The organism is Winogradskyella sp. PC D3.3 (assembly GCF_054366245.1).
Genome location: NZ_CM135962.1, coordinates 3,192,229 through 3,307,571 on the forward strand (window position 1 = coordinate 3,192,229; position 115,343 = coordinate 3,307,571).

Genomic DNA, 115,343 nt, shown 5'->3' on the forward strand with positions numbered 1-115,343 from the left:
ACCTGTAATTAAAACAATAAACATTGGTATGAAAAACGGTGTTGAATTTTCAATTTAAACCGTCATAAAATAATTCCAAGGGTTAATTCCAATTTCAGGTGTATTAGTGTTATGCTTTAATAGAAAAGCTATAAAAAATAATATAGGAAAAAGTAAGGCACTAATAATATTTGGTGCTGTAACCGAAGTTGTAAAATTAGACACTAAAAACTTTAGATTTTCTTTAACCTAATTTTTAGTAACTTGCTAACCACACAACATCCGAGCATAACAAACAAGCGGAGTAAATCACACACAAAATATAAACGGTAATTAAAGGAATGGAAATCAAAACCTTAGCAGGAATAGATTATAAATCTATTTTAAGTGCTTTTAACAACTCATTTTCCGACTATTTCATTCCATTTCAACTAACAGAAGAACAATTAAGATTAAAGATGTTGGCGGATAAAACCGATCTTAATCTTTCAGTTGGAGTTTTTGAAAAAGGACAATTAATGGCATTCATTTTACACGGATTCGATAGCATTAATAATGAAAACCTTGTCTATAATGGAGGAACGGAGTTATTCCACATAAAAGAGGATTTGGGCTAACTAAGCAAATGTATCTTTTCATTTTACCAATTTTAGCTAAAAAAAGAATACATAAACTAATACTCGAAGTGATTTCTGAGAATACTCAAGCTATTAAATCTTATAAAAAATCTGGATTTAGAATTAAAAGAGAATTAAGTTGTTACAAAGGAATCATTAAGGATTTAAAAGCAAGTATAGATATAGATATTAAGGAATTACAAAACTACAATTGGAAACTAATGGAATCATTTTGGGATATTAATCCTACTTGGCAAAATTCAAGAAACGTTATTAATGAATCAAAACATCATAATATGTCATGGGGTGCTTATTCCAAAAATCAGTTAATCGGTTATGTCATTTACAATCCAACTCACAAAAGAATACAACAAATTGCCGTGAGTAAAGATTTTAGAAAAAACCGAATCGCTTCAACACTACTTTTAAAATTAACAGAGACATACGGAAATGCGGTTTCAATTATTAATGTAGATAAAAGTTCAAAAAATGTAAACGCTTTTTTAAAAAAAATAGGCCTAGAAAATAATCTTGAACAATTAGAAATGGAATTAAATTTAAATAAATACGCCAGCTAACAATAGCTATAGGGTATAACCATTTTAGCATCTACCTAACTATTCGGCTCTTATTTACTAAATCAAGAGCGTAATCACCGACGTCGCGGTAAAGCTATAAACGATATACTCAACTTCAAGCATTTAAAATTTTCCCAATTAGAGAATATTTAACCCTTTCTAAAATTAAGTAGGTATTCATTTATGAGCTATAAAATCCAACTCATAAAAATAAAATACGTCTAGTATTATTTTTATGAGTTTATATAAATGCAATAAGCGCACTGAATGCACTTACTGAAACTGAAAAATTAGCCTCATTTGGAAAAATTTATGAGATTAAATTTTTCTATAACAGGTTAAGTAGTGTAACTAATGAGAGCAATGGCTAGTAAAAGACATTGTGTCTTATGCTAAAAAAATTATGTAAGGCATCCTATTTAAAACGATAAAAGCTAAGGCTAAAACAAAACATGTTTTTATTATCTCTTGAATGGCTTATTATTCAAAAATTTAAATTAACTTTAATACACTCCAATAAATAAAAGTTTGTTTTAACAACAAATAAATAAGACAAGCGTTGATAGGTATGGCTCTAATTGTAGACTAAACATTGTAAAAAACTTAATACCAATAAAATGAAAAGAACAATTGTGGCGCTAGCAGTAATAATTCTAAGCATTAATACAACAATGGCTCAAGAATGGCAAACAGATATCAATGTTGCCAAAGAAATAGCTGCTAAAGAGAGTAAGCCTATAATACTGGTGTTTCAAGGTTCAGATTGGTGTGCCCCCTGTATTAAACTAGACCGAGAGATTTGGAGTACAGACACATTTATAAATTATGCCAAAGACCATTATGTTATGCTCAAGGCAGATTTTCCGAGAAGAAAGAAAAATGCATTGTCTGATGCTCAAACACAAGCAAACGCATTACTTGCAGAAAAATACAATAAACAAGGATATTTCCCTTTTGTGGTCGTACTCAACGCTAATGGCAACGTATTAGGAGAAAATAGCTACAAAAAAACGACACCAGAAGCTTATATAAAAGAATTAAATGCTTTTACAAAGTAATTTGAAACCTTTAATCACTTTAGTACTCTTGTGCTCATTAATGGTTAGTGCAGGGCAACAACCTTATAAGAGAACACTTAAACTCATGGGCAGTCGCTTCGATATTACCGTAGTCGCTAAGGATTCTATACAAGCAAATAAATACATCGATACTGCTGTTGCAGAAATTTCAAGAATTGAAACCTTAATTTCATCTTGGGATGAGAACTCGCAAACCTCAGAAATTAATCGCAATGCTGGAATTAAAGCAGTTAAGGTAGATACCGAATTATTCAAACTAATTGAAAGAGCCCTAGCCATCTCAAAATTAACGGATGGTGCTTTTGATATTAGCTATGCGTCAATGGACAAGATTTGGAAGTTTGATGGGAGTATGACCATTATGCCTTCTAAAGAGGAAATAGCCGCTTCTGTAGAAAAAGTAGGCTATAAAAACATCATTCTAGATAAAAAAAACAACACCATCTTCCTCAAACTAAAAGGAATGAAAATAGGGTTTGGAGCTATAGGTAAAGGGTATGCGGCCGATAAGGCAAAAGCATTGCTGATCTCTAAAGGGGTCACCTCTGGAATTATTAATGCTTCGGGAGATATGAATACCTGGGGAAAACAAACCAATGGTGAAAATTGGAACGTAGCCATTACCAACCCTATGGATAAGAATAAAGTTTTCGCCTTGCTTCCTATTACCAATGGTGCGGTAGTAACCTCGGGGAATTATGAAAAATATGTTAACTTTAATGGCAAACGCTATACACACATTATCGATCCACGAACAGGATACCCTTCTACGGGTATTATTAGTGTCACCGTATTTGCTCCAAAAGCAGAACTGGCAGATGCGCTTGCAACTTCTGTATTTGTCATGGGAAAAGAAACGGGTTTAGACCGTATTAATCAATTACCTAAAATAGAATGCATCATCATAGATGATAAAGGACATATTTCAAAATCAGAAAACATAGAAATAAATAAATTATGATAACAAAACTGATATACGCTGCATTGATAACAACTTGCTTTACTAGTTGTGTTGTAGTTAAAGAATACGAAAAGGTAAATTTAAATGATCCCGATATGGCACTATCTGATAAGAAAAGTGACCGTAATATCTCTACGGCACATTCCTATCGCGAAGCTGCTGTTGGTGCTAATGGAGGAAAAACCGGTGGTGGCTGCGGCTGTAACTAAAAAAAAACGACAATTGAAAAAGATAATTTTAATAGTATGTGTATTGTCATTGACAAAATCCTATGCCCAAACCACTCAAGATTCAACCAACGTGTATAAAAAACGTGTTTTAGAAACGACCGAAGTCGATTTTCTAACCAGTTATTATACACAAGATGGTGACAATGCTGCGGTAAGTGGCGGAATAGGAACTGAAGAATTAACGGATGTTACAGGAACTTTTGTGGTATCAATTCCATTAAATGACGACGACGTATTAACCATTGATGCTGGAGTCTCTGCGTACACATCAGCCTCATCAAGTAATATAGACCCCTTTGATGATGACACTGCCGATCCGTTTCAAGCCTCTTCTGGAGCTTCTAGTGGAGACCTTTGGGCAAACTTAACTGGAAATTATAGTCATAGCTCAGATGATAGAAACGATATTTGGTCGGCTAAACTTTCAATAGCATCAGAATTCGATTATTTTTCTGCCGGTATTGGCGGCAGCTACACTAAATTATTGAACGAAAAAAACACCGAATTAAGCATAAATGCAAGTGTATATATCGATACTTGGAATGCCATTTACCCAACAGAACTAAGACCTTTTGGAGACAACGGTAACGGTTTAAATAATCGCTTGTTTATAGAAAACACCATTACTGGAAATACCAATTATAACCCTAGATTTAGCGCGTTTCAAGACGAAGGACGAAACTCTTATGCTTTAGGTTTTGGATTTTCTCAAATTCTTCACAAGAATGTCCAAGGATCCTTAGCCTTAGATTTCATACAACAAGAAGGCCTATTATCTACACCGTTTCAAAGGGTGTATTTTGGAGATGTAGCTGATTCATTTATTGAGAATTTTCAACTCGCCGATGCCATTGAGCGTTTGCCTGATTCAAGATTTAAAGTTGCCGCTGGCGGACGTTTAAACTGGTATATAAATGAAATAGTTACAGTAAGAACCTTCTATCGTTATTATTTTGATGATTGGGGTATTAATTCACATACAGCAAGTATTGAAATCCCAATTAAAATAACAGATAAATTTACCTTATATCCATCGTATAGGTTTTATAACCAAACTGCAGCCGATTATTTTAAACCCTATGAAGACGCTATATCGACTGATGAGTTTTACACTTCTGATTATGACCTTTCCGAATATTCTGCAAACCAAATAGGTTTTGGAGTCTCGTACACCGATATCTTCACAAAGGCACACATCTGGAAATTTGGCCTAAAAAGTATTGATCTAAAGTTTTATCAGTACGATAGAGATACCTCGTTTAGCTCTAGCATCATTACGGCAGGCTTTAAGTTTATAATGGATTAATAATACTTTAGCCCATTAAAACACATGGCACTCTTCCTTCTAATATCAAACGAACTGATTACAAATTAAGAGGTGTAATTTGAAATTATCATATGAATACCTTTTTAACCGTTTATAGATTAAATGCTATTAGAATTAAAGGAAAAAACAACTTTAAAGATAGAACACTCATCTTAGGAACAGCCTATTGAATAATGGGTGGTACTGTAAACATTCTTAAAACAACGGGAAATGTAAAAAGACCTGATGGTTCATCTAAAAATTCATTCCCTTCAGGACATACAGCAACAGCCTTTATGAGAGCCAAATTCTTATACCAAGAATATAAAGAGGTATCTATTTGGTAGGGAATTACCGGGTATGTTGTTGCTACCGGAACGGGCCTTTTTAGACTATATAATAATAATAGACAGTGACTAACGGATGTCGCAGCGGGTGCAGGAATCGGTATTTTAAGTACAAAAATCGCATATTGGATACATTCACTAATTAAGAAAACAATTTTCAAAAACAAAAAGAAAACAAATGGAATAGTAATGCCGTTTTATGATGAAAAAGCAATGGGCATAGGATTATCTATGACGTTCTAATAGAAAAACACCGCATATCACCATCAAAATGTAATCATTGGTTCTACACTACCCTCCACTTTCCCTAAGGAAGATTCCATCTGTAATTTATTCACTAACTTAATCGCCTTATCACATAACTTTTCAGACACAAGACCGTTTGTAATACGTGAAATTAAAAAATATGTATCAACTTAATTACCATTCTAAATCAAAATCAGGATTAAACCTTGAAGATTTAGACAATATACTTGAGAAGGCCAATACGGTGAACTCAGAAAAAAACATTACCGGATGCCTTATCTACCACAACAAAAGTTTTGTTCAAATCCTTGAAGGAAGTAAAAAAGACGTACTGTACGTTTTTGAAAAAATAAAAAGCGACCAACGTCACCATACCGTAACCCTACTTTGGGAAAATAATGTCCAGGATAGGTTCTTTTCCGAATGGAACATGGCGTACCACCAACCTAATAACGAAAACGTCAAAGCGTACATTAATAACTTATTACTACTTTCTATGCTTTCAGATAAATCTAAAGCCTCCTTATTGAGTTTTTGGACATCTGTACGTCGAATTTTAACTGATAACTAAAACACCAATAAAAAAGTCAAAACAAAGCATGAAGGCAATTGGTATATACCAAATTAAAGACTAAATTATGACCGCTTAGAAATAAATTTAAGGCTTATCATACCCCTCTATTCAAAAAAGCAACCATACATAATGTGAGTTACAGCTACTTATAGCGTGATTATAACAACCTTATAATAATAATAATAATAATAATAGTATAGCATGGCATATCAGGGTATAGTTAGTCCTAACCAGAACACAAACTAATGAAAACCAAGTTACATATATTTAAAATAGTTGCAAAACACTTAAGTTTTACAAAAGCTGCCGAACAACTGCATATATCACAACCTGCGATATCTAAAACAATTAAAAATTTAGAACAAGACTATAAAACAACGCTGTTCATTAGAAAAAGAAACTCCATTGAATTGACTCAAGAAGGAAAGTCATTCCTTATTTATGTCAATAAAATTTTAGCTATTTATGCTGAAATGGATGAGCAATTTCTACATAAAAATGATACGTTTCCAGAATATATAAATTTTGGAGTTAGCACGACCTTGTCCAATTACATAATCCCTAAAGTCGTTGCTAAGTTTAGAATTCAATTTCCTCAAACTAAGTTTAATATCACTAGTAATAATTCTGAAACCATTGAACATCTAATTTTAAATGAAGACATTGATTTTGGAATTACAGAAGGTAGTAGCAGTAACCCCAAATTACAATTCAAAAAATTTATTAAAGATGAAATAGTACTTGTTACTAATGCCAATAATCCATCATTCCCCAAAGGAAATATAGACCTTAAAACCTTACAAAACATTCCAATAATTGAGCGCGAAAATGGCTCAGGAACGAAAATGATTATTGATACCTTTTTATCCCAAAATAATATCGCACAACTCAACAGTGTAGTAGCCTTCAACAGCACTGAAGCGATTAAGAACTATTTATACAATTCAGATCATTATGCACTTCTATCAATTCATTCCATAAATGATGATTTAATCAATAATAAACTCAAAATAATAGACATTAAAGATTTAAGCATCGAAAGGTGGTTTTACTTTGTTAAACGAACAGGATATCTTTCCAACACCTTAGAGTACTTTGAAAAGTTCATAAGACTTAACTATAACTTTTAGTTATCCTTAAGAACAATTTAATATGCTAAACAGTTATTAAAGCAATCTACTTTTGTATCAAATAATACAAATGATATGAACGTTGTTTTTTCAAAAGCTGTTTACTTACTTATTATTAGTACGGCAGTATTAGGAGTTATAACCAGTCCTACAGCATTAATTCTCGGGTTTATATATACCATAGTTTTTAATAACCCCTTTAAAGCATATAGTCATAAAGCTATTCATTCCTTTTTAAAGATATCAGTGGTAGGTCTAGGGTTTGGGATGTTAATTACAGAAACCATTGAAACTAGTAAAGCTGGCTTAAGCTTAACCTTCTATTCAATAATTCTAACGGTTTCCTTAGGATTATTACTCACACGTCTCCTAAAACTAGATATAAAGTTAGGCTATCTTATTACCTCCGGAACCGCTATTTGCGGTGGTAGTGCAATAGCTGCCATTTCACCAGTTATTAAAGCCAAAAGTAAAACCATAAGCATTGCTTTAGGTATTGTCTTCCTGTTAAACGCTATAGCCCTATTTGTATTTCCTGCAATCGGTCATTTCCTCAACTTATCGCAAGAACAATTTGGTTTATGGTGTGCTATTGCAATTCACGATACAAGTTCGGTGGTAGGGGCTTCGCTGGGCTATGGAGAAGAAGCATTACGCATAGCAACAACGGTAAAACTATCGAGAACCTTATGGATTATTCCCTTATCTATTTTTTCTATGTTCTGGTTTAAAACCAAAGGCGAAAAGATAAAAATCCCCTACTTCATTATATTTTTTATTGCTGCAATTATGGTGAACAGTTATCATATTCTACCCGAAACAACCACTAACTTTATAGTTTTAATGTCTAAACGATTATTAATTGTCACCTTATTTATTGTGGGCTCTACCATTTCTATTAAAGATTTAAAATCTACAGGATTCAAACCCATAATATTAGCACTTACGCTATGGGTTTTTATTTCAATAATATCACTAGTCTATATCTTAAACTAAAACGCGTACAACTTCTAATGTTTTGTTTAGTGAAGTTTTAAAATAAGCTTAGCTGTTCTTTTCTGTTTTTATTTGCTAAATTAAATCCTAAACACATAACTTTACTTCCCCTAAACAATATGCTGTTTATAACTGAAAGTCAGAACTAAATGAAAACTAAATGTTTAAACATCAAGGTAAAAGCAGAGCATTAGAACACAACTTAAGAATTGCTACTTTTTTATCCTTTGTAGCAGGAGTTGTAAATGTGACAGGATTTTTATACTTCAAACAATTAACAACAAATATTACTGGCCATTTTGCGCTATTTATTAATGATGTTCACAATTTAGAATTTTGGAAAGGAACCATTTATTTCCTTTATATTTTCTCCTTTCTATTTGGATCGTTTTTTTCAAGTTTTCTTATTGAAAAATTTAGTGAAAATAAAAAACTCAACATTTTTGTAATACCAACAATAATTGAATGTTTTATCTTAACATCAATAGCGGTAGTCAGTAATTTTACCATAATAAAATACCCTGATTTAATTGTTTGTTTGTTATTATTTGCAATGGGGCTTCAAAATTCGTTTGTTACAAAAATTTCCAATGCCATTGTGAGAACTACGCATTTAACGGGCTTGTTTACAGACTTGGGCATTGAACTATCACAATTATTCTTTCCTGAGTCGCATCCCAATAGAGAAAAGATAAAAGAAACGATTACGCTTAGAATTTATATCATTTGTTTCTTTTTTCTAGGCGGACTCATCGGAGGCTTTTTTTACTCGAGACTCAATCTAAAATTAAACACCCTTATTTTAGGAGCGATTGTGTTATTAATTAGTTTATTTTATGATGATATGAGATACCAATTAATCATAACCAAACGAAAGTATAAACAAAAGAAAAATCGTTAAATAACAAATCCAGCAAGACATAATTCCCTTAGTACTTGCTTTACAACGCAATTGTACTACCGTACAAACCTCCCTGAAGTATTGCCATCTATAATCGCTTTAACCTCTTCAACATTGGTATAATTTACATCGCCTTCATAAGTATGCTTTAGCGCACAAGCCGCACTTGCAAACTGCATGGCTTTAAAGTCATCATATTGCTGTAATCCATAGATCAACCCTGCAGCAAAGGCATCTCCTGTACCGATTCGGTCTACAATATGGGTAATATCTAAATCCTCAGTTTCTCTAAATTCCGTACCATTCCACATACGTGCTCTTATTTTATGCCATGAAGAATTTAAAGAGGTTCTAATCTTATCAAAAACTTTTTCAATGCTTGGAAAAGTTTCCATCAATATTTTACTTGCTTCTAAGAACTCCTCATTAGTATAACCATAAGTTGTCCCCAATACTTCATTCATCTCATTAATACCTCCAATAAAAATATTAGAATAATGTAATAATTCTATTAAAGCCTCCTTGGGGTCTTGTCCGTATTTCCATAAACCACTACGGTAAGTAGGATCCGCAGAAACAATCATCCCCTTGCCTATTGCCAATACTAAACCTTCTTTAAGGGTATCATAAGCTCCTTTTGATAACGCAGGTGTAATGCCTGTCCAATGCATCCATTTACTGTTTTCTAAAGCCGACTCCCAATCGACCATACAAGGTGCGATTTCAGAAAATGACGAGTGCGATCTGTTGTACGAAATAGCACTTGGCCGCATAACGGCTCCTACTTCTAAAAAATAAACTCCCAAAGGCCGTTTAGAAAATACTATAGATGATGTGTCTACACCAAACTTTCGAATATAAGACAAGGCTGTTTCTCCGATAAAATCATCAGAAACTGCACTAATATGCTTTACCGTTCCACCAAAATTGGCAATAGAAATACCAACGTTTAATTCGGTACCTCCAAAGTAAAATTCTACCGTGTTAGATTGTATAAATTTTTTATTTCCTCGTGGCGAAATACGCATTAACACTTCTCCGAATGTAATAATTTGACTCATAGTTTGAAATTTAACCTATAGCTCTTAAAATTAAATAATTAATTTAAGACCTCCTTTTAAAGATAAAAGATACTGACTTAAATTTATTTGAATGCATTTAAAGCCTATATTGTTTAAATATTTTTAAACCAAGTTAAAATAGAACCATATGGAATTCAAAAACATAGAAACCCAACGCCTTATCCTTAGACTGATTAATCGTGAAGATACTGCGGATTTTTTTGAATTAGACTCTAATCCAAATGTTCATATTTTTCTTGGTAACAAACCGGTTAAGACGATTGCAGCATCTGAAGCCATGATTGCAAATATCTTACAACAATATAAAACGAATGGTGTTGGCCGTTTGGCTATAATAGAAAAGCATACGAATGCATTTATAGGTTGGGCTGGACTTAAATATGAAGAAGTGCTCAGAAAAGAATTCAACTATTATGATATAGGCTACCGACTTAAAGAACAATTTTGGGGCAAGGGTTATGCTACTGAAGCTGCCATGGCTTCTTTAGAATATGGCTTTAACAATTTAAAGCTAAGAGAAATTGGTGCGGCAGCAGATGCAAAACATAGCGCTTCAAACGCTATTCTTAAAAAAATAGGAATGCAACCTTCTGGCACATTCGAATATGAAGGGGTATTGTGTAACTGGTATCTAAAGCAAAATCCATTCAATGAACTATAAACATCAAAAAAAAATGTCATTCTGAACACCGTTGAAACTTATAATTATTAATGCTTTCAACAGTGTTCAATATGACACTTCTATCAAAATAAACTTAGTAGTATAGCCGTTAAACGCTTGTTAGTCTATTCCAATTCTAATTTAAAGTTAATTGGGATACTGTAAGGTACACCTACGTTTCTATCGCGTTGTCTACCTGGTATCATTTTTGGCAATAAGTTAATGATACGTTCGGCTTCAGTTTCTAAGAGTTGATCAGGTCCTCTACTTTTAACTTTAGTAACCTCTCCGTTTTTATCTATTAAAAAGAACACATAAACTTTACCATCAATATTAAGATCTGCTGCAGCTTGAGGGTATCTAAAGTGTTTTTGTAAATGTTCTTGTATTTTACGTTCAAAACACGCTTTCAACTCTGCATTATTACCTGTACATCCCGGAAATTGAGGTACTTTTTCTATGACTGCAAAAGGAACTTCTATATCTTCTTCTACTTCCTCTACAGCGACGTCTTCAATACCTACTTCACGATCGTCTATAATATCATCTTGTCCTATCTCTGTACTTTGTATCACACTCTCTTCAACGTCTTCAACATCTTCAACAATGCTAATAACCTCAGTGACGACTTGTTGTTGCGGAGGTGGTGGCGGTGGTAATACATCAATAACGGTAATCGGAATATCTTCATCAAACTGATCTTCTAACATTAAAAGGTCAATTTTAACATCGTCTTTTTCGTAAGTCTTATGTTCTAATCCTATATATGTTATAAGCAACATTACGTTTAAGCCAACAGCAAAAAATAAACTGCTGTTTCGACCTACATTGGCTTTTGGGTTTTTTTTGAGTTCCATGACGTTTAATTTTGTTATATAAAATTACGCATCATTACCCTAAAAAATTATGACTTATATCATGTTTCACTTAGAATCAACACCTTAAGCTTTATAGGGTATCTAATTGATTATCATTTCCATCTTCACTTATGGTCCAAAAGAAACCTACAAAAAAGAACTGATCGGCTGCTGGAGTTAAAGCGCGTCTATTAAATTGTCCATTAAAATCTGGTGTATTTGCATATTGGTAACCATTAATATTTTTAAAGCCTAATACATTATTGACAGAAAAATATAAGATCTTTTGTGGGCTTAATACATACGCCCAATTAACACTTAAACTATTGAATGCTTTTGTGCGCTCACTTAATAATGCATTAGTATTAGGATTGGTATAGGGACGACCTGAAGAAAACCCATAAGATAATCCTACTTGGCTTTTCCAATTTTCAATCCAATATTTACCAACAATAGATAAGTTATGGTTTGTAGCATAACTTGGCTGTGCAGCAGTTGTATAGTTTTTATAATCGCGTTCTGTATCTAAATAAGAATAACTCACCCAATAATCTACTGCTTTTATACTCGTATTATCTCTCCAAAAGAAATCAACTCCTTGTGCATAACCTTGTCCTGATGTATTAAAATTGCTATCAAACTGCGTAATATCCGTATCAAACTTTACTAAATTGTCATAATCCTTTCTGTAAGCCTCTGCTCTAAATAGTTTACCATCATTAACATACTGATAGTTAAATATATAATGTGATGTCTTTTGTGCTCTTAAATCTTGATTAAACTTTAAAACATTGCTATTGGGATTCTGAAAAAAGTTACCGTAAGCTAAAGAAAACTGTCCGTTTTTAGAGCTTTTATAAGCCAATGCGGCTCTAGGGGCCACATCTGTAGTATTAAAAATTGAGCTATGGTCTGCTCGCACTCCAATCTTTAACGCCAAGGCTTTAGAAAAAATGACATCTGCTTCTGTAAATCCAGCGGTTATATTATTGTTAAAGCCATAGCTTTCGTCAATAAAACTTTCCTTATAATTTTCCTTAAAATCCGTAATAAACTGTTCGGCACCGAAACTCAATTTAAACCGACTATTAAATCGTTTTTTTAATTTCAACTTTAAATGAGCGGAATTCTCAGTATCATCAATCTCACTGGTTTGAATGCCTATCTTATTTTTAGCATAAGTATAACTCACGCCTGAAGTTAAGGTCCAATTATGTCCTAAAACACCTTTATAAGATGTATTGAGATAGAAGTTATTATTCTTCAATTTAAAATCGATGCCTTCTTCATAATTAATATCTTCTTGATTTAATTCAAACTTTGTAGCATCAAAAGCGGCATAAAATTTTAACATGCCATTATTTAGTTTTTGTCTAAAAACAGTTTCACCTTGCGCTCCAGAAACAGGAGTTTTCCAATCGTTCTTATCCTCAAAAACGGCTAAATAAGGAGCCAGATTAATATAACTCGCACTAAAACTTAAAGACGATTTATCCCATTTCTGTGTATTACCTATACTTGCTCCAACACTCATAATACCAATATCGGTCTTCTCTTGGTCTGGTTCGTCAATGGTATTTAGAAGTAATACACTCGATAGCGCTTGCCCGAATTCTGAAGAATACCCTCCTGTTGAAAACGTAATACCATCAAATAAAAATGGCGAATAGCGACCACGTGTTGGCATATTATTAGTCGTTGGTGTATACGGTGTAAACACACGAATACCATCTATAAAAATTTGAGTTTCATCTGCATGACCTCCACGAACAAATAAACGTCCATCCTCTGCCACATTTGACGTTCCTGGCAGAGTCTGTAAGGCTCCTAAAAAATCACCTAAGGCACTTGCCGTCGTAACAACATCTAACGGTTTTAAAACAGAAACCTTAGAATTATCACCTGCTTCAAAAGTACCAGCACTAATAATTACAGTATCTAAGGATTCAACGTCTTCTCGTAATTTAATTTGAAGGCTTGAAAATTTAGAAACATCTCCGATAATTGTTTTAGTTTCAAAAGACAAAAAAGAAATCATTAAGGTTTGTACACCTTTTTCATCAGTAGAAAACGAAAATTTACCATGTACATCGGAAGTGTCGCCATCATAAGTCCCCTCTAAATACACATTGGCACCAATAATAACTTCACCTTTATGATCTGTTACTTGTCCTGAAATGGTAGTTTGTCCAAACGTAATTATACTTATAAAGAGTGTAATGATTGTAACTAGCATTTTACCCACCACATTTCTATGGTTCTTTAGGTATTTGTAAGTCTGTGGTTTCATAATGTGATTGGTCATTAAAGTTCGTTTTTGTTGATGAGACAAATTTGACCGATTTTTAAACCGTTATGAATTCTATTGTACTGAACTGTACCATATCAATGACGAATTGAATATATTTGGTTCTGTCCATAAAACAGTCTGACTTAAAACCAACAAATATGTTAACGCCTACCGAAAAACAATTCAGCCTTCTCTTCTTTATAATTGTACTTGTTGAACTTGTAACAGGAAGTATAACATGGCTAAACAGCATCCATTACATAGCCAAACCTGCAATTGTGATTAGTCTTATTGTTTTGTTTTTAAGAACATCTGAATCACTTCCTAAGGCCATAAAACGGACAACGCTATTGGCACTCGCCTTTTCCGTTTTAGGAGATGTATTATTGATGTTTGTAGACCAATCACTTCACTTTTTCACATTGGGATTGGTTGCCTTTTTAACGGCTCACGTGATGTATGTTCTTGTATTTTTAAAACATAGAAACAAGCAAAAATCAGCGTTAGGATTCATAGCCGTATTGCTCGTTTATGCAGCGAGCTTATTCTATTTTTTAAATGGAAATTTAGGAGAACTATTTATTCCTGTTCTTGTCTATATGTTGGTCATATTAAGTATGGCCACAACGGCATATTTAAGAAAAGACCAAGTGAATATACTCAGTTATGGCCTCGTTTTTTTAGGAGCCTTATTATTTATGGTGTCAGATAGTATTTTGGCTCTTAATAAGTTCTATGCACCACTCAGCTATTCCAACTACAGCATAATGATCACCTATGCCTTAGCCCAATATTTAATTGTGATTGGGATTTTAAAACTAAAACATGAAGTCATTCTAAAGTAACTGCTCCGTTAAAGAATTATTGAAACATTTCAAATACACCAACGATAATATTACCACTTATTTTTTAAAGGGCCTGATTATAAGTCGTGCGGCTTTATCAAAATTGATATAATTATAGGTCCAATTAAACAGTACAATAACGCGATTTCTAAAACCTACTAAAGACATCAAGTGTACAAACATCCAAATAAACCAAGCAAAGAAGCCTCCAAATTTATAATGCTTTAAATCTACAACCGCTTTATTTCTACCAATAGTTGCCATGGAACCTTTATCTTTATAAACAAAGGGTTTCAAAGGTTTATTTTCTATTAATCGCAATAAGTTTTTCCCTAATAAATTACCTTGTTGTATGGCAGGTTGTGCAACTTGAGGATGCCCTTTAGGATATGCTTCAGAAGCCATTAAAGCAATATCTCCAACGGCAAAAATATTAGCGTAATCTTCTACTTGATTAAATTGGTTGACTTTATAACGGTTTGCTCCGGCTATTACAGCCTCTGCTTTTAAACCTTGTACTGGAGCACCAGTAACACCTGCTGCCCAAATTAAGGTTTCAGATTCCATTGTTAAATCTGAATTTGTTGTTACTGTTAAGCCATCATAATGCTTTACAAAAGTGTTACAATGTATTTTAACGCCTAATTTATTTAAAAACTTAGTTGCTTTTTTTGAAGCATGTTCACTCATTGGTGGCAATACACGACTTGCACCTTCTAATAAATGAATGTGCATATCATCAGGATTCAAATCGTGATAATCGCGTGGTAATATATTATTTTTTAATTCTGCTATGGCGCCAGCGAGCTCTACTCCGGTTGGCCCTGCTCCTACAATCACAAAATTAAGAAAGGCTTCCCGTTCTTCTTTAGAATCGGCAATAGCTGCTTTTTCAAAATTTTGTAAAATCAAACTTCGTATATCTAAAGCTTGAGGCACGGTTTTCATCGGCATACTAAAAGATTCAATAGCCTTATTACCAAAATAATTCGTTTTTGTTCCTGTTGCAATAACCAAGTAGTCATAACTTAAAGGGCCAATAGACGTAATGATTTCATTCTTTTCTGGTAGAATTTGCTCAACCTCAGTCAATCGAAAAAACGTTGTATTATGCTTTTTTATAATCTTTCGTAGCGGATACGCAATAGAATCGGGCTCTAAACCCGAACTCGAAACTTGATACAATAAAGGTTGAAATGTATGGTAATTGCGCTTGTCTATTAAAACGATTTGAACATTTTTATTAGCTAAAGATTTTGCTAAATTTATACCTGCAAAACCTCCACCGATAATTACTATTCTTGGTAGATTGGACTGTGGAATATTCATTAAAATAAGAGTTGTAATTTCGCTTGCAAAAATACAAATTATCAAAACTAAAACAGGTTTTTAAAACAATAGTTGAAAAATTTTGTAACAAAATAGAAATACTTACTACTAATTAGATAACCAACCAATTTCATCAATTGAACAAAGAACTAGAACATAGTTTTGTAGAACAGTTGCAAAAGCATCAAAACATTGTGCATAAGGTGTGCCGTTTGTACACTAACAATGCTGATGCGCATAACGATTTGTTTCAAGAAATTACCATACAATTATGGAGAGCGTTTCCAAAATTTAGAGGTGATGCTAAATTTAGCACTTGGATGTATCGTGTAGGGTTAAATACCGCAATTACGTTATACAGAAAATCGAAAAGACGCATTACCACACAAGATTTTGATGCTGTACAATTTAAAATTAAAGCTGAAGAATATGACGATACCGAAGAACAACAATTAAAACTCTTATACCAAGCTGTACATCAACTAAATGACATCGAAAAAGCCTTAGTATTCTTGTATTTAGAAGACAAAGATTACAGAGAAATCAGCGCGACTCTTGGGATATCAGAAGTGAATGCACGAGTGAAGATGAATCGCGTTAAAAAGAAATTAAAAACCATACTAAATCCGTAAGATTATGGATGAATTAGAACTATTAAAGAAAGATTGGAATAAATCCGAGAATCAATATAAATCATTTTCAGATAGTGATATCTATAAAATGAGTCATAAAAAATCGTCTAGCATTGTAAAAACATTATTCTATATAAGTGTTGCAGAGTTAGGATTTTGGATACTTATAAATTTTCTACCCTTTGTACTTTCAGACAGAATGAAAGCACAATTAGAAGAAATGAGTCATAGTTGGGTGTACATAGCTTTAAATATATTAAGCTATGCAGTTATCGTTCTCTTTGTTTATTTACTTTGGAAAGCTCATAAAGCAATTTCTGTAACAGACAACGCAAAGAAACTGATGGAGAGCATATTAAAGACTAGAAAAATTATTAAGTATTATGTGCTTTATAATTTGTTTATAGCATTAATTAGTATTCCTGTAAGCCTCTATTTTTCTATAAATGAGCATCCTGAAATTTCTGAAAAACTAGCAGAAGCTTCCTCTACTCAATTATTTATAATGACTTTAATTGGACTAGGTCTTACGGCTCTTTTTATACTATTAATTTGGGTGTTTTACAGATTAATTTATGGTATTTTAATTAAACGCTTAACCAAAAATTATAACGAATTAAAGAAACTAGAAGTATAGAAAACCTTAATAATAGTAAAGGCTGACAACTAAAATATCTACCACTCATAACAAAGAAGACCTCGACTTTCGTCGAGGTCTTCTTTGTTTATCTCACTTCACATGAAATTAAGATAATATATAACAGGTGTTACAAGATTTAAGTCTGTATTATTGGATCTTAAGAGTAAAAGACACAAAATAGCACTTACATATTTCGCAATTCTTTATTTAAGCGCTCATTCTCTTCTAACACATCTTGTGGTATTACTTTTAAGAATGAAGGATGTTGCTCAATAGCATACTCTATTTTTTCAACAATACTAGCTATAGATTCATTTTCATAATCTATGTCTAGAGGTTCTTTTATCTCAAAAGTTTGAAAAATATTTTTCTTTTTAATTCGCAGTCCCTTTTTATCAAACGATCGTCTAAAACCATCAATAACAATTGGCACTACAATAGGCTTATAGGTTTTAATAATATGAGCCGTTCCTTTTCTAATCGGTTTAAAAGGAGTCGTTGTTCCTTGCGGAAACGTTACCACCCAACCATCATCTAAAGCGGTTTTTATCATGGTAATATCACTCATTTTAACCTGTCGGTTTATATCTTTGCCTTTTGAACGCCAAGTTCGCTCAATACTAATAGAGCCTGTATAAGCAAATATTTTAGGAAGTATACCCGATTTCATAGTCTCCTTAGCCGCAACATAATACATATTCAACTTCGGATTCCACAAATAGCCTACGTTTTTAATGTTATCTAATCGTCCGCTTAAACTAGCGTTAAACACGTGAAACATAGCAATAACATCAGCAAAGTACGTCTGATGATTAGAAATAAACAACACATTCGTATCCGGAAGATTCTTAATAATCTCAGAACCTTCTATTTGTAAATCATTAAATCCTCTAAAACGTCGGTGCGTAAAAGCACCAAGAATTCTAATGAGCCATTTTTTTACCCAAAGTATATGTCCGAAAGGATTTCTTTTGAATAATCCCATAGTTAATTTTTCAAATTTTGTCAATTACAAATGTAACCATTAAGTTAAATTATAAAACTTGTTTTAACAAGTCTTTTATTTCTCCAAGCATCATTGCTGTGGCTCCCCAAACAATATGACCATTTAAAACAAACGCAGGTACATCAACATCGACATCAAAAGAGGTTGGCACTGTTGCAGTTATCGTATTCTGATCGTTTAAAAAATCAACAAGTTTAACTTCTATAATGTCTTCAACTTCTTCATCTTGTTTTACAAAAGTTAAGTTATGTTCTGAAATCCCAATAAAAGGATGAACCATAAAGTTACTTGGTGGTATATACAACGGAGACATGGTTTTTAAAACTTTAAAATCCAAATGATTAACTCCTATTTCTTCTTCAGTTTCTCTAATTGCTGTACGCATTAAATCATTGCAATCCTCTTCTTCATATTTACCTCCAGGAAAACCCACTTGGGCAGAATGGACTCCTTTATAAGTTTTACGAAGTATTAAAACCAACATGGTTTCATTAGTAGAATTAGGATAAAACAAAGCCATGACTCCTGCCCTTCTTGCAGTTTCGGACTTCGTTTTCATTTGTTCGGCCAACTCCAAACGATATGGTGGAGACATTTTTACGTGCGAATCTTCGCCAGAAAGTTCTAGATGTTTTATTTTTACTACAGATTCTAAAAACGAATTAAAAAGCATTTATGAGATTTCTATTACTATTTCCGTTGACTTTCGGAATTGGATTATTACTTCTGAGTTGTGAAGATAAACAAACTTCAAAAAAAACAAATACTACGGTCGTAAAAGATTCTGTAATCTCGGAACATAATGTTCATCCCCAAAAACAAACCGCTACAGAATTCCCTTTACTTACAGATGCTAATGCTATGGAATTCTTTTTAAACTACGAAAAGGAAAACAAAGAATACAAAGCACGAATCACTACAGATTTCGGAATTATAGAAATTGAACTCTACGATAAAACCAAATTCCACAGAGCAAATTTCGTTTACCTTACCAAACGTCAATATTTTGATGGTACCCAGTTTTATAGAGTAGTAAAGAATTTTGTCATCCAAGGAGGCAGTAGCGATGACTATAACATTGCTAAAAGACGACAAAAAATAGGAAAATACTTATTACCTCCAGATACCAAACGCGGCTATACACACAAACGTGGCGCGATTTCTATGCCTAGTAGCGAGATTGAAAATGCCTATAAATTGGCCTCTCCTTTTCAGTTCTTCATTATTCAACGTGAAGATGGAGCCCATTATTTAGATGGTGAGTATACCGTTTTTGGCGAAGTCACAAAAGGCATGGATGTCGTAGATCAAATTAATGCTGTTAAAACAGACGAAGGAGATTGGCCTTTACATAATGTTTATATTAGAAAAGTTGAATTGATTGAGTAACGCATATTGCGTAAATAACGTTAAGATATTACTTGTTTTTTTAGCCTTATTTAAGCCTATATAATCCCTGTAATCTTAGAGTGATTACCTTCAAAAAATTATAAAATATTTAAGAGAGTTTATTCCTATTTTCAGTATTTTGATGACTTGATAAAACAGCAACCATTATTCATAAACTAAACAATTAATTATGATTTCTAATTCCCTTAGAGCAACCTTAATTTGTAGCATTGTCCTTTTTTCAAGTTGTAAAGAAGACATCAAAAAACCCACAGAAAAAAACATGAGTGATAATGTATTAATCCAAGAATGGACAGGACCTTACCAAGGTGTTCCTGCTTTTGATAAAGTTTCTGTTGAAGCTATAAAACCTGCAATGGAAGAAGCCATGAAGCTTAACCTTGCCGAGATTGAAGCTATTGCTAACAACACCGAACCTGCCACCTTTGAAAACACTATTGTGGCCATGGAAAGTGCTGGTAAAGCATTGAATAGAGTCTTTGCCTATTATGGTGTTATGGGAAGCAACGTCTCCTCAGCAGAATTTAGAAAAGTACAAGCCGAATTAGCACCAAAACTTTCAGATTTTAGGTCTCAAATTTCACAAAACGAAAAATTATTCCAACGTATAAAAACGGTTTATGAAGCGTCTCAAAAAACACCTTTAGAACCGCAAGCACAACGTGTAGTTGATTTAACCTACAAGCAGTTTGAAATGAATGGAGCAAATTTAAATGCCGAAAAGAAAAAACGCTATGCCGAAATCAACAAAGAATTATCATCGCTTTACACCGATTTCGCAAACAATGTACTGCACGATGAAGAAAACTACATCACCTATTTAAACAAAGATCAGTTAGGTGGTTTAGCTGAAGGCTTTATTAAATCTGCTGCTAAAATTGCTACAGATAAAGGTGAAGACGGAAAATACGCCATTACCAATACACGCTCATCAATAGATCCCTTCCTTACCTACTCTACAGAACGCGAATTACGTAAGCAAGTTTGGGAAAACTACTACTCTAGAGGAGATAACGGAGACCAATACGACAATAACAAAATCATTGCTCAAATTTTAAAATTACGTAAAGAACGTGTGGGCTTAATGGGCTATGATAATTATGCCGAATGGAGATTACAAGACCGTATGGCAAAAACGCCAGAAAACGCAATGGATCTAATGATGGCCGTTTGGCCAGCTGCCACCGCAAGAGTTAAAGAAGAGGTGGCAGATATGCAAACTGTTGCTAACGAACTTGGAGATAACATAAGCATAGAACCATGGGATTATAGATACTACGCAGAAAAAGTGCGCAAAAAGAAATACGATTTAGATAGCGACGAAGTAAAACAATACCTACAGTTAGATAAACTAACAGAAGCCATGTTCTTTACCGCTGGCGAATTGTTTAATTATAAATTTACACCAGTAGCAGAAGGTACTGTTCCTGTGTTTCATGAGGATGTGAAGGTTTGGGAAGTTACCGATAAAGATTCTGGTAAACATATTGGTTTATGGTATTTAGATCCTTTTGCACGCGAAGGCAAACGCTCTGGCGCTTGGGCAACAACCTATAGAAGTTCAGATTCTTTTGAAGGCGAAAAAAATGTGTTAGCCTCTAACAATTCCAACTTTGTTAAACCAGCACCAGGAGAAGCGGTTTTAGTATCTTGGGATGATGCCACAACGTTTTTCCATGAATTTGGTCATGCCCTTCACTTCTTTTCTGCCGATGTAAAATACCCAACCTTAAATGGAGGTGTTAGAGATTACACAGAATTCCAATCGCAATTATTAGAACGTTGGTTATCTACAGACAAAGTTATCAATCAATTTTTAGTGCATTATAAAACGGGAGAACCAATTCCTGCGTCCTTAGTTGAAAAAATAAAGAAAGCCTCAACATTTAATCAAGGGTTTGGAACAACTGAATATTTAGCTTCGGCTTTAATTGATATGAAGTTACACTTAGCAGATCCAACAGATATTGATATTGATAAATTTGAACGCGAAACACTTGACGAATTAGGCATGCCTAAAGAACTACCAATGCGTCACAGAACACCGCAATTTGGTCATGTCTTTTCTGGTGAAGGCTATGCTACAGCGTATTATGGCTATATGTGGGCAGATGTACTAACTAGTGATGCTTCTGAAGCCTTTAGAGAAGCCGAAGGTGGTTTTTATGATAAAGCCGTTGCAGATAAATTGGTGAAATATTTATTTGCACCACGCAACGCTATGGATCCAGCAGAAGCCTACAGAAAATTTAGAGGTCGCGATGCTAAGATTGAAGCTCTCATGAGAGACCGAGGATTCCCTGTGCAGAAGATTTAAAAATTAAAAAGCACGCTTATCCATGTTCATTTAATGGATAAGCGTATTTTTTATATGGATATAACCCGTTGGCAGTAATGCAAATACAGACAGCAATTGAATATTGACTTACAACACAAAAAGAAGATAATTACGAATGAATTGGATACTATTAATAATTGCCGGATTATTTGAAGTAGCTTTTGCAGCTTGTCTTGGAAAAGCAAAAGAATCAACAGGAATTGAAACAACTTATTGGTACATAGGATTCTTGATTTGTTTAGGAATAAGTATGTTTCTTCTTGTAAAGGTGACTCAACAACTACCGATAGGAACTGCATATGCAGTTTGGACAGGGATTGGTGCTGTAGGAACAGTTTTGATTGGAATTCTAATTTTTAAAGAACCAGCGACATTTTGGCGACTATTTTTCATTATGACATTAATTGCCTCAATTATCGGACTAAAAGTAGTCTCAAATTAATCGGACTTTGAAAAAACAAAAGCACATACTGCCAACAATGTATATAAAAAAATAGGTAAAATAGTAGTAAAGTTAAGGCTATTATCAGGTATCAAACTTTAAGCTTACCGAAAGTTTCGTGCTTCGAAATCGCCTACTTTTCATTTACTAAACGTTGGGAACAAACTAAAAAAACATCGAACTTCAAACAAAAACACGAATTCATTTTTATATATCGAAAATTATAGATGGGTTTACATCATGAATTTGAAGATAGCCACAGAAATTGGTAAATGTTTATCAAACCAAATTAGATTTCAGATTATGGAATGGCTGAAAGAACCAGAATAAACGTTCCACCATACAAAACATTAAAGCATTACAATGATGGTGTTTGCATTACTTATATTCAAGAAAAAACGGAATTATCTCAATCTACAATTTCAACTTATCTGACTAATAATATGGAAACATGCAGCCTTTTAATATCAACAAGACAGGGAAAATGGTCTTATTTAAAAAGGAACGAAAAGACAATTAAGGAATTTACAGATTTTCAACATAAAAAAATTTAGACTATGCAAATATTTGAACTTCATTAGAGGACTTTTAATAACGATAAACTGTGATTACTACAATGCCATTCCTCCATTTGTAACCAATTTACTTTGGAGCGTGATTACTACTTAAATCATTTACAAATTGAGAAATAAAAAGGAAACTTGTAACAAAACTCAATGTTTAACTTAAAAAATACAAACAATGAAAATTTTAATAATTGGAGGAAATGGAACAATCGGAAAAAGGGTCGTTTCCCATTTCAAAGACAAGAACAAAATACTAATTGCTGGACGAACCAAAGGAGATGTGACTGTTGATATTGCTGATAGTAGTTCAATAAACTCTATGTTTGAAAAGACTGGAAGGTTAGATGCTATTATTTGCATTGCAGGCGAGGCAAAATGGGATGATTTTGATAAACTTACCGAAGGTGATTATTATATCGGACTGAAAAGTAAACTAATGGGACAAGTTAATCTTGTACGTATTGGACAAAATTATCTAAATCCAAATGGTTCAATAACTTTATCTACAGGAATTTTAGCAGATGACCCAGTTGTAAAAACAGCGAGTGCATCAATGGTAAATGGGGGAATCCATAGTTTTGTAAAAGCGGTTGCACTGGAAATTGAAAACGGAATTAGAGTAAATGTAGTTTCTTCCGGAATGGTCGAAGATGCTTATGAAAAGTACAAAGATTATTTCCCTGGACACAATCCGATACCAATGAAAAAAGTAATTAACGGATATGTAAGAAGTGTAAACGGAAAAGGAAATGGCGAAATAATAAGAATTTACGACTGAAACAAAGCCTGTTGCCAACACCTAAGATAATCCATTGCTAGTGCTGGCTTACTTACGAAAACACTAGCGGATTTTCTAGCTGGTTTTTATTTGCTAAATTAAGTACTTAATCATGCACAACAACGTTAGGGATAATACAGTGAAATTACCTACAGAACACACTTTTTGTCAAAAAAATACTAAGTATAAGAACTTAGAATGGCAATAACAAAGTGAGATTGCATTCAACTTTAGATTATAAAACACCTAATACGGTACATAAATTATCAGCTTAAATCAATTTTAACCTATAGCCATAGTTTAGGATAAGACAGGAAAAAAACACTCCTAAATAGAACATATTAAGTTTTTTTGACTAAATTTGTTGACTAATCAACATTATTAAAATGGAAAAGTTTGTATTTACAGATTCGGTGGGCTATTTAACAACCACTATTTCTAGAATATTACAACAAAAGTTACAGGCTAGATTTAAAAACACAGGTCTTAATACAACTCCTGAACAATGGCGTTTATTAGTTTTAATTTCTAATGAAGGAGAAATGAATCAAAGCAGACTTGCTGAGTTACAACATAAAGATAGAGCTGCTATAAAACGATTAATAGATCATCTTGAAGTAAAAAAACTAGTAATTCGAAAATCGGGACAGGATTCAAGATCATACATTATTACACTAACTCAAGAAGGTAAAAAGGTGGTTCAAGTTTTTAATAAAGCCTCTAAAGAAACTGTAAAAGAAGCGCTTAGTTGTTTTACAGAAACAGAAGCAAAAAAATTAAATCTACTTCTTAATAAATTACTGAATAATATTAGTTAAAAAAATTTAACTCAACTGTTGACTAATCAACATTTGTAAAGAAACAAATATGAATAATAACAAACCCTTAGAAATAACGTTGCTGTTGGCAAGTATGCTAACCATGTTAGCTAACGCAATCATTGCCCCTTCTTTGCCCGCAATAAGTAGTGCCTTTGACACGGTAGAAAATGTTGAAGCTTTAACAAAATTAATGCTCACACTACCGGCTCTAACCATTGCTATCATAGCTCCTTTTGCTGGACGCATTATAGACAAACAAGGTAGAATCAAAGTTTTAGTCGTTTCTTTAGTTATTTATACACTTGCAGGAACTTCTGGGCTTTGGCTCAATGATTTATATCTCATATTGTTAGGTCGTATTATTTTAGGTCTTGGAGTTGCTGGTATTATGACGACCACTACTACCTTGGTTGGTGATTATTTTGAAGGGAAAAAGCGAGAACATTTTATGGGTTTACAAGGTGCATTTAATGCTCTTGGCGGGTTACTTTTTATTCCTGCCGCAGGGTTTTTAGCAGATATTAATTGGCACTACACATTTTTGGTATATGGCTTTGCTTTTATTGTTTTACTCTTAGTTCCTTTCTATTTACACGAACCTAAGCATCACCTAAAACACATAGAAAACGAATCCGATTTAAAGGTAGATAACCAAATTTGGCTTGTATATATCAGTTCGTTTTTAACGCTGCTTTTCTTTTATATCATACCTGTTCAGCTTCCTTTTTTATTAAATACCTTTACTGGTGTTAGTGCCAACTTAGTAGGTGTAGCCATCGGAACAATGATGATATCTTTAGCAATTTCTGCCATGCTTTCTAAAAAAATAAGACAACAACTAAGCTTTTTAAGTATGTATATTTTAGGGTTTATATTGATGGCTTTGGGATATCTTATTATAGGTTTTAGTTCAAGCTATCTTATGGCAATAGTTGGTGTTATCGTAGTTGGTTTTGGTATAGGTTCGCTTATCCCTAATGCTAATTTGTGGATCATGACTTTAGTGCCACCAAAACAGCGAGGAAAATACATTGGTAAATTAACAAGGTTTAATTTTTTAGGAATGTTTATGTCACCCATAGCCATTCAACCTATACAAAATGTCTTAGGGCTTCAACACAGTTTTATAGCGGTTAGTGGGATTTTATTAGTGCTTTCCATTATCTATTTTGTGATAACAAAAAACATATCCAAAACACCATGAAAAAATCAAAAAAGAATACAGGAAACGTCAATAAAACACGTGGGATTTTAGATTTGTTTTTCTTTGTCTTAATGATTCTTGTACTAATTCCACAAAGTACTGGAATAGCTATACATGAATGGTTAAGTTTTATCATCTTATTACCTTTCTTCTTGCATCTAATAGTAAATTGGAATTGGATTGTTACCCATTCTAAAAAGCTATATAAACGAAAACTAAAGTTTGATTACTTTTTCAATTGGCTTTTATATATAGTAATGTTAGTTGTTACACTTTCTGGAATTGTTATTTCTGAAGCTGCCTTACCTTCAATGGGTATTCATTTTAAAATCACTCCTTTTTGGACTATGATACACAATGCTTCTGCAAGTTTATTCATAATTCTTTTAGGTATTCATTTGGCTTTACATTGGAAATGGATTGTAAATACCATTAAAAGGCTACACTTTATATCGGATTTTCATCATCTAAAACAATTGATAAACATCCTTCAAAAACACAAAACAACACTTTTAGTACTGGTCTCTATAAGTGCTATCCTTTCATTAAGTATTTGGCTTATCGGATTTACAAATTGGGCAGAAAATATAAATAGTACTCAAAACAAAACCACAGATTCTCAACAACTACCCAAACAATGGTTCATCTATGTATTGCCATTGGTTAAAGTAGGCGTATTGCTTTGCGTTCCGGCTGTTTTAACCAGACTCATTATTAAAATAAAAACAAAATTTAAAAATTAACAGTATGGCTCTATTAGAAAATATAATGAAAACAATAATGGATAAAGGAGTAATTATATCTAAAGAAAAACTCTCCGAAAGTGTTTATAAAATTCAAATACAAAGTGAAGCTGTAAAAACGATGGACTTTGTACCTGGTTGTTTTATACGTTTAGGTGTGGGCATTGGTAAAAAAGCAAACTCAAAAAAGGATATGGTCAGAAGCTATTCTATTTGGGATATCGATAAAGATTTAAACACCTTTAGTCTTGCCATAGCTACGCATAGCAATGGAATTGGTGCACTATGGGTGGAAGACTGTACGGTTGGAGACAAAGTTTATTACAAAACCAAAACGGGCAAATTTACCGTAGACAATTCTGCAGATAGCTATGTAATGATTGGAGATTTATCTGCATTATCTCATTTATACACTATCAATAGATATTTATCCGAAGATAAAGAGATAGAAAGTATCATTTACAACAAAAACATTGCAGAATTATATTCTGATATAAACAACAATACCCCTTTCAACTTTTACGGCTTAGAGGAGAATAACACGAAAGAAATAATAGCTCAAATCAAAAATGTAATCCCCAAACTTAAAGGTGAAAAGATGGCTTATATTGCTGGAGACAGTAGAGTGTGCATTGCCATAAACCAATATTTAAGAAACGAATTAAAATGGAATACCAAACAAATTAAAACGAAACCTTTCTGGAATCCTAAAAAAAAAGGCTTGGAATAAAAAGGCCCATACCACTAACAATGTAAAAAAAGAATAGCTTGTTAGACATTATAAAACGCTCACTCTAAATAATAAAACCATACCAATAAAAACATATGCTTTTAATAAACGAGCATAAGATTTTTGGTGATCAAAAAATGTTGGTTTTCGAAAACATATCCGTTTCAGAAATTGCTTTCCATTTAGGGTTTGAAGATGCTTCTTACTTCGCAAAACAAAGCACAAACAAAGCCAACCATTCTACAGTACAGCCTAAACAAGACATAAAATCCGTTTCCAAATTCAACAAACCAGTGCATCACATCAAATCAATTATATCCTAAATCCCTCCCCCTTTTTTAAGTAAAACAACAGAAATCAAAAATACAGGTTATAGCATGGTTATAGCGTGCTTATAAAATGTTTATAATAATCTTATCGTAACCTATATCAAGGCTTTATTCGTGATGTACACCCCATAAACACTAATAATATATATAGTAGCCTTACCCTAAACCATAAAAAATTAGCCTTCTCATAAAAAAAACACAAGACTTACACTATTAGCATTCGATTACACATTCAAATACAGCATAAAATAAAGGTTAGATTTTTTTTAGCATGTTCTCAAAATGAACACATTGAAATCAATAACTTTAAAAATCAAACATATAACACTGAATTTAAAGCACATACAATTCACAAGTTTTCAATAATCACAGGTGTTGTTTATGGCGAGTCCCCACCGTTTCATCTAATGAAAATGCAACACCATATTAATCTAAGCAGCATAATAATCTACCTACACATTTTTTTTATATTTGTTTGCTCTGAAACGAAACCAAGCTTATGATTTTTATAGATAATGAAGGCCATACTAACCCTAAATTAAATTTAGCATTAGAAGAGTATGCCCTAAGGCATTTTGATGCTTCTACCGATTATTTATTGTTTTACATCAATGAGCCTTCTATTATCATTGGGCGAAATCAAAACACCTTAGAAGAAATTAACAAAGACTATATCGATGAGAATAACATCCACGTGGTCAGACGTATTTCTGGAGGTGGAGCTGTGTATCATGATTTGGGGAACTTAAACTTTAGTTTTATTACCAATCACGATGGTAAAAGTATCAGTAACTTTAAAAAATTTACAGCACCAGTTATTAAAGTATTGAATTCGATGGGCGTTGCCGCCGAATTAAAAGGTCGTAATGATATTTTAGTTAATGAAAAGAAAATCTCTGGAACAGCTCAGTTTTCTACAGGAAAACGCATGATCAGTCATGGAACCTTATTATTCGATACAGACATGGGGGAAGTCGTTAAAGCCCTTCAGGTTAAAATGAGCAAAATACAATCTAAAGGTCATAAATCCGTAAGAAGTCGCGTGGCTAATATTAGCGAGTTTTTAAAGACACCGATGTCAATGGCAAAATTTAAAAAGGAATTACTAACTGGCTTATACGAAGCCAGTGAACCTTTTGAGACCTATAAATTAACTGAGGTCGAATGGAAAGCCGTAAAGCAACTAAAAGCCGAAAAATATGATTTATGGGATTGGAATTTTGGTCGCTCACCTAAATTTAATATCCAACGGAATAAACGCTTCCCTATAGGAGAAATTGATCTTCGTATTTTTGTTGAAAAAGGTCATATTTCTGATCTTAAAATTTTCGGAGATTTCTTTGGAAGATCCCCTATTTCTGATCTTGAAAACCTACTCATTGGTGTGCCTTATGACAAACATGAAATTAGTAAAATACTAAATCATGTGTCCATTGAAGATTACTTTGGAACCATAGATAAGTCCGACTTTATTAACCTTGTTTATGGGAATGATTAAAGTACTATTGTAATGTCTTAAATAATTGAATTAAACGTTTCTATCAGCCCAAATCGACTTCAACAGAACTTAATAAAACGCAGGTTCAAATCTTGCTACACAAAAGCGAAGCAAACCTAAAATAAAGCTTTAAATCACATATAGATATATCATAAAAAAGTGGCAAATGGCTCCTCCCAAAACAAACAAATGCCAAATCACATGATTATACGGTATTTTCTGAATCACATAGAAAATAATACCAATCGTATAAAACAAGCCACCTGCAAACAACCAAAGGACTCCATTGGGTCCAAGAGCTTCTGAAACATTTGAAAAATCGAAAACAATTAACCAACCCATAACCAAATACAAAAGGGTTGAAAAGACCTCGAAGCGTCCTGTAAAGAAGAGTTTTAAAATAACGCCAAAAGCCGCAATGCCCCATACAATCCAAAATAACAGCCAACCTAAGCTATCGGTAAGTAAAATTAATAAAACGGGAGTATATGTCCCTGCAATGAGCAGATAAATACTAACATGATCCACAATTCTAAAATAGTGTTTGCGCTTCTCCCCTTCTACGGCATGATAAAATGTAGATGCTGAAAAAAGAATGACTACAGAAAGTCCGTAAACAATAACACTAAATAAGCTCCAAGGAGTTACACTATCTGCTTTTAATATGAGCAAGACTAAAGCTACAATTCCCAAAAGCGCACCAAAACCATGGGTCCATGCATTAAGTTGTTCTTCGAGTTGTGTTTGAATACGCATAATTAATCTTTAAGCTTAGAATTTATTTTACTTTTAGATTGAGACCATTTATTTAAAGCGTCGTAAAAATCAATCTCAAAAGCTGGTGCTTGTCGTTTTAATTGTTCGTTTTGAAACGCACGTTGCAGAATATCTTCAATTAAATAGTCTTCCTCTTCATCAATAGGACTGAACTCTTTCTTTAATGAAATATCAAACAAACTCGCTGTACTATTAAACCAAAAGGCACGCCAACCACTCCGTAATTCCTTAATAAGATCAAAAGTCGTTTTTCCGGTTTGTCTGTGAATCAATTTCACCAAAATCTGACCTTCGGTTTTAGTCAGCTTCTTTAGTTCTTCTGAAAATTCATCTTCAATATAATTCTGAATAATCTTAGCATAACGCTTTTTATCGCGTTTGCGCTCCAATCCATCTAATCGCTCTTGTAAGGCCTCTAAACGTTCGGCTGCTAACTTAGCATAAGGATACACTTTTAAGGTTTTTCGTCTCAAAATAATATACCGAATCCGTGCGGCTCTATCTTCAAATTTTAAATTAGGTAATACTAAAACTTCATTTAATTCCACTGAAGTTACAGGAATGGAATCCCCTTCAATATACATGTAGTGCACTTCTGTTGAATCTTGTTTCACAGGGTCTTCTTGCGCATTTAGCACTACTGAAAAAAACAACACTATATAAGTAATATACTTCATGAATTATACTTAGGCTAAAATCGTTCTAAAGTTATAGGCTTAGTAATTTCAAAATTAATAATATTTAAAGTCTATAACCTAAAATTCGTATTAATATTATACAACGTATTTAAAAATCACCAAATTAAAAGACCTTTCAAATTTAGTATATCTGAAAGGTCTTATAATTTAAAACGGAAGCTATTTTAGAGTTTCTTACGGTTGTCGCTAGAATTTCTATCAATTAACTTATTATAAGGATCTACACCAACTTCTGTTGGTTTCTTATCTACAATAATTGATATTTTATTATCAATAGCAGTAATTTTATGCTTCTTAAGATACAGTTGCTCTTCTTTCATTTTTCCATCTACATCTTTTTCGGTAAACACACCTATATCAATATAATCTTGAAGTGGCAACGACAAAATCGGTTTCGTTTTTCCTTCAGGCAAATACGAAATGGAATCTCTCCCTGTTTCAGAAAATAATTGTTTTCCTTTTTCGTCATTTCGGTATTTACTAACATCAAACTCAATATCCACTTGATATTTACCATTGTCTAATTCGGTAAACGTTGCAGTCTTAATTCTATTGTCATAAACCGTGATGGTTTCAAACATATCTTTAATCACATACTGTAAACTATCTGGTGTTACCGCTTTAATATGATTCACCATATCAATAGACGTGGTATAAGGAGGCTGTTGAAACTTCACTTTTTCAACATAAGTTTTTAAAGCTCCATTTAATACATCTTCACCAATATAGTCGCTAAGCGCATAAAACACTAGAGACCCTTTTTGGTAACGAATATACCCTTGTCCGTCATTATACATCAATGGCTTTTCGCGCTTACGTTCAAACGTTCTTCTTAATAAATAATCATCTAAAGATTTTTTCAAGAACTTACGCATTTGGGGTTTTCCTAATTCTTTTTCAAGAACTTTTAAAGCTACATATTCTGATAAACTTTCAGATAACATCGTTGCTCCTAAAACATCGGCTCCAATGACTTGGTGTGCCCACCATTGATGTGCAACCTCATGTACTGTGATTGCATAGGTATAATCGATTCCACCGTCTTCACTATCATCGACATCTGCAATAAAACCAGTATCTCCACCAAAGGGAATAGTATTAGGAAATGATTGCGCAAAACCACCACTAGGAAATTCTACAATACGCAATTGTCTGTGTTGATATGGACTAAAATTCTCGCTGTTATATGCTAACGAGGCTTTCATACCATCCATCATTCTATCCAGATTATATTCATGACCTTCATGATAGTAAATTTCGAGACTTACGTCCTTCCATTTATCTTTTTTTACTTTATACTTGGCGGAATTAAAAGCATAGAAATTTAAGATTTTACTATCCATTTTATAATGAAAATAGCGTCTACCGTCTTCTACCCATTCCTTTTGAAGGTATCCAGGAGCAATAGCAATTTGATCTTCACTAGTACTTACTGTAGCTTCAAAATCAATCCAATCACTATCTTTAGAAATATAAGTATTCCCTAGTGCTGTTGAATCTGAAGGCAAAGGTTTTAATTTGTTTGGAGGTAAATCATATTTTTCACGGGTTTTATCATCCGTAAGCTCTCCACCATTATAACCTAAACTAGGAAACAGTTGCATGTTATTAATGAATGTTCCGTTTTCAATAATTGGCGAATTAGAAACCAAAAACGTATTTGGTTTGTTTTTAACCGTGAAATTTAAAGTCATGGAATCTCCTGGCATTAAAGGTTCTTTCAACCTATAAATATCAAAATTGTAAAGCGTATCTTCTAAAACCAAAGTATTTTCACGATTAAATTTAAACGTACTTGGATAATCATTATGATTTAAGAAAATACTATCAATAGCAGTCTCGGTCTTGTTAACCATGGCATATTCTCCAGACGATTCAAAATTACGATCATTAATAAATAAATCCATGTTTACTTTTACGCCGACTATACGTGGCTGTGCATAGTCTTCATATTTCTTATATGTTTTTTCCCATTCAACAGTCATTTCTTCAACTTCCTTAGAAGAATAACGATCATTATTAATGTTAGTGGCATTATAAATGGTATATCCCATGCTGAAAAACCCAGCTAAAAGCACCACAAAAGCAATCGCCATTGGTGTTTTTAATCGCGATTTAGCAATCGATAAACGCTCTCTAAATGAATGCGGCAAACCACGTACCCAAAATAACGCTGCAATAAGCATTAGAATTAAGCCACCAAGGACCCAATAGAATTTATACGTTAGATAATTAGACAATGAATCACCATAACCATTCATATCATTAAATCCGAATCCAGGACCTTCGTTGTATTTGAATACCGCTTGTTCTACACCAGCCAGAGTTAATAATGGAATACCAATAACTACAACTAACAATACAAATAAACCTAAGTAAGGGTTTCTAATCACAGTTTGAACCGCTAATGCTAAGAAGGCCCAAATCACATAATTAATCAGTTTTAAACCGAAGAGTTCTTTTATATATAAACCAATTTCAATATCGTAATACCCTTTATACAGTTGAAACAAAATACCTGAAACCATAATAACGGTGAGCAATAGTATTTGCATTTTCACTATGGCTATAAACTTAGATAAGAATAACGACCAGTTGGGTATAGGAGTTACATCCTCTAGTCCATTAATATTGGCTATTTTACTTCTATTGACTAACATACCTGCATATAAAAATGTACAGATATTAATGGCAAATACAAATTCTCCACCACCTTGCAACATTAGCCAAGTTCTAGGATATGTTGATGTTCCAAATGGATTACCAACATCAACCAAGACGATAAAAATCACAATAAGTCCGACTAATACAATACTTAAAAAAGGCCAACTCTTCACGATATATTTAAACTCTACATTAGAAATTTTCCATGTGGCTTTTAAGTTCTGAATAAAAGAATAATCATAAGTTACTTTTGGTAAGTTGATTTTTGTAATACCTCCAAAATTTCGTTTTATAGAACGCTCTCCTTTTACTTTTTTAAAGAATGAAAAAGACATTGGATTTTGGCTGAAGGTGAAAAATTTATAGACCAAACCAAACACCAAACTAGCTACACCCAACCATATCAATCGGTTATAAAGTATCACTTCTTTAATAGGAATATGTAATTCGTTTTGTTCGTAAGCAGTCCAATACTGTGTGTAATAGTTAGAAGCAGAGGCTCCAAACGGATCTAATAATGCTGCTAAATAACGATTATCTGGATCAGATAATAAACTTTCTGTAACTCCTTGAACAAACAATAACAGTATAACAGTAATAAATCCTGCAGCAATATTTCTAGTAAAGGTTACGACTGCAAAAACAATAGCACCAAACAATAGAATATTAGGCAGTATAAATAGCCAATAAGAATCGAAATACGATTTAGCATCAAAAGGAATAATCAACTCAGAATTGGTACCTGGCAACCTAAAACCGATAAACATACCAATTCCAATAGTCATAACAATAAGTGTTACCACGACAATAGCACTAAAAAATTTAGCAAATAAATAATTGGCTTTTGTAAACGGATAAGAATATAAAATGGAATGCATTTCACTTTTAAAATCCCTATTAATGGAGGCACCAATAATGGATGGAAATAAAAAGAAAATAAAGATAGTCAGTCCATTAAACAAATTGTTGACTCCAATTGGAGAATTCACAATCCTTGCAGAACTTGTTGTAGCTGTAATACTATCAAATATTCCTGCTGTAGTCGCAGCCATAAATAATGATAACATAAAGAAAATAGCCATATAAATATAAGTCGCTGGTCGTTTTAACCAGTACTTTAATTCGTAAAAAAATATTGTTGAAAACATAGATGTACTTTTTTTAGGTTTAAAATTAAACAGCACTTACGGGTTCGTCTTGTTTTAGTGCTATAAAGTACACATCGTCTAATTGCGGTTCTATAGATTTAAAATCGTCACTAGGTTGGCTATCGCTAAAAACACGGATATTAAGTGAGTTATCTTCATTATAATTAGACGATAATAAATTGTATTGTGCTTCGTGTGCTTCTAAATCATCTCTATCAATAATCTTAGTCCAAATACGACCTTGTAATTCTTGTCTTGCTTGAGATGGCGTGGCTTGTTTTAAAATACAACCACCATTTAAAATGGCCATATCGTTACAAAGCTCCTTTACATCTTCAACAATATGTGTTGAAAATATGACCGTACAATTGGTACCAACTTCACGAAGCACATTAAGAAAACGATGACGTTCTGCTGGATCTAATCCTGCAGTTGGTTCATCTACAATAATTAATTTTGGGTTGTTTAATAATAACTGTGCAATACCAAAACGTTGTTTCATTCCACCAGAATAACCAGCCACATGTTTTTTACGCATATCATATAAGTTGGTAATATCTAATACTTCTTTTACTAAAGCTTGTCTGTCGGTCTTTGAACTGATACCTTTTAAGGTTGCAAAATAATCTAATAAGGCTTCTGCTGACATTTTTGGATAGACACCAAACGATTGCGGTAAATAACCTAAAACTTTTCTCAAAGCCATTTTATCTTCTAAAACATTAATATCACCAAACATTATAGATCCAGAATCCGGACTTTGTAATGTAGCAATGGTTCGCATTAACGACGATTTCCCTGCGCCGTTTGGTCCTAAAAGACCAAACATCCCTGTTCCAATTTCAAGATTCAGATTATCAATAGCTTTTACACCATTTTTATAAGTTTTAGTAAGGTTAGTTATAACTAATTTCATGTGTTTAAGTTTATTTGTTTTCTAATGGTCACATGCAACATCCAATTAATAATTTGAATAATTATCAAATTTTTGGGATGGATGTTTCATCGTTTGCATTTAAGTTTAAGATTATTGTTGTATTAGTGTAAAAATAGCAGAATTTGTTACAAAAAATTTTCAAAAGGCATTAAAAGCTTAGGAAATCCTTTTATTTTTACAGAAATTCAAAACATATATTATGGCTTCAAAAAGCATACTTAATAAAAAATCACTCGATTTCCTCGAAAAATATTTAAATAACGCGTCACCTACAGGTTACGAATGGGAGGGACAGAAAATCTGGATGGATTACCTAAAACCATATGCAGATGAATTTATCACAGATACTTATGGTTCTGCAGTAGCAGTAATTAATCCTAAAGCAAAATACAAAGTGGTTATTGAAGGACATGCCGATGAAATTTCTTGGTATGTGAACTACATTTCTGATAACGGTTTAATTTACGTGATTAGAAATGGAGGAAGTGATCATCAAATCGCTCCAAGTAAAATTGTGAATATCCATACTAAAAATGGCATCGTAAAAGGTGTTTTTGGTTGGCCAGCAATTCATACGCGAAATAAAGCCAAAGAACAAGCACCAAAACCAGATAATATTACCATCGATGTCGGAGCAAAAGACAAAGAAGAAGTTGAAAACATGGGAGTTCATGTGGGCTGTGTGATTACTTATCCGGATGAATTTCATATTCTAAATAACGACAAATTTGTTTGTCGTGCTTTAGATAACAGAATGGGTGGTTTTATGATTGCTGAAGTGGCACGTTTATTAAAAGAGAATAAGAAGACTTTACCATTTGGACTTTATATTACCAACTCTGTACAAGAAGAAATAGGCTTACGTGGTGCTGAAATGATTACCCAAACGATTAAGCCAAATGTGGCTATTGTCACTGATGTAACACACGATACCACCACTCCAATGATTGAGCAAAAAACACAAGGTTATGCTGAAATCGGAAAAGGACCAGTCATCGCTTATGCTCCTGCTGTTCAACAAAAATTACGTGATTTAATCACGGATACAGCTGAAGAAAAGAAAATTCCTTTTCAACGTGCCGCACTTTCTAGAGCCACAGGAACTGATACTGATGCTTTTGCTTACAGTAACGGAGGTGTCGCTTCTGCTTTAATTTCATTGCCTTTGCGTTACATGCATACCACAGTAGAAATGGTGCATAGAGACGATGTAGAAAACGTGATTAAATTAATTTATGAAACGTTATTGAAAATAGAAGACGGAGAAACGTTTAGTTATTTTAAATAAACTTATTTAAGACCTGTTAGGTTTTGAAAACCTGACAGGTCTATTTATTTTATGGACGAAATTCTAGACATCGTTGACAAAAACGGTAATCCAACTGGCACAACAGCTTTAAAATCTGAAGCTCATGCCAAAGGTTTGTATCACAACACCATTCATTTATGGTTATTTACCAATAAAGGCGAAATTCTTTTACAACAACGCTCACACAAAAAAGTGATTTATCCACTGCTTTGGGATGTCTCTGTCGCTGGACACATAAACGCTGGTGAAACTTTTATTGAAGCTGCTCTACGAGAAACTAAAGAGGAAATCGGATTACAGTTAGAACCACATCATCTAAAACATATTGGTGTTTTTCTTCATGAAACGCGTTATGCTGATGGTCAGATTCAGGACAATGAATTTCATCAGGTATATATCGCTGAATTGCATGTTGATTTAACAGATTTAATAATACAAGAGGAAGAAGTTGAAGCCTTAAAATTAGTGTCTTTTGATGAATTTGAAGCTTTATTAGAAGAAAGCGAAAACAATAATCATTTTGTGGCTAGCAATTATAATTATTATCTTAAAGTACATAAGGCCATACAAAACCAAATACTAAAGCTGTAGTAATTAATACTTCTATTTAAATAAAAACCCCAACCTATTCGGTTGAGGCTTTTTCAGCTAGTCACGGTTGAAACTATTACCCCATTGTAATTAATAAATAGCGATCCCTACATCGTATTTTGTGGTTTCAAATCGTAAATATTTAATAAATCTAGAATTCAATTCTCTTAAGAAAATCTTCCTAACTATTAGCTTGGTCAAAAATAACCCCGAAACAGTCAAAATGTGTCTGTTTCATATTTATAAAAAGAAAGCTATACTAATTTATAAAAACAGATAAGTCCTCTTGAATTCACAAAGCCCCTTAATTAAAAAAGAATCTAATTATAGTAACTCAGCATTAACTGCAAATGATGCTTAACATAAGCTTTAACATGTAACGGACTAACCACCTTCACCCAAAGGTTGTATTTTAAGATTTCCATTAAGAATTCATAATTAGGCTCAACATACACTTTTATTTCACCCCAAATATTAGGGTTTTTATAGTCTAAATTTTGTGTATCAAGTTCTTTCGGACGTGTTACGATTTGCTGCGATTGATGTAAAGGATTGTTTTCTAAATACTTATAATGATGATTAGCTACGGCGATATGAATCCATTCTGCTTTTATATCCGTTTTTAAAATGCCTATAACATTTTTAAAATAATCCCTTGGACTAAAATCTACTGGTTGTTTAACTTGCTGTTTACTAATAGACAGATTTTTAACTCTATTATCTAAACAAAATGCGTATATTCCATAGTTCTCGTTATACGCCATTAAATACCACGCTTTATTAATTTCTTTAATGTGCAAACCTTGAAAAAAACCAGAGATCGTTTTAAAGCTATCATCGTACCAGCCGTGATAGGTTATTTTAATTAATAGGCGCTGCTCTATAGCGTGAATTAAAGGTACCAAATCCACTTGCGAGCTCAACGAACTGCGTGCTGTGGTCACATACGTTTTCCATGCATGGGCATGGTGATGCAAAAGATAGAGTTCTGTTTTTTCGTAAATTTCTTTTAAGGCTTCACTAATTTCATAACCATCAACATAATAACCGTAATTACGCTTATGTAAAATAATAGCTTGATAATAGGATTTAATTTTATCCAAATCGCGCTTAATCGTTTTTTGACTGTGAAGATTCAGCTTATCGTAAAGCGGATCGTCCATATTATCGGCACGCAACTGATCTAAAGATCTTTGTAGATCTTCCAAAGGGACATACCCATTTTTTTCAATACCATAAACTTTAGGGTTTGAAATTATACGTAAAATATAATAGCGACGAAGAAACTCTGGAGTCATTAAATAAATTGAAAAACGAATGTAATAATAAACTTTGAAATGACTGAAAGGAAATGCTTTTTATATCTTTGAGCACCCAAATATGATTCATGGCATCGGTCTTTAGTAAAAAGGATTTTATTGCAACCAAGTGGTTTACATTAGAAAAACTAATACAACTTATTACAGGTGTCTTAATTGTTCCACAAATATTCAGTTTATTAGGAACAGTAGATATAGGAAAACTCAAATTTGTTGAATCAATATTAGGCATGCTTACTCCTTTATTTTTTTTAGGCTTATCTAGCATCTGTATCAGAGAAATTGTATTTCATCCCAAACGAAGTCAACAAATTTTAGCTACTGCATTTTACCTTCGTCTTATAAGCTGGATTGTTATTTTAACAGGAATCCTTATTTATTTTTATGTCTCAGGAAGTAGTCCTTTAAAGGGATTGTATTACATCATAACTATCAGTTATCTTTTTAAGCTTACCGATGTTTTTGAATATTATTTATTGGCAAAAAAACAGACAAAAATCATATTCCTGAGTAAAATAACGAGTTTAATCATTATTGTGTTTTTACAATATTATGGAGTTAAACACCAACTAGATGTCTATTATTTTGCCAAACTTATTGTCCTCGATTGTTTTATTCAAGGCTTAATTTACACACTCATTTTAAAGTATAAAAAACAATTTTCATTTCAACACAGGACCTTTTCTTGGCCTCTAGGAAAATCATTATTAAAAATGTCGTTTCCTTTAATCATCTCCAATAGTTTAGTTATGTTTTATATCACAATTGACGAGCTGTTTTTAAAATATTTTCTAGGAGATCATGCCAATGGCATCTTTGCTACCGTTCAATTTTTAGTGATTGCTTTGAGTTGGAACATCGGATTTTCGATCATCAACGCACTCTACCCTTCTCTCGCAGAATCCTTTCAAAACAACAGGCAGCTTTATATCAAAAAAATAAGAAGGTTATTAATTATTATGTGTGCTTTGGCCATACTCATTGGTGTCCTATACACGCTCTTCGGGAATGCTATTTTAAGCACTTATTTTACAGAGAGCTTTGCCGAAGCTAAAACCCCTTTATTAATATTCTGTTGGGCTCCCCTCTTTGTATTTATAGGAATGATTTACGAAAAACACCTTATCAATACAAACGACCTACAAAAAAACGTATACCGATTCATTCTAGGCTGTATTGCAAACGTTATTCTGTGCTACCTACTCATTCCTATTTGGCATGTTACCGGAGCTGCTATTGCCGTTTTAACAAGTCACTTTATCACTAACATAGTCTATATTTTTTTAGACTCTAAAAGCAGAAAACAACTCTTGTCTCTTTTTTAATTATTTTTGATTTATGAATCTACTCCTATTAGCCATTGCACCTGTCTTTGCCATTCTTCTATATATTTATGTCCAAGATAAACACGAAAAAGAACCTAGAAACCTATTAATTTACAGCTTTCTTTTTGGTGCGATTGTAAGCATTATAATCGTCTTTGTTTTGTACTTTTTTACAGGACACTTAATACCAATTACGGATCATTTTAGCATTTTCCAACAGTTTATTCAAGCCTTTATCGTAGTGGCCTTAGCAGAAGAATTTAGCAAATATGTTATTGTAAAATACTATGCACAACCCCAAAAAGCATTTAACGAACCTTACGACGGTATTATCTATGCCGTAATGGTATCTATGGGATTTGCTTGTACAGAAAACATTATGTATGTCTTAAATGGAGGTTATGAAATTGCCGTTTTAAGAGCATTTACAGCAGTTCCGGCGCACGCAACGTTTGGAGTTCTTATGGGATATTTTATGGGTAAAGCAAAATTCTCAAAAAATAGAATACTCCTTAATTTAACCGGCTTATTGTTAGCAATCTTATTTCATGGTGCCTATGATTTTTTCTTATTTATCAACTTTATTCCAGGAATTTCTATCGGTGCATTTATATCGCTCATTGTTGGAATTATACTTTCTAAGAAAGCGATTAATGCACACCAAAAAAATTCAAACTTCAAATCTTTATAGAATTCAGAAAATAAAAGTTAATAATTTCATATTTTGCAATTGATTTGAAAATTACCTACCAAATACACAAAAACTGAAATTTATGTACAAAATAAAAGTCAACGCATCCTATACTTTTAATGTCACGAAAGATCACATGGAAAAGCTCGATGCTGTAGAAACGTCAAGTAATAACTATCATATACTTCAAGACCACACACCTATAAAAGCAGCGATTGTAGACACTGATTTCAATAAAAAACTGTATACCGTAAAAGTGAACAATAGTATCTATAAGGTTGATATTTATGACGCTTTAGACCAACAAATTGAAGCTTTAGGTTTTGAAATAGGCGCAACAAAGCAAATCAATGATATAAAAGCACCAATGCCTGGCTTGATTTTAGAAATTAATGTCAAAGTAGGTCAAGAGGTTAAAGAAGATGATGCTTTATTAATATTAGAAGCCATGAAAATGGAAAATGTCATCAATTCACCTCGTGAAGGAGTTATAAAATCCATTCATATAAAACAAGGAGAAACAGTTGATAAGAACTCACTTTTAATAGAGTTTGAATAAACCAATCATCAGTTCGATTATTCTGACTATTTCGCCAGAATGTATCGAGAACCTTTAGATAAATACATATAAATTAAAAAGATACCTGCTTTCGCAGGCATTAAGATGAAAAAAATACTAGTCGCAAACAGAGGAGAAATCGCCATAAGAGTTATGAAAACCGCAAAGAAAATGGGCCTTAAAACAGTCGCCGTATTTTCTGAAGCCGATAGAAATTCACCACACGTCAAATATGCAGATCAAGCTGTATGTATTGGTCCAGCACCATCTAACGAATCGTATTTAAGAGGTGATAAAATTATCGAAGTTTCAAAATCACTTTATGTCGATGCCATTCATCCTGGTTATGGTTTCCTTAGTGAAAATGCTGATTTTGCTGAATTATGTGAAGCCAATAATATCATTTTTATAGGCCCACGTTCAAAAGCTATCCGAGTAATGGGAAGTAAATTAGCTGCAAAAGAAACGGTTAAAGCTTATGATATCCCTATGGTTCCTGGAACTGACGAAGCTATTACAGATATTGCTGAAGCTAAAAATATTGCAAAAACAATAGGATTCCCTATTCTTATTAAAGCCTCTGCCGGAGGTGGTGGAAAAGGGATGCGAATCGTTGAAAACGAAGCCGAATTTGAATCGCAAATGGATAGAGCTATCAGCGAAGCCAAAAATGCGTTTGGCGATGGTTCTGTATTCATTGAAAAATATGTGGCTTCACCAAGACATATCGAAATCCAAATAATGGCAGACACACATGGTAATGTCATCCATTTATTTGAACGCGAATGTTCTGTTCAACGTCGACATCAAAAAGTAGTTGAAAAAGCACCTTCTCCTGTTTTAACTCCAGAATTAAGAGAAAAAATGGGACAAGCCGCCATAAATGTAGCTCGCTCTTGTGATTATATTGGTGCTGGTACTGTGGAATTCTTACTCGATGAAAATTTCAATTTCTACTTTTTAGAAATGAATACAAGACTTCAAGTAGAGCATCCCGTTTCTGAGTGGATTGCTGGAGTGGATTTAGTTGAGCTACAAATAAGAGTGGCAAAAGGAGAAACATTACATATCAAACAAGAAGATTTAAAAATAAACGGTCATGCTTTAGAACTTAGAGTTTATGCAGAAGACCCTATGAATGATTTTCTACCAAGTGTTGGAAATTTAGAAGTTTACCAACTACCTAAAGGAAATAATATAAGAGTTGATAATGGTTTTGAACAAGGTATGGACATCCCTATCTACTACGACCCAATGCTTTCAAAATTAATAACTTACGGAAACACACGTGAAGAAGCCATTGAATTGATGATAGAGGCCATTGACAATTATCAAATCATAGGAGTAGAAACTACATTACCTTTTGGACGTTTTGTTTTTGAACATGAAGCGTTTAGAAGTGGAAATTTTGACACTCATTTTGTAGAAAATTACTACTCACCTAGCCTTTTAGAAACGCAACATCAATTGGAAGCTGAAATCGCAGCAAAAATTGCCTTAAAGCATTATTTAAAAGAACAAAAAGTTTTACGTATACCTAATTAATCGCTGTTAACAAAAAATAGAGATTCATTAAACGTTTAGACTTATAATATCAATTAGAATTACATACAGCTTTGCGATTTCGATAGAAAACAAAAAGCGAGAACTATAAAAGCATGAGCAATAAAATAAAAATTTTAAAGGACAAACTAGACCTAGCTAAACTAGGAGGAGGACAAGCCCGAATTGATAAACAGCATCAAAATAAAAAACTAACCGCTCGAGAACGTGTAATGTATTTATTAGACGAAGGTTCTTTTGAAGAAATTGGCGCTTTAGTGACCCATAGAACCAAGGACTTCGGAATGGCTGACCAGCAGTTTTACGGAGATGGTGTGGTTACAGGTTACGGTACCGTTAATGGAAAACTGATTTATGTTTTTGCACAAGATTTTACTGTTTTTGGTGGTTCTTTATCCGAGACCCATGCCGAAAAAATCTGTAAGATTATGGATATGGCCGTTAACGTTGGTGCTCCAATTATTGGCTTAAATGATTCTGGAGGAGCACGTATTCAAGAAGGTGTACGTTCTTTAGGTGGCTATGCTGATATTTTTTACAAAAATGTTCAGGCCTCTGGTGTTATTCCTCAAATTTCTGCAATTATGGGGCCTTGCGCTGGTGGAGCTGTTTATTCGCCTGCAATGACCGATTTTACTATGATGGTTGAAGATACCAGTTATATGTTTGTTACTGGACCAAACGTTGTTAAAACCGTAACAAATGAAGAAGTAACGAGTGAAGAGTTAGGAGGTGCAAGTGTACATTCTTCAAAATCTGGTGTGGCTCACATAACATCTACAAATGATGTTGAATGTCTTGAAGACATTAAAAAACTATTGAGTTACTTACCACAAAGCAATAAGGAAAAGCCCGATGATTTACCTTATGAACTTAACGAAGAAGTCCGAGAATCGTTAGCCGCTATAGTTCCTGATAATCCGAATAAACCTTACGATATGCACCAAGTCATTGGTGGTATTATTGATGAGGATTCTTTCTATGAAATCCATAAAGATTATGCCGAAAATATTATTGTAGGTTTTGCACGTTTAGCAGGGAAAAGTATCGGAATAGTCGCTAATCAACCGATGTTTTTAGCTGGGGTTTTAGATGTCAACAGTTCTAAAAAAGCAGCACGTTTTGTACGCTTTTGCGATTGTTTTAATATTCCATTATTAGTTTTAGAAGATGTTCCTGGATTTTTACCAGGAACAGACCAAGAATGGAATGGAATTATTGTAAATGGAGCAAAACTACTCTATGCGTTTAGTGAAGCCACTGTTCCGAGAATAACAGTAATTACGAGAAAAGCATACGGAGGAGCTTACGATGTAATGAACTCTAAACACATCGGAGCAGATATGAATTTCGCTTGGCCAAATGCAGAAATAGCAGTGATGGGTGCAAAAGGTGCCGCCGAAATTATTTTTAAACGTGAAATTTCTAAGGCCGATGATAAAGAAGCCAAATGGAAAGAGAAAGAAGCTGAGTATGCTAAATTATTTGCAAATCCTTATAGTGCCGCTGAACGTGGTTTTGTTGATGATGTCATTCTACCACAAAACACAAGACGTAAATTAATAAAGGCTTTTAGTATGCTTGAAAATAAGGATGTTGTTAAGCCTAACAGAAAGCACGGTAATATTCCGTTGTAATTAAAAACATCTTAAATAAAATCTAAACCTTTCAGGTTTAAAAACCTGAGAGGTTATTCTATTTTTCAATTAATCGTCTGTGGTAATTAATTTGTCTTAATTGATATGATAGGTGCGAATTTAAATGAATCAAAAAATATTCAATTGTCATCGCTTCATTAAAAACATAAAATTTATAATCTTGCTTTAAATCGGAATCTCGTTATCTTATATATCCTGAATCACCTTATACAACACCTATAAAATAGTTTAAATTTCTAATAAGATGAATACTTAATCCATCTATTTTCCAAAGCTTGGCATCCTCCTTATACTAGTTAATTTCTTCAATTAATCGATTAAGGTCTCTTTTAAACAACGTTATCAATGTATCCTTTAGTAAACTTTTAAAATATTAATATTAGTCTTATTTATAATCAAAAATAGGTAATAATTAATTTACTTTTGCCTAATGCAAAATCAAAAAAGGTCTCAGTTAGAATTTGTGGTATTAATGGCAGCCTTAATGTCTATTGTAGCACTTTCAATCGATGCAGTATTACCTGCTTTACCTAAAATAGGTGACTATTTAAACAGTTCGAGTGAAACTGAAAATCAAAAACTTATTACAGCAATATTTTTAGGCTTAGGATTTGGACAGCTTATTTTTGGGCCATTATCCGATAGTTTTGGACGAAAACCAATGGTTTATTTTGGTTTTGGTGTTTTTGTAATTGCTTCTATGGTTTGTATTACCACACGGAATTTTGAGATCATGCTTTTGGGACGAGTATTACAAGGCGTTGGCTTATCATCACCTAGAACCATGAGTATTGCCATAGTAAGAGATTCATTCGATGGAGATCATATGGCTAAAATTCTATCTGTCGTCACCATGACCTTTATTTTAGTGCCTGTAATTGCCCCCATATTAGGTCAGTTCTTATTGGGCCATTTTGGATGGCAATCCATATTTATTGTTAATCTCGTCTTTGGATTTTTGATAATATTATGGTTTTGGAGACGTCAACCAGAAACACTTCATAAAAAATATCAAAAAACATTCCGATTATCCATTTTTAAATCTGGTGTCATTACGTTCTTTAGAATAAAATCTGCGGTTATTTACACCCTACTTTCGGGATTGGCTACAGGCTCTTTTATGGTGTATTTAAGTACTTCTCAACAAATTTTTCAAGTACAATATGACTTGGGCGACATGTTCCCTTATATTTTTGCTAGCTTAGCTGTAACTATTGGTCTGGCAACGTTTTTAAACAGTGCCATTGTAATGCGTTTTGGCATGTGGAATTTAGTAAATATCGCTTTAATAGTCTTTGTGCTCAACTCCTTAATTTTTGTAATCCTTTTTTGGTCGGGTGTAAATCCACCAATTGAAATTCTTATACCCTTTTTAATGATTCAATTTGCGAGTGTAGCATTTTTATTTGGAAATTATAGAGCTTTAGCCATGCAACCTATGGGGCATATCGCTGGAGTAGGATCTGCACTTAATGGTTTTATATCTACCATAATGGCTGTACCTATTGCTAATTACATAGGTAGTTTTGTAAAAACCTCGGTATTACCTCTTTTTATTGGCTTTTTTGTAACAGGAATTATTGGGTTGGTTTTATTCTATAGTGTAAAAAAACCAGTGAGAGTAAAAGAATAATAGTTTAAATACTTGCTTTCACTCTCCTGGTTACTTTAATTGATGGCGTAGACCACGCCTATTTCAATATTACTTTTTGAGTTTTATACTGTGTTCTATTGTTTAATTCCACAATATAAGCACCTAAACTTAATCCGCTCACATCAATGGCTTGAGATGTACTAGACGTGTTCAAATTTTTCGAAATTATAACGCGTCCTTGTAAATCGTAAATTGTAGCCTTAGTTGCCCCTACTAACTGACCTGCAACAACAATAGTTTTATCAGCTTTATTAGTATAAATCGTTAATACATCAAGAGTATTTACATTTGTAGATAATGTACTATTACTTAAACGTAAATAGAAACGACCTGTTCCACTTAAGTCCGTATTTGGTGTTAAGATATAATCAGCAGAATTTAATAATGTTGTGACGTTTGCAACTGTATCCTCTAAATATACTTCTACAGTATTTGGTAATGTCGATTGTGAAATAGTAAATGCAATTTGCTGACCTTGATTAGCATTCACACCAAGAGGAATGGTAACATTACTCAAATTTGAAGTGTTTAAAGATTGAAGTGCAAAATTAACATCCTCATTAGCTTCTACTAAATGAGAGTAAAGCGCAAATGGAGGTACCGTACCAAATACTTTAGCATCATAACCAGGATCTAATCCTAAGCTCGAATCATCATTAAAGTAAAAACTTGTTCTATAGTTTTTAGAACCTACAAGATCCAATTTAAGATTATAACTAATAGCTGACGATCTACCTTCTATATAATCATCAGAACCTATAAGTGTTCTCATATCTACGGTATCAGATGTTCCATTATTAAAAACAACATTCCCAGTAGCATTTTTAGCTGCAACTATAAATCCTTGACCAGGTGCTATATTTAGCGTTTCAGTTGTGGCAGCATTTATAATAGTAAAATTACCTGTAGTAGCTTCACTTCCTGAATAAACTCCACTATTATAACCATAAATGGCTACAGCATCCTCATCTAAAACTGCTGCGTTAGCCGTTAAAAATTCAGAAGCACTAAGATAACTCGGGTAAGGATTACCAACTAAATTCCATTGATTTCCGCCATCAGAATTACTAATAGGAGCACTCACATTACCTGTAACAACATCTCCTGTAAAAGTTAAAACTTGGTCGCTAGTAGTCGTTGCGGCTCTATATCCTTTTCCCGTTTCTAAAGCGGTAGTAGCGTTTACGGCAAAATTTTCATAAACAGGCTCATTAGCCGTATTATCATAAGGCCCAAAAGCATATACTGATCCGTTTGTTGCAAGTTTAGTTGCGTTTGTTGGTGAACCAAGATTAATAAAAGCATCAAATGTAAGGCCACCTGGTGGAGTTAATGGCAAAGCTATTAAGTCATTTCCACCACCAGTGCTTGTGCCGACGATATTTACATGACGATCGTAGTTTATGGTACCATTAATAGTACCATTTAAGATTAAACTTGAATAACTATCAGATACAGATTTTAAAGTCATTGCATCCGTAACCGTTAAGGTAACTCCAGAATTAATCGTTAAGCTCGCTCCTGCTTCTACCAATACTGATTTTACAGTTGCATCTGCACTAAGAACCGCATCAGTACCTGATTTTATGATTAACCCATAACAAGAATCCGTAGCACTTGGAGCAGCGGACACTACTGATCCTTTAAAATAATTTGTACCATCCCAAACAATATCAGAAATAAAACTTAATGTAAAATAATCTCCATCAGCAAAAGAAACACCTGTTGCTGTTGCTGTATTACCTGAAACTGTTAAATTATAAGCTGTTGATGTAGTAAAAGTATCATCGTTACTTACAAGCAACTGTAAACCTTGACAACCTTCTGTAGCTGCACTAATAGCAGTAATATCTAATTCTACTGTTACTGTACCTAAATCACCTACTTTACTTACACGCCACTTTGACGTTAACTGTTCTGAATGGTTTGCTGTGTTTGTAACGAAATCATATGCAGGGTCTTTAGTATCTTCTCCCCAAAATAAAAAATCACCATCCGATAAATTCGAAGGTGTATTTATACGCACAATTCCTGTTCCTCTTGAATCTACATGATTACTCCCATCTGATGCTTGACCTATACCTGCGACATGATGGTCAAAATCTCCATTAGCAGTATTATCTTGTGCATAAAAATCTTTAGAACCGTCTAAAGCTGTACCATATTTTGCAGATAAATAATTTTCAACAATCGTTGTTTCTGCTAAATTAAGTGATCTTGTGTAAAAAACGACTTCAGCTATGTTTCCGTTGAAACTATCACCCGATTGTTTACCAATACCAAAATCACTAAAGCTTTGTAAAGTCCCATCATACCCTACTGAACCAGAGATTTTTGCGTTTACATATTGTTTTATATCTGTTCCATTGAAATCTTGTGTAATAAGATATGGAACATTATTTGTTAAAATTGTTCCTGTATATTTACTAAGAGACTTAGCAACCCCATCAAATTGCACTCCTCTTCCCCAAATACGTCCATTAGAACTAGCCCACATTCCTATAGATTTATTTTCTATAACATTTGAAAACGCAGTTCCCGATGGTCCTGCTTGAACAATACCTCCTGTACCACCACTAAAAGACGTAGCTTTTAGCACAACAAATAAACTTACTTCATCGCCATGTCCTACACCTGTTACCAAGATTCTATCATCATTACCATCAAAATTTAAAGCTGAATAGCCATTTATAGCGTTTGTTTTTAGTTTAGGTCTAAGAGCTGATGAAAGCTGTAAGGCATTGTTACCGTTTCCTGATGCATCATTCCACTGCTGTATCGCAGAATCATTAGCTCCTAAAGTAGTACCAGCATCTGTATAAGTGCTATTTTCGGCCTTTAGCCATATTTCATTATCGGTTGTTACTCCTCCTGGCCCTGCTTGAGAAAAACCGTAAGTTGATAATAATAATGAAAAGGCTGTGTAAATTTTTGCTTTTGTATTCAAAATTTTAAGTTATGTTAATTAATCCGTCGGTAAAAGTATAAAAAAACACCACAAAAAGCAAATAAATACGTTTAAGTGTAGTTATGTGTAAGAAAAAAATAAAACTGCATCATTTTTACACTTTGTAATTCTTATTTTTCATAAAAAAACACCCATAAAACACTGATTAATAAACACTTGTTGTTCTACAGTGTAAAAACCGATATTAGTAAAATCTAAAAAACAGTCTAAAAAATCTCCAAACTACCCTTACCTTCTCTTATTACAATAGGCGTTTCTTCCGATAAATCAATAATAGTGGATGCTTCGTTATCACCATAACCGCCATCAATAACTATATCTACTAAATTATCCCATTTTTCGAGTATTAATTCTGGGTCTGTAGTATATTCTAAAACATCATCTTCGTCTCTTATAGATGTTGAAACGATTGGATTCCCTAATGCTGAAACTATGGCTAAAGCTATAGAATTATCGGGTACTCTAATTCCGACTGTTTTTCGTTTTTTGAATGGGTTAGGTAAATTTTTAGATCCTGGCAAAATAAACGTATAGGGCCCTGGTAAAGCGCGTTTTAAAATTTTAAACGTTGTTGTATCAATTTGCTTTACGTAGTCACTTAAATTACTTAAATCTTCACAAACAAATGAAAAATTAGATTTCTCTAGCTTTACTCCTTTAATTTGAGCAATACGCTCTAAGGCCTTTACATTAGTAATATCACAACCTAGACCATAAACCGTGTCTGTTGGATAAATTACTAATCCACCATTCTTTAGTACTTTAACTACTTTTTGAATCTCTTTTGGATTCGGGTTTTCTGGATATATTCTAATAAAGTCCGCCATAATATGTACCTTTCAAATACGTTATACAAAGTAACTATATTTTTTTCAATATGAACCATTTAAAACTTGTATTCATCTTTTTTCTATTAATTTTAATAGTGACATCTTGTGCTTCTGAGTCTTCCGATTATAATGGACTATCCCCTTTAAACACGACAGAGCTGTACGAAGAACTCAATATTTCTTATGGTAATGATGATGATCAGGTGTTTGATTTGTACTTACCTGCTAACCGAACTGTTCAGACAAAAACAATAGTTTTGGTTCATGGAGGTGGTTGGAATTCTGGCGACAAAGCTGATATGGATGCTTTTAAAACTTTTATTAAAGATCAAATGCCCAATTACGCTGTAGTAAATATTAATTACCGATTAGCAGATGAAAACCATCCCCCCTATCCTATGCAAATTGATGATATCACTAGTGTTGTTAATCACCTAAAAACCAACCAATCACATTATACCATTTCAAATAGCCTAGGCTTTGTAGGAACTAGTGCTGGCGCACACTTGTCCTTACTCTGGAGTTATGCTTTTGATACTGAACATCAAGTTAAAATGGTATGTAGTATCGTTGGTCCGACTAATTTTACAGATCCTGCTTACTTAAACCATACCACCCCCTTACTCCAAGACGTTTTAGATACATTTGGAATAAATACAGCAATAGATTTTTTAGAAGAGGTAAGTCCTTATCATAACGTCACAATAACATCTCCTCCTACGATTTTATTCTATGGAGGTCAAGACCTTTTAATTCCAACAACACAAGGTACAGCGATGCGAGACAAACTAGAAGCGCTTAACATTACACATCAGTTTACCTTGTATCCTAATGAAGGACACGGATGGACTGGTCTTAATTTGCTAGATACAACTCTAAAGTTAAAAACGTTTATTGAAACGCAGCTTTAGTCTTGCTTTGTTCTTAAGATTTCAAGCTTTGCAAAACGTAAGAGTAGTTTTTTAGTATCTCCATTCTGAAATTTAATTTCAGCTTTTGCATCAGCCCCAGCTCCTTCAATTTTCATCACTTCACCTCTACCAAATCGATCATGATTGACGGTGTTTCCAACGGCCAATTTAGTATTAAATGAGCCTGTTGGTTCTTGAGTATCGGCAAGTGGCTTCATCTTTTTCGGTGTACTAATTTGAAATTTCTCAGGTTTCTTCTTAGACTCTTTTCTCAAAATTTTTGCTGTTTTTGGTTTCGCGAATCGAATGCGATTAGGTTCAATATCTCCAAATATAGACTGATCTAACATTGGATTTATACGTTGTTCTCTTAATGGTGTGACGATATCTACAAATTCCTCATCGATTTCTTCAATAAATCGACTAGGTTCTGCATCTATTAATTTTCCCCATCGGTAACGCGATAAGGTATATGTTAAATACGCTTGTTTTTCTGCTCTAGTTAAAGCTACATAAAACAAACGACGTTCTTCTTCTAATTCACTACGGGTATTCATACTCATGCCACTTGGAAATAAATCTTCTTCCAAACCAACGATGAATACATGGCTAAATTCTAATCCTTTTGCTAAGTGAATGGTCATTAAGGCCACATGATCTGCATCTCCTTTATCACCATCCAAATCTGTTGCTAAAGCGATATCTTCTAAGAATTCGGCTAAAGAATCCCCAGCATCTGCTAATTCTATTTGACCTTCAACGAAATCTTTAATACCGTTTAACAATTCTTGAACGTTGTCCATTTTCACCACACCTTCTGGTGTAGCATCCTTGTTCAGTTCTCGTATTAACCCACTTGTTTTAGTAACATGTTCCGCTAAATCAAAAGCATTTGCGGTCTGATTCATCACTTGGTAACTCTCAATGAGTGTTACGAAATCTCTCAATTTATTTTTAGTACCACCATTGATATTAATATCAATACTATCTAAATTCTGTAAGACTTCAAAAATGGTTTTACCATAAGTATTAGCAGCTACAATTAGGCGATCTACTGTAGTTTGACCAATTCCTCTGGCCGGATAATTAATAACACGTTTAAGTGCTTCTTCATCTGAAGGGTTTAAAACTAAACGCAAATAAGCGGTTAAATCTTTAATTTCCTTACGTTGATAAAAGGATAAACCACCGTAAATACGATAAGGAATATCACGCTTACGCAAGGCATCTTCAATAGCTCTAGACTGTGCATTGGTACGGTATAATACAGCAAAATCACTGTTGTGAAGTTGCTCATTCATTTTAGTTTCCCAAATAGTACTGGCAACATAACGTCCTTCATCACCATCTGTCAGAGCCCGGTGTACTTTTACTTTCTCACCGACATCATTTGCTGTCCAAACAACTTTATCTAATTTGGTTTTATTGTGTTCTATAACAGAATTTGCTGCACCAACAATACATTTTGTAGAACGGTAATTTTGTTCTAATCGGTACATCTTTACACCGTCATAATCTTTCTGGAAATTTAAAATATTATTAATATTTGCACCACGGAAAGCATAGATACTCTGGGCATCATCACCTACAACACATATATTTTGAAAACGATCCGCTAAAGCTCTTACAATTAAATATTGCGAATGGTTGGTATCTTGATACTCATCTACCAATATGTATCTAAATCGATTTTGATATTGTGCTAATACTGCAGGAAAGCGTGTTAGAAGTTCATTTGTTCGTAACAATAAATCATCAAAATCCATTGCCCCAGCCTTAAAACAACGCTCTACATATTCTTTGTAAATCTCTCCCATTCTAGGACGTCTAGCCATAGCATCGGCTTCCATCAATTCTGGGTTTTTATAATATGCTTTTACTGTAACAAGGTTGTTTTTATAAGATGAAATTCGGCTATAAACCTGCTTCGTTTTATAAATATCTTTATCGAGTCCCATTTCTTTAATAATAGAACCCATTAATTTTTGTGAATCTTGTGTATCGTAGATTGTAAAGTTGCTAGGATACCCTAAATGATGGCCTTCAAAACGCAAAATTTTTGCAAAAACAGAGTGAAATGTTCCCATCCAAAGGTTCTTAGCTTCACCATCTCCTACGATGTCAGCAATTCTACCTTTCATTTCTTTGGCCGCCTTATTTGTAAAGGTCAATGCCAAAATATTAAAGGCATCCACTCCTTTGCTCATTAAGTAAGCAATACGATATGTGAGCACACGTGTTTTTCCAGAACCTGCACCAGCAATGATAATCATTGGTCCATCAATCTGTACAGTAGGCGCTAACTGAGCCTCATTAAGTTGACTAAGATACTTTTCCAATCTAAAAATTTTTGAAGATGTAAAATTACGGATAGTCTTATAGTTTACCGCATGGAAACGGTATAAATTATAAACAATATATCAGAAAACAGAGTCTCTAATGCTCTTTTTTACCATCACCAGCCATTGCCGATAACAACCCTGCTTTTATATTTAACCAAACAAAATTGAATACAGATTTCGTTACATCGCGTTCTACATTCTCCGATTGCCCATAGCGAAAATTCTTTTTTTCATCCTCACTATCGTTAGAAACGAAGAGGTTAACAATTGTTGAAAGAAAATTATTTTTCTCTTTTCCGTTCTTCTTTAAGATTGAAACTTCAAAATCATCATAGGCTATTTTGAGATCTATTCGAGCCATTTTAGGATTCCCACTTACAGTAAAATACGTTTGTTTTAATTCCCCATTTAAATCGACAAAAAGATTCGGTTGTGTAAACTGATCCATCTGAGTTGCACTAAAAAAACCTAAATCGGCTTTAAACGTAAATTGATCTGTAGTGTCTGCAACTTTAAAATTCCAATTCACTTTTAAAGGACAATCATTCATAAAAGTGGATTGTATTTCAATAGCTGTATCATCATTTCCAAAGGTGTTTCCTAATTTTGTAAATGTGGCATTTAAGTTTGTAAAATCTAAACGACCAGCCCGTTCTTCAACATTGACTTTTTCTAAGTATGAAATACTTCCATCGGTAATTATAACCTTTTCTAATCCCAAGTTAAAAGACAAATCCCGTAGTAAGGTTCCATACAATGTTTTATACGATAAATCGTCTGCAACTAATTTGTCTCTATATATTTCTGCTATCGGTGAATTCAAATCGACCTTTTTTGAAATGAAATAAAAAGCATCATCTGTATTAAAACCAAAATCCATATCAAACATATTAATCTCCTTTATGTTTAGGTCGAAATGGTCGCGCTCCGTTTTTAAAACTTTTGAATATTGAACTTTAGCATATTTTGTTTTTAGTTTGAAGTCCTTAAATGTGGCAGTATTATCAGTAATATACATGGTATCTACCATTAGGTTATCATACATATTCGTTGCCCATTTTACATTTTTAGCATGTAATTCAAAATCCTTATATGCTATTTTCTTATTTACTTTTGAAGCTTTTGGGTCGATTTGAAAGTCCAATAATTCGAAATTAAGGTTAGGAATACTTAAAATTAAAGAGTCACTTTCATAATTCGTTATTAAAATATCCGCTTTATTAATCAGGATTTTTTCGGCATGAATAACTTGATTGATTTTATCTAGAAAGCTGCTATGATAATCCTCATTCTTCACGACTGAATTATGCTTGTATTTTGCAACGAGCTCATCAATCACAAGAGATTCAATAATTATTTTATCGTTAAAAAGTAAATCCCAATAGCCAACATCATTAATTTCTATAGATTTAAGTTTTGCGTCTAAAATCGTTTTTTGGGTTGTTTCTCCTGAGATAACGATTGTTGGAGATACCACCTCAACATTACCTGTCCATATATTAGCATTAATGGTTGCATATTCGATTTTAGTAGATTCGGATACCTTTTGAAACTCCTGTCCTAATTTCTGTTCAATAAGCCTATTAACTAAAAAGGATAATAACATAGTAACGCTTGTAATAATAGTCATTACAATTATGATTTTTTTATATGTAGGTTTTGTCATTTTGTTCAGTTCTGTAAGATTATTAATAAAGCTACCAAAACACTTTTAAAACGATTAACCAATACCAATTTTATATTAACTCAAAAAAAAGCCACTTCAAAATATGAAATGGCTTTTTTACTTTTTTATAATTTTCTCTATTAACTATCAATTAGCACGTGAATAGAAACAGCTAAGGTTTTTACAACACCACCATTGTCAGTATATGTCCCTGTAACAGTAATGTCTATATAACCTCCTACAGCACCAAAATTAGACAATGTAAATTGCAGCGTATCTGGGGCATTAGGATCAATATCTAAATAAGACGATTGTATCCAAAAGTCTGAAGTGGTGTAAGTTCCTAATGTTGTTGTATTTCCTCCTACTGAAAAAGACCCTTCTTCAGATTGACTTGAGACTACGAACATACCACCTATTGGGCCTTCTTGATAGGCATGGATATTACTTAAATGGTAATTTACTGGATTATTATCTGTTTGAACAGAGATATACTCCGAAACATTATTACAAGCCACTATACTCCCTACATTAGGAGTGATTAAATTAAATGGTAAAACCGTTGTTGATTGTAAAGCATCATAATCAAAACCTTCTAAAGAAAACGTATTTAATGAAGCACATTTAATAATATTAATAGCAAAATCACCATTATTAACAGCGACAGCTCCTTCTTGACTTCCATAAGACAAGTTCACATAACCATCTGTAACATTTGAATTTGAACAATCAACTAAGTTCCCTGATACAACTTCTGTGACCACACTAGGTAAAGCAATATTGCCATAATTCGTATTGCTAGAAAAAGGCCCTATTGTATTAGAAAATACTGTTGTACCACACTGATCAAAAGCCGTAAGTGTTAAGATTTCGTTTGCTGGTATTAAACCACAGATTTCACCATTTGCATTAGAGTAACCTGGTTTTGCATAGGTTTCACCTGTTCTCAATAATTCAACCTTCACGTTAACGATTGGTGTGTTTGTATCATCTACAATATTTAAACATAATGTCACCGTTGGGAAAGGCGCATCACAATTCCACCATGAAAAATGTGATACTTCTCCAATATATACACCACCAATTAAATCTGCCTCTCCGTCTTCTATCCAATAACCATTCTCCTCATCAAAATGCCATAATGGTATTGTTGAAGGTGCGACTCCACTTTGTGCTGGATCTAGTGGCATATGTATTTCTGCAACATGACCGTCTGCAATATTTAATTTCTGGCCAGACTCTCCTATTAACTCCACGTTTAACATCCCATAAGTTTCTAACAATTGTTCCTCACCGTTATTATTAATGGCTTGTAAATTTCCTGGCATTACATCGAATACATTAGCATGCGCTGGATCTAAATGATACAAATACACATCAACACTACCCGAATAAGCGTTTCCTTCTTCATCTTTAAAAGCACCATCAAATTTTACTTTAGCTCCATTACTTAAAGAGACTTCACTTTCGATTCCTGAGGAAACAGTTCCTGTTAAGTTTTTAGCAACTAACATAAGACGAACATTACTGATACCCTCTGTAGGTACTACAGATTTTAAACCTCTAATAAAACCATCTTTTTCAGCTGTTATATAAGCTTGTTTTTCTTTAACGGATGCATTGTATATCATAAAAACACCATTAGCATCGGTAAAAGCTACTTTGTTTCCAATAGCGACACTTACGTTACTTAAAGGCATCGATGACTCATCAACTATTTTCCCCATAAAATCTCTTTGAATACTCGCGCCTTGATTTATAACGCTCATTTCATTATTGTCGTTACCTGAAGATATGTCATCAATACCCTCCTCTTTTTCACAGGATGTGAATAAAACACTAAACACTAGAATTAATGCTAGCGAAATTTTAGAAATTGTTTGTCTTGTTTTCATATTGTTTTAATTTAAAAATGTTGATATCTTATTATCAAATCACCCTTATATAAAAACAAGCCTAGTTTTGTTACCCTATTTATTGAAGTTTTTATTTATACTTTAATTTCACTACACTGAGACCAGATTGAACTTCTAAACCATTTAGAGTCCTAATTAACTAAATATCTCTAAAAAGGCTTTTCTATTCGCTCGAGAAATTGGAACACGTTGTTTATTCTCTAAAACTAAATAGCCTTCATTTTCAAAATGCCTCACTTTATTAATATTGACAATATGCGATTTATGACATTTAAAAAAGTTTGAGGAAACGACTTTTTCAAACTTACCTAAGTTGTAAGAGCTCATTAAGGTAGAATTATCATCTAAGTGGATTTTAGTGTAACCGTCATAACCTTCAATATGTAAAACTTCATCTTGAGGTATAAATGATAAGCCCTTAACCGTTGGTACAATTAGTTTATTATTGTCGGTTACAGTGGCCGAAATTAATTTTAATAGCTTAGAATTTAGCTCCATTTTATCTAAAGACACTATAGCGCTAATAGCTTTTTGCACAGCCAACTTGAGTTCTGAATCATCTATAGGCTTTAGAATATAATCTACCGCATTTTGCTTAAATGCTTTAATCGCATATTCACTATAAGCCGTTACAAATATGACCTGAAAATCGATAACCTCAACAGCCTTTAAAAGTTCAAAACCATTAATTCTAGGCATTTGTATATCTAAAAACACCAATTGCGGTCTCAATTCTTTTATGGCCTCAATGGCGGCTTCTGGTTTTTGATAACTCCCAATAATGGTAATATTTGGAAATAAATTCTCGACCTTTTTCTGCAAGCCTTTTATATTAGATATTTCATCATCAACGATGATAGCGGTTACGTTTTCTATCATAGTTTTTGTATTATAAAAATTGATTTATTCCCTTTTTCATATTGCTCTGGATATAACTCCTGTTCTGAATACGAAATGTTCCATTTTTTAGAATTATTCAAAAAATGAAGTCGGTCTTTTAAAACACTTGACGATTTCACTCCATCACTTTGCCCTTTATTCGTATTTACAAACCCAACTCCATCATCAATAATTTCTACGATAACCACCTCGCCTTCGCCTTTTATAAAATTAACAGTTACAGTTCCGTTGTCTTCTTTATTAAATAAACCATGATTTATAGCATTTTCAATAATGGGTTGTAATATCATTGTAGGCACCTTCATTTTTTCAATATACAGATTGTCATCAACATTAATATTGAAACTTAGTTTTTCTCTAAAACGCAACTTTTCTATTTCTAAATAACTTTGAAGTAAGCTCATTTCTGCCGCTAATGAGATTTCGTTTTCTTTTGAAAGCTCAAAAAATTGCCTGATTAATTTTGAAAATTTAACCAAATACATTTCCGATGCTTCAAAATCATTTTCATTGATATAATATTGAATTGCCGCCAAGGAATTAAACACAAAGTGTGGGTTCATCTGAGAGCGTAAGGCTTTTAGCTGTAATTCAATTAGACGCTTATCTTCAAAAATCTTTTGATTCTTTTTAAATTCAGATTTTTTAACAATGAATCGTGATATTAAACCCACAAGAAAAACACCTATTATAACCGCTATTAATTTAAACCAAAAGGTTTGCCACCATAAAGCCTTTATTTTGAAACTTACTTGTTTCGAAATTGACTTATTATAAACTTTAAAAACATAGCGTCCTGGTTGAAGATTATTATAATTTACGGAGTTAATTGTGGTTTGGACCCAATTGGTTTGCAGTGGTTCTAACTTATATAAATAATCACCGTTTTTTAGCTTATCTTCAGAATAATCAATACTTTCAAACTTAAAATTTACAGTATTATTATGTTCATAATTAAATGCACCATGGCTATCGGAAAAAGATTGCTTATTATAGGTTGCTTTGGTAATAAACATATCAATTATTAAGTCGTTCCTTGTCTGACGAATTGGTACAACGCCCAGTCCATTATTTGTACCAACAATTAAGTCTTCATTGACTACGGCAACAGTATTAACGTTATTATTTGGCAAACCATCATTACTATTATACGTTCTAATTAACTTATATTCATTGTCAATTTTGGTATAATGTAACACACCTGAATTAGTTGCTAACCAAATCGCTTTTTCTTGTATAAAAGCATCCTGAACAATTAAAAATTCGGAATTCTCTAGAGGTTTAATTGTATTTAAATTTGAAATATAACTACCAAAACCATCCGTATTGATTAAAATCTCGTCCTCAGAAATGGCTTTAATACTAAGTACCGATTTATTAAAAATAGCTTCTTTAAAATTTACCTTTTTTATAGAATCGTTTTCTAATTCTTTTAAACCATTATTAGTGGCTATGATTAATCGTGAATTAAAAACTAAAAAATCATTAGATCCTTTTAAGACGATGTCTTTCTCTATATTGAAGGTTTGAGCATCTATTTTAAAAATTCCAAAAGAATAAATCCCATATAAATTGGACTTAAAAAAGGTGAGTTTCTTTACAAAAGAGTTAATATGAAGTGATGGTTTTACATTACCATTAAAGTTTATGACTTCTCGTTTTCCATCTCCTTCAGAAACAATACCAGATTGTTTTAAAAAGTAAGTACGTTTAAGACGTTCAATATAAACACTACCAAAATTGTAATCATCTGAAGTTAAATAAGGAATGAAGGTTTTGTCCGAGGCATTAAATTTATAGAATCCCTTATTGTAAACACTGGCGAACAATTCATTATTTACAAGATTTAAGTTTTGAACCTTTTCATTATTAAAGTGGTAGGCTATGTTTTGCTTTATATAAGGTAGTTTATAAACTCCATTAGTAAACGTCGCTAACCATATCGTATTCTGTTGATCTATAAAACCAAAATGTGCATTTAACTCTGGCGGAAAGAAAAAAGGATTTATAATATGAAAATCTTTATTAAATGTACCAACAAAACGATCCCCAGAAATTTGAATCGAATTTCCAACTAAGTTAATTCTAGGGTATTTTATTGTTTCAATGCCAATTTCATCTCCATAATTAAAACTATTTAAAGTGAATGTGTTTAGGTTTAAAATACTATAAGATTTTTCTGAAACCCAAAAATATAAGCTATCACTTATCTGACCTCGAGAACTGTTTTGATTAATAATCCCTTTAGTTGAACTTTTACTTAAAATGTGATTCTGTTTATCATAAATGTTTAGGCTTTCATCTTCTAATTTTAAACCAAAATACGCAACTTTATCGTTAAAAATAGTGGTGTAATCTTCACGAATTTTGTTTTCTACTACATTTTCAAAATTCACCCAAACATTATCCTTTAAGGCATAAATCTTTTTTGGTCCTGCAGGATATACCTTATTATTTAGCTGAACCGAATAAATAGGGTTAATTGTTTCTTCTTCATTTTCATTAGGAAATGACAAGACAGTATCATTCTCTATATATCCTAAATGAGTTGACTTAGATAGGTACCAAATTTTACCATCTGGAGTAGGGAAAGCATCCCATACATCATTATTAGGTAAGCCTTGTTTTGTTGTAAAGGTTTTAAATGTTTTGCCATTATATCGCACCATGCCTTTATCGGTTAAAAACCACATAAAGCCTTTGGCATCTTGCATAATGGTATAGACGTGATTACTTGGTAAACCGTCTTTTGTCGCGTAATTGGTATATTGTTGTGCAAACGAAAAACTCCATATCAGAAGGAAATAAATGGTGATATGGAGTTTATTATGTTTCAATAAAATTGATTAATGATATTTACAAAGTAAAGGTTTATTGTATTAATAATTTTGATCTGCGTCTCTTTTTACTCTGCAAACACCAGAAATATTGTGTGTAACGTTACTATCATCTGTAAAAGTCCCAGAAAACTCAAATTCTATATAGTCACCTATACTCGTTGGAATTGCAGAAGTTACTGTTGCTGAAATTTGATGTATAGTAAAATCTGGAGACAGCATAAAAAGATGACTCAACGTGTTTTCTGCAAAATAAAACCCTTCAGAAGAATTAACGTTTTGCATAACTCCCCAATTATAGATAATGTTTGGCAAAAATGCGCCCGTACTATCAAAGGTAAATACCGCTGAAATATGTCTTAAATCACCACTTGGTTGCTGTCCTGAAGCATTAATTTCATACTTATCAATTAGTGTAGAACTATCGGTTTCTAAATGAGCCTCAATGTCATAATCAAAAATACGTTCTACTCCATCAATGGTATATTTAAAATACTCATCTGTATTTCCGGTAGTCGTTGAGCCGTCATCATCATTACTACAACTAAATGTGCAAAACACTAAAACAATAAGTCCTATTGACTTTATTAATAATTTCGTCATATTCGTATTTATAAAACTTCATCTATTATTACACAAAATTCGACTTCAATACTGCCGTAGCTAACATCATATCGCATCTCGTCTCCTATTGCTGTTCCTGTTCGCTGACACGTCACCGTTACCATTTGCGGTTCAACTTCTCCATTGAGATAAAATCGACCTATACCTATTTCATTTTCTTCTAATACATTAGTTGTAAAAAATATAGTAGGTGAGCTAGAAAAAGAAGCTATTTCTATTCCTGGTGCACCATAAGGTCCATTACTAGCATTGGGGAAATATTGTGTACTTAACTCCGATTCTGGTAAAATAAGTTGATCTTGATTATTAGAATCGTAATACGAAAACCCTTCATAATTACATTCCGAAATATTGGTAGCATTTGTATCATCATTATTACATGACACAAGTCCCAAACACAACATCGCAACCACGCTTAATCTTTTAAATATATTCATATTTTTTAATTTATTGTTTCAATTATTACACAAACCTCTCCCTCTATTGTGTGTTGTATATTCATATTTGAGGTAAATGTCCCTACAAACGAATAACGTATGGTTCCACCAACAACAGCTTCATTAACTAAACAGGTGAATGTTATATTAACGCTTTGTGGATTAGATAAAACCCCATTAATAAATAAATGACTTGCTTCTGAGGAAGAAATATCTGAATTAAATAGTGATGTTTGGTTGACATCGAGTGCAGAACTTTGAAATATATAGTTGTTTTCTAACTCATGCACCATTACATTATCTCCAGTACCAACAGCTGACTCTGTGTAAACAGTCGTTGATGTACTAAAACCACCCTGAGGCAAATAGACCTCTGCATCAGTATCTAGTGTATAAAACAGCCCATGATTAGTGCAGGTTTCTATAGCGTTATCATCGTCATTATCACACGATGTGAATAGCGTTATCATTAATAAGGTAAAAATTATTACTCTCATATCTAGTCTAGTATTATTCCTAAAGTGCCTTCATAATGCCCTGTAATAGAAGTGCCATCTGAAGCTAAAAACGTATAATCCACATCGATTGTACTATTTGCCGGAACATTAGTATCAATATTTATCGCATTTATGATCACCGTCGGCTCCATAGTTCCTATGTAATACCAAACTCCACTTGTTTCAGGAAGATGACCATAATCAATTCCATTTTCTGTTCCAAATGATGGAGAAACAACTCCGTCATAAGCGATTAAAGAATCTGCTGAGTAATTAGGCATACCTGTACTTAAACTAGAACCGATATACGTATTACCTGTAGAAATTAAACCCGCAGACAAACTTGCATTATCATCTACGGATACTTTTATTAAAGCCAATTTTGAAGTGGTATTAACCGAATAGGCATACGCATAACCAAGACCAACATCACCAAAAGAATCTGTGATTCTCCCATCAGTAAACATAAAATTATAATGATCTGGATAACCATCAGCATTGCTGTCTGATTGATCTATAGTGATGTATGCATTTACGGTTTCGTGAAACGTTGAATTTATTGTGAATCCATCTGTTGATGCTGTTGATGTAGCATCGTCATTATTATCGCAATTAAAAAAAGTAAGAGCAACAACTAATATTAGTAAGATGTTTATTCCTAATTTCATAATCTAATTTTTATGGATTTACATCATCAATAACAATACATAACTCTACTTCTTCTCCTGACGCCAGTACAATATCTAATCGAATTTCATCACCTACAGCACTTCCTGCTCTTTGGCAAGTCACAACACCAGAATAATTTGTATCATTGATTCTAATTTCTGGATTTGAATCTACAGCACCTTCGGTAACAGCTCTTGTTACAACGAACGTACCTCCCATATTACTAATTTGATTCACTTCATATGCTCCTACACCTGGTCCGTCATTATTTGGAAAATAATCCGTAACCAAGTCTGATGCTGGTATTAAAGTTAAGACCCCTTGTAATTCTGCTGTAAGTCCTTCATAACTACAAACACTTATGTTTGGTGCATTATCATCGTCATTATCACAGTTAAATAAAGTAAGTGTAATTGCTAGTAATAAAATTGTTTTTAAAATTGATTTCATAATTCTTATATTTTAGTTTTTTATAATTCAGTTAACACTTTGAAAACTGACGTTCGAGGTTATATCAAGTCAATCGACAAATTGTTACCCTCTAATTCTTATTTTTTTAAAATTTATTTTTTTAGACTATTTCATCTACCATACCGTCGCAATCATCATCAATTCCATTCTCTTTAATTTCCTTGGCATAAGGATGAATAAGAGGATTAGTGTCATCACAGTCTAAACTATTAAACACACCATCTGCAGGAGATTGTTCACTTGAGCCATAGCCGTCATTATCTTCGTCAAGATATCTAATATCATCAATATCGATCTCCCCGTTACAGTTATCATCTATATCATTGCCTACAATTTCGTCTGCTAATGGATTAATCATATCATTAGAATCATCACAATCGGCATTATTATAAACCATACCGTTTGGAGCATCAGCTCCTAATTCTATTTCGAAAACAGAACCAGAAATAGAGTTACCAAAACCATCATTATCTGAATCTTTATAAAACGTTATCGCAAATAATCCATTACAATTTTCGTCGATAGTATTATCAGGAATGTCAATGGAATCAGGATTTATTCCTGGATCAGTATCATCACAGTCTGAATGATTTTCTTTAATATAATTTAATGGTTGATCGTGTTGAACAGTTGGATCTACGGAATTATCACCAAAACCATCTTGGTCTAAATCGGGATACCAATGATATGAGTAGTCTTGTGGCTCACCTATACAGCCCGAACCAATAATGAATACAGCTATTATTAATAACAGCATTGGCAGAAATGTTTTTAACATATGTGTTTTCATAATCTTAAATATTAGTTGTTCTTAAATTAATTTGCTTGAAAAATCGATAATAGAAATAAGCCGCTATGGCAATAAGACAAAGTGCAATAAACTGTGAATGCGATAGTATATTTTCTATAATAAAACCTCTATCATCTCCTCTAAAAAGTTCTAAAATCCCTCTACCAAAAGCATAAAGCATCAAATAGATTAGAAATAATTGTCCTTTAAATTGTTGGATTTTTTTAATTCTAAATAACAGACACATAATGGTCACCAACATTGTTACTTCATATAACTGCGTAGGATGAACCGATACATTATGGGTTGTAGGAAACACTAAACCAAAACTACTTTCTGTTGGAGAACCATAACAGCAACCTGCAGTAAAACAACCAAAACGTCCTATAGCGTGTACAATTGTTGTGGTTATCGCAAAAATATCTAGCATTGGTAAAACTGGAATATTATGCTTTTTTAAAAACCAAATGATATAAGGAATAATAACTACAAATGATCCATAAAAGACAAAACCTCCAGAAAAATTATTTAATAATAAATTTGGATTTTGAATGTACAGCATGGGGTCTTGCAAATAGAAAAACAACTTTCCTCCAACAAAACCAGCAATAAAGATGGCATAGAAAAAGGCATTAGGTAAGTTCTGAATTCCCAATTCTCGTTTTGCACTCCACTTAGTATATAGCGCAGCAATAAGCGTCCCTAATACAATTAAGGTCGCATAGGTATATACCGTAACTTGCTCTACATTTAGTAGGCTTGCCAAAAAATCTGATAAAGTGAATTTGAATAGTTCTGGATACATCTACTAAATTATTGTTTCGTTAATTTCATGCTTTATTCAACTTGAAATACCACAATGTTTAATTCTGAAAACATTTATAAAACATGTATTTTATCAAGCTGTTTTAACTATTTATACAAAAACAATAGTTTTATAACGCATGATACAATTTAGCAACTACATTATAAATGTGAACTCAAAATAAACGATATAATATAAGAACAACACACAACATATGTATCATCCCCATATTAAATCGTTTTATGCACTACATATAATAAAAGCCCTTATTCCCTAAAATATAGCTCTTGCAAATTAACTTGTTCTCTATAGAATACGCCCTACCATCAACTCTAAAGGCAATTTCATCCAATTAAACACAGGGTTCATTCAATTACCTGTTTTGTTTGTACAATAGAATGAAAGGTTTTAAGTTTGTAACTAAAATTTACGCCATGGATATTGATAAGATTATCGAGTTACTTTTTAGCATTGCACCTGCTGCTATAGTTGGAGCAATTGCCTACTATTTCTTTCAGCAACACCTACAAAATGAAAATAGCAGAAGACATTTTTTATTGCAGAAGGATTTACAAAAAGAAAGCTTCCCATTGCGCTTACAAGCTTATGAACGTATGACACTTTTCTTAGAACGTATAGCCCCTGCCAAACTATTAACAAGGGTCAATCCAACATCTTCAAATAAAAGTGATTACGAGAGTTTACTTATTGCCACAATAGAACAAGAATTAGAGCATAACTTAACCCAACAAATCTACGTCAGTGATCAATGTTGGTCTATTACATTAGCTGCAAAAAATGCGACTATTCAATTGATAAGAAAAGCTGCAATGCAGGAATCTACAGATACAGCCAACAAACTTAGAGAAGTCATTTTAACAGATTTAATGGATAAACCGGCACCAAGTAATGCTGCTTTAGCATATATTAAACAAGAAGTTAGTGAAATGTGGTAAACAATAGCTAGCGCAGGTTGAACCATAAAAAAAGGCTTCCAATTTGGAAGCCTTTTTTTATGTAAAGTTTTAGCTCTAAATTTTAAAAGAAAAATAAATGTCTTATATCTCGTTATTTGCTAAGAACGCTTTTAATGTTTCCTCATATATTTTTTCATACATAGGTACTATATTATGTAAGTCGAACTTTTGAGATTGAACTTTAGCGTTTGCCTTAAACTGATTTAACGTATCGATATCGGATAAGATTTTCAATGCATTTTCAGACATATCTTTAATAGCATTGACATCACTTAAATATCCCGAAAATCCATCTTCATTAACCTCAGATAGTCCACCTGTATTAGTAGAAATCACAGGAACACTACTCGCCATAGCTTCAAGGGCAACTAAACCAAAACTTTCGGTTTGAGATGGTAATAAGAACAAGTCACTAAAACATAAAATACGATCAATTTCATTACTGTTTCCAAAGAAAATAACCTTGTCTTTAATTCCTAACTCTTCAACTAAATACTCTGCCGTTTCTTTCTCTGGTCCCTCACCCACCATCATTAATTTTGCAGGCAATTCTTTCTGAATTTTATAAAAAATCTTAATCACATCAGGAATACGTTTGACCTCCCTAAAGTTACTAATATGCGTTATAATACGCTCCTCTTCTTCTGCCATCATACCACGTTGGCAATCGGTATAACTATGCTGATGTTTTTCTAAATCTATAAAATTAGGAACAACATAAATTTCTTTCTTAATATCAAACAATCGCATTGTATCGTTTTTTAAACTTTCCGATACAGACGTTACTGCATTAGATTTATTGATACTAAAAGTTACTGCGGGTTTATAAAATGGATGACTTCCGACCAAAGTTATATCAGTACCATGCAAAGTTGTTACAATAGGGACAAAAATTCCCTCATCCTTAAGCATTTGTTGCGCCATATAAGCCGCATATGCATGAGGAATGGCATAATGTACATGTAACAGTTGAATCCCATGAAGCTTCACCATATCTACTAATTTACTAGATAAGGCTAATTCATAAGGCTGATAATGAAATAAAGGATACTCAGGAACATGGACTTCATGAAAATGAACATTATTACTCAACAATTCTAAACGCACAGGTTGTTTATAAGTGATAAAATGTATCTCATGACCGCGTTTAGAAAGCTCCAAGCCTAATTCCGTAGCCACGACTCCACTGCCGCCAAATGTTGGGTAGCAAACTATTCCTATTTTCATGTAAAAGTTTTAAGTTAATCGCTAATAAAGTCTCAAGTTTTGTAAAACCCTTACAACTTTACTTACTTATTTTACTCAATTATTGCTTCGTAGATGAGGCGTTGTATTTCCGTTCTAATGTTCTCCCGCAACAAAAGATTTTTACCGGCTTCTGGATAGGTTCTATTTGCCAGAAAGACATATACAATTTCTTCTTCAGGATCTGCCCAAGCATAAGTCCCTGTAAAACCAGAATGCCCAAAACTCGTCATAGATAAACATCCACAAGTTGGACCAGCTTCACCCAACTGCGGTTTATCAAACCCTATACCTCGTCTGTTATCATTGTCACAGTAATAGCAATAATTAAATTTATCTATAGTTTCACTTTTCAGGTAGCGTTTTCCACCATAAAATCCTTTTTGCAAATACATCTGCATAATTTTAGCAACATCATTAGCATTACTAAAAATACCTGCATGGCCTCCCACACCGTTTTGCATAGCTGCTCCCATATCGTGGACGTAACCATGTACTTTTTTAAAACGATAATAATCATCTATCTCTGTTGGAACAATATCTTTTAAGCTAAACTTATTTCGCGGATTATAGGTGGTGTAATTCGCACCTAAAGATTTATAAAAACGATCTTCAGTAATTTCATTTAATGGCTTGTCATAGAAATCTTCGAGATACTTTTTAAGAATATAATAAGGCAAATCGCTATAACGATACCTTAAACTCGATAATAAATCACTATCTCTAATAATTTTCTGAATGGAATCCTTGTAATCATTACGCATAAAGAGTGTATTGGTTACCTCTACAGTAAAACCTTTAGTCCGTGTTTTACGATAATATTTTGGATCTGGCTTTTTAGTTATAGAATCTAAGGTGGCATAATAAAATGGTATCCAAGGTTTTAATCGTGCATAATGCGATAACATCTTTTTTAGGGTAATGTTTTTCTTATTCGTGGTCTTGTATTCTGGCATTAGCTTACTCAACTTATCATCTAAAGACAATGAGCCCTGCTCTTCCAACTCCATTAGAACAGGAAGCGTTGCTAATATTTTTGTTAATGATGCCACATCATAAAGATCATTAAATTTCACTTTTTCCTTTTTAGCATACGTGTGATATCCAAAATTCTTATTATAAATCACTTTACCCTTACGAGCTACAATCAACTGAATTCCAGGTGTCATTTTTCCGTTTACAGCATAATTTGCTACAGAATCAATTCGGCTCAACAATTTAGAATCCATACCAACGCGTTCTGGTAAACCGTAACTTAAATTCAATAAAGAATTATAAACTTCACCTGTTCCGACGGCGAATGAAGGTCCTACACTCACTGGTAATTTACCCTTAGCTGGAATAGCCCCAAAAATCAGTTGTGCTGATTTTTTTTGAGCAATTTCACTGTTCTGATAACTCATTACAATCCCCTCAATATTTTCAACAGACAGTAAGTCGTTTAAGGCATAAGGTCGGGCAAAGACGTCTAAAACAACGGTATTTGTTCTAGAAATTTCATACAACCACGCCATTTCTTTCTGTGAAAATTTAAAGCTTTTCCATGGATTAGCATTTGATTTATGAAAGCCTACAACAACCGTATTATAATTCTGAAGTTTAGAAATAACTTCATCAAGCTTATCTGCTTTAATCTCGTGAACTTTAGTATATTTCTTTAACTCATCTAAAAAAGCAGAGCCCTTATCATCCCCTAGCGATACATAAGCTATTTTCTTAGTTTCTAGATCACGAAGCGGCAATAATTCATTGGTGTTTTTTACGACAGTAATAGCATTTTCCATGAGTTCTTCATAGAGTACATCATCTTTAAGTCGGTTTAAATCTTGCTCTAAATCATAGATACCTATAGGTGAGTAGTTATTTAAACCTACTTTGTATTTAGCCATTAATATTTTCTTAACAGAATGTGCTAAGCGTTCTTCAGTAATCGTACCATTATTAAAAGCTTCAACAAATTTTGCAATACCTTTTTCTGGATCTTCAGACATTAACATCACGTCGTTTCCTGCTAAAAACGCCATTAAATCTATCTCTCCTCCTTTAATTAAGCTTTTAGTCCTCGTACCATCTACACCTTTTTCAACATAATCAGCGGCACCTTTCATGGTTAAGGCATCAGTAAAAATTAAACCGTTAAACCCTAAGCTATCTTTTAAAATATCAGTAACGATGTGTTTAGACAACGACGACGGAAAATCTCTCCGTGACTCTAAACTAGGGACATTTAAATGTGCTACCATAACACTAGCCAAGCCTTCTTTAATTAGCTTTCTATATGGATACAACTCTATAGAATCGATACGTTTAGCACTAAAATTAATAGTTGGTAATTTTAAATGAGAATCCTCCTCTGTATCTCCATGCCCAGGAAAATGTTTCGCATTTGCTAATGTTCCTGCACTTTGCATGCCTTTCATAAACGCTAAGCCTTTTTCGGTAACATTATCTCTATCTTCACCAAAAGAGCGATTTCCTATTATAGGATTTTTGGGATTGGTATTAATATCAACAGCTGGTGCAAAATTAAAATGCACTCCTAAACGTTTACAATGTTCTCCTATTTGTCTTCCGACTTGTTCAACAAGTTTATTATCTGTAATAGCTCCAAGTGTCATATTCCAAGGAAAAGCATAAGTAGAATCTAAACGCATACTTAACCCCCATTCTGCATCCATTCCTATTAAAAGAGGAATCTTAGAAGCTGCTTGCAACTCGTTATTTAATTTTGCCTGACGCACTGGTCCACCGTTAGAATAGATTAAACCACCAATATGTTGATTTGTAATTAATTTTGCGATACTATTTTCGTGAGCTTTCCCTTTATTTGAAAAGACCTGAACCATAAACAGTTGACCTATACGTTCTTCTATTGACATTGAATTGTATAGACTATCTACCCATTTTTGTTGTAAAATAGGATCTTTAGATTGAAGTGGGTTTTCAGCCCAATTTTGAGCACAGCTAAATTGAAAACAACTATAAATTAGAATGAGGGCAAGGTAACGCATTAGCAATCTTTTATCGTTTATAAGGTTATTACTTGAAGAGATAACGAATATTGTGCCAAATTAGCATTTTTAGGAGGAAGTAAAAAGACTTTAAGATACTTTTATAAACTGTGTGCTGTCTATATTTTGTTAAAAAATTAAGCGAGTAAATCAATTTGTCTATCATGATAACCTAATAGATATAAAACACCATCTAATCCAATACTAGAAATAGAGCTTTGAGCATTGTCTTTTACCTTAGGTTTTGCATGAAATGCTATTCCTAATCCGGCTAAATTAAGCATTTGTAAATCGTTGGCGCCATCACCAATAGCAATGGTTTGACTAATATCAATTTCCATTTCGTCTGCTAATTTCTGAAGGTATTCTGCTTTTTTATTACCATCAACTATATCACCAATATAACCTCCTGTTAAAACTCCATCTTTAATTTCGAGCTGATTAGCAAATACATAATCAATATCTAATTTTTTCTGAAGATAATGTCCAAAATAAGTAAAACCTCCTGATAATATAGCAGTTTTAAAACCGTAATAATGTAATGTGTCTATTAAACGTTTAGCTCCTTTTGTAATTGGTAAACGTTCGGCAACTTCTTGTAAAACAGTATCACTTAAACCTTCTAAAAGTTTCATTCGTCTTTTAAAGCTTTCGTTAAAATCTATTTCGCCTTGCATCGCAGATTCTGTAATAGCTTTTACCTCGTCCCCTACTCCTGCTAATTCTGCCAGTTCATCGATGACTTCAGTTTGAATTAGTGTTGAATCCATATCAAAACAAACCAAACGTCTATTTCGTCTAAAAATATTATCTTCTTGAAACGCGATATCGACATCTAATTCTCTTGAAATTTCCATGAATTTCTGAGTAAAATCTGTCTTATCTCCTATTTTCCCTCTAATGGATAGCTGAATGGATGCTCTTGGGTATTCTTCTTTTTTAACTAAAGATGTTCTACCGGTAAGACGTTTTATAGAATCGATATTCAGATTCTTTTCGGAGATAACCTTAGTAACTTCAGATATTTGTACAGCGGCTAGTTTTTTGCCGACTATAGTAATGATATAGCGATCTTTACCTTGTAAGCTAACCCAATCTTCATAATCTTGAAGCGAAATGGGCTTGAATTTAGCTTTAATACCAAGTTCATAGGCTTTAAACAGCAAATCTTTAAGTACTGCCGCTGACTTTTTACCTGATTTAATTTCAAACATAATCCCTAAAGACAGCGTATCATGAATATTAGCTTGACCAATGTCTAAAACTTTAGCGTCATACTCCGCTAATACACTTGTTAAACTAGAAGTTAAACCTGGTTTATCTTGTCCTGAAATATTTAATAGAAATATGTCTGTCGCCACAATTACTGATTTATACTTTAATAGTTGTAAAAATCAAGATTCTATTTGATATATAAAAATTATTTAGACTGAGAATTCTATAATAATACCTAATAAAGTCTATGTAATTCGTAACGCTAAGCCTTCTATTTAATAAATCTACTATGCCAGCTTTCACTTGCAGGGACCTCCCAATTTTCATTAAATTCTGCAATATTGGTTACAAGATTATTAAAAACAATGGTGTTTTTAGAAACTGCTTTTTGTTGCGCCATTTTTTTGAAGTCAATTAATGGTTTATAAGCAATATAGTCACCTTGCTTGTAAGACACATTCATTTTATCCATTAAATCAACATTATATTGTTTTTCTAATTGTTGAATAAAATTAACCGATGCATCGATAGAACAACCTGTTGCACTATTTAAACTTTGATCCATAGCAATGACAATAAATCGCTTATAAACTAATTTATAACCTGCTTTTAAATCTTTTCCGTGAGCTGTCCAAGCCTCAATAAAGGTATCTAATTGTGTTTTAAGTTGCTCTAGTTCTTCGTCTGTAAACGACCGATTAGCTTGGTAAATCCAAACTCTAGATTCTTCTGGTAAGGTATTAAAATCGACTAGCATAAATTTCTCTTATTTCTGAATACAAAAGTACAATTTTACATCCAATCTCTATCCTGAGATTCGACCTTATATAACAAGAAATTATAAATAGATAAAGCCTCTGATTTTGAAATATAAGGGATAGTAACCGATTTTGATGCTGTTGAAATAACCAATGAAGCAATAGCTCGTGGTTGTTGAAAAATGGTCTGTTTGATTTTTATACTTTGAATTTTATGAATTTCGAGAATATTTGTTGTGGTATCAATCACACCACTTCCAATAGTTATAAAATTTTCCGAAATTCTGTAATATGCTTTTTTATAAGCAAAATACACGTACAAGGCCGCAAAAGGAATAAATACGGCATTAATCCATAACATTTGTATGCCAAATACAGCGCAAGAAACCGCATTAATCATAACTCCAAAAAGTAGCATTTCTAAAATTGAAATCCTTATAAAATAAGGTCTTGGCTTAGCTCTCTCACCTCCTTCTGCACTATAATTCCCTAAAAGTTTATTTACTAAATAATGTAACTGCTCTTTTTCTAAAGCTACTATATTAAAGTTTTTTTGCTGCTTAACATTTACCATGGCTTGTTTTACGGATAAAGTATGCAATCCAAAATACTGCTTAATCCGATTAGTTGTAATGACTAAATTCTGAATCCGACTCGGAGTTAAACTTAACGACACTTTATTAAACAGCCCCTTGTTAATTTCAATCGTTTTTTGATGCTCAACAACCTCTAAATTAAAATTAATGATAAAAGTCTTTACTACAGAAAACAAAAATGAGATTAACACAACAACAATTACGATAATGGCATTAGTGATAATGAGGTTTAAGATGGTGTTTTGGTCTAATTTTACAAAATCATCTATATATTTTTCTAATTCTAATGCTTCTAAAAAATCTTTGAATTCACTATAAAGCCCAAACGTAAAAGAGAATATCAACAGAAAGCTCTTAAAATGGTTTTGAGATAAACCTTCTAACAATAACCGTTTTGTTGTAACTTTAAAGAACACTTCGTCATCTTCCTGTTGTTCTATTGGAGCGTTTTCAATTGAAGCTTTAGTGAATAATTTTTTCTTTAATAATAAAGCCGTAGGTTTATCTAAAGCACTAATTTCAATTTCAGATTTTTTATCTCCTGCAGTTTCTATCTTAACTGAAACCACATTAATGATCTGTTGAAGGAAATTCTGTTTGATATATACATTTTGAATTTTAGACTTGGGAATTATCGTATTATCCTTATTAATAATTCCTGTGGCTAAATGAAAATCGTCTTTACTGAGGTAAAACTTAAAATTGAGATATTTCAGGATTGCAATAACCAACATCATAATAAGAACCACCATTACCCCCAAAAGCATCATGGTTGGTGTTATTCCTACAAACGTTTTTTGTCTCATTAATGAAACACCAAAGGCCACGAAAAGCACGAAAAACTTTTTAAAAAAATTAAACGTATTAAATGCGAATATGATAATGATACCTTTAGACGATTGCCTTATCGGTTGCGAAAAATCAGTTGTTTCCATTAACCTTGTCGCTAATTATGTCCTTAATCTGCTTGGCTTCAAGGTGTGGTAGTCCTTTAATACTTAAATCACTACCAGCTTCCCCTGCGGTAAATATTTTAAGCGTAGCTAAACCAAAAGCTCTAGCCAACCAACTTCTAGTTTCTTCTACGTGTTGAATTCTAGTTATTGGAACAGTCGTTATAGAATGAATAATTAAACCTTTTGCGTAAACAACATCTTGCTCTCGCATAGCGTATTTTCGTTTTTTAAATGCTAATAAACTAACTATGAAATTAAAAATACAGAACACCACTACAGCAGATAGCATGTACCATAAATTAAGTTGAACCTCTTCTTTTTTCTCAATAATATATTTTAAACCAATTACTAATCCTATTACCCCTGTATAAAGAGCTAATTTATTTAGCAGAATAATCTTTAGGTATGATTTTGAAATGGGTTTTAAAACGACATCCTCAACTTTAGGTAATTGCTCTGTTTGAATTTGAAGATTTGTGAAGTTCATTGTTTAAACATATTATTAATCTTTCTTTTTTGTGATTTTATACCTAAAGGCATAACTCATTACAAGTCCAAAAAAGAAAGCATTAAATAGAAACTTTAGCAAAGAAAATGGTTGGTCTGTAAAATAATCTAAACCTGCCATTAATGAAGCATATAACAAACCAGTGCCAATACCTGAAATAACCCTCTTTTTTAACGGTAGTTTTTCAATATTGTTTCCCACAATCTTGCTGTCTTATGCATTCGCAATTAATTCTGCAATGTCCATTACCGAAATTTCAGCTTCTTTTTCTTTAAACTTTACTCCATCGGTCATCATCGTATTACAATACGGACAACCTGTAGCAATAATTTCTGGTTGGGTTTCTAAAGCATCTTCAGTTCTAAGAATATTAATTTCCTTATTTCCTGGTTCTGCATCTTTAAACATTTGCGCACCTCCTGCTCCACAACACAAGGCTGTTCCTTTGTGGCGTTTCATTTCCACTAAGGTCGCATTCGTTTTTCTAAGCACATCTCTTGGCGCATCATAAACACCATTTCCTCTTCCTAAATAGCAAGGGTCATGAAACGTAATTCGTTTACCTTTATAAGTGTTCCCTTCTAGAGTTAAGCGGCCAGAACTCATTAGTTCTTTTATATATTGTGTGTGGTGAATAACATCGTAATTCCCACCTAAACCTGGATATTCATTTTTAAGACAATTAAAAGAATGCGGATCACAAGTGACTATTCGTTTTATTTCATAAGCATTGAGTACTTCAATATTCATAACGGCTTGCATTTGAAACAAGAACTCATTACCAGCACGTTTTGCAACATCACCAGTATTACTTTCTTCAGTTCCTAATACAGCAAAATTTACGTTTGCTTTATTTAGAATTTTCACGAAAGCTCTTGTTATTTTCTTTGCTCTATCATCGTAACTTCCAGCAGAACCGACCCAAAATAAAATTTCTGGTTGCTTGCCTTCTGCCATCATTTCTGCCATAGTTGGCACATTAAGTTGCTCGCTCATTCTATTAAATTTAATCGTTTTTGGGTTTTACTTAAAAAAAGTGTTAGCAATCATAAATTGTATTAAACCTTTCTATTTTAACCTTTAAACTATTTTTAATTTTCGTCTTTCCAATTCAAACGATCCATTTGGTTGTAAGGCCAAGGTGCACCGTTATTTTCTATATTAGTCATCATGGTATTCAATTCCATTGGTGCAGCACTTTGTTCCATTACTAAATAGCGACGCATTTCTATAATAATAGATAATGGATCAATACTTACAGGACAAGCTTCTACACACGCATTACACGTCGTACAAGCCCAAAGTTCTTCATTTGTAATGTAATCTCCTAAAAGTTGTTTGCCATCATCTTTAAACACCCCATTGTTGGCATCTATATTCTTACCAACTTCCTCTAATCGATCTCTCGTATCCATCATAATTTTACGAGGAGATAATTTCTTACCTGTAAGATTTGCTGGACATTCACTAGTACAGCGTCCACATTCTGTACAGGTATATGCATTAAGTAATTGAACTTGACTTAAATCCATAACATCACTTGCGCCAAACTTTGCTGGCACCTCATCTTCTAAAGTTTCAGGAGGTGCTGCGTACGGATCAGCATCAGGATCCATCATTAATTTAACTTCGGCTGTAACCGCTTCAAGATTATTGAATTGCCCTTTAGGTACAACTTTTCCAAAATACACATTTGGAAACGCTAAAAGAATATGTAAATGCTTTGAGAAGTATAAATAATTTAAGAAAATTAGTATACCTACAATATGTAACCACCAAGCTACTCTTTCAATAGTATGAAGTGTTTCCGCTGAAGCCCCATGAAACCATGGCGCTATAAATTGCGAAATTACATTCCCCGAATTAGCTCCTTGAAAAGAACCATCTGTAGCATTCATTACTAAGAATAAACACATTAATACGACTTCAAAATAAAGGATAATATTACCATCACTTTTTGGCCAACCTTTCATTTCTGAACTCAAGAAACGTTTGATTTTAATTACATTTCTTCTTAGCCAAAATACCGTTACTGAAATTAAAACTAAAACTGCTAATATCTCAAATGAACCAATTAAGAAACCATATAAACCAGCTGGTAAAATTTCTTGTCCAATACGATGCGTCCCAAAAAGACCATCAATAAGAATCTCTACCACTTCTATATTAATAATAACGAATCCAACATACACAATAACATGAAGAAGACCTGAAATTGGGCGTTTAACAATTTTACTTTGACCTAAAGCAATGTAAGCTACATTTTTCCAACGTTGCGATTTATTATCGCTAGCATCAACTTTATGACCTAGTTTAATATTTCTAATAAGTTTTTTAACGTTTGAAGCAAAGTAGCCTATTCCTAATATTAGGATAACTGCAAAAATAATATTTGGTAAGTATTCCATAGTTGATGGATCTAATTATTGTTTAATTCCGCTTGTGTAGGTTCCTCGTACGGAATCTCTTTCTTAGACAAAATACGTCTGTATCTTGCTGGATGAAGTTTAATATCTAATAGTAATAACTCTAATTCTTTTGATGCATTTTCTAAGTTCTGATAAAGCGCATCATCTTTTAATAATTTGCCAATAGAACCTTCACCTGCCTGCAAACCAGTTGCCAATTGATTAAATTTCAGAATCATATCATCTAAATTCTTAACTGTATTTGAAAGTTTAGCGTCGTTGAGATCTTTTATTAGAATTGCTAACTCGCCACTCATTTTATCAAAATTCTCTAGTACTGAAGCTATTTTTTCATCGTTTTTACTTAGAAGATTATCGGCCTTAAAACCTACACCTTTAAATGTCTTTAAAGTAGCATTTAATTCTGCTATTGTTTGTTTTAAACCATTATCTGACTCATCAACAACCAAAGCATTTATATTTGTTAATAGGGTATCTGAAGAACGAAGTGTTGTCCCTAAATCTTCACTTATCCCAGAAAAATTCTTTTCTAAAGACGAAATCATTCCAGGTTTTACTTCAGATTTAATAAAGTCTCCAGATACTGCTATTTCACCATCATTTGCTTCAACAATAGACAACGCATTTCCGCCCATTAAACCATCTTGGTATAAACGAACTTTGCTGTTTTTAGAAAATTTCAATTCTGGAGTTACGGTAAAAGAAATCCGTGTTTTACCCGACTCAAAATCGTAGTCTATTTTTTCAATTTTACCGATTTTATTACCTTTTATGGTAACCGGCGATGACATACTTAACGCATTATAATCAAATTCGGTGTAGTAGGTATTCGTATTTTCAAACAGATCCTCTCCTTTCAGAAATGTGAATAGGTATATACAAAAAGCGATACCAGCTAGGACTAATATTGCTGTTTTTACTTCTCTTGTAACTTTCAATGGGCGTTTTCTTTAGTTTGCTAACAAAATTAGGAATAAATATATTAATAATGTTTCTAATTTGATGCTGATTTTAACGCATCTGCTACATCAATTTTTTTGTCTCCTCTGTAAGCTACAATAAAGGCTCCTGTATATCCTTTTAATTTTGCTTCATTTTGAAGTTGTTTAGCCTTATTATAATCAGAGGTTTTTCCGCTAAAGTATTTGTAAATACTACCCGATTTTTGTCGTGAAATCTCAGATAAACCTTTAAAATTATAAGATTTTGCTTCTAAATCTCTGGAGCTTGCTGCAATCTGAACTTTAAATGTAACACCTTCTATAATTCGAGATGCCTCTTCTGTTTCTACCATGGTTTCAGCATCAACATGTAAAATATGGCTCCCAACATTTTGATCGAGTTCCTTTTTATAATCAATTATAGCTGATCTTATAGCGTCTGCCATTTTCGTTTGTCCAGCTTTAGTATTTAGATAACTTCCCTCACTCTTATTGGTTAAAAATCCCACCTCGACTAATACACTTGGCATGTATGTATTACGAATAACTAGCAAACTCGCTTGTTTTAATCCTCTACTCTTACGCTTCGCTTTACTTATAAAGTTATCCTCTATTTTTCGAGCTAGAACAATACTTTGTTCGACATAGACTTCTTGTTCAATACCGATAGCTATAGTAGATTCTGGTGAACTTGGATCAAATCCGGCATAATTCTCTTTATAGTTGTCCTCTAAAAAAATTACTTCATTTTCGCGTTTAGCAACATCAAAATTACGTCCTGTATTTTTTTCACCTAAAACAAATGTTTCTGTACCGCTGGCTTGCGAGCTGTGTGCATTACAATGTATAGATACAAATAAATCAGCATCTGCTTTATTGGCTATATTAGCCCGCTCATGTAGTTCTATAAAAACATCAGTTTTACGCGTGTAAATAACCTTAATATCGGGGTTTTTAGCAAGTTCTCGCCCCACTTCCAAGGTTACCTTTAAAGCGATATCCTTTTCGCTATGACCATTTCCTACATTACCAGAATCATGACCTCCATGTCCTGCGTCCAAGACCACAACAAACTTGTCTTCTTGCGCCTGCAACGTTGCATAAGATGTTAAAGTACTTATAAATAATAGGGTTAAAAATACTATTGTAGGTTTTAGTGTCGTTTGCATATTTAATTTAACGGTTTACATTCTCGGTTTATTATTTAATGCTAAATAGTGAAACAGTATTTTCTAATTTTAATAAAATAATCACAAAAAAATAGCTGTACTTTTGGCGTTTCAAAAACCGAGCCATATTTTTACAAAAATACATTTAAAAGCGTTGCATACAAAAAGCTTACACATACTTTTTATCCTGAGTTTTACAGTGTTTATCAACACTTTTAGCTTCGCCCAAGAATTACCAATAAAGAAGGCGGCTATTCCTGTTGAACAACTTAAAGATTCGACCACAATTGTAGTTGACACTATAATAAAACCTCCTGTAAATATAAAAGAGGTCGATTCTACTAAAAAAGACTCTCTAAAAAAGAAGAACGATTTTCTAGAAGGCACAGTTAAATACAAAGCGTCCGACTATGTGTCTTTGAGTCAAAAAAAGAAAAAAATATATCTATATAACAAAGCCGAAGTTATATATCAAGATATGGAAATTACCGCAGGTGTCATTGTTATTGACTACAGCAAAAATCTTGTATATGCCGGTCGTTTAAAGGATTCTACAGGGTATTCTCAACGCCCTATTTTTAAACAAGGTGAAAATGTTATTGAACCAGACTCTATTGTTTTTAATACTGAAACAAAGAAAGCCTTAGTTTTTAATTCGAGAACTGAACAACAAGGTTTTAAAGTCTATTCTCCTATAACAAAAAAGGAAAATGATTCGGTATATTTTATGAAAAATGGCCGATTTACAACAGCCGAAGACATTGAAATCCGGAATATCAGTTTGTGACTACCAAAATGAAATTAGTGCCTAACAAAAAGGTTATTGTTGGTCCAACATATATGGAAATCTATGGAATTCCAACACCAATTGCCTTACCATTTGCGTTTTTCCCTATGACTAAAAAACAAACTTCTGGTATCATTTTTCCAACTTTTGGTGAAGACAGTAATAGAGGTTATAATTTACAAAATGGAGGTTACTATTTTGCCATTAATGATTACTTAGATTTAGCGGTTCTTGGTGATTACTATACCAATGGTAGTTACGGATTGCGAATAGAGAACAATTATGCCTTACGCTATAAATTTAGAGGTAATTTAAGTTTTAGATATGAAAACTTATTGAGTAGCGAACGCGGATTTCCAGATTTTAGTCAAAGTACCGTTTATAATATTAGATGGTCCCATAGCCAAGACAGTAAGGCCAATCCAAACTCACGGTTTTCTGCTTCGGTTAACTTAGGTAGTAGCTCATATTACCAAGAGTCTATCAATCAACTGAACCAATCTAACTTTTTGAATAACACATTAGCCTCTTCAGTGTCCTATTCAAAAACGTTTTCTGGTGAACCTCAAGTTAATTTAAGCTTAACAGCAACACATAGCCAAAACACAAATACAGGTGATATCAATTTAACCTTACCTACTATGCAAACCTCAATAGGAAGGGTTTATCCTTTTGCTCCCAAAACAGGAACTAAAAAAGGTGCAATTCATAATATTAATTTTCAATTATCTTCTAGAGGTGAGTATAGCATTAAAACTAACGACACTTTATTTGGTAAAAGTGAAATGTTTGATGATGCTCTTACAGGCATGAAGCATAGCATACCCATTACGACCAACTTTAAAGTTTTTGATTATTTCAGTGTTAGTGCCAATGCAAATTTTGAAGAAACATGGACATTAAAAACAATCAAACGTTTTTATGACCAAGCCAACGAAGAAGTTGTAACCGTAGATCAAAGTGGATTTGATCGTTTTTCTACTTATAATTTTGGTGCCAGTATTGGTACAACTATTTATGGTATGTACGATTTAGAAAACGAAGACAAGACTGCCAAAATAAAAGCAATTAGACATGTTCTTAGACCATCTTTGAGCTATTCTGTTAGTCCAGCTTTCGATCAATATTACGAAACCTACGATGTTGTTGATGCCGACGGAACTACTTCTGACCAGGTTGAATATACCCGATTTGAAAATTCACTGTTTGGCACTCCTGGTAACCGTTACTCTAGTAGCATAGGATTGACTCTTGGAAACAATATTGAAGCTAAAGTTCGTTCTAAAGATTCCACAAAAACAGAACCTGAAAAAATATCCTTATTAAACACGCTTAATTTTTCGACAGCTTACGATCTTGCCGCTGACTCGTTAAATATAAGTCCTATTAGAATGACTGGTGGTACTCAAATTTTGAATAAAAAAATGAGCATTAACTTCGGACTAACACTTAACCCTTATGCTCTAGATAGTAACAACAACCTTATTAACACATTTAACATTGATAATGGAGGAAGTCTTTTTAGATTAACAGCAGCCAATGTAAACATGAGTTACACTTTGTCTAATGAAAGTTTTTCTGGTGACGAATCTGATGAAAAAAGAGCATCTGCACAAGAATCTGCACGATCTGGCGGACGAACAGACGATCTCTTTGGCCGATCAGAAGATTATGCTAACAAGCGCCTCTCTGATACCGATGAAAACAAAGAAGACAAGGAAGAGAACAACGATTTCTATAATTATAAAATGCCCTGGAGTTTAAGGTTGGCTTATTCTGCAAATTATACCAATACGAAACGTGAAGATAAAATATCCTCGCACTCACTCATGTTTTCTGGAGATGTAGACATATCACCACGATGGAGTATTGGTGCTTCTTCGGGTTATGACTTCCTGAATAGAGGATTCACTTATACACAATTGCGCTTCGAACGCGATTTATTAAGTTGGCATATGAATTTCACTTGGATCCCATTTAGTGATCGAACATCTTGGAATTTCTTTATTGGTATTAAATCTAGCTTGCTTAAAGATTTAAAATACGATAAACGAAAGCAACCAGACCAAAAGGTTGGGAACTAAGATTTAATTTAACTCCGCCTCCATTCCATTTTAAAACCAACTTCTATTTCAACAGAAACTTAGAGCAATTAAAACTCAATAATTTATATTAAATTTGTTTTAGTACTAACTATTAATAAAGATCCATATTTTTTTGGATAATGTCATGAAAAAAATAATTAACACTACAAAAGCACCAGCACCAATAGGCCCATACAATCAAGCTGTTTTAACTGGAAACACCTTATATACTTCAGGACAAATTGCTTTACATCCTGAAACGATGGAATTGGTTATAGATGATATTAAAACAGAAACCAAACAAGTTATGGAAAACATGAAAGCCGTTTTAGAAGCTGCAGACATGACGTTTGAAAACGTCATTAAATCATCCATATTTATTAGTGACATGAATAACTTTAAACAAATAAACGAGATTTACGGAAAATATTTTGATGAAGCTACAGCACCAGCAAGAGAAACTGTAGAAGTTGCTAACTTACCTAAATTTGTCAATGTTGAGATTAGTATGATTGCTGTAAAATAATCAGACTAGCATTCATTGTATACACCACAACGCACACAAACAACCGAATCACCTAAAAACCAAACATCTATAGATGTTTATTTTTTAATATTCCAGTTTTATATCTAAATAATTCATTAACTTTAGTCATAAATTTTCATCAAATTGATTAAAGTCATAAATGATATTATAGAATGGAAAACTCTATTATCCACAATAGAGCATTATGATTTTTACCATACTTATGACTATCATCAACTTTCCAAAAACGCTAACGAACACCCTATACTAATCCACTATACTGATGGGCATACATCTTTAGTACTACCTTTTCTTTTAAGAGACATAGAAGACTCAGACTATAAAGATGCAACATCTGTCTACGGTTATGCTGGTTTATTAGCTCTAAATATTGGTAAGGATTTTAATCCAGAACAGTTTCATAATGAACTCACTACTTTTTTTAATGAGAATAAAATCATAGCCGTCTTCTCTAGGTTCCATCCTTTTATTAAAGAAAGTGAATCAGTTTTAAATGGATTAGGAGACATTGTTTCACTTGGTAAGGTTGTATTTATTGATTTGAATAAACCCCTAAAGGACTTAAGAACGACCTACAATAGACGTTTAAGAACTTACTTAAATAAATCTCGCCGATTATGCTCCGTCTTTGAAGGCCATACAAAAGCGCATATTGATACATTCATTAAATTATATTTAGAGAATATGACGCGTATTGGGGCTGACGAGAGTTATCACTTCAGTAAAGACTATTACTATAGACTTTTAACGAGTAACGACTTTGTCTCAAAGCTAATGCTCTGTAAGCATAATGAAACACAAGAAATTATTGCTGGAGCTATATTTATAAAAACAGGATCTATTGTTCAGTATCATTTATCAGGACTTAATGAAGCCTACTTTAAGCTACAACCCATAAAACTTATTATTGATGAAATGTGTATTGTTTCGAGTAATGAAGGCTCAAAATATTTAAACTTAGGAGGGGGAAAAGGCAGCCAAGAAGACTCACTTTATCGATTTAAAAGAAAATTTTCGAAAAACGTTAAAATCTTTAAAGTCTGGAAATATATCGTTAATAAAGACATCTATAAAACTTTAGCTGAAAACCATTTAAAAACACAATTAGAATACAGTGAACTTAACAATGGTTATTTTCCGGCATATCGCGCACCAATAAAGTCTATTATCTCTTTTTTATCTGCCATAGAACTCATAGCTCTCCCATTTTAACTGATGGGTTACCAAGCCTACTTATTTTTTTGAAATTTTCCAAATAATTTTTCTTTTTGCAGTGCTCCATTGGGTTTATAAAATTCCCAAAGTCCCGTCCTCTTCCCTTTATAATAATACCCTTCTTTTCTCATATAGAATTTACACATTTTATAGTCGTAACTATAATTTGTAAAGGAAACGTTGCATGTGATGTGCTTATTAGAAGAAAAAAACTCATCCAAGTTGGCTACCTTAGTTTCTATCCTTGTCGTTAATTGTCCATGATCAAATTATTATTTGAATCCTAATAATACGTAGATAAATCTGCTCCCCAATTATCATAAACCGTTACTGTTTTTGAACCTCCTTTATAAAACCAAATACATTTGCCTACCTTCATCTCATAGACATATTCACCATGCTTATAATACTTTACAAGACCAAACACTTTAGGTTTTCCGTTTTTATAATAGTCATTAATTTCAACGGAATCAATTAAGATTAGACTTTTCATTACTTTTAAATAGTTCTAACCATATTGACAAAAACTAATTTTGAATAAAGATAATTGTAACCACTAATCTCATACCCCTTTACAATGATTTGTTATCATTATTCAAACTGAGTTTTACCATCACTAATAAAGAAGCTGTATTTTTACAACTCAAATTATAGAATAATATTGAAACTCAACTCATCAGAATTAAAAGACTTTCTAAACGAAAAAGTCAATCTTTACAATAATCCAAAGTTTATTGAGAGCGACCCTATCCAAATTCCGCATCAATTCTCTAAAAAAGAAGATGTCGAAATTGCTGCCTTCTTAACAGCAACCATTGCATGGGGAAATCGTAAAAGCATCATAAATAATGCGAATAAGATGATGGAGCTATTAGACTACTCCCCTTTTGAATTCATCAAACAACATCAACAAACCGATTTAGAACGGTTAACGCCATTTGTTCATAGAACCTTTAATGGCAATGATTTTATACAGTTTGTTAAGAGTTTACAACACATTTATAAAAATCACAATGGACTAGAAGCTGTATTTTCAAAATATGCCGAAGACGATTCGCTACAAAACAGTATTCATCATTTTAAACATGTATTCTTTGAACTCCCTCATTTGGATCGGACTGAAAAACATGTCAGTGATCCTTTAAAAAATTCAGCGGCCAAACGAATTAACATGTATTTGCGTTGGATGGTAAGAAATGACAAGAACGGAGTTGATTTTGGAATATGGAATTCACTATCACCTTCGCAATTAAGTTGCCCACTTGATGTGCATTCTGGAAATGTTGCTAGAAAATTAGGACTTCTTAAACGTAAACAAAATGATGGAAAAGCCTTAGCTGAATTAGACGCTAATCTTAGAAAACTAGATGTAACCGATCCTGTAAAATACGACTTTGCTCTATTTGGTTTAGGGGTTTTTGAAGGTTTTTAAAGTCCACAACAAAAAAAAACAATAAACACATGAAAATCAAGCACTTAAATACAATATTCTTAATATTACTTAATATTTAAGAATCATTTCTTTTAAAATCCTGTTTTAAACAATTGTTAATAAAACATTATAAGACAAATAGAATTACAATCTTCGTTTTTCAAAGAACTTGTATTTTTGAAAGCTACCAATAATGCTTTTAAAGATGCATATAGAACACGATATAAAATTAGGCTTTAAAGATGTAATGATTCGCCCCAAACGCTCCACCCTAAAGAGCAGATCTCAAGTAACTTTGGAACGCGATTTTACGTTTTTAAATAGTAAAGCAAATTGGACAGGAATACCAATAATGGCAGCCAACATGGATACTGTTGGTACGTTTGAAATGGCTCTAGCCTTATCTCAACAAAAATTATTTACAGCCATTCATAAACATTATTCTACCAAACAGTGGGATATTTTTTTAAATACAGCTCCAAAAAATATTATAAACTATATCGCTATAAGCACTGGTACAGGAAAAGCGGATGCTCAAAAATTAAAGACAGTTTTTAAAAGCCATCCAGAATTAAAATTTATATGTATTGATGTTGCCAATGGGTATTCTGAGCATTTTGTAGAGTATTTACAACAAACACGAGAACAATATCCAAACAAAGTGATTATTGCTGGTAATGTTGTTACCGGAGAAATGGTAGAACAATTATTACTTTCTGGTGCAGATATCGTAAAAGTAGGAATTGGTCCTGGTAGCGTTTGTACTACACGAGTTAAAACAGGAGTGGGCTACCCACAATTATCTGCAATTATAGAATGTGCAGATGCTGCTCATGGTTTAGGTGGACAAATTATTAGCGATGGAGGCTGTTCAACACCTGGTGATGTTGCTAAAGCTTTTGGTGCTGGCGCCGACTTTGTAATGCTTGGAGGCATGTTTGCTGGCCATACCGAAAGTGGTGGAGAACTTATCACTCGCAATGCACAGCAATACAAACAATTCTATGGTATGAGTTCTGCTACAGCTATGAGTAAATATGTTGGTGGTGTTGCAGAATATAGAGCTAGTGAAGGTAAATCCGTTGAAGTCCCATACAAAGGAGATGTTAAAGATACACTGCTAGATATTTTAGGTGGTATACGAAGTACTTGTACTTATGTTGGGGCACAACGTTTAAAAGAGTTAACAAAACGTACCACATTTATAAGAGTCGCAGAACAAGAAAATCAGGTTTATAATCGTTAAAAACATTACAACGGGAAATATAATTCCGAATTGAGTATGTTAAAAGGTACTAATTTTCAGCATTCAAATGAGTACCTTTAAACTTTACTAATAAAACTACCCCTATGAAACATTGTATATTCATCTTTTTGTGCGCCACTTTTACGTTTAGCTTTTCTCAAAACATAAAAATCCCTACTGACACTGTACACGTTACTAATCATACCGTTACAATAAAAGGCAAGCAAATTAATTATAAAGCGGAAACAGGTTTTCAACCCGTTTGGGATGATGAGGGTAACATAATCGCATCACTTTATTACACGTATTACAAAAGAACAAATGATGTAAAAAATAACAACAGACCAATTATTTATTCATTTAATGGAGGGCCTGGTTCCGCGTCACTATGGATGCATATCGCCTATACAGGACCAAAAGTTCTCAATATCGATGACGAAGGTTACCCAATACAGCCTTATGGCGTAAAAGATAATCCTAATTCTATTTTAGACGTCGCTGATATTGTCTTCATTAACCCCGTAAATACGGGTTATTCTAGAAAAATAGCCGATAAAAATGGAAAAATGCCAGATGACAAATTATTCTTTGGTATTAATGCCGATATTAAATATCTCGCTAGTTGGATGAATACCTTTACCACAAGACAAAACAGATGGCCATCTCCTAAGTACATTATCGGAGAGAGTTATGGTGGCACTCGCGTTATGGGATTATCGTTAGAGTTACAAAATAAACAATGGATGTATTTAAATGGAGTCATTATGGTATCTCCTGCAGATTATAAAGTCTTAAGAGTTGGTGGGCCTTTAGCTTCTAGTTTAAATTTACCATATTTCACAGCTGCTGCTTGGTATCATAAAATGCTAAATCCTACGCTTCAAAATAAAGATTTACTCGACATATTACCTGAAGTTGAACATTTTGCAATTAACGATTTAATGCCTGCCATTGCTAAAGGTGGTTTTATCTCTGACAATGAAAAACAAGCCATTGCAAAACAGATGAGTTATTATTCGGGATTATCCGAGAAAGTTATTTTACAACAAAATTTAGATGTCCCAAATCGTTTTTTCTGGAAAGAATTACTTCGAGATAAAACAGGAGAAACCATAGGACGATTAGATTCTAGATATATCGGAATAGATAAGGTCGAAACCGGAACAAGCCCAGATTATAGTCCTGAGCTCACATCTTGGCTACATTCTTTTACTCCTGCTATTAATTATTATATTCAAAATGAATTAGGATTTAAAACAGACCTAAAGTACAATGTCTTTGGTAACACAGGGCGTTGGGACAATTCAAAGGATAACACAAGAGATAATTTACGTCAGGCTATGGCACAAAATCCTTACTTAAAAGTATTTACTCAATCTGGGTATTATGACGGTGCAACAACTTATTTTTCTGCTAAATATTCGCAATGGCAGATTGATCCTAGTGGAAAAATGAAAGATCGTTTTTCTTTCAAAGGCTACAGAAGCGGTCACATGATGTACTTAAGAAATGACGATTTAATTAAAGCGAATGACGACTTGCGTGATTTTATTGAAAATTCACTTTCAAAAGGAAAATCTGCAAAATATTAATGCCCTATAGTTTAATAACTAATAACTCTATCCTTAAAAATCTACCTAAGTCTTAAAAATTCACTTTTATGAAAGCTCCTAAATTTCCTACTAATGAAGCAGAACGCCTTAAAGCCGTCAAATCATATAATATACTAGATTCTTTACCCGAAAAAGATTACGATAATCTAACAGAATTGGCGGCAATGATTTGTGATGTTCCGATCGCCTTAATCACAGTGCTCGATAAAGATCGGAATTTTTTTAAGTCTCTTTATGGAATCAACTTTACGGAATCTCCAAGAGATACTTCTTTTTGTGGACACGCCATTTTAGAAAATGATATATTCATTATAAATGATGCTAGAGAAGATATCCGGTTTATAGACAACCCTTTGCTTGAAGAACAAAACCTCGTTTTTTACGCAGGAGTACCATTACTTAACCAATCAGGATACAATTTAGGTACCATTTGCATTTTTGACCACCAGCCAAGACAACTCCATGACACACAAATACAAGCTCTAAAAACTCTTGGACAACAGGCTGTAAATTTATTAGAATTAAGAAAAAAGAATGCGAATCTAAACCTCATAAAACAAGAATTAGAAATGCGTAACAAACAACTTAACTCATTTGCTAGTGTTGTTTCACACGACTTAAAATCACCTTTATCAAATATTATATCGTTAACAAACTTATTAAAAATTGAAAACAAAAATGAGTTATCAGATGAGGCCTTTCAGTATTTAAATTATATTGAAGATTCGACAACGGTTCTTAAAGATTATATTGATGGTATTTTAAAGTACTATACCGCAGATGAACTTTTAAAATCAACAAAAGAAGATATACTATTAAGTGACATCGCTGAAAACATAAAACATATCCTCATTTCTAAAAATGATCAGCTCCTATTTAATGATACTGTTATAAAAGATATAAATAAAGCGGCTTTATCTCAAATTCTTATAAATTTAGTTGACAACGCACTTAAATATAATGATAAGACTGAACGCATCATTCAAATTAACTATCAGTCATCAGCGACACATCATGAATTTAGTGTTAAAGACAACGGCATAGGTATTCCTGTAAGTCAGCAAGATGAAGTTTTTGATATATTTAAGACGGCAGATAATAATTTTGTGAAATCGACTACAGGTATTGGACTAAGTACTGTAAAAAACTTAGTTGAAAAACTTAACGGTCATATTTCTGTAGTATCAGAATTAGGAAAAGGAAGTACCTTCAGTTTTACCATAGAATAATTACGACATAAAAAAGCTGATATCAATTACGATTATCAGCTTTTTTTAGGTGTAAAATATGCTTTATCCTTTTAACCAAGCTGATCTTAACGCTTGTTGTTCTGTGGTGGCATTTTCATCTTCAACTATAGATTCCGCTGGCGCATAAGCTTTAGTTAACGTTGTTTTTATTACAATAGGTTTTCCATCACGCTCTAAATCTACAGTGATTTCTTGTCCTTCTTTCCATTCAAACATACTTAAAATAACGTCATTAGCATTAATCAATGTTAATTCTTTACCATTAACTTTCTTAATCACATCACCAGCTACAATACCTTGTCCTTTCCAAAACGAATTATTCAATGCCATTGGTGAAAAGAAAATCTCCCCTTTTAGCTGGTCAGCTTCAAAAATAATATTTTGTCCACCTGCAAAAATATAATTAGTTTCAACCTGTGTTTCACCTAAAGTTAAACCTACTAATTTTAAATACTCATAGTAATTAATTGGTACATCTCCTTCAACATGGGTTTTTAAAAACTCACCCACACTAGGATAGGTCATAGCCGTAATTTCTGCTATTAATTTATCATCCTCAAACGGTTTATTTTTGCCGTATTTTGTAGATAGTTCTTTCATTAAAGATAACATACTTCTTTGACCATCACTTTCTTTTCTCATTAAAATATCAATACACATCCCGATTAACGCACCTTTCATGTAAACATTATAGTAGTTATCGGCATATGGATCTTCTAATACATTTTCACTCATAATAGTAAAACTCATAGCATCATCCCATCGCTTAGAAATATTGATTTTAGAATAAATCGTATTATAAAACTCGTTATTTTCAATTAAGCCTTCATAAACTTGAAAGTGTTGAGCAAAATACTCTGTCACACCTTCGTACATCCATAAATGCTTAGAAAAGGTTGGTTTATTGTAATCAAAATAATGTACATCCTCAGAATGCACAGATAATGGAGTTACAATATGAAAAAACTCATGTGCTATAACATCTACCAATGAGACTTTAAGACTCTCAGCACTTTCACTTTCTTTAAAAACGGCAACAGTAGATGTATGGTGTTCTAATGCTCCAAAGCCTTTAGGGTCATGATCCCCTCCTCTTGATAAGTACAAATAAATATCATAACGAGGTGTACTGTTTATATCACCTAAATATGCTTTTTGTGCCTGCATCATTTTAACTATGGTCTCTTTTAAACTCGCGGCAGTATGCTTATTAGTAGGAGAATAAAGACTTAACACAATCTCAATATCTCCAACCATAAATTCTTCAACATCCAATCTCCCATACATCATTGGGTTATCTGTAATATCAAAATAACGCTGTCCAAAATAACGGGTTGTAACAGATTTACCATCTGCACTAGTTGTGGTTCCTTTATCTTCTAAAGCAGAGGCTCTAACAAAATCAGCTGGAGCTGTAACATCCACCGCGTATTGCGAATTCTTTAAAGAATCAAAATACCCTATAAACCCATGAAGATTTAATACAAAGTTATCTTCTTCTATATTTGTTCCTGCTGGAGAAAAAGGCTCCTCGCCTCCAATACCACCAGTTATTTCAACATCAAAAGTATCGTTAACATAATACTGAAGTTTATCTAATTTAGTTGCATCAGCAATCGTCCATGTATTGTCATCAACTTTAGTTACAGTTAATTCATTACCCTTGTAATCGATAGCTTTAAAATCATCAATATACTTCCCAAAATCACTAACAGAATAAGTTCCTGGAACAACTCTTGGCAACCTATAAGTTACAGTTTCAGTAGTAAAACGACCTGGATTTATGGTTACAGGCACCCTATCATTATTAACAGCCGTTAGATCTAATGCTGTTTCAATAGGATTGTTTATAGCTAAATCAACAACGTTTTGCTTTGCAGTTCCGCAACCAACCAAAACGATACTTAAGCCAAGAATGGCAAAATAATTCTTCATGTTTTTGTATTTATTTTTTTACAAGTCGCACAAATCTACAATCTGTTACTATTAAAAACCTAAAGGTTTTGTTAAATTCGCGGTATGTCACAGCCCTTAGTTAGCATCGTTATTCCGTTTAAAAACACAGAAGTATTTATATTGGAATGCATTACGTCAATAATAAAACAAACCTATTCCAATTGGGAAGCTATTTTTATTGATGATAATTCTAATGATAATTCTTTCCAGATTGTTGAAAACCAAGCTCAGATTGATTCTAGAATAAAACTTTATAAAAACAAAGGCAGCGGAATTATTGAAGCACTAAGAACGGCTTATAGCTATAGTTCAGGAGTATATATTACTAGAATGGATAGTGATGACCTAATGACTCCAAACAGGCTTGAAGTTATGACCAACAAGCTTCTAAAACAGGGCAAAAAACATCTCGCCGTTGGGCAGGTGAACTATTTTAGAGTAGATGGACTTAGTGATGGCTTTGCGCGCTACGAACGTTGGCTAAATTCGTTAACAATAGAAGGTAAAAACTATTCTGAAATTTATAAAGAATGTGTTATTCCATCTCCATGTTGGATGCTACATCGCGATGATTTTGATGCCTGCGGTGCCTTTAATTCCGAAACTTATCCTGAAGATTACGATTTAGCATTCCGGTTTTATAAAGCGAATTACACTTGTATTCCCTGCTCTGACGTTTTACTTCATTGGCGCGATTATAGTACTAGAACCTCTAGAACACACAAACACTATGCTGAGAATTCATTTCTAGACCTGAAAGTTCATTATTTTTTAGAGTTGAATTATGATGCAACTAGACCATTAGCAATTTGGGGTGCAGGTACAAAAGGCAAAACATTAGCTAAAATCCTTTTAAAAGAAAATATTCCGTTCTATTGGATTTGCGATAACCCGAAGAAAATCGGAAAACACATTTACGACCAAGAACTCTATAATTTTGATTATCTAACTGCGCTTAAGCAACCACAAAGTATTGTAACTGTAGCCAATTCTGAAGCTCAAAAAGAAATTAAACGTTATTTTCAAACCAAAAACATGAAAGCCATGATCGATTATTTCTTTTTCTGTTAAAATTCTCAAAAGCCAAACGAGGTAATAGCGTATGATTATATATATTTGAATCATTAAGGCCTATCTGTTTTTGAAATTTGACAGGTCTCTTAAAAAACCATAATAACAACGCATGCAGTTCAAAAACCCAGAATTACTTTACGCCTTATTTTTGCTGGTTGTTCCTATTCTGATACATTTATTTCAACTACGACGTTTTCAGAAGGTTGAATTTACTAACGTTAAGTTTTTAAAATCGGTAAAGCTCCAAACGCGTAAAAGTTCTCAGCTAAAAAAATGGATAACCTTACTAACGCGAATGCTACTTTTAGCTTGTGTCATCATTGCTTTTGCTCAACCTTTTATTCCAAATACTGAAGACTTTAATGAAGTTCAAGAAACGGTTATATACTTAGACAACTCTTTTAGCATGCAAGCCAATGGTCGTAATGGCACCTTGTTAAATGAAGCCATTCAGGATATTATCAATACCTTACCTGAAGATGAATCCTTTACCTTATTCACTAATAACGCAACTTTTAGAAATACAACGGTTAAAGCTTTAAAAAACGATTTAATACAATTAACTTATTCTCCCACACAACTCAATTATGATGCTGTTTATTTAAAAGGCAAACAACTCTTTTCAAATAAAATCACAGCAACTCAAAACTTAATTTTAGTTTCAGATTTTCAACAAAAAGGGCACCCATTACGTTTTGATGCTGATAGCACGATTCAACTTAAATTAGTTCAACCAAAATCAACACTAGTTTCAAATATAAGCATTGATAGCGTTTATATTACGAATTCAACTGCCGAAACAATAGACCTAAACGTAAAATTATCTAACGCTGCAGAACCTATTGATAATTTGTCTATTTCCTTATTTAATGACGAAATATTACTCACCAAAAGTGCCGTGGCGATTGACAAGGATGCAGAAACAACATTTACCATTGCCAATAATAAAATAATTAACGGCAAATTAATGATTGATGATGCAGGTTTACAATACGATAATTCATTTTATTTTAATATGAATTCTAAACCAAAAATTAAAGTATTAGCTATAAATGAAGATGCTGACGATTCTTTTTTAAAGCGAATTTATACTCACGATGAATTCGATTATAAGAGCTTCAAAATAAATGCGCTGAATTTCAATTTAATTCCAGAGCAAAATCTTATCATTTTAAACGAACTGGATGACATTTCAAATGCATTAAAAACAGCTCTAATCGCTTTTAATAAAGATGGAGGAAAGATATTAATTATCCCTTCAAACCAAATCAACTTAGATTCTTATAATCAAGTATTTAAAGATTTAAACATAGATCATTTTGGGAATCCGAATACAAATAAAAAACAAATCACTAGTATTAATTATGAGCATCCGCTTTTAGCTAATGCTTTTTATTCTAAAGTCACTAACTTTCAATATCCTAAGATTAAACAATCGTATCCTTTTTCTTCAAATTCTAATGCCGTTTTATCCTATGAAGATGGTTCACCATTCTTAGTAGGAAATACCAATACTTATGCATTTTCATCGGCATTAAATTCAGAAAATTCAAATTTTAAAAATTCGCAATTAATAATTCCGGTCTTCTATAATATGGGATTACAAAGTTTAAAACTTTCTAAATTATATTACACGATTGGACAACCCAATACGATTGCCATTGAAACATCTATAGGACAAGATGATATTTTAACTTTGGTTTCTGATGAAACATCGGTTATTCCTCTTCAAAAAACGTATAGCAAATCTGTGATTTTAGAAACCGAAGATTATCCTTATACGGCTGGTATTTTAAAAGTTATGAATAAAAAGAATAGCCTTCAAAATTTAAGTTTTAATTATAATAGAGCTGAAAGTCAGCTTAGCTATTACGATTTAAGCACTTTAAATAATGCTACTGTAGACTCTAGCTTAGCAACAACGATCAATACGATAAAAAGTAACACAAATGTTAATGCGCTATGGAAATGGTTTGTTATTTTTGCACTAGCATTTTTAATAGTAGAAATGTTACTACTAAAATATCTTAAATGAACGCACTCATAAAATCTGCAACCATCGTTGATTCTAAAAGTGATTTTCACAATGAAACGGTTGATATTTTAATTGAAAAAGGTCGTATTTCTAAGATCTCTAAACGCATTACCAATTCAAATAATTACCAAGAAATTAAACGCGATAATTTGCATATTTCTCAAGGTTGGTTTGATAGCAGCGTGTCTTTTGGAGAGCCGGGTTATGAAGATCGGGAAACCATAATTAATGGCCTAAAAACAGCTGCAAATTCTGGTTTTACCGCTGTAGCCCTAAATGCTAATTCTCATCCTGTAATTGACAGTTATGCCGATATTACCTTTGTAAAATCTAAAGCAAATAACAATGCAGTTAGCCTTTACCCTATTGGGGCATTAACGCAAATGAGTAAAGGTGAAGATTTGGCCGAGTTGTTTGATATGACCAATGCAGGAGCGGTTGCTTTTTACGACTATCAAAAACCAATATCGAATCCTAATCTCATGAAAATTGCGTTACAATACGCAAGTAATTTTGATGGCTTAATCTGTTCTTTTCCTCAAGAATCTAAAATCTCTGGTTTAGGTGTTGTAAATGAACACATAAATAGTACAAAATTAGGTTTAAAAGGGAATCCGGCTTTAGCTGAAGAGTTACAAGTCGCTCGAGATTTATTCTTATTAGAGTATACTGAAGGTAAACTTCATATACCAACAATATCGACGGCAAAATCTGTTGAATTGATTAGAGCTGCAAAAGCGAAAAAAATGAATGTCACCTGTAGTGTTGCTATTCATAATTTAGTGTTTACGGATGCTGTTTTGCACGACTTTGATACGCATTTTAAAGTCCTTCCTCCACTGAGAACACAATCGGATTGTGATGCTTTAATTGAAGGCCTAAAAGACGGCACAATTGATATGGTAACCACAGACCATAACCCTATTGACATTGAACATAAGAAGATTGAATTCGATTATGCCAAATATGGTACGATTGGTTTAGAATCTGCTTTTGGAGCCTTGCAAAATCTCTTTACAACTAAAAAATCGATAAGCCTTTTAACACAAGGTAAATCTAGATTTGGAGTTTCTGAAACTTCAATAAATGAAGGAGAAATTGCCGATTTAACGTTATTTAACCCTGAAACAACATACGAATTCAACAGCTCTCATATTTCATCGCGATCTAAAAATAGTGCTTTTTTAGGTTCGCAACTTAAAGGTGAAACTTATGGTGTTATTGCCAACAATAAAATTGTTTTAAAATAATGAATCAAAACACAATAAACGAAGGTAAAACTTTAGGTTTAATAGCTTACTTAACCTTATTAGGTACTTTAGTCGCATTTTTTGTAAACCAAGATAAACGTAATCCATTTACAGCTTTTCATATTAGACAAGGTTTAGGATTAGGTATTAGTTACATCCTAATGGCATATATTATCAGCAGTTTAAACAGTATGATGATTAGTATGTCCTTTTGGATTTTCTTTTCAGTATTATATCTCTATGGCATTTATGGGGCCATAACAGGCAAACAAAACAAAATACCATTACTTGGTGATTTTTTTCAAAAAACATTTAAAACTATAGGGCAATAATTATGTCGAAATTACACTACATTACTAGACCTTCTTCATTAAAAGAAAATGCTCCTTTACTTATAATGTGTCATGGTTATGGCAGTGATGAAAATGATTTGTTTTCATTCGCTTCAGAATTGCCAGAAGAATTAATGATTATTTCATTGAGAGCTCCTTATGCCATGCAACCCTACGGAAACGCTTGGTACGCCATTAATTTTGATGCAGATAAAGGTAAATGGAGTGATAATGAACAAGCTAAAGAGTCAGTGGATAAAATCGCCGAATTTATAGATTATGCTTGCTCCACATATAATGTAGACTCAAAAAATGTAACGCTTTTAGGTTTTAGTCAAGGTACTATTTTGAGTTATGCTGTAGCATTGACTTATCCTAAAAAAGTTAAAAACATTATAGCCTTAAGTGGTTATATCAATGAAGATATTATACCAGAATCTATAGACAAAAATGCTGTGGCGCATCTAAATTTCTTCTGTTCTCATGGTACCGCAGACCAAGTAATCCCTGTAGATTGGGCTCAAAAAGCAGCTGTATTTCTAAAAGCTTTAAATATTAATTACACCTATTCCGAATACCCTGTAGGACATGGAGTAGCACCTCAGAATTTTTATGATTTAAAAACTTGGTTAGAAACGTATATCTAATTAAGTTTAGGATATAAAAAGTAGTCTACTAACTTGTATTTAAGATCATTATTTTCGTCAATAGAATACGTTACAAATATTTCACCCCAAAGGTCTCCATCTGTAAAATTTGCGACAATCCATTTGTGATTCATAACTCTAACCTTATTGATTAATAATTTAGAATCTGTTGTGGATACGTAAGGGACTATAGGATGATCTTCACCTTCATAGTCATTCATATTGTATAACCCTTCAATAATAGCAGGAATCAACTGCTCTGTATCATAACCAAAGGCTTCAAAATAGCTTAATGCATCTTCATTTCTATCAATACTAAAATAACTCAGATCAAAATTTTGTTCTTCTAATGTTTTTATAGTTTTATCCTTTTCAGCAACCTTAGCTTTTAGTTTAACGATGTCTTCTTCGTACTTATCAATAATATTTTTTGAATTCACGTATTGAAAAACAATTAATAGTACTGAAAAAACAAATAAATACATTAAAATTTTATTCTTCATATCTAAATAGTAATTTGTAAGTTATCGTAAGCTAAAAAAACGTTTTCTGGCAGCATTTGTTGTACATCATCATGAAACCCTAAAAGATGACTAACATGTGTTAAATAAGCACGTTTAGGATTTACACGCGCAATAAAATCTAAGGCCTCTTCTAAGTTGAAATGCGCCAAATGGGGTTTTATTCGCAACGCATTGACCACCAAAACATCTAAATTTTGAAGTTTTTCAATTTCAGCATCAGCAATCGTTTTCATATCTGTTAAATACGCAAAATTATGAAATCTATAACCAAAAACCTGAAGCTTATAATGTAAACCATCAATCGGAATCACCTTAAGGTTACCTGCAGAAAAAGGTTCGTTCTTTACTTCATTTTTAATAACCGACGGAACTCCTGGATATTTGTTTTCAGTTGTAAAAATATAATCAAAACGTTTTTCTAATGCTTTAAAAACACGTTGGTGTGCATACAACGGAATATCGCCTTGTCTGAAAAAAAACGGACGAATATCATCTAATCCCATCGTATGATCAGCATGTTCGTGAGTAAAAATAATCCCATCAATTCGTGAGACATTAGCTCTGAGCATTTGCTGTCTAAAATCGGGGCCGCAATCTATCACAAAAGTATAATTGTCCCACTCTACTAAAACCGAAACACGTAAGCGTTTATCTTTAGGATTTTCGCTTAAACATACAGGGTGATCACTACCAATAATTGGAATGCCTTGCGATGTACCTGTTCCTAAAAATGTAATTTTCAAAATTCTTTAATTTAAGGATAGACCTCCAAATTGCAATACTCTCAAAAAAAAGTTCTTTTTTTATTTAAATATCATAAAAACGAAAAAAAACAAGCAATACAATTAATATATTTTCAATTTAGAAGTGTCATGACAAAAATAAACTTATTTTTTTGTTTGCAATAGTAAAACAGTACCTTTGCTTAAACGATGCAAACCCAATATCTATGGATGACATAACGTATACAGGCGACTCAGATTTTGAAAATATTCCATCATTAAAAGACAAAGCTCTACGTATTAATCTTAACGCTGACATTTACGGTACATTTTCTGAAATTGGTGCAGGGCAAGAAACTGTTCGACATTTTTTTAGAGCAGGAGGTGCTTCTGGCACAATTGCAAAAGCCATGTCTGCTTACGATAAAGATTTTAGTGATGCCATTTACGGCATTGAAGATGATAAGCGCTATGTTACTGAAGCTAGACTTCGTAAAATGTTAAATCACGAAGTGAATTTAATGGAAGAGCGCATTACAAGAGAAAAACACCCAAATAAAATATTTTTCTCATATGCAAATACAGTGACCACTATTGATTTTGCAAAACAATACAAAGGGCATGGTTGGGTTGGTATAAAATATCAAGTAGGACCAAACCAAGAGTATAATGACATTATAATTCACGTTCGTTTTAAAGAAAATGACGCCCGTTTACAACAAGAAACACTTGGTAAATTAGGCACTAACTTAATTTATGGTGCATTTTACAAATACAACCAACCAAGAAAACTACTTCGCTACTTATACGATCATTTAGATAAAGACCAATTAGAAATTGATACTATTAATTTCTCTGGTCCTGTTTTTAAAGATGTTGACAACCGATTAATGAGTTTACAACTGGTTAAAAACGGTATGACAGATGCTGTAATGTTTGCTCCAGATGGGAACAACGTTTTACCAGCACGTGTCCTTTATAAAAAGAATATTTTAGCATTAAGAGGTAGCTTTAGACCTGTAACTAAAGTTAATATGGACATGTTTGAGAGATCTTACGAAATGTTCATTAAAGAAAATAAAGTTGATAAGGAAAAAACGCAAGTTATTTTTGAAATCACACTATCTAACTTAAGAGCTGAAGGTGAAATTGACGAACAAGATTTTATGGATCGCGCAAAACTCTTGTGTTCTTTAGGACAAACCGTTTTAATTTCAAACTTCCAAGAATACTATAAATTAGTAGAATACTTCTCTCAATACTCTAAAGCCAGAATGGGACTAGCCATGGGTGTCAATAACCTCGTAGATATCTTTGACGAGAAATATTACCGTCATTTAAGTGGTGGAATTTTAGAAGCCTTTGGTAAATTATTTTACAAAGATTTACGCGTGTATTTATACCCTATGGTAAATGAAGATGATAGTTTAACTACTAGCGAAAATCTTAAAGTACATCCACGTATGAAAGAGCTTTACAAGTTCTTTAAATACAATGGCAAAGTGGTTGATATTATTGATTATAACGCTTCTAATCTAGATGTTTTCTCAAGAACAGTACTTAAGATGATTTCTGAAAATGAAGAAGGCTGGGAATCGATGTTACCAGAAGGTGTTTCTAAATTGATAAAAGAAAAGAGCTTATTTGGTTGTGAATCTGAAGAGGTAATACAAAAGAGATAACATCAAATTATAGGATATAAAAAAGCGACCAATATGCTAAATTTTGTAGTGTATTGGTCGCTTTTCTTTACTCTTATTTTGTCTTATTCTCCTAAGATCTGCTCTGCATGAGCCTTCGTTTTTACTTTTGAAATAATAGTTTCAATAACACCATTTTCATCTATAACAAATGTTGTTCTATGAATACCGTCATATTCTTTTCCCATAAATTTCTTTGGTCCCCAAACTCCGAAAGCCTCAATAACAGCTTTATCTTCATCTGCTAATAATGGATATTGAAATGCATATTTATTTTTAAAATTAGATTGCCTTTTCGCACTATCTGCACTGACTCCTAGAATTTCATAACCTTGTGCTCTAAAACGCTCGTAATTATCATTGAGATTACAAGCTTCTGCGGTACAACCCGGAGTACTTGCTTTTGGATAAAAGAAAACCACTAACTTTTTACCTTTATAATCTGATAATGAAATGGTATTGCCTTGTTCATCTTTTGCTGAAAAATTTGGTGCCTTATCTCCTACTTTTAAATGTGTCATAATTACGTAAATTTGTATTCAATCTCTGATGAGGTAAAAATACAAAATGACTAAACAAGAAAAAGTAAATTTCGTTATAAATACACTGTATAAATTATATCCTGAAATTCCGGTGCCGCTAGACCACAAGGATCCTTATACATTGTTAATTGCCGTATTAATGTCCGCACAAAGTACAGATGTACGCGTCAATAAAATTACACCGCTGTTGTTTGAACGTGCCGACAATCCTTACGACATGATTAAATTAAGCATTGAAGAGATTAGAGACATCATAAAACCAGTTGGCTTATCTCCAATGAAGAGTAAAGGTATTCACGGTTTATCGCATATACTCATTGATAAACATGATGGTAAAGTCCCAAAAACTTACGAGGAACTTGAAGCATTACCAGCTGTTGGCCACAAAACAGCGGCTGTTGTATTATCTCAAGCCTTTGGGATCCCGGCTTTTCCTGTAGATACACATATTCATCGCTTAATGTACCGCTGGAATTTAACTAATGGAAAAAACGTAGTCCAAACCGAAAAAGATGCGAAACGTATATTCCCAAAAGAACTTTGGAACGACCTACATCTTCAAATTATATGGTATGGCAGAGAGTATTCACCTGCTCGTGGTTGGGATTTAGATAAAGATATTATCACCAAAACTATTGGTCGGAAATCGGTTTTAGAGGATTATTATAAAAAGAAGAAAAAGTAAAACACATTGATTCAAATGCGTAATGATATGGAAAACAAGTTAGTGACGGTATAATTCTTGATGCCGTATTAAAAAACCAACAACACATGAAAAACATCCTTATTCTAGCATTCCTTATTATTTTAACGTCTTGTATCCCTTATAAGGTTGCTCCTAAATTCAAGAATCAAGATTATAAAATAATGCAAGCAAAAAAATTTCAGCGTAAAATGCCTAGGGAAACTGCTTTCATTTTTAAAGACCCCAAAGATGCTGAAGAATTCTATAATTATATCAATAAAAAATACAGATTAAATAATGTGGATGTCGGTTACAATGTACCTTTTCAACTTGAAAATCAAACACTTTATTTATCATATTATGAAGCCGAAAGAACCGATGAAAAAGTAAATCTACCTCTAGTTTTAATTGATGCAAAGCGGGAAGGTAATGGAAACTCACGCTTATTCGAAAATAACTATACTAGCAGAACAGGACATTGGTATATTATTTTAACAGTATATGATGAAAACATAAAAAACTGCTTAAGAGACCATCATCCTTTAAAAGAAAAAACTATTGAGTATTTAAAAGATCTAAAGGAAGAATATCTAACAACTCAAAATTATGAAGCGTTACTTTTTACAAAAAAATCCTGATGCTTTTACATCAGGATTTTTTTCTTAAACTTAATTTAAAAGTGCTTCAAACTTCAGTTTATTATAGTCTATAACACTTAAAGCTTTTGAATAATTCAAAATAAAACTTATCGTTTCATCTTTTGGTATTAAATTATTATTTTTTGGGGAAGCATGAGAGTAAATTTTTGCCATTTTAACAATTTAAGAGTTTATATATAGCAAAAACGAACTTATACGGACTTTATTGCGTATCATCATCAAATCTTCACTAAAAGAACCGTATTACCCTGTTTCTTTTTCCTTAATCAATTGAACAGAACATTTACCGAATTTAGCGTTATACCTAAATGTTGAATACCCTAATTAGAAAACAATTCAAATCTATTAGGATTCATTTTAGAGTTAACTTAGTACTAATTAGTTAAAATGATATTATTTTGTTCAATCACTTTTCGCATATTAATAAGCGCATAACGCATTCTACCCAAAGCTGTATTTATACTTACACCTGTGCGTTCAGAGATTTCCTTAAAACTCATGTCTTGATACATACGCATCAAAAGCACTTGTTTTTGATCTTCTGGTAATTCTTCAATAATACGTCTTACATCAGATTCTACCTGGTCTTTAATGAGCACTTTCTCAGCATTTAAACTAGAATCGCTTAGCACTGAAAAGATACTGAACTCGCCTGCATTATCAAATTTTGGCATTCGACTATTTTTTCTAAAATGATCAATTACCAAATTATGAGCAATACGCATAACCCAAGGTAAAAATTTACCTTCCTCATTATACTTACCTCGTTTTAAGTTTTTAATAACCTTAATAAAGGTATCCTGAAAAACATCTTCAGTAATAGCTCTGTCATAAACTTTAGAGTAAATAAAACTGTAAATTTTTTGCTTATGCCTCTCTATTAAAATTGAAAGTGCATTTTCGTGACCATTAATGTAGTTGCTGACCAACTCCGCGTCTTGGATAAGTTCTTTGTTCATAATAATTACTTTAGTCCTTAGTCATTGCTAACTAAGTTTGGGGTTTCTAGCTGTTTTCTAAAAGTAATATTATGCTATACGCAGATGATTTTATAAGATGAATAGGTTTCAAATATAACAACAATCATTCCGAATAAACAAAAAATAGCACTAAATTTTAACATTTTATAGAATAAAAAGTTCCTTTAATAGATAAAACAACTGTTAAATCGGTAATAATTGAATGTTATCATTTACGATTATAACCCTCTTAGCGAATTATATCACATATTTTAATCTTTACTCGCTATTGTAGTATCTTTGCAAACTTACATACCGAAAGTAACCTATGAATACTACTGTTTTAGACGTTAGCCCAAAGGAAAATATTATTATTAAAGGAGCAAAACTCCATAATCTTAAAAATATTGATGTGGTTATTCCTCGGAATAAATTGGTCGTTATAACGGGTTTATCTGGTTCAGGAAAATCTAGCTTAGCATTCGATACGCTTTATGCTGAAGGCCAAAGACGCTATGTAGAAAGCTTGAGCAGTTATGCACGTCAGTTCTTAGGTCGACTTAACAAACCCAAAGTAGATTACATTAAAGGAATTGCTCCTGCGATTGCTATTGAGCAAAAAGTAAACTCAACAAATCCAAGATCAACCGTTGGTACAACAACAGAAATTTACGATTATCTAAAATTATTATTTGCAAGAATAGGAAAGACCTACTCACCTATTTCGGGTGAAGAAGTTAAAAAACATACCGTTTCTGATGTCATAACTTTTATTTCTAAATTTGAAGAAGGGACTAAATTATTACTCTTATCTCCTATTTTATTAGAAGAAGGCAGAACCATTGAAAACAAACTTCAAACCTTACAACAACAAGGTTACGCACGTATTAAAATAAAAGACGATGTTGTTAGAATTGATGATGCCTTAAAACAAAATATATCTTCAGCTGATGATTTATTTTTAGTTGTGGATAGAATTGTCTTTAAAAATGATGAAGACTTTTTAAACCGATTAGCAGATGCTGTAGGAACGGCTTTTTACGAAGGTGTAGGTACCTGTATTATAGAATCCCTATCAGATAAAAAGCAAACCGTATTCAATAATAAGTTTGAACTTGATGGCATGTCTTTTTTAGAACCAAATGCACATTTATTCAGCTTTAACAATCCTTATGGAGCCTGTCCTAAATGTGAAGGTTATGGTGATGTTATTGGTATTGATGCCGATTTGGTAATTCCAAACACAGCCTTATCCGTTTTTGAAAATGCTATTTTTCCATGGAGAGGTGAAAGTATGAGCTGGTACAGAGATCAATTGGTTAATAATTCGCATGAATTCGATTTTCCTATTCATAAGCCTTATTTTCAATTAAGTGACGAACACAAAGCACTCATCTGGAAAGGCAATAAATACTTTGAAGGTTTAGATGATTTCTTTACTGAATTAGAATCTAAAGCCTATAAAATTCAGAATCGCGTGATGTTATCGCGTTATCGCGGTAAAACAAAATGTAATGTTTGTAAAGGTAAGCGCCTACGTGTAGAAGCCAGTTATGTTAAAATTAACAATGCAACTATCACTGATTTAGTCGATTTACCTATAGACGAACTCACCGTCTTTTTTAAAAACTTAAAGCTAAGCGAAAGTGATGCTAAAATCGCAAAACGCCTTCTAACAGAAATCAATACCCGATTAGAGTTTTTATCTAATGTAGGTTTAAGTTATTTAACCCTGAATCGCAAATCGAATACCTTATCTGGCGGTGAAAGTCAACGTATAAACCTAGCCACTTCTTTAGGAAGTAGCTTAGTGGGTTCTATGTATATTTTAGATGAACCAAGTATTGGCTTGCATCCAAAAGATACCGAACGTTTAATAAACGTCTTAAAATCTCTACGAGATCTAGGTAATACAGTTATCGTTGTAGAACATGATGAAGACATTATGAAAGCAGCAGATGCTATTATTGACATTGGTCCAGAAGCCGGAACTCTTGGAGGTGAAGTGGTCGCTGTTGGTGATTTTAAAGAAATATTAAAAGCCAATACTTTAACAGCAAAGTACCTAAATGGGCAATTAGAAATAGAAGTACCTAAAAAACGAAGAACTTCAAAATATAATATTGAAATTGTTGGTGCACGTGAAAATAACTTAAAAAATGTAACGGTTAATTTTCCATTAGAAATGCTAACGGTTATTACAGGAGTTTCTGGAAGTGGAAAAAGCACTTTAGTTAAAAAAATAGTATTTCCTGCCATTCAAAAGAAACTCACTGGATTTAGTGATAAAATTGGTCAGGTTTCAGAAATCAAAGGTAATTACAGCAATATTCAGCATGTAGAATTTGTAGATCAGAATCCTATTGGGCGTTCGTCGCGTTCTAACCCAGTGACTTATATTAAAGCTTATGATGATATTCGTGCATTATTTGCTTCTCAAAAATTAAGTAAAATTAGAAACTACGCTGCCAAGCATTTTAGTTTTAACGTCGATGGTGGCCGCTGTGAAACCTGTAAAGGTGAAGGAGAAGTTACAATTGAAATGCAATTTATGGCCGATGTGCACTTAACCTGTGATACCTGCGGTGGTAAACGCTTTAAAAAAGAAGTACTAGAAGTTAAGTTTGAAGGCAAATCTATAGATGACATTTTAAATCTTACAATAGATGATGCTATCGCTTTCTTTGAAGCACATAAGGAAACCAAGATTAAAGGTAAATTGCAACCACTACAAGATGTTGGTTTAGGCTATGTCACTTTAGGACAGTCTTCTTCTACCCTTTCTGGTGGAGAAGCGCAGCGTATAAAACTGGCGACGTTTTTAGGCAAAGGAAGTAAAAGCGATAATGCGCTTTTCATCTTTGATGAACCTACAACTGGGCTTCATTTTCATGATATAAAAAAGTTACTCAAATCATTTCAAGCTTTAATTGCTAAAGGCCATTCTATCATAGTCATTGAGCATAATATTGATTTAATAAAATGTGCCGATTATATTATTGATTTAGGTCCTGAAGGCGGAAAACACGGTGGCCAATTAATCGCTGCAGGCACGCCTGAAGATATTGTGAAGAATAAAAATTCGGTTACAGGAAAATATCTAAAAGAAAAATTATAAGATGGATTTACCCGAAGGTTTTCACAACGAAGTTATTGAAGCTAAAGCAAATACACCTAGTAATAATGACACTATAAAATCTAAAGTTTCAACATCTCCTTTAAAACCTGGTGGTGCCAATTTTAAAACCAATGTTTTAATTCAAGCAAATCCTTCTAAATTAATTTATAAACCTTCAATCGGAGCAGCTATCTTTAGCTTTATATTTTTAGCTGTTGGTTTGGGAGTTTTATTTTTTAATCTCGTTCCATTATTTAAAGGAAATTTAGAATCCATTTCTATCAATTGGTTTCTTATTATTTTTGGACTCGTTTTTTCTGGAGCAGGAGGTTTTATGTTTTATATATTTTACAAACCGCGAGTTTTCGATAAACAGCAGGGGCTTTATTACACAACGTATGCATTCAAAACGCAGCGCTCTAAAAGAAAACATTCCGAAGACTATTTATCTTTAAAATCAATAATTGCCATTCAAATTATAGGAGAACACGTTCAAAGTGATGATGGCTCTTATAAAAGTTTTGAACTTAATTTAGTACTAGATGATGCGTCTAGAAAAAATGTTGTAGATCATGGTAATTTAAAATCTATTATTAGAGATGCTGAAATGTTGAGCGCCTTTTTAAAAGTTCCTATTTGGCATGCTGGTCCAATTAGTAATTTATAGATCACTTGTCTTTACTAAGACTAAGCTATTAACATCTTAAAAACTACTTACATTATATAGGCAGCTTGTTTCTTACCTATTAGGATGAGGCTATAAATTATAAATGATTAGGATAAGATTTTAGCAACTGTTCTTATATTTTCTTCAGTTATAGCTGTCACTAATTCTAAAGTCACTTTTGTTTTTAACGCGTTAAAATAGGCAACTAAAATGGCTGCCTTATTTATGTTTTTTTTATAACTAATAGAGAATGAATGCTTCAACTAAATAATTATATTTGCCCATCATATGATAGAATTTCTATTCTTAATTAAATTAATCGTCGCCATTGCATTTGTTATAGGCTTATCGGTTCTGGCTGAGAATGTAAGCCCCAAAGTTGCAGGGATCTTATCAGGTTATCCTTCTGGTTCTGCTATAACTTTATTCTTTTTTGGTTTAGAAGTTAATCCTGAATTTGCTGCAGAAAGTGCCGTTTATAATATGATTGGATTGAGTGCCACCTTATCCTTTGTTTATATTTATTACATAGCATCAAGGCACTTTAAAAACTATAATATTCTCTTATCTTCTTTGTGTGCTATTATTGGCTACTTTATTATTGTTTCATTATTACAACGTATTGAAATTAATAAATACATCGCTATATTAATTCCGATTGCATGTTCTTTTCTATACATCTATCTTTTCAAAAATATTAAGAATATTAACATTCAAACTAAGGTAAAACTCAATTATAGAATTCTATTTGTGAGAGCCTTTTTTGCTGCCTTAATTATATTGGTAATTACGAGTGTCCCAAAATTTGTAGGATCTACTTGGGCTGGGCTTTTTTCTGCTTTCCCTACCACGCTTTTTCCTTTAATGCTAATCATTCACTTTACCTATTCAAAAGAACATGTGCATACGGTGATTAAAAATGTTCCGATTGGAATGTTTTCGTTAATCATTTATTCGTTAACAATATCCATCGTTTACCCCTTATTTGGAATATATATAGGTACCCTTATCTCATTCGGTGTAGCTACAATCTACCTTATTGCTTACAAAAAAATAAAAAGCCTTCTAGACAAGAGTAAACGCACCTATTAATTCATAAGCTTAATTACAGTGTCTATGTTTTGTTAAGTTCTGCAAAACAACACCATAATAGTGCGTTTGTTGTTTTCATAATTAATAGTACAAAAACGAAATAATTCCTAAGATCGTAAGTGAAAACGGTAATACAAGCGACATAAATAAAAAGCCAATTACACCCGTTTTAACGAAACTTAAAAGCCAGTGCTGTCTGTAAAATCTAGCTATTGCAAATACTAAGTAAAAGAAGGTTGAAAATACAATAAGCCAATCGATCCAATCTGGTATATCTATTATCCATCTATTTACTAAAAACAGGATACTAAATAAGGTAAACAAAAAGGAAAAATAGTAAAAACTAAACACCAAATGATGGGCATATCTACCTTTATTAAAAAAGAATATTTTCAACAAAAGTGCAAAAAGCGGCAATAAGAAGAACATAGCTAATGGGATGCTATCTATAATGGTTTGGTAAATCTGCCCAAGTCCCATACTTTTATAAAACTTAAGCATTTGACTATAGAGTTTTCGTTTTACAAAACCTGCATCATCGGACATTCCCATATGTTTATATATCGCTTCGTCTGATGCTCCTGTAGCAATTATGGAGTCCATTTCTCTTTCATTAAAAGTAAATGACGTTCCAAAGTTATTTTTAGGCACTTTAATTTTTGAGAGGGAATCTATAACTTTTAAATCATCGTCATCTAATCCTATAGTGAAGCTATTATCTCTAAGAGGTTTTAAATAGTCATTGATAGCAATAGAATCTTTAGGAATACTATCTTGTATTATAACGTTTTCAGATCGACTCGCCAAAACTTGTTGCATGCCTTTATCTATATCATCTCTAAATTCTCTGGAATAAAAACTAGATAAAAAGAAAAATATAACAGTAATAAACAAATACATCTGCGCAGGATGCAAATACATTAAGCGCTTTCCTTTAATAAATTCCTGAGCTAAATAACCAGGCTTAAACATTAAAGGCATAAAGCTTTTAAAAAAGCGTGCATCAAATGAAAAGTAATTACTAATGGTATTATAAAACAAAACCCCTATCGTAAGTTCGTCGTTTGCTTTTTGTCCGCAATGTGGGCAAAATTGAAACTCCTCATGATAAGGTTGTTCACAATTTTTACAATCTATTTGGTTGGTACTCATAGTTTGATGCTTAGTCTGGTTTAAAAGTAATAAATTATATAACACCTTTGATCGCTTTAAAGGGTATGCGCATAATTTATATCTACCAGTCTATTTTCAATCAAACACAACCCATTAAAACACAGTAATCTACAATTCTGGCACGTTGTTTGTTTTATACTAAACGAGTTTAATTTAAAACCCAATTATTATGAAACGAATACTATATTTATTTGCAACTTTAGTCGCCATAAGCACTACTGCATTCGCAACCAACACAACCACATCAGAAGCAGAGGCTTCAATTAATAACTATGTGAGAGGTTATGGTAATTCTTTCATATTTAATGAAGCTGGAATTGAATTTTCTGTGTTCGCCGATGGTCAGTTTGATTTTTATTTACCAAATTATGGACCAGATGTAAGCGTTGGAATTAATACTCCTGGTTTTAGTTTGAGCTTTAATACGGGTTATGATTATAATCCTTATGTACAGTATGATGAATTTGGTGCTATTATTCAAGTTGAAAACACGCCAATCTATTATGATTATTACGGACGTGTAAACCAAATTGGAAACATCTTTATTAACTATAACAATTTTGGTAGAATTAGTCGTATTGGCGGTCTAAATGTGTACTACAGAAACAATGTATTTTACAGATATGATGGCTTTATTAATATATACAACAGATCTTATGTTTACAGACCATGGCATCGATATTATGCGACACCACATGTTAACTTCTCTATTGTTCATATTAATCCATACAGACAGTTTTATACACCTGTAAGACATATTTATTATAGACCATATACAAACAATGTCAGATATTATAATATTGGAAGACGTGATAATGGACATGCCGTAAGAAGAACGGCTACTACCACTAGAAGAAATGTTAGTTACGCTCAAACCCCAAGAAACAGAGCTGAACGTACTATTAGAACACAAGCGCAACGTAGAAATACAACCATTGCAAGTACAAGAGCAACACATTTAACAGAAGCTAATACAAGGGCTACAACACGAAGTACAAACACAAGACGTGCTTCAAATGCTACAGTATCAACACGCTCTACAACAAGAGTTTCGACTCCAACTAGAGCAACGCGTACAAGAACAACAACGCGTACAAATACGAGAGTGACAACACCAAGTAGAACGACCACACAACGCAATACTAGTGTAATACCTAGAAGAAATACAAGTACAAATGTGACCAGAAGCAGTTCTTCTGTGTCTAACAAAACAGAAAGGAGAAATAGTTTATCGGTTAGAAAACCGAACACCACTACTTCTCGTACATATACTAAAGCAAAGTCACAAAACAGGAAAGTGACTCAAAATAAAAGCAAGTCGTCTGTAAAAGCTAGAACAAATATCAGTAGAACAAGCAACCAAAGTTCTACAAGAGCTAGCTCAAGACGAACAAGAGGATAAACGTTTTTTTTTGGTTGGTTAGGAATTCCCGTATGAAGTGTGCCTCAAAGCAACTTACGGGAATTTCTTTTTTTAAACGTTTTTAAAATTTTAAATACTTTTTTATTTGTTCTGAAATATCCTCAGACACATTCAATTTATAAATTAACACAAAGTAAATGAAACCTATTAATCCTGATTTCAAAATAATATTCATTACAGGATGAAATGGAAAATCCCAAAAATAAAATGCTAATGATAACACTATTAATGCCAATATAACCTTAACAGAACCTATAGTAAAAGGCAACATATTAAATTTTCGTTTTACAAATATAATTTTGATTGTATTATAAATAAAAACAGCCAAGAATGTTGCAAAAGCAGAACCTTCTATGCCATACACAGGAATAAAAACAGCATTCAACACTATCGCCATCAGCGCTAACAAAACACCAAAAAACAAGACCATTCGGTAATAATCACTATTGAATAGAATAGCATTATTATTTCCCAAACTATTATCGTAAAGTTTAGCAAGACTTACGATTAAAACTACAAAAAGTCCACCTGTAAATTTCTCTGGAAGAATTTCGTAGAGTTGATTAATATTTAAAATAATCAGCAAAAAAATAAATCCACTAATCACTAAAAGCGTCATAGAACTGCGCTTATATAAGTTCTCTAATGATATTTTATCCTTTTCATTGAGGTATTTTGCTGTTAATGGCAACATAATTTGATGCATTGCACGTTGCGGAACAGCAATAACAGTAGCTATAAAAATAGCAACACTGTAATAAGCCACTTGCTCAATATCGGGCAACATTAAACCAATCATAAACTTGTCGATATCCAAAATCAGCATAGCAACGGAACCTGCAATAATCATTAATGCAGCATATTTTAAAATTGAAAACTGATGCTCTAATTTTTGAAATTTTAATTTAGGGAATCTAACAGAATACGCGTACAATTTCATAATCAACATTCTTAAAACATACACTCCAACAAGAGCGACTATAAAATGATCTACCGTTAACCAATCGAAATATACTGCAAAGAGTAAAAGCATGATACAGATGCGATGAAAGATCTCTTTCATTAAATTCCCAAAAACGGTTTGCATGTGCACTTTTGTCCATGCGAAAAAGATTTCGAAATAAGCCATTGATACTGCCAGAATGAAAATATGCCAAACATAATTTTCTACGATTGGGTTTTCGTTTGAAAGCCAATGAACTATAGCCTCATAGGCAAAACACCCTATAAGAGCCGCTGGAATAATAAACAATAAAGGCAGAAATAGCATAAGTGTCAAAAAACTATTGATACTGTTTTTTGACTTAAACGAAGAATAGAATTTCACTATCGCGTTATGCACACCAAAAGCCATAAAAGGCATCATAATATTGGCGGCCGACAGCAAAAAAGCAACTAAACCGTAATACTCATCCGATAAAAAATTTGTGTAAAGAAATAGTGTATTAATAGCACCAATACCAAAACCCAAATACGTGGTGATTGTGTTTTTAAATGATTGATTTAATACGATTCCCATAGTGAAGCAAAATACAACTATTAATGCTAAAATGAACTTTATTAACTAGCCCGCTTTAATAATTTCACTTAACCTTTGCGTCAATGCTTTTCTGCTGTAAGGCTGTAAACCAATAGCATGCACTTTTAGGTCGTGATTTTGATAGGCTTGGAAATAATTTAAGAGTTGTCCTTTTAATGCTGTTTTTTGTTGGTAATTAAAATAGGTCCCTGTATTAGTTGATGTAATAATTTGTTCCACATCCGCATCTTTAGGACCAATAGCTAATATTGGAGTTTCAGAAATAAGATATTCAAAAACTTTACCTGCAATAATGGCTTTAGTGTCTTCTGAATCGATTTCAATTAACAATAATAACTGCGATTTCATTTGAAATCTTAAGGCTTCATCATGGTTCACATACCCTACAATATTAACATGATTCTTTAATCCCTTTTCATGAATAGATTCAATCACGTCATCACTAACCACTCCTATTAATTGCAAGCTAAATGCTTCAGAAAAAGCACTATTTTCTTTAATTAATTCCGAAAGGGTTTCCCATAAAACTAAAGGGTTACGTTCAGACAACAACGAACCAATATGAGATAAGGTAAATTTTTCATCCTTCGCTTCTATCCTAACTGAATGTGCATCGTAACCATTAGTAATTACCGAAATTGGTTGCTTGGTTTTGATTTGAAATTCGTTTTTGGTATGATGACTAGTCACTATAATTTCATCGGCAGCATTTAAAACCTTTTGTTCTAAATCAATATGTTTTGCTTTTGAAGCCGCTGTTAGTTTTAAATCTTTATGATAACCAATCGTGGTCCATGGGTCTCTAAAATCGGCTAACCACTTTACTCCTATTCTTGCTTTTAATTGCAAGCCTATTAAGTGTAAACTATGAGGTGGTCCTGTAGTAATTATCGTTTCAATTTGATACTCTTTTATATAGTTTGAAAGAAACTCAACCGAAGGTTTTATCCAATTTTTCCGAGCATCAGGAATAAAGAAATTCCCTCTCACATAAAGCATAGCTTTTTCTGTTAACGACTGCTTTTTGGCTTTAGGAATAACACCTGAACTAATTTTTTTAGATTTTCCTTTTGAAAACACACTTGCCAACCCATAAGGTTCATTAATTGGTTGTTTTAAAATGGTAATATTCTCAGGAATCTCATTTACTAAACTCTCATCTAATATAGGATAATTTGGATTTTCAGGACAATAGACAATAGGTTCTATTCCAAATTCAGGTAAGTATTTCACGAATTTTAACCAACGTTGCACGCCTGGTCCTCCCGCTGGGGGCCAATAATAAGTTATAATTAGTGTTTTAAAACTCATAATTAATCCTTAGCCTTTCGTCGCTTAAACGCATAGAAAACACCAAACAAAATCAAAAGCCCTAAAACAACAGAACTCATTAAAGCAACACTACTACCTGTTTTTACAACTTGTGGTTCAAATTTAAATTCTATAGTGTGCTTGCCTTTAGGTAATTCTAATGCTCTTAACACATAGTTTACTCTAAAATGTGGTGTTAATGTACCATCAATGTAAGCATTCCAACCCTGAGCGTAATAGATTTCTGAGAATACAGCTAAGCCTACATTTGTGTTATTCGATTCGTATTTTAAATAATTTGGCTTGTATTCCATTAACTCAATGGAAGCTGTGGAATCAACTTGGTATGTTGTTTTTAAATTATTTTTGGCCTGAACTGTTTGCTCTAAAACAGCTGTTGTTTTTGTATTTAAACTATCTAAAGCTAAAATTTCTTGATTAGCATCGGCAACAACCTTGAGCCTTGAAACAAACCAAGCATTACCATTCGCATCTGTATTAGTATAAGGAAAAATCTGTCCTTGTTCTTCTGCAATGATGTATTTGGTATTAAGCATATTAAGGACATTCATGTTGTTTTTATGAAATTCTAATAACTCATTAACACGTCCTAGTTTCGCTGCACTATACCCCATCAATGAATTATGATAATAAGCAGCTTTGGCAGGCATGCGTTGTCCTTCTGTAGACATATCCATCACTCTAAAATGCCCTTTGTCTTTTAATATTTCTTTATCTGCTTGGTTAGGCTGATATGGCTTATCAACTTTAATAGCTGAAATAAAATTATCATTATTAACATACTGTTTATCTACAGTCACCAAATCGAAAAGGATTAACACTGCAAATACAACAACGACTAAATTTTCTGATAATTTCTTCTTTAAAAATAAGTAGATCGTGCCTGCGGAAAGCAAAACTAATATTAAGGTTCTTAAGGTGTCTGTGGTCATTAACGCTTTTCGGTCTTCAATAACGGCATCCATAAATGGTTGCCCATAAGCACTAATGTATTGATCATCTCGTAAACCTTCAAAATCAAATAAAATAGATTTAAATAGTAGAAAGAGGACAGCTAAACCTGCTGTGATGCCAACGGAATACAGCAAAGCTTTTAGTTTTTCTTCATCTTTCTGAAAGTCATTAAACAAACGTGATAATGCAAAAATACCTAAAACCGGAATACACAATTCTAAAATCACTTGAATTGAACTTACCGCTCTAAACTTGTTATAGAAAGGCACATAATCAATAAACAAATCTGTTAAAAACCCAAAATTCTTTCCATAAGACAATAAAAGTGATAAAACAGTTCCACCAACGAGCCACCATTTTAATCGTCCTTTCACCAAAAACAGACCTAATACAAATAAGAAAATAATCACAGCTCCAACGTAAGCTGGTGCTTCTACAATAGGTTGATCTCCCCAATACATTGGTGCATTTCTAGCCCTATCTAACGCTTCCATTGGAGAAGCTCCTAAATTAATATAGGCTTTATAAGTTTCGGAATCTTTACCCACATCTTCGTAGTTACCACCTCCCATAAATTTGGGGATATATAGATTGAAAGTTTCTAAAATACCATAACTATATTCTGTAATATAATCTCTATCTAAACCCGTTGTCACCTCTTTTGGTGAACCATCTGGATTTATGGTTAAATCACTTTGACCACGCGCACTTTCTTTAACATATTCTTGCGTTGCCATTATATTGGTAGCATTTAAACCAACAGCTAAAATGGCCGCAATAGTTAATAAACCCACTGATTTAAAGAAGTGCGGTAATACCTTTTTTCTATATGCATCAATGAGGTACGCTAAACCAAGCACCAAAACCAATAGTAACAGATAATAGGTCATCTGGAAATGATTAGCCACAATCTCTAGACCTAAAGCTATAGTCGTGAGCAAAAACCCTAAAATATATTTTTTTCGAAACGTGAGAATTATTCCTGCCAATACTAAAGGCATATAAGCTATAGCATGTGCCTTTGCATTATGCCCCACACCCAAAATAATAATCAAATAGGTAGAAAAACCAAAAGCCAATGCTCCTAATGCAGCCAGCTTAAAATCAACTTTTAAGGACAACAATAAGATATAAAAGCCTATAAAATAAAGGAATAAATAATCTGCAGGTCTCGGTAAAAATCGTAACGTTAAATCTAATTTTTTAATATAATTGTGCGGATACTTTGCCCCTAATTGATAAGTTGGCATTCCACCAAAGGCACTATTGGTCCAATACGTTTCTTCACCTGTAGTCTTGGCAAACTCTTTTTGTTGCTGAGCCATACCAATGTAGTGCAAAATATCACTTTGGTTAATTTTTTTTCCTTGTAAAACAGGACTAAAATAAGCTAATGAAACCACTACAAATCCTATTAAAATTAGGACATGTGGCAATAAACGTTTTATAGAAAATGACATGAGAATGCTTTAAGTTGAATGATTCTGAAAAGTAGTTATTTTTTTTGAAACATCACTAGAGTTTCCTCTATGTGCAAAAAATTGATTAATCAATTTCTTCATAGTCGATATATTCACCTACTTTTTGGTTAGAAGAACCATTTTGGTTAGGCATTTTATCGATTACGGTTTCTCCTTCCTTTTGCTTTTGTTCCTGTCTTTGTTGATTCGGATTTTGGAAGCCTCCAAATTGTCCTCCAAATTTTTCCTCAGCTTTCTTGGCTACAAACTTCAATAATAAAGGTGCAAAAAGACGTGATAATATCTTAAAACCGAAGTAAACAAGTAAAATAATTAATATAGTTCTCAGTAATCCCATGGACTAAGCTTGTTGTATGATAAACATGTTATAATATTCAAAAATACAATTATACTCATTTATAATCCGATTTAATTCCTTAAAAAAACTATAAAATATCTATATTTGACTTCAATCTACAATAGACCGAATGGTTTTAAATCCATAAATAATGCGAATACTCAAATCAATACTTGTTTTAATTCTAGCCTTTAGTTTTAATTCTACCTACGCTCAATATACTGAAGTCATTAACTCTAATCGACCAGGAGTATCCAAAAGTGCTTTTTCGGTAGGAACCGGAGTTGTTCAATTTGAAGCTGGTGCTTTTACCGTTAAAGAAGAGCATGCACTTGCTAATTATGAAGTTTCAGGCTTTGGACTTGATTTCGCATTGCGATATGGCTTATTATTTGAACAACTCGAATTATCTCTAGACGGTATTTATCAAAATGACAAAATCACTTATAATAATGCTACAA

The 115,343-nt window shown here is 32.9% G+C and carries 104 protein-coding genes and 1 pseudogene (1 of these 105 running past the window's edge); 56 read left to right on the top strand and 49 right to left on the bottom strand.

Going from position 1 to position 115,343, the window contains the following annotated elements:
- Positions 1-320 precede the first annotated feature (320 nt).
- From ACXGSQ_RS14050 to ACXGSQ_RS14100, 11 genes are all read left to right on the top strand, one after another.
- A complete protein-coding gene (locus ACXGSQ_RS14050) occupies positions 321-596 on the top strand; it encodes a hypothetical protein (protein ID WP_458626783.1) in 276 nt (91 codons plus the stop codon).
- Positions 597-604: 8 nt separating this feature from the next.
- Positions 605-1,174, top strand: a complete 570-nt coding sequence (locus tag ACXGSQ_RS14055; protein ID WP_458626784.1) for a GNAT family N-acetyltransferase — start codon at positions 605-607, stop codon at positions 1,172-1,174.
- 617 nt (positions 1,175-1,791) lie between these two features.
- Positions 1,792-2,232, top strand: coding sequence for a thioredoxin family protein (locus tag ACXGSQ_RS14060; protein WP_458626785.1), 441 nt, complete (start codon positions 1,792-1,794; stop codon positions 2,230-2,232).
- Positions 2,216-3,214 (top strand): FAD:protein FMN transferase, encoded by a 999-nt coding sequence (locus ACXGSQ_RS14065; RefSeq protein ID WP_458626786.1) that lies wholly within the window; start codon positions 2,216-2,218, stop codon positions 3,212-3,214. The genes ACXGSQ_RS14060 and ACXGSQ_RS14065 overlap by 17 nt, the downstream gene beginning before the upstream one ends.
- A complete protein-coding gene (locus ACXGSQ_RS14070) occupies positions 3,211-3,423 on the top strand; it encodes a DUF4266 domain-containing protein (RefSeq protein WP_458626787.1) in 213 nt (70 codons plus the stop codon). The genes ACXGSQ_RS14065 and ACXGSQ_RS14070 overlap by 4 nt, the downstream gene beginning before the upstream one ends.
- Entirely contained in the window at positions 3,386-4,750 is a 1,365-nt protein-coding gene (locus tag ACXGSQ_RS14075; protein WP_458626788.1) for a DUF3570 domain-containing protein, read from the top strand. Before ACXGSQ_RS14070 ends, ACXGSQ_RS14075 begins: the two co-directional genes overlap by 38 nt.
- A 194-nt stretch (positions 4,751-4,944) precedes the next feature.
- On the top strand, positions 4,945-5,097 hold the full coding sequence (locus ACXGSQ_RS14080) for a phosphatase PAP2 family protein (RefSeq protein ID WP_458626789.1): 153 nt from the start codon (positions 4,945-4,947) through the stop codon (positions 5,095-5,097).
- A 391-nt stretch (positions 5,098-5,488) separates the two neighbouring features.
- On the top strand, positions 5,489-5,914 hold the full coding sequence (locus ACXGSQ_RS14085; RefSeq protein ID WP_458626790.1) for a BLUF domain-containing protein: 426 nt from the start codon (positions 5,489-5,491) through the stop codon (positions 5,912-5,914).
- Positions 5,915-6,162: 248 nt separating this feature from the next.
- On the top strand, positions 6,163-7,047 hold the full coding sequence (locus ACXGSQ_RS14090) for a LysR substrate-binding domain-containing protein (protein WP_458626791.1): 885 nt from the start codon (positions 6,163-6,165) through the stop codon (positions 7,045-7,047).
- Between the two features lie 75 nt (positions 7,048-7,122).
- Positions 7,123-8,043 carry a YeiH family protein gene (locus ACXGSQ_RS14095; protein WP_458626792.1) on the top strand — a complete coding sequence of 307 codons (921 nt, stop codon included), beginning with the start codon at positions 7,123-7,125 and terminating at the stop codon, positions 8,041-8,043.
- 160 nt (positions 8,044-8,203) lie between these two features.
- The gene (locus tag ACXGSQ_RS14100; protein ID WP_458626793.1) at positions 8,204-8,944 is read left to right on the top strand and encodes a YoaK family protein; all 741 of its coding nucleotides are present in this window, start codon (positions 8,204-8,206) and stop codon (positions 8,942-8,944) included.
- A 56-nt stretch (positions 8,945-9,000) separates the two neighbouring features.
- Here the strand turns inward: ACXGSQ_RS14100 and ACXGSQ_RS14105 are convergent, their stop codons facing one another.
- A complete protein-coding gene (locus tag ACXGSQ_RS14105) occupies positions 9,001-10,005 on the bottom strand; it encodes a sugar kinase (protein ID WP_458626794.1) in 1,005 nt (334 codons plus the stop codon).
- A gap of 148 nt (positions 10,006-10,153) precedes the next feature.
- On the opposite strand from ACXGSQ_RS14105, the gene ACXGSQ_RS14110 reads away from it, so the two are divergent.
- Positions 10,154-10,687 (top strand): GNAT family N-acetyltransferase, encoded by a 534-nt coding sequence (locus tag ACXGSQ_RS14110; protein ID WP_458626795.1) that lies wholly within the window; start codon positions 10,154-10,156, stop codon positions 10,685-10,687.
- Between the two features lie 125 nt (positions 10,688-10,812).
- Here ACXGSQ_RS14110 and ACXGSQ_RS14115 read toward each other — a convergent pair whose 3' ends face one another.
- Entirely contained in the window at positions 10,813-11,544 is a 732-nt protein-coding gene (locus ACXGSQ_RS14115; protein WP_458626796.1) for an energy transducer TonB, read from the bottom strand.
- Between the two features lie 91 nt (positions 11,545-11,635).
- Positions 11,636-13,780 carry a TonB-dependent receptor gene (locus tag ACXGSQ_RS14120; RefSeq protein WP_458629365.1) on the bottom strand — a complete coding sequence of 715 codons (2,145 nt, stop codon included), beginning with the start codon at positions 13,778-13,780 and terminating at the stop codon, positions 11,636-11,638.
- Between the two features lie 212 nt (positions 13,781-13,992).
- Here ACXGSQ_RS14120 and ACXGSQ_RS14125 point away from each other — a divergent pair, with 212 nt between their 5' ends.
- Entirely contained in the window at positions 13,993-14,679 is a 687-nt protein-coding gene (locus tag ACXGSQ_RS14125) for a lysoplasmalogenase (protein ID WP_458626797.1), read from the top strand.
- Positions 14,680-14,736: 57 nt separating this feature from the next.
- On the opposite strand, the gene ACXGSQ_RS14130 is transcribed toward ACXGSQ_RS14125, so the two are convergent.
- Positions 14,737-16,008: an NAD(P)/FAD-dependent oxidoreductase gene (locus ACXGSQ_RS14130; protein ID WP_458626798.1), complete on the bottom strand. Its 1,272-nt coding sequence runs from the start codon at positions 16,006-16,008 to the stop codon at positions 14,737-14,739.
- Between the two features lie 137 nt (positions 16,009-16,145).
- Between ACXGSQ_RS14130 and ACXGSQ_RS14135 the strand changes: the two genes are divergently transcribed.
- Both ACXGSQ_RS14135 and ACXGSQ_RS14140 read left to right on the top strand, forming a co-directional pair.
- Positions 16,146-16,640: an RNA polymerase sigma factor gene (locus ACXGSQ_RS14135; RefSeq protein WP_458626799.1), complete on the top strand. Its 495-nt coding sequence runs from the start codon at positions 16,146-16,148 to the stop codon at positions 16,638-16,640.
- A 4-nt stretch (positions 16,641-16,644) separates the two neighbouring features.
- Positions 16,645-17,277, top strand: a complete 633-nt coding sequence (locus ACXGSQ_RS14140; protein WP_458626800.1) for a hypothetical protein — start codon at positions 16,645-16,647, stop codon at positions 17,275-17,277.
- A 187-nt stretch (positions 17,278-17,464) separates the two neighbouring features.
- Here the strand turns inward: ACXGSQ_RS14140 and ACXGSQ_RS14145 are convergent, their stop codons facing one another.
- Entirely contained in the window at positions 17,465-18,265 is an 801-nt protein-coding gene (locus tag ACXGSQ_RS14145; protein WP_458626801.1) for a lysophospholipid acyltransferase family protein, read from the bottom strand.
- A 49-nt stretch (positions 18,266-18,314) separates the two neighbouring features.
- Complete coding sequence (locus ACXGSQ_RS14150) at positions 18,315-18,959, bottom strand: NUDIX hydrolase (protein ID WP_458626802.1); 645 nt, start codon at positions 18,957-18,959, stop codon at positions 18,315-18,317.
- Positions 18,960-18,961: 2 nt separating this feature from the next.
- Between ACXGSQ_RS14150 and ACXGSQ_RS14155 the strand changes: the two genes are divergently transcribed.
- The 11 genes from ACXGSQ_RS14155 to ACXGSQ_RS14205 all read left to right on the top strand — a co-directional run bounded on the left by ACXGSQ_RS14155 (position 18,962) and on the right by ACXGSQ_RS14205 (position 29,145).
- Positions 18,962-19,675 carry a peptidylprolyl isomerase gene (locus ACXGSQ_RS14155; protein ID WP_458626803.1) on the top strand — a complete coding sequence of 238 codons (714 nt, stop codon included), beginning with the start codon at positions 18,962-18,964 and terminating at the stop codon, positions 19,673-19,675.
- Between the two features lie 190 nt (positions 19,676-19,865).
- Positions 19,866-22,013: a M3 family metallopeptidase gene (locus ACXGSQ_RS14160; protein WP_458626804.1), complete on the top strand. Its 2,148-nt coding sequence runs from the start codon at positions 19,866-19,868 to the stop codon at positions 22,011-22,013.
- Between the two features lie 136 nt (positions 22,014-22,149).
- Positions 22,150-22,476 (top strand): DMT family transporter, encoded by a 327-nt coding sequence (locus ACXGSQ_RS14165; protein WP_136581885.1) that lies wholly within the window; start codon positions 22,150-22,152, stop codon positions 22,474-22,476.
- Between the two features lie 308 nt (positions 22,477-22,784).
- The gene (locus ACXGSQ_RS14170) at positions 22,785-23,030 is read left to right on the top strand and encodes an ArsR/SmtB family transcription factor (protein ID WP_458626805.1); all 246 of its coding nucleotides are present in this window, start codon (positions 22,785-22,787) and stop codon (positions 23,028-23,030) included.
- Between the two features lie 187 nt (positions 23,031-23,217).
- Positions 23,218-23,820 (top strand): short chain dehydrogenase, encoded by a 603-nt coding sequence (locus tag ACXGSQ_RS14175; protein ID WP_458626806.1) that lies wholly within the window; start codon positions 23,218-23,220, stop codon positions 23,818-23,820.
- A 386-nt stretch (positions 23,821-24,206) separates the two neighbouring features.
- Entirely contained in the window at positions 24,207-24,638 is a 432-nt protein-coding gene (locus tag ACXGSQ_RS14180; protein WP_458626807.1) for a MarR family winged helix-turn-helix transcriptional regulator, read from the top strand.
- A gap of 49 nt (positions 24,639-24,687) precedes the next feature.
- Positions 24,688-25,845 (top strand): MFS transporter, encoded by a 1,158-nt coding sequence (locus ACXGSQ_RS14185; RefSeq protein WP_458626808.1) that lies wholly within the window; start codon positions 24,688-24,690, stop codon positions 25,843-25,845.
- Entirely contained in the window at positions 25,842-26,588 is a 747-nt protein-coding gene (locus ACXGSQ_RS14190) for a DUF4405 domain-containing protein (RefSeq protein ID WP_458626809.1), read from the top strand. Before ACXGSQ_RS14185 ends, ACXGSQ_RS14190 begins: the two co-directional genes overlap by 4 nt.
- 4 nt (positions 26,589-26,592) lie before the next feature.
- Positions 26,593-27,318: a siderophore-interacting protein gene (locus ACXGSQ_RS14195; protein ID WP_458626810.1), complete on the top strand. Its 726-nt coding sequence runs from the start codon at positions 26,593-26,595 to the stop codon at positions 27,316-27,318.
- 95 nt (positions 27,319-27,413) lie between these two features.
- Complete coding sequence (locus tag ACXGSQ_RS14200; RefSeq protein WP_458626811.1) at positions 27,414-27,641, top strand: hypothetical protein; 228 nt, start codon at positions 27,414-27,416, stop codon at positions 27,639-27,641.
- A 505-nt stretch (positions 27,642-28,146) separates the two neighbouring features.
- Entirely contained in the window at positions 28,147-29,145 is a 999-nt protein-coding gene (locus ACXGSQ_RS14205; protein ID WP_458626812.1) for a lipoate--protein ligase, read from the top strand.
- A gap of 129 nt (positions 29,146-29,274) precedes the next feature.
- Here the strand turns inward: ACXGSQ_RS14205 and trhA are convergent, their stop codons facing one another.
- The 4 genes from trhA to ACXGSQ_RS14225 all read right to left on the bottom strand — a co-directional run bounded on the left by trhA (position 29,275) and on the right by ACXGSQ_RS14225 (position 35,348).
- Entirely contained in the window at positions 29,275-29,901 is a 627-nt protein-coding gene (gene trhA, locus ACXGSQ_RS14210; protein WP_458626813.1) for a PAQR family membrane homeostasis protein TrhA, read from the bottom strand.
- Between the two features lie 2 nt (positions 29,902-29,903).
- Entirely contained in the window at positions 29,904-30,599 is a 696-nt protein-coding gene (locus tag ACXGSQ_RS14215; RefSeq protein ID WP_458626814.1) for a DUF4294 domain-containing protein, read from the bottom strand.
- A gap of 185 nt (positions 30,600-30,784) precedes the next feature.
- Positions 30,785-34,432 (bottom strand): M1 family aminopeptidase, encoded by a 3,648-nt coding sequence (locus ACXGSQ_RS14220; RefSeq protein WP_458626815.1) that lies wholly within the window; start codon positions 34,430-34,432, stop codon positions 30,785-30,787.
- Positions 34,433-34,457: 25 nt separating this feature from the next.
- Positions 34,458-35,348 carry an ABC transporter ATP-binding protein gene (locus ACXGSQ_RS14225; RefSeq protein WP_458626816.1) on the bottom strand — a complete coding sequence of 297 codons (891 nt, stop codon included), beginning with the start codon at positions 35,346-35,348 and terminating at the stop codon, positions 34,458-34,460.
- Between the two features lie 220 nt (positions 35,349-35,568).
- On the opposite strand from ACXGSQ_RS14225, the gene ACXGSQ_RS14230 reads away from it, so the two are divergent.
- Both ACXGSQ_RS14230 and ACXGSQ_RS14235 read left to right on the top strand, forming a co-directional pair.
- Entirely contained in the window at positions 35,569-36,657 is a 1,089-nt protein-coding gene (locus tag ACXGSQ_RS14230) for a M42 family metallopeptidase (protein ID WP_458626817.1), read from the top strand.
- A gap of 51 nt (positions 36,658-36,708) precedes the next feature.
- Entirely contained in the window at positions 36,709-37,269 is a 561-nt protein-coding gene (locus tag ACXGSQ_RS14235; protein ID WP_458626818.1) for an NUDIX hydrolase, read from the top strand.
- 320 nt (positions 37,270-37,589) lie between these two features.
- On the opposite strand, the gene ACXGSQ_RS14240 is transcribed toward ACXGSQ_RS14235, so the two are convergent.
- On the bottom strand, positions 37,590-38,567 hold the full coding sequence (locus tag ACXGSQ_RS14240) for a helix-turn-helix transcriptional regulator (protein WP_458626819.1): 978 nt from the start codon (positions 38,565-38,567) through the stop codon (positions 37,590-37,592).
- Positions 38,568-38,656: 89 nt separating this feature from the next.
- On the opposite strand from ACXGSQ_RS14240, the gene ACXGSQ_RS14245 reads away from it, so the two are divergent.
- From ACXGSQ_RS14245 to ACXGSQ_RS14270, 6 genes are all read left to right on the top strand, one after another.
- Positions 38,657-39,913, top strand: a complete 1,257-nt coding sequence (locus ACXGSQ_RS14245; protein WP_458626820.1) for a flippase — start codon at positions 38,657-38,659, stop codon at positions 39,911-39,913.
- Between the two features lie 13 nt (positions 39,914-39,926).
- On the top strand, positions 39,927-40,604 hold the full coding sequence (locus ACXGSQ_RS14250) for a PrsW family intramembrane metalloprotease (protein WP_458626821.1): 678 nt from the start codon (positions 39,927-39,929) through the stop codon (positions 40,602-40,604).
- A 73-nt stretch (positions 40,605-40,677) separates the two neighbouring features.
- Positions 40,678-41,163, top strand: a complete 486-nt coding sequence (locus tag ACXGSQ_RS14255; protein WP_458629366.1) for an acyl-CoA carboxylase biotin carboxyl carrier protein subunit — start codon at positions 40,678-40,680, stop codon at positions 41,161-41,163.
- Between the two features lie 105 nt (positions 41,164-41,268).
- Positions 41,269-42,708 (top strand): acetyl-CoA carboxylase biotin carboxylase subunit, encoded by a 1,440-nt coding sequence (gene accC / locus ACXGSQ_RS14260; protein ID WP_458626822.1) that lies wholly within the window; start codon positions 41,269-41,271, stop codon positions 42,706-42,708.
- 113 nt (positions 42,709-42,821) lie between these two features.
- The gene (locus ACXGSQ_RS14265; RefSeq protein ID WP_458626823.1) at positions 42,822-44,363 is read left to right on the top strand and encodes an acyl-CoA carboxylase subunit beta; all 1,542 of its coding nucleotides are present in this window, start codon (positions 42,822-42,824) and stop codon (positions 44,361-44,363) included.
- Between the two features lie 451 nt (positions 44,364-44,814).
- On the top strand, positions 44,815-46,017 hold the full coding sequence (locus ACXGSQ_RS14270; protein ID WP_458626824.1) for a multidrug effflux MFS transporter: 1,203 nt from the start codon (positions 44,815-44,817) through the stop codon (positions 46,015-46,017).
- Between the two features lie 58 nt (positions 46,018-46,075).
- On the opposite strand, the gene ACXGSQ_RS14275 is transcribed toward ACXGSQ_RS14270, so the two are convergent.
- Together ACXGSQ_RS14275 and ACXGSQ_RS14280 are read right to left on the bottom strand one after the other, a co-directional pair.
- Positions 46,076-48,985, bottom strand: a complete 2,910-nt coding sequence (locus ACXGSQ_RS14275; RefSeq protein ID WP_458626825.1) for a T9SS type A sorting domain-containing protein — start codon at positions 48,983-48,985, stop codon at positions 46,076-46,078.
- A gap of 227 nt (positions 48,986-49,212) precedes the next feature.
- Positions 49,213-49,833, bottom strand: a complete 621-nt coding sequence (locus tag ACXGSQ_RS14280; protein WP_458626826.1) for an L-threonylcarbamoyladenylate synthase — start codon at positions 49,831-49,833, stop codon at positions 49,213-49,215.
- Positions 49,834-49,883: 50 nt separating this feature from the next.
- On the opposite strand from ACXGSQ_RS14280, the gene ACXGSQ_RS14285 reads away from it, so the two are divergent.
- Entirely contained in the window at positions 49,884-50,747 is an 864-nt protein-coding gene (locus tag ACXGSQ_RS14285; protein WP_458626827.1) for an alpha/beta hydrolase, read from the top strand.
- Here the strand turns inward: ACXGSQ_RS14285 and ACXGSQ_RS14290 are convergent.
- The 12 genes from ACXGSQ_RS14290 to ACXGSQ_RS14345 all read right to left on the bottom strand — a co-directional run bounded on the left by ACXGSQ_RS14290 (position 50,744) and on the right by ACXGSQ_RS14345 (position 64,701).
- Positions 50,744-53,086, bottom strand: a complete 2,343-nt coding sequence (locus ACXGSQ_RS14290) for an ATP-dependent helicase (RefSeq protein WP_458626828.1) — start codon at positions 53,084-53,086, stop codon at positions 50,744-50,746. The genes ACXGSQ_RS14285 and ACXGSQ_RS14290 overlap by 4 nt on opposite strands.
- Before the next feature lie 97 nt (positions 53,087-53,183).
- A complete protein-coding gene (locus ACXGSQ_RS14295) occupies positions 53,184-54,755 on the bottom strand; it encodes a hypothetical protein (RefSeq protein WP_458626829.1) in 1,572 nt (523 codons plus the stop codon).
- 140 nt (positions 54,756-54,895) lie between these two features.
- A complete protein-coding gene (locus tag ACXGSQ_RS14300; protein WP_458626830.1) occupies positions 54,896-56,650 on the bottom strand; it encodes a hypothetical protein in 1,755 nt (584 codons plus the stop codon).
- A gap of 156 nt (positions 56,651-56,806) precedes the next feature.
- A complete protein-coding gene (locus ACXGSQ_RS14305; protein ID WP_458626831.1) occupies positions 56,807-57,550 on the bottom strand; it encodes a LytR/AlgR family response regulator transcription factor in 744 nt (247 codons plus the stop codon).
- Complete coding sequence (locus ACXGSQ_RS14310; RefSeq protein ID WP_458626832.1) at positions 57,547-60,408, bottom strand: sensor histidine kinase; 2,862 nt, start codon at positions 60,406-60,408, stop codon at positions 57,547-57,549. The genes ACXGSQ_RS14305 and ACXGSQ_RS14310 overlap by 4 nt, the downstream gene beginning before the upstream one ends.
- Before the next feature lie 42 nt (positions 60,409-60,450).
- On the bottom strand, positions 60,451-61,011 hold the full coding sequence (locus ACXGSQ_RS14315) for a hypothetical protein (RefSeq protein WP_458626833.1): 561 nt from the start codon (positions 61,009-61,011) through the stop codon (positions 60,451-60,453).
- An 8-nt stretch (positions 61,012-61,019) separates the two neighbouring features.
- The gene (locus ACXGSQ_RS14320) at positions 61,020-61,469 is read right to left on the bottom strand and encodes a hypothetical protein (RefSeq protein WP_458626834.1); all 450 of its coding nucleotides are present in this window, start codon (positions 61,467-61,469) and stop codon (positions 61,020-61,022) included.
- Between the two features lie 5 nt (positions 61,470-61,474).
- Positions 61,475-61,966 (bottom strand): hypothetical protein, encoded by a 492-nt coding sequence (locus ACXGSQ_RS14325; protein WP_458626835.1) that lies wholly within the window; start codon positions 61,964-61,966, stop codon positions 61,475-61,477.
- A 2-nt stretch (positions 61,967-61,968) separates the two neighbouring features.
- Positions 61,969-62,634, bottom strand: a complete 666-nt coding sequence (locus tag ACXGSQ_RS14330; RefSeq protein WP_458626836.1) for a hypothetical protein — start codon at positions 62,632-62,634, stop codon at positions 61,969-61,971.
- A gap of 10 nt (positions 62,635-62,644) precedes the next feature.
- Entirely contained in the window at positions 62,645-63,085 is a 441-nt protein-coding gene (locus ACXGSQ_RS14335) for a hypothetical protein (protein ID WP_458626837.1), read from the bottom strand.
- A gap of 121 nt (positions 63,086-63,206) precedes the next feature.
- Complete coding sequence (locus ACXGSQ_RS14340) at positions 63,207-63,896, bottom strand: putative metal-binding motif-containing protein (RefSeq protein ID WP_458626838.1); 690 nt, start codon at positions 63,894-63,896, stop codon at positions 63,207-63,209.
- Positions 63,897-63,900: 4 nt separating this feature from the next.
- On the bottom strand, positions 63,901-64,701 hold the full coding sequence (locus ACXGSQ_RS14345; protein ID WP_458626839.1) for a prolipoprotein diacylglyceryl transferase: 801 nt from the start codon (positions 64,699-64,701) through the stop codon (positions 63,901-63,903).
- A gap of 434 nt (positions 64,702-65,135) precedes the next feature.
- Between ACXGSQ_RS14345 and ACXGSQ_RS14350 the strand changes: the two genes are divergently transcribed.
- The gene (locus ACXGSQ_RS14350) at positions 65,136-65,657 is read left to right on the top strand and encodes a DUF7935 family protein (RefSeq protein ID WP_458629367.1); all 522 of its coding nucleotides are present in this window, start codon (positions 65,136-65,138) and stop codon (positions 65,655-65,657) included.
- Positions 65,658-65,759: 102 nt separating this feature from the next.
- Here the strand turns inward: ACXGSQ_RS14350 and bshA are convergent, their stop codons facing one another.
- The 11 genes from bshA to ACXGSQ_RS14405 all read right to left on the bottom strand — a co-directional run bounded on the left by bshA (position 65,760) and on the right by ACXGSQ_RS14405 (position 78,506).
- Positions 65,760-66,905, bottom strand: a complete 1,146-nt coding sequence (gene bshA, locus ACXGSQ_RS14355; RefSeq protein WP_458626840.1) for an N-acetyl-alpha-D-glucosaminyl L-malate synthase BshA — start codon at positions 66,903-66,905, stop codon at positions 65,760-65,762.
- Between the two features lie 71 nt (positions 66,906-66,976).
- Positions 66,977-69,934, bottom strand: a complete 2,958-nt coding sequence (locus tag ACXGSQ_RS14360) for a glycoside hydrolase family 3 N-terminal domain-containing protein (protein ID WP_458626841.1) — start codon at positions 69,932-69,934, stop codon at positions 66,977-66,979.
- Positions 69,935-70,071: 137 nt separating this feature from the next.
- Positions 70,072-71,295 carry a phosphoserine phosphatase SerB gene (gene serB / locus ACXGSQ_RS14365; RefSeq protein WP_458626842.1) on the bottom strand — a complete coding sequence of 408 codons (1,224 nt, stop codon included), beginning with the start codon at positions 71,293-71,295 and terminating at the stop codon, positions 70,072-70,074.
- Between the two features lie 125 nt (positions 71,296-71,420).
- On the bottom strand, positions 71,421-71,906 hold the full coding sequence (locus tag ACXGSQ_RS14370; RefSeq protein ID WP_458626843.1) for an ABC transporter ATPase: 486 nt from the start codon (positions 71,904-71,906) through the stop codon (positions 71,421-71,423).
- A 35-nt stretch (positions 71,907-71,941) separates the two neighbouring features.
- Positions 71,942-73,438 carry a PH domain-containing protein gene (locus tag ACXGSQ_RS14375; protein ID WP_458626844.1) on the bottom strand — a complete coding sequence of 499 codons (1,497 nt, stop codon included), beginning with the start codon at positions 73,436-73,438 and terminating at the stop codon, positions 71,942-71,944.
- Positions 73,425-73,946, bottom strand: a complete 522-nt coding sequence (locus ACXGSQ_RS14380; RefSeq protein WP_458626845.1) for a PH domain-containing protein — start codon at positions 73,944-73,946, stop codon at positions 73,425-73,427. Before ACXGSQ_RS14380 ends, ACXGSQ_RS14375 begins: the two co-directional genes overlap by 14 nt.
- A 15-nt stretch (positions 73,947-73,961) precedes the next feature.
- On the bottom strand, positions 73,962-74,168 hold the full coding sequence (locus ACXGSQ_RS14385) for a hypothetical protein (RefSeq protein ID WP_215925855.1): 207 nt from the start codon (positions 74,166-74,168) through the stop codon (positions 73,962-73,964).
- 12 nt (positions 74,169-74,180) lie between these two features.
- Positions 74,181-74,963, bottom strand: a complete 783-nt coding sequence (locus tag ACXGSQ_RS14390) for a (Fe-S)-binding protein (protein WP_458626846.1) — start codon at positions 74,961-74,963, stop codon at positions 74,181-74,183.
- A 95-nt stretch (positions 74,964-75,058) separates the two neighbouring features.
- Positions 75,059-76,375 (bottom strand): 4Fe-4S dicluster domain-containing protein, encoded by a 1,317-nt coding sequence (locus ACXGSQ_RS14395; protein ID WP_458626847.1) that lies wholly within the window; start codon positions 76,373-76,375, stop codon positions 75,059-75,061.
- An 11-nt stretch (positions 76,376-76,386) separates the two neighbouring features.
- Positions 76,387-77,334 (bottom strand): MlaD family protein, encoded by a 948-nt coding sequence (locus tag ACXGSQ_RS14400; protein ID WP_458626848.1) that lies wholly within the window; start codon positions 77,332-77,334, stop codon positions 76,387-76,389.
- Between the two features lie 56 nt (positions 77,335-77,390).
- The gene (locus ACXGSQ_RS14405; RefSeq protein ID WP_458626849.1) at positions 77,391-78,506 is read right to left on the bottom strand and encodes an N-acetylmuramoyl-L-alanine amidase family protein; all 1,116 of its coding nucleotides are present in this window, start codon (positions 78,504-78,506) and stop codon (positions 77,391-77,393) included.
- A 103-nt stretch (positions 78,507-78,609) separates the two neighbouring features.
- Here ACXGSQ_RS14405 and ACXGSQ_RS14410 point away from each other — a divergent pair.
- The 3 genes and pseudogenes from ACXGSQ_RS14410 (at position 78,610) to ACXGSQ_RS14420 (ending at position 83,136) form a co-directional block, all read left to right on the top strand.
- A pseudogene (locus tag ACXGSQ_RS14410) lies at positions 78,610-81,377 on the top strand (putative LPS assembly protein LptD).
- Positions 81,378-81,522: 145 nt separating this feature from the next.
- Positions 81,523-81,903 (top strand): RidA family protein, encoded by a 381-nt coding sequence (locus tag ACXGSQ_RS14415; protein WP_458626850.1) that lies wholly within the window; start codon positions 81,523-81,525, stop codon positions 81,901-81,903.
- A gap of 144 nt (positions 81,904-82,047) precedes the next feature.
- Positions 82,048-83,136 (top strand): peptidoglycan bridge formation glycyltransferase FemA/FemB family protein, encoded by a 1,089-nt coding sequence (locus ACXGSQ_RS14420; protein WP_458626851.1) that lies wholly within the window; start codon positions 82,048-82,050, stop codon positions 83,134-83,136.
- A gap of 286 nt (positions 83,137-83,422) precedes the next feature.
- On the opposite strand, the gene ACXGSQ_RS14425 is transcribed toward ACXGSQ_RS14420, so the two are convergent.
- Positions 83,423-83,632: a hypothetical protein gene (locus ACXGSQ_RS14425; RefSeq protein WP_458626852.1), complete on the bottom strand. Its 210-nt coding sequence runs from the start codon at positions 83,630-83,632 to the stop codon at positions 83,423-83,425.
- A gap of 162 nt (positions 83,633-83,794) precedes the next feature.
- On the opposite strand from ACXGSQ_RS14425, the gene ACXGSQ_RS14430 reads away from it, so the two are divergent.
- The 4 genes from ACXGSQ_RS14430 to ACXGSQ_RS14445 all read left to right on the top strand — a co-directional run bounded on the left by ACXGSQ_RS14430 (position 83,795) and on the right by ACXGSQ_RS14445 (position 88,659).
- The gene (locus ACXGSQ_RS14430) at positions 83,795-84,571 is read left to right on the top strand and encodes a TIGR02757 family protein (protein WP_458629368.1); all 777 of its coding nucleotides are present in this window, start codon (positions 83,795-83,797) and stop codon (positions 84,569-84,571) included.
- A 205-nt stretch (positions 84,572-84,776) separates the two neighbouring features.
- Positions 84,777-85,817 (top strand): GMP reductase, encoded by a 1,041-nt coding sequence (locus ACXGSQ_RS14435; protein WP_458626853.1) that lies wholly within the window; start codon positions 84,777-84,779, stop codon positions 85,815-85,817.
- Positions 85,818-85,921: 104 nt separating this feature from the next.
- The gene (locus tag ACXGSQ_RS14440; RefSeq protein WP_458626854.1) at positions 85,922-87,409 is read left to right on the top strand and encodes a S10 family peptidase; all 1,488 of its coding nucleotides are present in this window, start codon (positions 85,922-85,924) and stop codon (positions 87,407-87,409) included.
- A gap of 68 nt (positions 87,410-87,477) precedes the next feature.
- Positions 87,478-88,659: a sensor histidine kinase gene (locus ACXGSQ_RS14445; RefSeq protein WP_458626855.1), complete on the top strand. Its 1,182-nt coding sequence runs from the start codon at positions 87,478-87,480 to the stop codon at positions 88,657-88,659.
- A 63-nt stretch (positions 88,660-88,722) separates the two neighbouring features.
- On the opposite strand, the gene ACXGSQ_RS14450 is transcribed toward ACXGSQ_RS14445, so the two are convergent.
- Complete coding sequence (locus tag ACXGSQ_RS14450) at positions 88,723-90,615, bottom strand: M61 family metallopeptidase (RefSeq protein WP_458626856.1); 1,893 nt, start codon at positions 90,613-90,615, stop codon at positions 88,723-88,725.
- 84 nt (positions 90,616-90,699) lie between these two features.
- On the opposite strand from ACXGSQ_RS14450, the gene ACXGSQ_RS14455 reads away from it, so the two are divergent.
- The 5 genes from ACXGSQ_RS14455 to ACXGSQ_RS14475 all read left to right on the top strand — a co-directional run bounded on the left by ACXGSQ_RS14455 (position 90,700) and on the right by ACXGSQ_RS14475 (position 95,974).
- On the top strand, positions 90,700-91,707 hold the full coding sequence (locus ACXGSQ_RS14455) for a glycosyltransferase family 2 protein (protein WP_458626857.1): 1,008 nt from the start codon (positions 90,700-90,702) through the stop codon (positions 91,705-91,707).
- Positions 91,708-91,819: 112 nt separating this feature from the next.
- Entirely contained in the window at positions 91,820-93,745 is a 1,926-nt protein-coding gene (locus ACXGSQ_RS14460) for a BatA domain-containing protein (protein ID WP_458626858.1), read from the top strand.
- Positions 93,742-94,995, top strand: coding sequence for a dihydroorotase (locus ACXGSQ_RS14465; RefSeq protein ID WP_458626859.1), 1,254 nt, complete (start codon positions 93,742-93,744; stop codon positions 94,993-94,995). Before ACXGSQ_RS14460 ends, ACXGSQ_RS14465 begins: the two co-directional genes overlap by 4 nt.
- Positions 94,995-95,327, top strand: a complete 333-nt coding sequence (locus tag ACXGSQ_RS14470) for a hypothetical protein (RefSeq protein WP_458626860.1) — start codon at positions 94,995-94,997, stop codon at positions 95,325-95,327. The genes ACXGSQ_RS14465 and ACXGSQ_RS14470 overlap by 1 nt, the downstream gene beginning before the upstream one ends.
- 2 nt (positions 95,328-95,329) lie before the next feature.
- A complete protein-coding gene (locus tag ACXGSQ_RS14475; RefSeq protein ID WP_458626861.1) occupies positions 95,330-95,974 on the top strand; it encodes an alpha/beta hydrolase in 645 nt (214 codons plus the stop codon).
- On the opposite strand, the gene ACXGSQ_RS14480 is transcribed toward ACXGSQ_RS14475, so the two are convergent.
- Both ACXGSQ_RS14480 and ACXGSQ_RS14485 read right to left on the bottom strand, forming a co-directional pair.
- Positions 95,971-96,477 (bottom strand): hydrolase, encoded by a 507-nt coding sequence (locus ACXGSQ_RS14480; protein WP_458626862.1) that lies wholly within the window; start codon positions 96,475-96,477, stop codon positions 95,971-95,973. The genes ACXGSQ_RS14475 and ACXGSQ_RS14480 overlap by 4 nt on opposite strands.
- A gap of 2 nt (positions 96,478-96,479) precedes the next feature.
- A complete protein-coding gene (locus tag ACXGSQ_RS14485; RefSeq protein ID WP_458626863.1) occupies positions 96,480-97,241 on the bottom strand; it encodes an MBL fold metallo-hydrolase in 762 nt (253 codons plus the stop codon).
- A 206-nt stretch (positions 97,242-97,447) separates the two neighbouring features.
- Between ACXGSQ_RS14485 and ACXGSQ_RS14490 the strand changes: the two genes are divergently transcribed.
- Positions 97,448-98,902 carry a TonB-dependent receptor gene (locus ACXGSQ_RS14490; RefSeq protein ID WP_458626864.1) on the top strand — a complete coding sequence of 485 codons (1,455 nt, stop codon included), beginning with the start codon at positions 97,448-97,450 and terminating at the stop codon, positions 98,900-98,902.
- A gap of 83 nt (positions 98,903-98,985) precedes the next feature.
- Here the strand turns inward: ACXGSQ_RS14490 and bcp are convergent, their stop codons facing one another.
- Positions 98,986-99,441: a thioredoxin-dependent thiol peroxidase gene (bcp, locus tag ACXGSQ_RS14495; RefSeq protein WP_458626865.1), complete on the bottom strand. Its 456-nt coding sequence runs from the start codon at positions 99,439-99,441 to the stop codon at positions 98,986-98,988.
- A gap of 46 nt (positions 99,442-99,487) precedes the next feature.
- Here bcp and ACXGSQ_RS14500 point away from each other — a divergent pair, with 46 nt between their 5' ends.
- Positions 99,488-100,147, top strand: coding sequence for an endonuclease III domain-containing protein (locus tag ACXGSQ_RS14500; RefSeq protein ID WP_458626866.1), 660 nt, complete (start codon positions 99,488-99,490; stop codon positions 100,145-100,147).
- A gap of 86 nt (positions 100,148-100,233) precedes the next feature.
- A complete protein-coding gene (locus tag ACXGSQ_RS14505; RefSeq protein WP_458626867.1) occupies positions 100,234-100,785 on the top strand; it encodes a hypothetical protein in 552 nt (183 codons plus the stop codon).
- Between the two features lie 30 nt (positions 100,786-100,815).
- Here ACXGSQ_RS14505 and ACXGSQ_RS14510 read toward each other — a convergent pair whose 3' ends face one another.
- Entirely contained in the window at positions 100,816-100,959 is a 144-nt protein-coding gene (locus ACXGSQ_RS14510) for a hypothetical protein (RefSeq protein WP_458626868.1), read from the bottom strand.
- A gap of 221 nt (positions 100,960-101,180) precedes the next feature.
- Complete coding sequence (locus ACXGSQ_RS14515) at positions 101,181-101,765, bottom strand: RNA polymerase sigma factor (protein ID WP_458626869.1); 585 nt, start codon at positions 101,763-101,765, stop codon at positions 101,181-101,183.
- 328 nt (positions 101,766-102,093) lie between these two features.
- Here ACXGSQ_RS14515 and uvrA point away from each other — a divergent pair, with 328 nt between their 5' ends.
- Positions 102,094-104,883: an excinuclease ABC subunit UvrA gene (gene uvrA, locus ACXGSQ_RS14520; RefSeq protein ID WP_458626870.1), complete on the top strand. Its 2,790-nt coding sequence runs from the start codon at positions 102,094-102,096 to the stop codon at positions 104,881-104,883.
- Position 104,884: 1 nt separating this feature from the next.
- On the top strand, positions 104,885-105,550 hold the full coding sequence (locus ACXGSQ_RS14525; RefSeq protein WP_458626871.1) for a hypothetical protein: 666 nt from the start codon (positions 104,885-104,887) through the stop codon (positions 105,548-105,550).
- 107 nt (positions 105,551-105,657) lie between these two features.
- Here the strand turns inward: ACXGSQ_RS14525 and ACXGSQ_RS14530 are convergent, their stop codons facing one another.
- Entirely contained in the window at positions 105,658-105,813 is a 156-nt protein-coding gene (locus tag ACXGSQ_RS14530) for a hypothetical protein (protein ID WP_458626872.1), read from the bottom strand.
- Positions 105,814-105,838: 25 nt separating this feature from the next.
- On the opposite strand from ACXGSQ_RS14530, the gene ACXGSQ_RS14535 reads away from it, so the two are divergent.
- Positions 105,839-106,642: a hypothetical protein gene (locus ACXGSQ_RS14535; protein ID WP_458626873.1), complete on the top strand. Its 804-nt coding sequence runs from the start codon at positions 105,839-105,841 to the stop codon at positions 106,640-106,642.
- An 81-nt stretch (positions 106,643-106,723) separates the two neighbouring features.
- Here ACXGSQ_RS14535 and ACXGSQ_RS14540 read toward each other — a convergent pair whose 3' ends face one another.
- On the bottom strand, positions 106,724-107,794 hold the full coding sequence (locus ACXGSQ_RS14540) for a DUF3667 domain-containing protein (RefSeq protein WP_458626874.1): 1,071 nt from the start codon (positions 107,792-107,794) through the stop codon (positions 106,724-106,726).
- 190 nt (positions 107,795-107,984) lie between these two features.
- Here ACXGSQ_RS14540 and ACXGSQ_RS14545 point away from each other — a divergent pair, with 190 nt between their 5' ends.
- Positions 107,985-109,217, top strand: coding sequence for a hypothetical protein (locus ACXGSQ_RS14545; RefSeq protein ID WP_458626875.1), 1,233 nt, complete (start codon positions 107,985-107,987; stop codon positions 109,215-109,217).
- A gap of 82 nt (positions 109,218-109,299) precedes the next feature.
- On the opposite strand, the gene ACXGSQ_RS14550 is transcribed toward ACXGSQ_RS14545, so the two are convergent.
- From ACXGSQ_RS14550 to ACXGSQ_RS14565, 4 genes are all read right to left on the bottom strand, one after another.
- Positions 109,300-110,757, bottom strand: a complete 1,458-nt coding sequence (locus ACXGSQ_RS14550; protein WP_458626876.1) for an oligosaccharide flippase family protein — start codon at positions 110,755-110,757, stop codon at positions 109,300-109,302.
- 45 nt (positions 110,758-110,802) lie between these two features.
- The gene (locus ACXGSQ_RS14555; RefSeq protein WP_458626877.1) at positions 110,803-112,089 is read right to left on the bottom strand and encodes a glycosyltransferase family protein; all 1,287 of its coding nucleotides are present in this window, start codon (positions 112,087-112,089) and stop codon (positions 110,803-110,805) included.
- A 2-nt stretch (positions 112,090-112,091) separates the two neighbouring features.
- Complete coding sequence (locus ACXGSQ_RS14560; protein WP_458626878.1) at positions 112,092-114,524, bottom strand: YfhO family protein; 2,433 nt, start codon at positions 114,522-114,524, stop codon at positions 112,092-112,094.
- Positions 114,525-114,609: 85 nt separating this feature from the next.
- Positions 114,610-114,882, bottom strand: coding sequence for a DUF4834 family protein (locus tag ACXGSQ_RS14565; RefSeq protein WP_458626879.1), 273 nt, complete (start codon positions 114,880-114,882; stop codon positions 114,610-114,612).
- A gap of 151 nt (positions 114,883-115,033) precedes the next feature.
- On the opposite strand from ACXGSQ_RS14565, the gene ACXGSQ_RS14570 reads away from it, so the two are divergent.
- Positions 115,034-115,343, top strand: the 5' portion of a protein-coding gene (locus ACXGSQ_RS14570) for a transporter (RefSeq protein ID WP_458626880.1). The gene runs 653 nt beyond the window's last position; the window shows 310 of its 963 coding nt (coding positions 1-310); it begins with the start codon at positions 115,034-115,036; its stop codon lies beyond the right edge, outside the window.

Excerpts from the sequence above, each read along its gene's own strand:
- ACXGSQ_RS14050 (WP_458626783.1), top strand. The coding sequence starts at position 321 with ATGGAAATCAAAACCTTAGCAGGAATAGATTATAAATCTATTTTAAGT.
- ACXGSQ_RS14055 (WP_458626784.1), top strand. The coding sequence starts at position 605 with ATGTATCTTTTCATTTTACCAATTTTAGCTAAAAAAAGAATACATAAA.
- ACXGSQ_RS14060 (WP_458626785.1), top strand. The coding sequence starts at position 1,792 with ATGAAAAGAACAATTGTGGCGCTAGCAGTAATAATTCTAAGCATTAAT.
- ACXGSQ_RS14065 (WP_458626786.1), top strand. The coding sequence starts at position 2,216 with ATGCTTTTACAAAGTAATTTGAAACCTTTAATCACTTTAGTACTCTTG.
- ACXGSQ_RS14070 (WP_458626787.1), top strand. The coding sequence starts at position 3,211 with ATGATAACAAAACTGATATACGCTGCATTGATAACAACTTGCTTTACT.
- ACXGSQ_RS14075 (WP_458626788.1), top strand. The coding sequence starts at position 3,386 with ATGGAGGAAAAACCGGTGGTGGCTGCGGCTGTAACTAAAAAAAAACGA.
- ACXGSQ_RS14080 (WP_458626789.1), top strand. The coding sequence starts at position 4,945 with ATGGGTGGTACTGTAAACATTCTTAAAACAACGGGAAATGTAAAAAGA.
- ACXGSQ_RS14090 (WP_458626791.1), top strand. The coding sequence starts at position 6,163 with ATGAAAACCAAGTTACATATATTTAAAATAGTTGCAAAACACTTAAGT.
- ACXGSQ_RS14095 (WP_458626792.1), top strand. The coding sequence starts at position 7,123 with ATGAACGTTGTTTTTTCAAAAGCTGTTTACTTACTTATTATTAGTACG.
- ACXGSQ_RS14100 (WP_458626793.1), top strand. The coding sequence starts at position 8,204 with ATGTTTAAACATCAAGGTAAAAGCAGAGCATTAGAACACAACTTAAGA.
- ACXGSQ_RS14105 (WP_458626794.1), bottom strand. The coding sequence starts at position 10,005 with ATGAGTCAAATTATTACATTCGGAGAAGTGTTAATGCGTATTTCGCCA.
- ACXGSQ_RS14110 (WP_458626795.1), top strand. The coding sequence starts at position 10,154 with ATGGAATTCAAAAACATAGAAACCCAACGCCTTATCCTTAGACTGATT.
- ACXGSQ_RS14115 (WP_458626796.1), bottom strand. The coding sequence starts at position 11,544 with ATGGAACTCAAAAAAAACCCAAAAGCCAATGTAGGTCGAAACAGCAGT.
- ACXGSQ_RS14120 (WP_458629365.1), bottom strand. The coding sequence starts at position 13,780 with ATGCTAGTTACAATCATTACACTCTTTATAAGTATAATTACGTTTGGA.
- ACXGSQ_RS14125 (WP_458626797.1), top strand. The coding sequence starts at position 13,993 with ATGTTAACGCCTACCGAAAAACAATTCAGCCTTCTCTTCTTTATAATT.
- ACXGSQ_RS14130 (WP_458626798.1), bottom strand. The coding sequence starts at position 16,008 with ATGAATATTCCACAGTCCAATCTACCAAGAATAGTAATTATCGGTGGA.
- ACXGSQ_RS14140 (WP_458626800.1), top strand. The coding sequence starts at position 16,645 with ATGGATGAATTAGAACTATTAAAGAAAGATTGGAATAAATCCGAGAAT.
- ACXGSQ_RS14145 (WP_458626801.1), bottom strand. The coding sequence starts at position 18,265 with ATGGGATTATTCAAAAGAAATCCTTTCGGACATATACTTTGGGTAAAA.
- ACXGSQ_RS14150 (WP_458626802.1), bottom strand. The coding sequence starts at position 18,959 with ATGCTTTTTAATTCGTTTTTAGAATCTGTAGTAAAAATAAAACATCTA.
- ACXGSQ_RS14155 (WP_458626803.1), top strand. The coding sequence starts at position 18,962 with ATGAGATTTCTATTACTATTTCCGTTGACTTTCGGAATTGGATTATTA.
- ACXGSQ_RS14160 (WP_458626804.1), top strand. The coding sequence starts at position 19,866 with ATGATTTCTAATTCCCTTAGAGCAACCTTAATTTGTAGCATTGTCCTT.
- ACXGSQ_RS14165 (WP_136581885.1), top strand. The coding sequence starts at position 22,150 with ATGAATTGGATACTATTAATAATTGCCGGATTATTTGAAGTAGCTTTT.
- ACXGSQ_RS14170 (WP_458626805.1), top strand. The coding sequence starts at position 22,785 with ATGGCTGAAAGAACCAGAATAAACGTTCCACCATACAAAACATTAAAG.
- ACXGSQ_RS14175 (WP_458626806.1), top strand. The coding sequence starts at position 23,218 with ATGAAAATTTTAATAATTGGAGGAAATGGAACAATCGGAAAAAGGGTC.
- ACXGSQ_RS14180 (WP_458626807.1), top strand. The coding sequence starts at position 24,207 with ATGGAAAAGTTTGTATTTACAGATTCGGTGGGCTATTTAACAACCACT.
- ACXGSQ_RS14185 (WP_458626808.1), top strand. The coding sequence starts at position 24,688 with ATGAATAATAACAAACCCTTAGAAATAACGTTGCTGTTGGCAAGTATG.
- ACXGSQ_RS14190 (WP_458626809.1), top strand. The coding sequence starts at position 25,842 with ATGAAAAAATCAAAAAAGAATACAGGAAACGTCAATAAAACACGTGGG.
- ACXGSQ_RS14195 (WP_458626810.1), top strand. The coding sequence starts at position 26,593 with ATGGCTCTATTAGAAAATATAATGAAAACAATAATGGATAAAGGAGTA.
- ACXGSQ_RS14200 (WP_458626811.1), top strand. The coding sequence starts at position 27,414 with ATGCTTTTAATAAACGAGCATAAGATTTTTGGTGATCAAAAAATGTTG.
- ACXGSQ_RS14205 (WP_458626812.1), top strand. The coding sequence starts at position 28,147 with ATGATTTTTATAGATAATGAAGGCCATACTAACCCTAAATTAAATTTA.
- trhA (WP_458626813.1), bottom strand. The coding sequence starts at position 29,901 with ATGCGTATTCAAACACAACTCGAAGAACAACTTAATGCATGGACCCAT.
- ACXGSQ_RS14215 (WP_458626814.1), bottom strand. The coding sequence starts at position 30,599 with ATGAAGTATATTACTTATATAGTGTTGTTTTTTTCAGTAGTGCTAAAT.
- ACXGSQ_RS14220 (WP_458626815.1), bottom strand. The coding sequence starts at position 34,432 with ATGTTTTCAACAATATTTTTTTACGAATTAAAGTACTGGTTAAAACGA.
- ACXGSQ_RS14225 (WP_458626816.1), bottom strand. The coding sequence starts at position 35,348 with ATGAAATTAGTTATAACTAACCTTACTAAAACTTATAAAAATGGTGTA.
- ACXGSQ_RS14230 (WP_458626817.1), top strand. The coding sequence starts at position 35,569 with ATGGCTTCAAAAAGCATACTTAATAAAAAATCACTCGATTTCCTCGAA.
- ACXGSQ_RS14235 (WP_458626818.1), top strand. The coding sequence starts at position 36,709 with ATGGACGAAATTCTAGACATCGTTGACAAAAACGGTAATCCAACTGGC.
- ACXGSQ_RS14240 (WP_458626819.1), bottom strand. The coding sequence starts at position 38,567 with ATGACTCCAGAGTTTCTTCGTCGCTATTATATTTTACGTATAATTTCA.
- ACXGSQ_RS14245 (WP_458626820.1), top strand. The coding sequence starts at position 38,657 with ATGGCATCGGTCTTTAGTAAAAAGGATTTTATTGCAACCAAGTGGTTT.
- ACXGSQ_RS14250 (WP_458626821.1), top strand. The coding sequence starts at position 39,927 with ATGAATCTACTCCTATTAGCCATTGCACCTGTCTTTGCCATTCTTCTA.
- accC (WP_458626822.1), top strand. The coding sequence starts at position 41,269 with ATGAAAAAAATACTAGTCGCAAACAGAGGAGAAATCGCCATAAGAGTT.
- ACXGSQ_RS14265 (WP_458626823.1), top strand. The coding sequence starts at position 42,822 with ATGAGCAATAAAATAAAAATTTTAAAGGACAAACTAGACCTAGCTAAA.
- ACXGSQ_RS14270 (WP_458626824.1), top strand. The coding sequence starts at position 44,815 with ATGCAAAATCAAAAAAGGTCTCAGTTAGAATTTGTGGTATTAATGGCA.
- ACXGSQ_RS14280 (WP_458626826.1), bottom strand. The coding sequence starts at position 49,833 with ATGGCGGACTTTATTAGAATATATCCAGAAAACCCGAATCCAAAAGAG.
- ACXGSQ_RS14285 (WP_458626827.1), top strand. The coding sequence starts at position 49,884 with ATGAACCATTTAAAACTTGTATTCATCTTTTTTCTATTAATTTTAATA.
- ACXGSQ_RS14295 (WP_458626829.1), bottom strand. The coding sequence starts at position 54,755 with ATGACAAAACCTACATATAAAAAAATCATAATTGTAATGACTATTATT.
- ACXGSQ_RS14300 (WP_458626830.1), bottom strand. The coding sequence starts at position 56,650 with ATGAAAACAAGACAAACAATTTCTAAAATTTCGCTAGCATTAATTCTA.
- ACXGSQ_RS14305 (WP_458626831.1), bottom strand. The coding sequence starts at position 57,550 with ATGATAGAAAACGTAACCGCTATCATCGTTGATGATGAAATATCTAAT.
- ACXGSQ_RS14315 (WP_458626833.1), bottom strand. The coding sequence starts at position 61,011 with ATGACGAAATTATTAATAAAGTCAATAGGACTTATTGTTTTAGTGTTT.
- ACXGSQ_RS14320 (WP_458626834.1), bottom strand. The coding sequence starts at position 61,469 with ATGAATATATTTAAAAGATTAAGCGTGGTTGCGATGTTGTGTTTGGGA.
- ACXGSQ_RS14325 (WP_458626835.1), bottom strand. The coding sequence starts at position 61,966 with ATGAGAGTAATAATTTTTACCTTATTAATGATAACGCTATTCACATCG.
- ACXGSQ_RS14330 (WP_458626836.1), bottom strand. The coding sequence starts at position 62,634 with ATGAAATTAGGAATAAACATCTTACTAATATTAGTTGTTGCTCTTACT.
- ACXGSQ_RS14335 (WP_458626837.1), bottom strand. The coding sequence starts at position 63,085 with ATGAAATCAATTTTAAAAACAATTTTATTACTAGCAATTACACTTACT.
- ACXGSQ_RS14340 (WP_458626838.1), bottom strand. The coding sequence starts at position 63,896 with ATGAAAACACATATGTTAAAAACATTTCTGCCAATGCTGTTATTAATA.
- ACXGSQ_RS14345 (WP_458626839.1), bottom strand. The coding sequence starts at position 64,701 with ATGTATCCAGAACTATTCAAATTCACTTTATCAGATTTTTTGGCAAGC.
- ACXGSQ_RS14350 (WP_458629367.1), top strand. The coding sequence starts at position 65,136 with ATGGATATTGATAAGATTATCGAGTTACTTTTTAGCATTGCACCTGCT.
- bshA (WP_458626840.1), bottom strand. The coding sequence starts at position 66,905 with ATGAAAATAGGAATAGTTTGCTACCCAACATTTGGCGGCAGTGGAGTC.
- ACXGSQ_RS14360 (WP_458626841.1), bottom strand. The coding sequence starts at position 69,934 with ATGCGTTACCTTGCCCTCATTCTAATTTATAGTTGTTTTCAATTTAGC.
- ACXGSQ_RS14370 (WP_458626843.1), bottom strand. The coding sequence starts at position 71,906 with ATGCTAGTCGATTTTAATACCTTACCAGAAGAATCTAGAGTTTGGATT.
- ACXGSQ_RS14375 (WP_458626844.1), bottom strand. The coding sequence starts at position 73,438 with ATGGAAACAACTGATTTTTCGCAACCGATAAGGCAATCGTCTAAAGGT.
- ACXGSQ_RS14380 (WP_458626845.1), bottom strand. The coding sequence starts at position 73,946 with ATGAACTTCACAAATCTTCAAATTCAAACAGAGCAATTACCTAAAGTT.
- ACXGSQ_RS14390 (WP_458626846.1), bottom strand. The coding sequence starts at position 74,963 with ATGAGCGAGCAACTTAATGTGCCAACTATGGCAGAAATGATGGCAGAA.
- ACXGSQ_RS14395 (WP_458626847.1), bottom strand. The coding sequence starts at position 76,375 with ATGGAATACTTACCAAATATTATTTTTGCAGTTATCCTAATATTAGGA.
- ACXGSQ_RS14405 (WP_458626849.1), bottom strand. The coding sequence starts at position 78,506 with ATGCAAACGACACTAAAACCTACAATAGTATTTTTAACCCTATTATTT.
- ACXGSQ_RS14415 (WP_458626850.1), top strand. The coding sequence starts at position 81,523 with ATGAAAAAAATAATTAACACTACAAAAGCACCAGCACCAATAGGCCCA.
- ACXGSQ_RS14425 (WP_458626852.1), bottom strand. The coding sequence starts at position 83,632 with ATGAAAAGTCTAATCTTAATTGATTCCGTTGAAATTAATGACTATTAT.
- ACXGSQ_RS14435 (WP_458626853.1), top strand. The coding sequence starts at position 84,777 with ATGCATATAGAACACGATATAAAATTAGGCTTTAAAGATGTAATGATT.
- ACXGSQ_RS14440 (WP_458626854.1), top strand. The coding sequence starts at position 85,922 with ATGAAACATTGTATATTCATCTTTTTGTGCGCCACTTTTACGTTTAGC.
- ACXGSQ_RS14445 (WP_458626855.1), top strand. The coding sequence starts at position 87,478 with ATGAAAGCTCCTAAATTTCCTACTAATGAAGCAGAACGCCTTAAAGCC.
- ACXGSQ_RS14450 (WP_458626856.1), bottom strand. The coding sequence starts at position 90,615 with ATGAAGAATTATTTTGCCATTCTTGGCTTAAGTATCGTTTTGGTTGGT.
- ACXGSQ_RS14455 (WP_458626857.1), top strand. The coding sequence starts at position 90,700 with ATGTCACAGCCCTTAGTTAGCATCGTTATTCCGTTTAAAAACACAGAA.
- ACXGSQ_RS14460 (WP_458626858.1), top strand. The coding sequence starts at position 91,820 with ATGCAGTTCAAAAACCCAGAATTACTTTACGCCTTATTTTTGCTGGTT.
- ACXGSQ_RS14465 (WP_458626859.1), top strand. The coding sequence starts at position 93,742 with ATGAACGCACTCATAAAATCTGCAACCATCGTTGATTCTAAAAGTGAT.
- ACXGSQ_RS14470 (WP_458626860.1), top strand. The coding sequence starts at position 94,995 with ATGAATCAAAACACAATAAACGAAGGTAAAACTTTAGGTTTAATAGCT.
- ACXGSQ_RS14475 (WP_458626861.1), top strand. The coding sequence starts at position 95,330 with ATGTCGAAATTACACTACATTACTAGACCTTCTTCATTAAAAGAAAAT.
- ACXGSQ_RS14480 (WP_458626862.1), bottom strand. The coding sequence starts at position 96,477 with ATGAAGAATAAAATTTTAATGTATTTATTTGTTTTTTCAGTACTATTA.
- ACXGSQ_RS14490 (WP_458626864.1), top strand. The coding sequence starts at position 97,448 with ATGGATGACATAACGTATACAGGCGACTCAGATTTTGAAAATATTCCA.
- bcp (WP_458626865.1), bottom strand. The coding sequence starts at position 99,441 with ATGACACATTTAAAAGTAGGAGATAAGGCACCAAATTTTTCAGCAAAA.
- ACXGSQ_RS14500 (WP_458626866.1), top strand. The coding sequence starts at position 99,488 with ATGACTAAACAAGAAAAAGTAAATTTCGTTATAAATACACTGTATAAA.
- ACXGSQ_RS14505 (WP_458626867.1), top strand. The coding sequence starts at position 100,234 with ATGAAAAACATCCTTATTCTAGCATTCCTTATTATTTTAACGTCTTGT.
- ACXGSQ_RS14510 (WP_458626868.1), bottom strand. The coding sequence starts at position 100,959 with ATGGCAAAAATTTACTCTCATGCTTCCCCAAAAAATAATAATTTAATA.
- ACXGSQ_RS14515 (WP_458626869.1), bottom strand. The coding sequence starts at position 101,765 with ATGAACAAAGAACTTATCCAAGACGCGGAGTTGGTCAGCAACTACATT.
- uvrA (WP_458626870.1), top strand. The coding sequence starts at position 102,094 with ATGAATACTACTGTTTTAGACGTTAGCCCAAAGGAAAATATTATTATT.
- ACXGSQ_RS14525 (WP_458626871.1), top strand. The coding sequence starts at position 104,885 with ATGGATTTACCCGAAGGTTTTCACAACGAAGTTATTGAAGCTAAAGCA.
- ACXGSQ_RS14535 (WP_458626873.1), top strand. The coding sequence starts at position 105,839 with ATGATAGAATTTCTATTCTTAATTAAATTAATCGTCGCCATTGCATTT.
- ACXGSQ_RS14540 (WP_458626874.1), bottom strand. The coding sequence starts at position 107,794 with ATGAGTACCAACCAAATAGATTGTAAAAATTGTGAACAACCTTATCAT.
- ACXGSQ_RS14545 (WP_458626875.1), top strand. The coding sequence starts at position 107,985 with ATGAAACGAATACTATATTTATTTGCAACTTTAGTCGCCATAAGCACT.
- ACXGSQ_RS14550 (WP_458626876.1), bottom strand. The coding sequence starts at position 110,757 with ATGGGAATCGTATTAAATCAATCATTTAAAAACACAATCACCACGTAT.
- ACXGSQ_RS14555 (WP_458626877.1), bottom strand. The coding sequence starts at position 112,089 with ATGAGTTTTAAAACACTAATTATAACTTATTATTGGCCCCCAGCGGGA.
- ACXGSQ_RS14560 (WP_458626878.1), bottom strand. The coding sequence starts at position 114,524 with ATGTCATTTTCTATAAAACGTTTATTGCCACATGTCCTAATTTTAATA.
- ACXGSQ_RS14565 (WP_458626879.1), bottom strand. The coding sequence starts at position 114,882 with ATGGGATTACTGAGAACTATATTAATTATTTTACTTGTTTACTTCGGT.